A 96,051-nucleotide genomic window follows, 5' to 3' on the forward strand; every position below is an offset into this window, starting at 1 on the left:
CGCTGTTGAGTTCTCAAGGAACGGACGCTTCCTTCGTACTCACCCTCTCGGGCTTTCCTCCGGGCGCTTCCCTTCGGTGTTTCCGACTCTATCAGATCCTTTTCTCGACCTGACCCCCAGTCAGCGGGGTTTGTCTTCCCGGCCGTTGGGCCGTTCCGACGTCTCAAACCTTAGCGGACTCTCTCCATGTTTCCCAAATCGAGGGAGTGGAATTGAATTCGGGCACGCCGAAATCGTTCCCACTGGGAGGTCGTGCTGATGGTGTGAGTGCCGCTGTCGCGGCGGAAGGTACTGCCCCAGAACCGTTACGGCTCCGTGGCAACCCGAAGAACTTTACGGATCCGCCCAGGGGCTGTCAAGAAGCCACTGTCAAGATCTTTTAGTCCAGGTCCGTGAGGCGTCCGCCGGCGTCCGGCTGGGCGTGTTCCACCCTGCGGAGCAGACGGGTGAGGACCTCTCCCAGGGTGGTGCGCTCGTCCGGGGACAGGTCCTGGAGGAGGTCCTCCTCGAAGACCGAGGCCATGCGCATCGCCTCCAGCCACTTCTCACGCCCCGCGGGCGTCAGTTCCACGATCACGCGGACGCGGTTGTTCTCGTCCCTCTCCCGGGTGACCAGACCCTCGGCAACCATGCGGTCGATCCGGTGGGTCATGGCGGCCGGGGTGAGGCCGAGGCGCTTGGCGAGGTCGCTGGGGCCCATCCGGTAGGGGGCGCCGGACAGGACGAGGGCCTTGAGGACCTCCCAGTCGGCGTTGCTGATGCCGAGCTCGGCGGTCTGGCGGCCGTAGGCGACGTTCATGCGGCGGTTCAGCCGGGACAGCGCGGAGACGATCTTCTCGACCTGGGGGTCGAGGTCCTGGAACTCGCGCTGGTACGCGGCGATCTGCTCTTCGAGTGTCGGCTCGCTGAGGCCGGAGGTGCCGGAGGTGTCGCCCATGGCCGCAGTATGGCACGGCCTCTCTTTGCCTCGAAGTCCTTCGCTGTGTACTCTTTAGCTTCGAACTTTAGCTTCTAAGTCTTGACCCCTAACTAGTGAGAGAGGTGAACGTGACCAGGGCGATGGGCGCAGCGATGCGCCGGATCCATGTGGGCAACGCATTCAGCGCTTTCGGGCTGGGCTTCACGGTCCCGTATCTGTACGTCTATGTGGCGCAGGTGCGGGGGCTGGGGGCCATGACGGCGGGTCTCGTGCTCGCCGTCTTCGCTGTGGCCGCGCTGATCGTGCTGCCGTTCGCCGGGCGGGTCATCGTCCGGCGCGGCCCGCTGCCGGTGCTGCTCGCCGCCCTGGTCACCGCCGCGATCGGGGCGCTGAGCCTGGGGCTGTCGGGCAGTGCCGCGACGGTGCTGCTCTCGGCGGCGGCGCTCGGCGCGGGGCAGGCGGTGATGCAGCCGGCGCTGGCCACGATGATCGTGGACTGCTCCAGCTCGGACACCCGGTCGCGGGCGTTCGCGATGCAGTTCTTTCTGCAGAACCTGGGGCTCGGTGTCGGTGGGCTCATCGGCGGGCACCTCGTGGACACGAGCAAGACCGGGTCGTTCACCTTGCTGTTCTCGATCGAGGCGGCGATGTTCCTGCTACTGGTCGTGGTGATGGCGACGGTGCGGATGCCGCGTGCGCCGCGGATCGAGGACGCGTCGGGGCTGTCGGCCAAGGGGAGCTGGAAGCAGCTGCTGGGCAACCGGGCCATGGTGCAGCTGTGTGTGCTGGGCTTCGTGTTGTTCTTCGCCTGCTACGGGCAGTTCGAGTCGGGGCTGAGCGCGTACGGCGTCGAGGCGGCCGGGATCTCGACCTCCGCGCTGGGGACGGCGCTGGCGGCGAACACGCTGATGATCGTCGTGGCGCAGTTCGCGGTGCTGCGGTTCGTGGAGCGGCGCAAGCGCTCGCGGGTGATCGCGTCCGTGGGGCTCATCTGGGCCGTGGCGTGGGCCGTGGCCGGGTACGCGGGGCTCGGGAACGGGAGCCAGGCGATGGCGACCGCGGCGTTCATCTCGACGTACGCGCTGTTCGGGCTCGGTGAGGCGATGCTGTCGCCGACGCTGGCTCCACTGGTGGCGGATCTGGCGCCGAGCGGGATGGCGGGGCAGTACAACTCCGCCTTCGCCCTGGTGAAGCAGCTCGCGCTGGCCGTGGGGCCGGCGGTGGGCGGGCCGCTCGGGGCCTCGCTGCACGCGCCGTACGTCGTGATCTTCCTGCTGTTCTCGCTGGGCATCACCGTGCTGGCCGTGCGGCTGGGGCGGCAGCTGACGCAGGTGCAGGACCATCCGTCGGCGGCGCGGAGCCGGGTGGTGGCGCAGGGCAGCGCTTCGGCGGAGCAGGCGCCGGCACACGCCTGAGCTGCGCGCCTTCGCGCCCCCTCGTGTGAGGGACTGGGCTGTGACTGGCTGGTGCGGGGCCGGGCTATGACCGGTCGGGCTTCGGCAGGGCGAACTCGCACCAGACCGCCTTGCCGCCGCCCGGGGTGCGTCTGCTGCCCCAGCTGGAGGCGATCGTGGCGACGATGGAGATGCCCCGGCCCGACTCGTCGCCGGGTTCCGCGCGGCGGCGCCTCGGGAGGTGGTCGTCGCCGTCGGTGACCTCGATGATCAGGCGGCGGTCGGTGCGGCGCAGGCGCAGCCGCATCGGGGGTGTGCCGTGCTGGAGGGAGTTGGCGACCAGTTCGCTGGTGGCGAGGACGCCCAGGTCGTGCAGCTCGGCGGGGAAGCGCCAGCTGGTCAGGACGCCCGAGGCGAAGGCACGCGCGCGTGGGGCCGCTTCCACGCCGCCGAGGAGTTCCAGGGCGGCGTTGCGGAACAGCTCGCTCTCCGCTCCCTTGCGGGCGGGGTGCTGCAGGACGAGGACGGCGACGTCGTCGTCGTGGTCCGGGGTGACGCCGGCGGAGCGGACCAGGCGGTCGCAGACGACCTGGGGAGTGCCGGTCGCGCCGGCGAGGGCGCGTTCCAGGGCGGCGATGCCCTCGTCCAGGTCCTCGTTGCGGCGCTCGACCAGGCCGTCCGTGTAGAGGACGGCGGTGGAGCCGGGGCCGAGCGGGACGGAGCCGGAGGAGTGCATCCAGCCGCCGGTGCCGAGCGGGGGGCCGGTGGGTTCGTCGGCGCGCTGGACGGTGCCGTTCTCGTCACGGACGAGGATCGGCAGGTGGCCGGCGGAGGCGTAGACCAGGCGGCCCTCGTTGGGGTCGTGGATGGCGTACGCGCACGTGGCGATCTGGTTGGCGTCGATCTCCATGGCGAGGCCGTCGAGGAGCTGGAGCACCTCGTGCGGGGGCAGGTCGAGGCGGGCGTAGGCGCGTACGGCCGTGCGGAGCTGGCCCATGACCGCCGCGGCTCGGACCCCTCGTCCCATGACGTCGCCGATGACGAGGGCCGTACGGCCGCCGCCGAGGGTGATCACGTCGTACCAGTCGCCGCCGACCGCGGCCTCGGTGCCGCCGGGGTGGTACGTGGCCGCGATGCGCAGGTCGTCGGGTTCCTCGAGCTCCTGGGGGAGCAGGGAGCGCTGGAGGGTGACGGCGGTCTCGCGCTGGCGGCGTTCGCTCGCGCGGAGGCGTTCGGCGGCTTCGGCGTGGTCGGTGACGTCGGTGGCGAAGACGAGCACGCCGCGGCCGCCGCCGTCCTCGGTCACGGGGGTGCAGGTGAAGGTGTAGGAGCGGCCGTCGGGGGCCTTGCGGGACTTGACCGTGCGGGGCTTGCCGCTGCGCAGGACCTGGTCGAGCAGGGGCAGCAGGCCCAGCTCGGCGAGTTCGGGGAGGGTGCCGCGGGCCGGGGCGCCGACGGGGCGGGGGCCGAAGGCGGCCGTGTAGGCGTCGTTGACGTAGGCGACGCGGTGGTCGGGGCCGTGGACCAGGGCGACGAGGGAGGGGATGCGGTCGAGGACCTCGCGCACGTCGAGGTCGTCGACGGCCGGGACGGGCTGTGCGTCGTCGGTGAGGTGTTCGGCGCGGGCCGCGGGCACGGAGCCCTCTCCCCGCCGGTCCGGGGAGACCGTGAGATCGGTCCGCGCTGCGGCGCGGCGCTGCGTTCCGGGGAGCCGGGCGCTCCAGCGCGTGAAGTTCACGAATCCTTGCCTCGGGTAGTTGTCGGCGGCCGGGAACCGGGACCGGCCGGGGTCCCTGGGGCCGCACGGGGGTGGCTGCGGCCCGCCCGCGGTGGTGGACCAGTCTGGCAGGCTGCCGACCGGGCCGACATCCGTCAGACGCCGGGCCGGCCGGTGGAGTTCCTGGGTCCGGTCAGGACGACCCCTTCGAGTTGTGCGGGGGGTCTTGAGAAGGCTTTCCACCGGCCGCGAGTTCGAACTCCGCCCGGGGATGTTCGAGTGAACCCAGGGAGACGATCTCCCTCTTGAAGAGCCCGGCGAGGGTCCACTCGGCGGCCACGCGCGCCTTGCGGTTGAAGGTGGGGACGCGGCTGAGGTGGTAGGTGCGGTGCATGAACCAGGCGGGGTAGCCCTTGAGCTTGCGTCCGTAGACCTGGGCGACGCCCTTGTGCAGGCCCAGGGAGGCGACGGAGCCGGCGTACTTGTGGGCGTACGTCTCCAGGGGTTCGCCGCGCAGGGAGTGCGCGATGTTGTCGCCGAGGACCTTGGCCTGGCGCACGGCATGCTGGGCGTTGGGCGCGCACTCCCGGCCGGGCTCGGGAGCGGTGACGTCGGGTACGGCGGCGGCGTCTCCCGCCGCCCACGCGTGCGTGGCGCCCTCGACGGCCAGTTCGGCGGTGCACTTGAGACGGCCGCGCCCGTTGAGCGGCAGGTCCGTCGCGGCGAGGATCGGGTGCGGTTTGACGCCCGCGGTCCACACGACCGTACGTGTGGGGAAGCGTGAGCCGTCGCTGAGCACGGCCACCCGGTCGGCGCAGGAATCCAGGCGCGTCTGAAGGCGTACGTCGATGTTGCGGCGGCGCAGTTCGGTGACCGTGTAGCGGCCCATCTCCTCGCCGACCTCGGGGAGGATGCGGTCCGACGCCTCGACGAGGATCCACTTCATGTCCTCGGGCCGGACGTTGTGGTAGTACCGCGCGGCGTAGCGGGCCATGTCCTCCAGCTCGCCGAGCGCCTCGACACCGGCGTAGCCGCCGCCGACGAAGACGAAGGTGAGGGCGGCGTCGCGGACGGCGGGGTCACGCGTGGAGGACGCGATGTCCATCTGTTCGAGGACGTGGTTGCGCAGGCCGATGGCCTCCTCGACGGTCTTGAACCCGATGCCGTGCTCGGCGAGCCCGGGGATCGGCAGGGTGCGTGAGACGGATCCGGGCGCGAGGACGAGCTCGTCGTAGGCCAGCTGCCGGCCGCCGGTGCCCTCCTCCTCGGTGGCGAGGGTGGTGATGGTCGCCGTGCGCCCCGCGTGGTCGATGGAGGTGGCCTCGCCGATGATGACGCGGCACCGGTCGAGGACCCGGCGCAGCGGGACGACGACATGCCGGGGGGAGATCGCTCCGGCGGCCGCCTCGGGGAGGAAGGGCTGGTACGTCATGTACGGGTCCGGGGTGACGACCGTGATCTCGGCCTCGCCCCGTCCGAGTTCCCGTTTCAGCTTCCGCTGCAGGCGCAGGGCCGTGTACATCCCGACGTAGCCGCCACCGACAACGAGAATGCGCGCACGTTCCTTCACCATCCCATGACGCACCCGCCGCTTGCGTTTGTCCACAGCCTCGACGAATTGTGTGACCGGAGGCCAAAGGTCTGCCGCTTTGGCCGAATAGCCCGTTCCTGCGCCATCACCGCAGGTCAGCAGGGGTGTCTTGGGTCCCGTCCACCGGCACAATCCGGACGAATGCGCCCCGTACTCCGATCGGGGGGCGCTCCGTGCGGAACCTGCCCCTTCTGAATTGACCCCCTCTCAACTATGTTCGTGTCTCGACGGGGTGTAGGGGGATGCGCTCATCGGGTCCGCGACGGGCGGGGTCGATCACCGGGCTTGTTCCGCGAGCCCCGGCCATCGATGGCGGGGAGAAGTCTCCGGGGGGAGACGTCATTACCGGGGGAAAGCGTATGCATGTTCAGGATTCTCATTGGTCGTCCGCGGTCGCGACAGGCGCCGCGATGAGCGCGTCCACGGGCAACGGGCGGGCGGACAGGACGCGTACGGCACCGCTGCGCGTGGACGCCCAGCGCAATCTGGAGCACGTGCTCCGGGCGGCGCGCGAGGTGTTCGGCGAGCTGGGCTACGGCGCGCCCATGGAGGACGTGGCGCGCCGGGCGCGGGTGGGTGTGGGCACGGTCTACCGGCGTTTCCCGAGCAAGGACGTGCTGGTACGGCGGATAGCCGAGGAGGAGATCTCCCGGCTCACCGACCAGGCGCGGGCGGCGCTCGGCCAGGAGGACGAGCCGTGGTCGGCGCTGTCACGCTTCCTGCGCACGTCGGTCGCCTCCGGCGCGGGCCGGCTGCTGCCGCCGCAGGTCCTGCGGGTGGGTGTGGTGGAGGACCACGCGCGCGTGCCGCAGCAGCGGACCCAGCCGAGCACGGGCGAGCTGCGACTGGTTCCGGAGACACCGGCGGCACCGGAGGACGACGCCGGTGCCGCGCAGCTGCTCGACGTGGTGGGACGGCTCGTGGAGCGGGCCCGCGCCGCGGGCGAGCTGCGGCCGGACGTCTCGGTCTCGGACGTCCTGCTGGTGATCGCGACGGCGGCCCCGTCCCTCCCGGACGCGGCCCAGCAGGCAGCGGCCTCGGCCCGGCTGCTGGACATCCTCCTCGAGGGCCTGCGCTCGCGTCCCGCCTAGGACGACACCTGGGGAGGGCTCCCGGGGCGACCCTGGAGCCTTCCCCGAACGCACGTCCTCAAGCACTCGCGTTCGACAAGTCCCCACGGACGAGTGGTGGACCCCCACTCCCGGTCCGAGCCCTGAGGGGGCTGTGGCACCCTGACCCGTGTTCATGACGGGCCGGGCAGGTGGCGGGGGCTTTTCGCGATGAGCGAGGACGGGCGGGACGAGTCGTGCGCCGATGACGGCGCACGGCAGGTGCCGAGCCAGGGGCGGGCGCCCCTGGACGACGTCGAAGGCGGAGTCCCGGCCCAGCGAGACCGGCGTGAGGAAAGCATCCTGCCGCCCCCGCGCACGCTGCCGCCGTCCGACGCCGACCTGATCGCCCGGATGCGCTCGGGCGACGACACGGCGTACGAGGAGCTGTACCGGCGCCACGCCGAGGCCGTACGCCGGTACGCCCGCACCTGCTGCCGGGACGGCCACACGGCCGAGGACCTGACCGCCGAGGTCTTCGCCCGCATGCTGCAGGCGGTGCGCGGCGGCTCCGGCCCGGAGCACGCGGTCCGCGCCTACCTGCTGACCTCCGTCCGCCGGGTCGCCGCGAACTGGACGCAGTCGGCCAAGCGGGAGCAACTGGTCGACGACTTCGCGGTGTTCGCCACGCAGGCCGTCCGGCTGTCCGACGCCTCCGACACCGACACCCTGGACCTGGGCGCGGACGTACGGGCGATGCACGAGGCGGAGCAGTCGCTCGCGATGCAGGCGTTCCGGTCGCTCCCGGAGCGGTGGCAGGCGGTTCTGTGGCACACCGAGGTCGAGGACGAGTCCCCGAGCGAGGTGGCCACGCTGTTCGGCCTGGACGCCAACGGCACGCGCGTGCTGGCCAGCCGGGCGCGGGAGGGTCTGAAGCAGGCGTACCTCCAGGCACACGTCAGCTCCGCACTCACCGACGACGAGGAGTGCGCCCGGTACGCCGACCAGCTCGGCACGTACGCCCGCGGCAGACTGCGCACGCGTGCCGAACGGGGTCTGCGCAAGCACCTCGACGACTGCGCCAAGTGCCGGCTGGCCGCGGCCCAGATCGAGGAGGTCGCCTCCGGCATCCCCGCGTTCGTGCCGGTGGCCGTCATCGGCTGGTTCGGCACGGCCGGCTACGCCAAGGTGGCCGGGCTCATCGCCGGTGGTACGGGCGCGGCAGGGGCGGCCGGTACGGCGGCGGCGTCGGGCGGCGGCGGCTCCGCGGCGGGGGGAGCGGCGGCGTCCGAGGGCATGGCCGCGCCCGCGAAGGCGGGCATTGCGGCGGGCGTGGTGGCGGTGGCCGCGGCGGCGGCGATCGCGATCGCGCTGTCGGGGAACGAGGCGAAGCGGAACGAGCCGAAGGCGGCGCCGCCGGCTTCGGCACCGGCGGCCAGGGAGGAACCGGAACCCCGCCCCACCAAGCAGGCCCCGACTCCCGACCCCGTGGCCCCCGCACCGGCCCCGGCCCGCCCGACACCACCCCCCAAGCCCACACCGACACCGACACCGACCCCCACTCCCTCTCCCACCCCCACACCCACACCACCACCGAAGCCGACCCCCACGCCGACACCGCCCCCGCCGCCGCCTCCCCCGGCGCCGGAGGTCTACCCATGGAGCGAGCTCTCCTACGACATCGCCGGTGACGGCACGGGTCCCGAGATGCGTATCGGCTCCAGCAGCTGGGTCTGGCAGCGCTCGTCCCTGAAGATCGCCGACGTGCGCTACGGCCACGGGGTGACGGTGCACGGCCGTTCGTCCGTCACGATCGACCTGAACCGTCCGTGCACCGCGTACGACGCGGTGGTGGGCGTGGACGACCTGACGATGAAGCTCGGCAAGGTGAGCTTCTCGGTGCACGCCGACGGGGTGCCGCTGTGGAACTCCGGGGTGATCAAGGGCGGCGATCCGGCGGTTCCGGTGCATGTGAACCTGACGGGGCGCAAGACCGTACGCCTGGTGGTGGAGCCGCACAGCCACGTCGACACGGTGGCCTTGGCGGACTGGGCGGAGTCCCGCTTCACCTGCACGCAGGGCTGAGGCCGACCGGGCTCTGCCGAACGCCGGTTGCCTGGTGGCCCCATGCCGGTGCCGGCCGGGACTGGGTCGCGCACCCCGGCACTGACGGGGCACCGTCCGCGCCCACCCGTGCCACCCCAGCGGCACGACTGCCCGCGGAATGGACGACACCGACACCGGCTGCCTGCGGCGCGTACGCCCGCAATGGAGCGCCGCAGGCATGCAACGCGCACCCCCACCGGAGCCGCAGCCGCGGTCTCACCCCGCAGCGCCCGCCCCCAGCGCCCCCCGGCGCACCACGATGCCGCCCGGTACCGCTCGCTGTCGTGCCGGTGTGCCCGTCCAGCATGTCCCCCGGCGTGCCAGTAGCCGCCGTAGCCACAGTTCCAGGCCCACCAGGTCCGCCAAGCCGTCCAGCGGCAGCGGCTCACCCTCCGCCGCCGCCCGCAGCGCCTTGCGCACCACCCGCGCCTCGACCAGCCCCGCCTCCGCCAGCAACGGCGTGTCGAACAGCGCCATCAGCGAGTCCACCGCCACCCGCAACCCCGTCCGCGCGGCGGCCACCGCCGCCGTACCCCCCGTCGGCGCTCCCCACCCCTCCGGCAGCTCCCGAACGCCCGCCCCCTCCAGCACGGACCGCAGAATCGCCGCCCGCGCGCCCGGCCGCACCCGCAGCGCCTCCGGCAGGGCCCTGCACGCCCGCACCACCTGGTTGTCGAGGAACGGCGCGTGCAACCGCTGGAACCGCACCTCCGCCGCCTGCTCCAGCACCCGTAGATCCGCCGCATGCCGCGCCAGCGCCGCCCGCGCCCGGAAATCCCCGGGCCGCTGCCCCGGCCCGACACCGATATCGGCGCGGCGCATCGACGCCTGCAGACGAACCGATACTTCAGCCAGCGCCTCCCCCGTCAGCCAGCGCGCCGCAGGCCCGGGTCTGCCCCAGCTCAGCGCGGCCAGCGAGGCATCCGCCGCACCCGCGGAACCGTCACCGTCGTCCAGCCTCCGCCGCAGCAGCCGCTCCGCGAGCTCTTCCACGCCCGCCCGATACGGCGTACGGGCCAGCCGCCGGGCCGCCGCGTACACCCGCGCCGGCACCATCACGGACCCGTCCGCCTTCGCCAGCGCGGCGACGGGCCGCACGAGATGCCGCCGCTTACGGTCCATCAACAGGTCGGACAGCCGCGCAGGATGGGCGTCCAGCACCTGCCGCGCCCCGTACCCGGTGAAATGATCCGCGCTCCCCGCCGCCAGCCGCGCCCGGTGCCGCGCCGCGGCGACCAGCGAGGGCCCGGGCTCATCGGTCAGCGGCCCGTCCAGGTCGGCGTACGGCAGGGTCTCCTCGCTCCCGGCCACCACCACATGGTGCAGCCGCGGATTCGCGGCCAGCGCACCGGCCCGCTCGAGCTCGTCCTCCCGCCCGCCGACGACGAGATCGTTGAACGTCACGGCGAGCAGCCGCTCGCCCGCCCCCGTCCCGTGGCCCAGCACGGTCCCCGGCATGCCCGGCAGCCCGGCCGCCAGCAGCGCCAGCGTCCCGGACGCCGGCCCACCCGACAGGTCCGCCCCGATCCCCGGCACCGGCATGCCGCGCGCCGCCCGCCGCTCCGCCGGCCCCATCCCCGGCACGGGCCCGGGGTCGATGTCGGCCCCGGGCACATGACGCGGCGCCGCCAGCCGGGTCCGCACCGCTTCGACGAGCGCGTCCCGCACGGCGTCCACCGCCCGCTCCGGATCGGCCGCCGGCGCCGCGACGGCGAGCGAGGCGACCGGCTCGTACCCGGCGATCTCTCGGGCCCCCGCGCGCAGGATCAGCGCGTGCCCCGGCGGGATGCGCTTCACGCCGTCGTACGGGGTGGAGTCGTGCAGCGCGGCCGGTACGTCGGGCGCGGCGAGCAGCGCGGCGAGGTGCCCGAAGTCGAGGTTGGCCTCGATGAGGTCGGCCAGCGGCAGCGCGGCGGTCGCGTACGCCGTACCGCCCGCCCAGGGGGTGTAGAACACCGGCCGGGCGCCCGCGAGGTCACCGCAGACGGTGACCCGCCGCCCCACCTGCACGATCGCGGTGTAGCTGCCCGGCCAGGCGGTCAGATGCCGCAGTGCCCCGCCGCGTGCGGCGAACAGGGCGACCCGCAGCTGCTCGTCGGAGGCGCCACAGGTGCCGAGGACGGCGATCCGGGTCTGGGCGTCGGCCTTCACCACCCGCACCTCGTCGGGCCGCCAGTCGCCGACCGCCCACAGCGGGTCGGGGTCGCCCCACAACAACTGGGACCCCACCGGATGCAGCGTCTCGCCCTCGGCCCCGGTGGCTCCGGCCGAGCCGTACCCACCCGCTCCGACGGCCCCCGCGGCGGTGCTGCTCCACCCCACCAACCACCGCATCGACGCCTCCACAGGCTGTGGACAACCAGTGCACCGTACGAACCGGTTCTCCATGCTGCCATGAAGGAGGCGCTCCAGTGGGGTGCCGGACCGGCATGTGCTCCGCCGAATGCGCCCCGGCGGATACACCCACCCCCGGACCCGGACCGACCCGAACTCCCGCCCACCGCACAAAGATCGCCACCCGTGACCACACCCGGCCCCACGCCACGGCGACGCGAATGCGCCCCCGCAACGCGCCCCAAATGCACCCAACGCGCCCTCAACTGCCGTGGTGAGCGCGGTGATACCCCTCGAACGGCGGGGTCGATTTTCGGCCAATTCGGAGCGAGGAGAGCAGACTCGAACACGCTCCGTGCAACCCCGGCCCACCGCCGGGCGGTCGCGCAGTCCGGGAGACGCGGTACGTCTCCCGGACCGTTCCGCCGCCCGCGGGGATGAAGGCGGCGGTGTCCCCCAGCCCGCTGGATCCAGTACAGCGGGCCGACCCACGCACGGACCATGGAACCGCTCCCGAGATGGCCGGAGAAGAGCGCACACACAGGCGCACGGCCACACGCCCGGAGCACGCCGCAACTGCGCGTATCGGGCCCGTACTTCAGTACGGACCACAATCCCGCCATCCGGAAGAATGCCCCTTAACGCTTGGGATGCGGCGAACTACGCTGGGTTTACGAATGCCGCATGGTTATGCCAGCGCGGCAGCCGTCTGTGTCGAGGGGTGGCGCATGTCCAGGGAGCAACGCGGGCCGAACGAAAAACTCGGCGCCGTTCTCGCCCTCGCGGGAATCTCCAACGCAGGCCTCGCGCGGCGCGTCAACGACCTTGGCGCACAGCGGGGACTGACACTTCGCTACGACAAGACGTCGGTGGCGCGCTGGGTGTCGAAGGGAATGGTGCCGCAGGGCGCGGCGCCGCACCTGATCGCCGCCGCCATCGCCCAGAAGCTGGGCCGCCCCGTCCCGCTCCATGAGATCGGACTGGCGGACGCGGATCCCGCACCCGAGGTGGGCCTCGCCTTCCCCCGGGACGTCGGACAGGCGGTGAAGTCCGCGACGGACCTGTACCGGCTGGACCTCGCCGGCCGCCGCGCGGGCTCCGGCGGCATCTGGCAGTCGCTCGCCGGATCCTTCGCGGTGAGTGCGTACGCAACGCCCGCATCCCGGTGGCTGATAACCCCGGCCGACAGCTCGGTGGCGCGGGAGGCGAGCCCGTCCGAGGGCACCGGCGCACCGATCAAAGTCGGCCACAGCGATGTGCAGAAGCTGCGGGAGGCCGCCGAGGACGCCCGGCGCTGGGACTCCAAGTACGGCGGCGGTGACTGGCGTTCGTCCATGGTGCCCGAGTGTTTACGTGTCGAGGCGGCACCGCTGCTGCTCGGCTCCTACTCCGATGACGTGGGCCGCGCCCTGTTCGGCGCTGCCGCCGAACTGACGCGGCTGGCCGGGTGGATGGCCTTCGACACGGGGCAGCAGGAGGCGGCCCAGCGGTACTACATCCAGGCGCTGCGCCTGGCGCGTGCGGCGGCGGACGTCCCGCTCGGGGGGTACGTGCTGGCGTCGATGTCGCTCCAGGCGACGTACCGCGGATTCGGTGACGAGGGCGTCGACCTCGCGCAGGCCGCGCTGGAACGCAACCGGGGGCTGGCCACGGCCCGCACGATGAGCTTCTTCCGGCTCGTCGAGGCACGCGCGCACGCACGCGCGGGTGACGCGCAGGCGGCCGGCGCGGCGCTGAAGGCGGCGGAGGGGTGGCTGGAGCGGTCCCGTCCCGGGGACAGCGATCCGTCGTGGCTCGGCTTCTACTCCTACGACCGTTTCGCCGCGGACGCGGCGGAGTGCTACCGGGATCTGAAGGCGCCGCGGCAGGTGCGCAGGTTCACCGAGCAGGCGCTGTCGAAGCCGACGGAGGAGTTCGTGCGGTCGCACGGGCTGCGGCTCGTCGTCTCGGCGGTGGCCGAGCTGGAGTCGGGGAATCTGGACGCGGCGTGTGAGCAGGGGGTCCGGGCGGTGGAGGTGGCCGGGCGGATCTCTTCCGCGCGGACGACCGAGTACGTGAAGGATCTTCTGCATCGGCTGGAGCCGTACGGTGATGAGCCGCGGGTGGTGGAGCTGCGGGAGAGGGCTCGGCCGTTGTTGATGGCGCCCGCATGAGTTCCTAGTCGTCTGCCGGGTCGTGTCGTCTCGAGGCCGCGGGATCGTGGTGGCTTGGCGCGCAGTTCCCCGCGCCCCTGAGCGGAGCTGCCGTGCCCGGCGTTTGAAGGCGTTGTCAGTGGTGCAGTGCACTATCGGTGTCGGAGGTGGTGCACGTGGTGGCGTACGACTGTGATGTGCTCGTGGTCGGTGGGGGGATCGTCGGGCTGTCCACCGCCTACGCGATCACCCGCGCCTCACCGGGGACACGGGTGACCGTGCTCGAGAAGGAGGACGGTCCCGCCCGGCACCAGACAGGGCGGAACAGCGGGGTCATCCACAGCGGGATCTACTACCGGCCGGGATCGCTGAAGGCGCGCTACGCGGTGCGGGGTGCCGCGGAGATGGTCAAGTTCTGCACGGAGTACGACATCCCGCATGCCGTGACCGGCAAGCTGATCGTCGCCACCGAGCGGGACGAGCTGCCCCGGCTGCACGCGCTGGTGCAGCGCGGCCGGGAGAACGGGCTCACGGTGCGGGAGCTGGGCACCGCGCAGATGGCCGACCACGAGCCCGAGGTCACCGGGCTCGCCGCCATCCACGTGGGCACCACCGGCATCTGCGACTTCACGGCGGTCGCCCGGCGGCTCGCCGAGGCGTCCGGAGCGGAGATCCGGTACGGGGCCCGGGTGGTGCGGATCGACCGCCGGCCGGAGCGGGGCGTGGCGGTCCTGACCGCCTCCGGTGATGTCGTACGCGGGCGGGCGCTGGTGAACTGCGCCGGGCTGTACTGCGACGAGATCGCCCGGCTCACCGGCGACGAGCCGGGGGTGCGGATCGTGCCGTTCCGCGGTGAGTACTACGAGCTGGCCCGCCCGGACCTGGTCCGGGGCCTGGTCTATCCGGTGCCCGACCCGGCGTTCCCGTTCCTCGGCGTGCATCTCACGCGCGGGATCGACGGGGGTGTGCACGTGGGCCCCAACGCGGTGCCTGCCCTGGCCCGTGAGGGCTACGACTGGCGCACCCTGCGCCCCCGTGAGCTGGCGGGGACCCTGGCCTGGCCGGGTGCGTGGCAGCTGGCCCGCCGGCACTGGCGGTACGGCACCGGTGAGCTGCATCGGTCGCTGTCGAAGAGCGCCTTCACACAGGCGGTGCGGCGGCTGCTGCCCGCGGTGACCGAGGAGGACCTCGTCCCCACGGCGGCCGGCGTGCGCGCGCAGGCCGTGCTGCGGGACGGCACCCTCGTGGACGACTTCCTGATCCAGGAGACGCCCCGGGCCGTCCATGTGCTGAACGCGCCCTCACCTGCGGCGACGGCCTCGCTGCCGATCGGCCGGGAGGTCGCCCGGCGGGCCCTGGCCGCGCTGGGGCGGTGAGCGTGGTCCACAGCACGGCCGGGGGCCGGCTGCTCCCCCGTAAAATCGACAGCACTGTGTCTGACTCCGTGAACACCCCCGAAGCGCCCCGGTCCGCCCCCGATCACCTCTCGCCGCACACCCCCGGGGTGTCGGTCCGCCGTACCCGGGCCAAGGGTGAGCCGCGCTTCCCGGACGGCCCCAAGGCCGATCCCGCCGGGTCGCACTTCGAGCGGCGGATCCGGAGTTTCCAGCCGCGCCGGAGCCGGGTGACCGCCGGGCAGGCGGACGCGTTGCAGCGGCTGTGGCCCCAGTGGGGCTTCGACATCGACGGCCGGCGGGTACTGGATCTGGCCGAGTTCTTCGGCAACCACAACCCGGTCGTCCTGGAGATCGGCTTCGGCATGGGCGAGGCCACCGCGCAGATGGCCGCCGCCGACCCGGCCACCAACATCCTCGCCGTGGACGTCCACACCCCCGGCCAGGGCAACCTGCTCAACCTCGCCGACCAGCTGGGCCTGAGCAACGTCCGCGTGGGCAACGGCGACGCGATCATCCTGCTGCGGGAGATGCTCGCCCCGGACAGCCTCGACGGGCTGCGCGTCTACTTCCCCGACCCCTGGCCGAAGAAGCGGCACCACAAGCGGCGGCTGATCCAGCCCGCGTTCCTGTCCCTGGCCGCGACCCGCCTCAGGCCGGGCGCCGTGGTGCACTGCGCCACCGACTGGGAGCCCTACGCCGAGCAGATGCTCGAGGTGCTGACCGCGCATCCCGCTTTCGAGAACACGCAGGTGGACGGCGGATTCGCACCGCGCCCCGAGTTCCGGCCGCTGACCCGTTTCGAGGGGCAGGGACTGGAGAAGGGTCATCTCGTGAACGACCTGCTTTTCCGTCGCGTACAGCACGAAGACCAGCCCCCCACCGGCGCCTGACCCGCAACTCGCGGTCCTGCGGGCGGCGCCCCTGCCTCGTTAGGGTCAATGCGTGGCCACCTCCCCGTATCCGACGCACGTCAGTCGTCCCGCCGGTGGCGCGGTGCGGCCCGTGCACTGGTGGCAGCGGACCTGGGTGCGCTACGGAGCACTGAGCGCGCTCCTCGCCCTGTCCGGGCTCGTCATCCTCGCCCTGGTCCGTGAGCAGACCGGCACCGAGGGCTTCCTCGTCGGGCTGGGCCTCGCGGTGCTGCCGGTGCCGCTGCTCATAGCCGCCTTCCGCTGGCTGGACCGGGTGGAGCCGGGCCCCTGGCGGAACCTGGTCTTCGCCTTCGCGTGGGGCGCCTGCGCGGCGGCGCTGATAGCGATCGTCGCCAACAGCTTCGCGACCAGATGGATAGCGACGGCGACCGCCGACCCGGCAGGGGCGGACACCCTGGGCGCGACCGTGATAGCGCCGGTCGTCGAGGAGTCCGCGAAGGCAGCGGCCGTGCTGCTGGTGTTCCTGTTCCGCAGACGGGACTTCACCGGGATCCTCGACGGGGTGGTGATAGCCGGGGTCACCGCGACCGGCTTCGCGTTCACCGAGAACATCCTCTATCTCGGCACGGCCTTCGGCACCGACCAGCTCACCGGCGGCAGCGGCATCGCGTCGGTCACCGCGGCGACGTTCTTCGTCCGCATCGTCATGTCCCCGTTCGCGCACCCCCTGTTCACGGTGCTCACCGGGATCGGGTTCGGCATCTCCGCGCTGGCGGCCGAGCGGCAGCGGGCGCGGCGGGTGCTGCTGCCGCTGTCCGGGCTGCTCCTCGCGATGGGGATGCACGCACTGTGGAACGGCTCGTCGACGCTGGGCGAGTACGGGTTCTTCGCGGTGTACGCGGCGTTCATGGTGCCAGCGTTCGGGGTGCTGACCTGGCTGGCGGTCTGGACGCGGCAGCGTGAGCTGCGGACCGTACGGGCGGAGCTGCCCGCCTACGTGATCGCCGGGTGGCTGACGCCAGTGGAGCCGTACGCGCTGGGGCTGATGAGGGCCCGGCGTATCGCCCGGCAGTACGCGCGGCGGCACGGCGGGAAGGCGGCGGCGCGGGCGGTCGCGGAGTACGAGGCGTACGCGACCTCGCTCGCGTTCCTGCGGTACCGGGGGCGGCTCGGACGGGCGCGGGAGGACTTCGTCGCTCGGGAGCGGGAGCTGCTGCAGGAGCTGTGGCACCGTCGCGCGGCGGCGCGGCCCGCCCTGGAGTACGCGGCCCGCGCGACGGCGCCACCGGTTCCGGTGGCGGTGCCGACATGGGCGGGCTACGGCTACGGCTATGGCTATGGCTATGGCTATGGCACCAATCCGTACCGCATGTGACCGAAGGCAGAACGCCGAACGCAGAACGCAGAACGCCGACCGGCAGCCCTGACGTCGGGGGGGGGCGTCGTCGGGACTGCCGGGGTTCGGGTGGCGGTGCGCTTCAGGCGGCCGTGCGGCTCAGGGGGTGAGGCCCTTGCTGCGCAGCCAGGCCAGCGGGTCGATGCCCGAGGAGGAGCCGTCGGGGTGGACCTCCAGGTGGAGGTGGGCGCCGGTGGAGTTGCCGGTGGAGCCGACGCGGCCGATCACATCACCGGTGTTGACCTTCTGGCCGACGCTGACGCTGATCGAGGACTGGTGGGCGTACCAGATCTCGGTGCCGTCCTCGAGGGTGAGCACCGTCTTGTAGCCGTAGGAGCCGTCCCAGCCTGCGGAGGTGATCGTGCCGGTGTGGACGGCCTTGATCAGCGTGCCCGTGGGGGCGGCGAAGTCGAGGCCGGTGTGCTGACCGGAGGACCAGTAGGCGCCGGCCTGACCGAAGGTCGAGGTGATGGTGTACGAGGAGGTCGGCAGCGCGTACTGCTTGGCCAGCTCGGCGAGACGCTCGGCCTCGGCCTTCTTCCTGGCCTCCTCCTCCGCCTTCTTCTTGGCGGCCTCGGCCTTCTCCTTGGCCTCCCGCTCCGCCTTGGCGGCGGCCTCGGCGGCCTCCTTCTCGGCGGCGGCGACGGCCTCGGCCGCGGCCTTGCTCGCGGCCTGGTCCTGCTGCTGCTCGACCTGCGCCATGATCCGGGCGCGCAGGGCCTCACCGGCGTCGGCGGCGCCCTGCTCGGTGTCGGCGCTCGTGACGCCGACGTTGCTGAGCGGGGTGGCGGAACCCTTCGGGGTTTCCTCGTCGGAGATGAGGGAACCCACGTTGGGGAGGTCGGGCATGGAGATGGAGACCGGCGGCTTGCCGGTCTGGGCGCTGGCCATACCGCCGGCGCCGACGGCGGCTATGACACCGACGCCGAGAACGGTGGAGCTGCGGGCGAGTCCCCCGCCGCGCTGCTTGGTGACGCGATGCCGGCCGCGGACCGGGCGGATGGACTCCTCGGTGGGGTTCCACTCCTCGAAGGGGCCCTCGTCGGTGCGGGTGCCGCCGTAGGCGAACGTGTCGCTCGGGGTGAACGGGGCCTCGGGGGCAGGCCGGTTGGACGCCACGTGGGCGTACTCCTTTCCTTCCGTCTCCGCCTACCGGGTTAGCTGACGGGTTCGGAGCAGGAAGGTCTCCTACGCGCGTATACGAGCCGTGTCTCCACGGCGGCATACGCCCGATTCACCCCAAGTGATGGTTCCCCGGTTCCCTTACGGGATTCGGCGCGTGCGCACGGAGCCGACTTCTGTGACGGCTGGGACGACCGCGCTGCGTTATCGAACGTTAATAGACGCGGGGCTCGGATTCCAAGCCGTTCCTCTTGATCGTTAACGATTTTCGCGCGGACTTAAGTGTCATCGGCGGTCGAAAACGGGCGAGTTGACCTCGCATCATGGAGGCCGATGTTTCTGATGGTGTGTCAGTTGTTATGCGCTGCGAGGCGGAGTGATTACGCGGGGTGACAGGCAGGGGGAGAACACGGAAAAACACCGAGGGCCGGAATCTCATGGATTCCGGCCCTCGGCCTTCAGTAGCGGGGACAGGATTTGAACCTGCGACCTCTGGGTTATGAGCCCAGCGAGCTACCGAGCTGCTCCACCCCGCGTCGGTAAACACCAGTGTACGCCATCCGCGCGGCAGGTCAGAACAGGTGGCTGTTCGGGGCCTTCGCGCGGTCCTCGTGCTCGGGCAGGACGAGCACCGTGGCGCCGCCGTCGCTGAGTACGGCGCTGCCGTCGGCGCCCGGCACGAACGTGTCCGGCTCGCGCCAGGCCGTGACCACCCGGCGGACCCCGGCGTCCAGGATCAGCCGGGCGCAGGGCGCGGGCCGGGACGCCCGGCGGGCGCAGGGTTCCAGGCTGGAGTAGACGGTCGCGGTCGCCAGCCGGGGATCCGTGGGGTCGACCTTGGCCAGCGCGGCCTCCTCCGCGTGCACCACGGGGTCGGTGCCCTCCCGGGACCAGCCGCGGGCCAGCTCCGTACCGTCGGCCGCGACGATCACCGCGCCCACGCTGAACGCCGTCTGTGAGGGCGGGCACTGTGCCGCCAGCTCGCAGGCGAGGGACAGCCAGTGGTGGTCGGCGGCGGTGGGCAGCTCGCCGGTGCCGGGTGCGGTGGGCTCGTAGCGCATGAGGACGACGTCGCCGATCCTGCGGGTGTCGCGCAGCCGCAGGCGTCCGCCCTGGTAGGAGCCGGGGCCGAAGAGGCGGGGGGCGTCCGGGTCGCCGACGAGGAGCGGGGCGAGCACCAGCTGGAGTTCGTCGGCGAGCCCCTGGGTGAGGAGCTGGGTGTGGATCACACCGCCCCCTTCGACCATCAGGCGCCGCACACCGCGCACGTCGTGCAGGTGGGTGAGGAGACGGCGCCAGTCGAGCTCCGTGCCGAGCGGGACGACGTCGGTGGCGAGGCCCTGGGCGCGGGCTCGCTCGGCGCCCTTGTCCGTGGTGTAGAGGATCTTGTCGCCGCCCGTGTGCCAGAAGGCGGCCGCCGGGTCCAGGTCGCCCGAACCGCTGACGGTGACCTTGAGCGGGTATTCCGGCAGGCCACGGGCGCGGCGGGCGGCGCGGCGCCCGGGCGAGTTGACCAGCAGCCGGGGGTTGTCGGCGCGGATGGTGCCGGCGCCGACCAGGATCGCGTCCACCGAGGCCCGCACCTCGTCGACCCGGTCGAAGTCGGCCGGGCTGGACAGCAGCAGCCGCTCGGGGCCGGTGTCGTCCAGGTAGCCGTCCAGGGAGACGGCGGCGGACAGCAGGACGTACGGGTGGGGCATCGACGCGCTCCTGGCGTGGGCGGGAGGGACGGGCAGGGGGCTGCTCGGGTCAAGTCTGACAAGGGGGCGTGGGTGTCGTCCGCCGGGCGGTTTGGGTGGCGGCACGGATGGCCGCGGAGGCGGTCGGGATGTGAGCGTGGAGCGGTGCCCGGCGTCGCCGGTGACGCGAGACGACGCCCGGCCGCACCTCGTACGCCCGTACATCCCGTACGCCCGTACATCCCGTACGCCCGCACCTCTGTACGTAAGGAGAAGCCCTATCCACTCGGGTCTGCCGATGAGATCTCGCCCCGCTCCCGTGCTGTGGAAGGTGGTGACCCGTGGGACATGCTGACACCCTGCTCGCCATGGGCGGCGCCTTCCTCGCCGCCGCGTTCCTCGCCCGCCTCGGCGGCCGGATCGGTCTGCCGACGATCCCCCTGTTCATGCTGGCCGGCATCCTGCTCGGCCCGCACACCCCCGGCCTGGTCCTGGTCGCGGACCCGCACGACTTCGAGATGCTCTCCGCGCTCGGTCTCGTGCTGCTCCTGTTCTATCTGGGCCTGGAGTTCCACCTCGACGATCTGAGAAGCGGCGGCCGGCGGCTGCTGAGCGCCGGTGGCATCTATCTGCTGCTGAACGTCGGCGCCGGGCTGGGCTTCGGCTTCGCCCTCGGCTGGGGCGCCCGGGAGGCGCTGGTGCTCGCCGGAGTGCTCGGCATCTCCTCGTCCGCGATCGTCACGAAGATCCTCATCGACCTGGGCCGCATCGGCCGCCCGGAGACGCGTCTCATCCTCGGTGTCATCGTCGTGGAGGACATCTTCCTGGCGCTGTATCTGGCCGCGCTCCAGCCGATCATCGGCGGCGCCGAGGGTGCCGGGGAGATGCTGCTCCAGGCGTCCAAGGCGTTCGGCTTCTTGCTCGTGCTGGCCGCCGCGGCGCGCTATGGGACCCGGCTGGTCGGCCGGCTGATCGCCGTCCGCGACAACGAACTGCTGGTCATCAGCTTCCTCGGGGCGGCCGTCCTGGTCGCCGGGGTGTCCGAGGTGCTCGGGGTCGCCGATGCCATCGGGGCCTTCATGGTCGGTCTGATCCTGGCCGGCACGCCGTCCGGGCCCCGCATCCGCACGCTGGTGCATCCGCTGCGGGACGCCTTCGCCGCGATCTTCTTCTTCGCCTTCGGGCTGGCCATCGACCCCGGGGACCTCGCCTCCGTCGCCGGTCCGGTCTCCGCCGCGGCGGCAGTGACCGTCGTGATGAACCTGGTCGCGGGGCTGCTCGTGGCCCGGCTTTACCGCTACGGCGTCGACACGGCCGCCGACATCGCCACCACTCTGGTGGCCCGCGGCGAGTTCGCGCTGATCCTGGCCGCCATGGCCGCCGGCGCGGGCCTGGACGACCGGCTCGCGCCGTTCATCGCGGGGTACGTGCTCGTCCTCGCCGTGCTCGGTCCGGTGGTCGCGGGGCGGGCGGACGTGCTGGCCCGGTGCCTGCGGATGGCGGGCGGGCGGCTGCCGCGGCGGAAGCCCGCGCGGGAAGCCGTACGCGACTCGTGCCCCGAGGCGGCTCGCGACCGCGACCGGGAGCCGGTGCCTGCGCGGGCCGACGTGGACCGGTAGCCGACTTGGACCAGTAGCCGACGCGGCTGGCGGCCGCACCACCGTGTCCACCGCAACCCTCGAGCCCTGACCGGCGCGCGCCGTCGGTCAGGGCTCGATCAGTCCCACCCGGATCGCGTACCGGGTGAGTTCCAGGCGGTCCTTCAGGCCGAGCTTGGCCAGCAGATTGGCGCGGTGGCGCTCGACCGTCTTGGGACTGATCACGAGAAGGCCGGCGATCTGCTGCGAGGTGTGGCCCTCGGCGACGAGCTTGAGGATCTCCTCCTCGCGGTCGGTGATGGCCTTGGCGGGCAGGGTCCGGCCCTCCCGGGCGCGTTCGAGGTAGTCCCGGATCAGGGCGTTGACGGCGCCCGGGTAGAGGAACGGCTCGCCACGCATGGTGGCGTGGCAGGCCTCGACGAGGTCGCGGTCGGCGACGGACTTGAGGACGTAACCGGAGGCGCCGGCGCCCAGGGCCTCGAAGAAGAACTGCTCGTTGTCGTACATGGTGAGGATGAGGATCCGGGTGTCCGGCAGGCTCCGGGAGAGCTCGCGGGCCGCTTGGAGGCCGGTCAGGCGGGGCATGGCGATGTCGAGGACGGCCAGGTCGGGCCGGTGGGCGCGGGCCTGTTCGAGGGCCTCGGCACCGTCGTCCGCCTCGGCCACGACCGTCAGGTCGGGTTCGCCGTCGAGGATCAGCCGGACACCTCGGCGAACCAGCGCGTGATCGTCGGCGAGGAGGATGCGGGTGGGGGCCGGGTGCGTCATGTGCGGCGTCGTTTCCGGTCGGGGTCGTGGGTCACGGGGGCGGATCGGTGGGTACGGCCCGTCGGCCGACGCGGGGGCCGGGGGCGGAGCCGGGCGACGCGACCGGCCGGCCGGTAGGAGAGCCGGGCGCGGAGGCGGAGCCCGGAGCAGGGGCGGGTCCGGGGACGGGGACGGTCAGGCGCACTTCGGTGCCGGAGCCGGAGCCGCCGTGTGTGCCAGGAGCGTGGGCGGCGGGCGCGGGCGGGCCCACGGTGAGGTCCGCGCCGATGAGCAGGGCGCGTTCGCGCATTCCGCGGATGCCCGCGCCCTCGGTGGCGTCGCCCATGCCGCGGCCGTCGTCGCGGACGCGGAGCTCGACCCCGGCGCGGGTGCGGCGGAGGGTGATCTCGGCGCGGCCGGCGTCCGCGTGCCGGGCGGTGTTGGTGAGCCCTTCCTGCGCGACCCGGTACAGCACCAGCTCGGTCTCCCGGCCCAGCTCGGGCAGGTCGGCGTCGAGCCGGTGCTGGACGGTCAGGCCGTAGCCGCCGAACTCGGTGGCGAGCGCCTTCAGCGCGCTGGCCAGCCCCAGCTCGTCGAGGACACCCGGGCGCAGCCGACGGGCGATGCGGCGGATCTCGTCCAGGCTGCCCCGGGTGGTCTCCTGCACCAGGCGCAGTTCCTCGCGCAGTTCGGGCGGGACGTGGTCGGCGGTCCGTTTGAGCTGGAGCAGGACGGCGGTGAGGCTCTGGCCGACCTCGTCGTGCAACTCCCGGGCGATCCGCCGGCGCTCGCCCTCCTGCGCGGACAGCGCGCGGGCACTGCTCGTGGCCCGCTCGTCCTCGAGCCGGTCGAGCATCGTGTTGAACGTGCTGATCAGCTCGGCGATCTCCCCCCGGCCGCCGACGGCGGGCCGCTGCCCCGGGCGGAGCAGGTCGGTGGTGGTCATGGCGCGGGTGAGGCGTTGCAGCGGGGCGAGGCCGACGCGCAGCAGCAGCGCGTTGGCGACGAGCATGGCGGCCAGTCCCACGGTGAGCACCGCGGCCTCGGTGAGCAGGACCGGCGTGGAGACGGTGACCGGGCCGAGCAGCAGGGCGGTGGCCGTGATCAGCACGACGGCGTTCAGCAGGAAGATCCGCCAGAACAGGGGCACCCCGTACCGCCTCCTCGCCGTGCGTCGTGCGCAGCGGCTCCCGGTGCGGCGGGAGCCGTGGACGGCCCGTGTCCGGGGGCGCGGCACGGGCCGTCATGACCAGCGTGTGCGCTGCCGGGGCCGGGCGCCATCCGTGCCGGCACCCATTTCCGTGTCGGTGACCGGTGCCTGCGGTCGTACCCCTGGGGCTCGGATCCGGGGGACATGGGTGCCGGACCCGATGGCGGGCGCCGTGCGGGACGGAGGAGTCTGGAGTCCGGAGGCGGCCGGCCTCGTCGGGGCCGGCGCACCGCGAGCGGGAGTGGGGGGCGGCCGAGGGCGTCGCCGTGCTGCCGTACGGGCAAACTCCCCTTGAGCCGACCCGAGTTCAGCGGCTCGGCCGTCCACGCCTCACTGCCCTCGCTGCCACCACCGGCCGGGAAGGAGGAGCCGTGCCCCAGTCCGACGACGAGCGTCTCGTCGATCTCGCGGCCCGACTCGAGCGGGAGGACCCCCGTTTCGCCCGCGCGCTGTCCCGCGGGCGCCCGGCCCGGCCGCGCGAGTACCGGCGCACCTGCGCCTGGTGGGTCCTGGGCATCGGAATCGCCCTGCTGATCACCGGGGTCGCCCTGGCCGACGGACTGCTCATCGCGTCGGGCCTGGTGCTCAGCGGCATCGCCGTCCAGCTCTTCGAGCCCGCCCGCTGACGAGGCGTCATCACGGCCGATTACGCACGGTATGTGAACTTCCTTTCGATTCACTCCCTTTGCGCTGCGCTAGAATCCTTATCGAGCGCTTACGCTCCGTTGCATGATGTTCCGCTCGTCGTCGAGCGTTGAGCACTGATGACCGGTTGGCCGATACGCGAGGGGGGCGTGACATGGGTCGAGTGATCCGCGTACGTGTCGAGAACGCCGCCCGTGACGGTGTCCCCGATACCGGTGGCACCCACCGCCGTACGCACGGCTGACGCCCTTTCCCGACGCCGAACCGGCTCGGGTCCCTGAACAGGGCCGCCGTACACCGCCTACGACGTCGGCACCCGGCCCCTTCTCGCTCTCACTCTCCACCTTCTCGTTCTCCTTCTCCCCTCACCGGAACGGCTGCCCCGCGTCCGCGACGCGTCCGGCACCCGCACCGGCCGGCACCCGCACCCGGCCCCCGGAATCAGCACCCGCCCAGGCACAGACGCCGCCACCGCACGAACCACGGAGGTCAGACGCCCGTGCACAACACCACCGCCATGCTCATCGAACTCGGCGCCGTGATCCTCGTCCTCGGACTGCTGGGCCGTCTCGCCGGACGGGTGGGCTTCTCACCGATCCCCCTCTACCTGCTCGCCGGGCTCGCCTTCGGCCACGGCGGCATCCTGCCCCTGGGCGCCAGCGAGGAGTTCATCGCCACCGGCGCCGAGATCGGCGTGATCCTGCTGCTGCTCATGCTCGGCCTCGAGTACAGCGCCTCGGAACTGGTCACCACCCTCAAGACCCAATACCCCTCGGGCGCCGTCGACTTCGTCCTCAACGCAGCGCCCGGCGCCGTCGCCGCGCTGCTCCTCGGCTGGGGGCCGGTGGCCGCCGTCGCGCTCGCCGGAGTCACCTGGATCTCCTCCTCCGGCGTCATCGCCAAGGTCCTCGGCGACCTCGGCCGGCTCGGCAACCGGGAGACCCCGGTGGTCCTCGGGGTGCTGGTCATGGAGGACCTCGCCATGGCCGTCTACCTGCCGATCCTCACGGCCCTGCTGGCCGGGGTGAGCCTCGCGGGCGGCAGCCTGACCCTGCTGATCTCCCTGGGCACCGTCGGCGCCGTCCTCTACGTCGCCCTGCGTCACGGGCGCCTGGTGAGCCGCGCGGTGTCGTCGGACAGCGCGGAGATGCTGCTGCTGGTGGTGCTGGGGCTGACGCTGCTGGTCGCGGGCGTCGCCCAGCACTTGCAGGTGTCGGCGGCGGTGGGCGCGTTCCTGGTCGGCATCGCGCTCTCGGAGGAGGTCGCCGAGGGGGCACACGGGCTGCTGGCCCCGCTGCGGGATCTCTTCGCGGCCGTGTTCTTCGTCTTCTTCGGCCTGCACACCGACCCGGCGAACATCCCGCCGGTTCTCCTCCCGGCGCTCGCCCTCGCCGTCGTCACCATGGGCACGAAGATCGCCACCGGCTACTGGGCCGCCCGCCGCGCGGGCCTGCCGGCGAAGGGCCGCTGGCGGGCCGGGGGGACGCTGGTGGCGCGCGGCGAGTTCTCGATCGTCATCGCCGGGCTCGCGGTCGGCACGGAACCGCGCATCGGCCCGCTGGCCACGGCGTACGTCCTGATCCTGGTCGTCCTCGGCCCGCCGGCCGCCCGCTGGACGGAACCGCTGGCCCGCCGCGTGACCCGCCGCAGCGGAGGCGGACCGCGCGGCACCGCCGAGCCCGCGGAGCCCGTCGCACCCGTCGAGCGAGCCGGATCCGCCGAGCCGGCCGGGCTCGCCGCCGCCCAGCCGCTGGACCACGCGGAGCCGGCCGCGACGAGCGGATGAAGGGCGCTCGCCGGTGAACGGCGCCTGGTCTCCAGCCGTATCGGCTGTCCGGCTGTCCGGCCGGGTGCGGCTGTCCGGATCGTCGGTGGTCAGGCATCGCGGAGGTGGGAAAATCGAAGCCGCTCGGGACTCGCGTCCGGGGAGGGACCGGAAGGGGAGCGTCAGCATGATCGAGTGGGTGAACCTCGGCACCGGGCCGAGGCCGGTTCCCCAGCCGGCCGCCACCCCGCTGGTGTGGGCCGGAGCATTCGGCGGTGCGCTCACGCTGGTGGTGCTGATCAACACGATGGTCGGCCCGGACCGACCCGGTCTCGCGCTCACCGCCCTGTCGCTGCTCGCCGCCGCGCTCGGCGTGTGGGCCCGGTTCACCGCGGCCCCGGGTATTGCCGTCCTGTGCTGGCTGTTCCTCAACGGCTTCGCCATCCCGCCCGCGGGCGTCCTCACCTGGGCCGGACCCCGTGACACCTTCTGGCTCGGCTGTCTGCTCACCGCCGCCCTCGTCGGCACGGCCGTCTCCCGACTGGTCCACGCCCGCGCGGCCTACCACCGCCTCACGACGGGCACGGACCCGGACGACGGCCGGCCCGGCCAGGCGGGCCTGCCCCGCTGACCTGTTCCGCTCCCTGACGTCCCCTCACCCGTCCGGCGTACCCCTTGTGGCCGGTGAGGCCGTCCCGGCCGAAGGTCGAAGGGCCCGGCGGTCGGTGTCCGATGCCGCCCGCCCCAGAAACGGGGTGCGTTCCATGACCGCACAACCTCACTCCGGCCCCCCGAGGGCGGTTACGGACCGGCCCCCGCCGGCCGCGTCGACTGGGCCGCCGGCGGTGTCACCTTCGCCGGCGTCCTGTTGCTGCTCAGCGGCATCCTGGCGGTCTTCCAGGGCATCGCCGCGATCGCCGAGGACGACGTGTACGCCCGGATCGGCGACTACGTCTACGAGATCAGCCTCACCGGCTGGGGCTGGATCCACCTGGTCATCGGCGTCATCGCGGCGATCGCCGGCTGGGGCATCCTGTCCCGCCAGGAGTGGGCGACACCGGCAGCCTGACGCCACTCCAGCGCGGCCGGGAGCGGGGAGGCCCTGCTGAGCCGCGGCCCGTACGACGCAGCGGCGCCCGAGCCGACCGAAGCCGGCTCGGGCGCCGCACCGATGGCCGAAGGGCATTCCCCCGACCGTCGTCCGTAGGCCCTGTGGGACTCGAACCCACAACCAATGGATTAAAAGTCCACTGCTCTGCCAATTGAGCTAAGGGCCCTCGGCGATGTTGCCTCCCCGAGCATAGCCCGACGTGGCCGCGTCGCCGATCGGGTATCGGGGGTGGGAGCGTCGAGGTGTCCTCCAGGAGTGCGGAAGGGCCCGCACGACGGGTGTCGTGCGGGCCCTTCCGGTCAGTTCTGCTCGCCGGTGTCAGCCGTTGCGCTTCCAGCGCGGCTTGTCCTCGCGACGCCCGAAGGAGCCGCCGCCGCGGTGGTCGTCACGACGGCCGTACGGGCGGTCGTGGGACGGACGGTCGTGGCCGCCGGAGCGGAAGCCCGGACGGTCGCCCTGGCGGTCGCGGTTGAACGGACGGTCGCTGCCACGGTGGCCGCCGCGCTCGTCCCGGCGGAAGCCGCCACGGTCACGGTCGCGGTTGAACCCGCCCCGGTCGTCCCGGCGTTCGAAGGAACGGCCACCACGGTCGCCCCGGTCACCCCGGTCGTCACGGCGGAACCCGCCGCGGTCGCCGCGCTCACCGCGGTCGCCCCGGTCGTCCCGGCGGAAGCCGCCACGGTCGCCGCGCTCACCGCGGTCGTCGCGACGGAAGCCGCCACGGTCACGGTCACGGTCGAAGGAGCGCCCGCCCCGGTCACCGCGGTCGTCACGGCGGAAGCCGCCACGGTCCCGGTCACGGTCGCGGTCACGGTCGCGGTTGAACCCGCCCCGGTCGTCCCGGCGTTCGAAGGAACGTCCGCCACGGTCGCCCCGGTCGTCACGCCGCTCGCGCCGCTCGTACGGCGCGCCCGCGGACTCCGTGCGCTCCACGTCCCGCGCGGTCGGCTGCTCCGGCAGCGAGACCTCGGCCTCGGCCGCTTCGGCGAGCGCCGCCTGCGGGTCGTCGCCGCGCTCCCGGGCCGCCCGCGCGATCAGCCGGTCGGCCTCCTCGCGCAGCTCGGTCGCCCGGCGCTGCGCCCGCTCCAGCTCCTTGGTGAGCTGGGCGACCTCGCGCTCCGCCTGCTGCGCGGCGTTGCCCGCCGACTCGGCCTGCACCTCGGTCATCGACCGGGCGCCGGTGATCTCGGCGACCTCCGGGTCGAAGGCGGCGCCGCCCTGGATGATGTGACGCGTGGCATCGACGCCCGCGTCCTCCATCAGCCGGAAGATCTGGCGCCGCTGGTGCGGCAGCGAGAGGGACACCACGGTGCCGGTGCGGCCCGCACGCGCGGTACGGCCCGCGCGGTGCAGGTAGTCCTTGTGGTCGCCGGCCGGGTCGACGTTCAGGACCAGGTCGATGCCGTCGACGTGGATGCCGCGCGCCGCGACGTCGGTGGCGACCAGGACGTTGACGTACCCGTCCTTGAAGTCGGCCAGCGTCCGGGTCCGCGCGCCCTGGGTCATGCCGCCGTGCAGCGCGTCGGCCTTCACGCCCGCCTCGCGCAGCTGGTCGGCGACGCGGTCGGCGCCGAGCTGGGTGCGGACGAAGATGATGGTGCGGCCCTTGCGGGAGGCGATGGCCGCGGTGACCGGCGCCTTGTCCTTGGGCTTCACCACGAGGATGTGGTGCGACATGGTCGTCACCGCGCCCTGCGCCGCGTCCACCTCGTGCGTGGCCGGGTGGTCGAGGTACCGGTCGACGAGGGTCTTGATCTCGTTCTCCATGGTGGCGGAGAAGAGCATGCGCTGGCCGCCCGCCGGGACCTGGTCCAGCAGCTCCGTCACCTCGGGCAGGAAGCCCAGGTCGGACATCTGGTCGGCCTCGTCGAGAACGGTGATCTCCACGTTCTCCAGCGAGCAGGCGCCGCGGTTGATGATGTCGCGCAGCCGGCCGGGGGTGGCGACGAGGATGTCGACGCCGCGCTCCAGGGCGTAGATCTGGTTGCCCATCGACGTGCCGCCGCAGACGACCTTCATCCTCAGGCCGAGGACGTCGCCGTACGGCTGGAGCGCGTCGGCGACCTGCATGGCGAGCTCACGCGTCGGCGTCAGGATGACGGCGCGCGGCTTGTGCTTCTCGGTCCGGCCGCCGGCCAGCGTGGCCAGGGTCGGCAGACCGAAGGAGAGGGTCTTGCCGGAGCCGGTGCGGCCCCGGCCGAGGATGTCCTTGCCGGCCAGGGCGTCCGGGATGGTCGCGGCCTGGATCGGGAAGGGGGTGGTCACGCCGTTCTGCGCGAGCTTGCGCACGACGCCCTCGGGGAGACCGAGATCGGCGAAGGTGACCTCGGGGGCAGCCTCGGGGGTGGTGTCGGTGTCCGAGACGTTGCCGATGTTCTCGGCGTTGTCGACGTTGTCGACGTTCTCGACGTTCTCGACGTTGTCGATGCTGTCGGCGTTCTCGGGCACGACGACGTGATCAGTACTGGCGATGGGCATACGAATGCGAAACCTTCCGGAGTCTCTTCGGCACGCGCCCGTCAACTCCGTGATTCGCGATTCGCAATACGACCGCCTCGATGCGGTCCACCACGGCAAGGGAGAGAGTACGCGCCACACGGCGCGCTCTGCAGTGGCGCCGGGCAAATAGGATCAAACGATCTGCCACCATACGCACCCTGGGGCCCCGAAAGCAAACCGGGCCGTCGTCCAGGTGCGCAACCGCAGGTCAGCGCGGTGGAGCAGCGATCGAACCGAACTGTATCCCGTCTAGGCCGGCGCCCCCGCCTCCGGCGCCGGCTCCCGCTGCGCCAACTGGGTCTGGGGTGGCTCGTGCGCCGAGGAGGACGGCTCGGCGACCGTGGGCTGCGGCGAGGCGGACGGCTCGGGCGGGGTCGGCGTGGGCTGCGGGTCGGGCGTCCGGGTGGGCTCCGGCGGCACGGGCCGGTCGTCGGGGGTCGGCTTCGCGGGCCTGCCCGGCTTGCCGCCGGCCGGCCGGGACCGGCTCGCCCCCGGCGACGGCGACGCCCCGGAATCCGCGGACTTCCCCGACCCCTTCTTGCCGCCCTTGCCCTTCTTCCCCGTGCGCTTGCCGTCCGCGCGCTCGCCCTCGGCCGCCGCGGCCCCGTACCCGGCGCCGTCGCCCGGCACGGCCGCCCCGTCCGGCGCCTCACCCCCCGGCCTCGCGGAGTGCGACGGCTTCGCGCGCCCGCCCGGCCCGTCCTCACCGACGCTCATACAGCCGGCGGCAGCGGCGACGGCCACGACCGTGGCGGCCAGGCGGACGGGTACGAGCTTGGGGCGCACGGGGGCCACCTCCGATGGGAGTAGCGAGTCGACATGCCCAACTCCCGCCGCCCGCAAGAGGACACGCCAGTGACCTATCCGTAGCCCAGGGCGTGCAGCCGCGCGTCGTCGATCCCGAAGTGATGCGCGATCTCGTGCACCACCGTGATCTCCGTCTCCGCGACGACGTCCTCCCGGGACTCGCACATCCGCAGCGTCGGCCCCCGGAAAATGGTGATCCGGTCCGGCAGCACACCGGCGTACCACTCGCCCCGCTCGGTCAGCGGAGTCCCCTCGTACACCCCCAGCAGCTCGGGATCGTCCGTCGGCGGCTCGTCCTCGACGAACACCGCGACGTTGTCCATCAGTCGCGTCAGCTCCGGCGGGATCCGGTCGAGCGCTTCCGCGACCAGCTCCTCGAACTCCTCGCGCGTCATCTCCAGCACAGAGCCATTGTCGGGTACGACCCGTCCGTACGAGTCCGGCGCGGCGCCCGCATATCCGGCGGTCCGCTTGGGCATACGGGATCAATGGCCCGCGTCCCCGCCGCCGTCATGAACGTCCTGCACCGCATCCGACGAGTCCCCCGCCACCTCACCCGCCGCCACCGCTCCCACCGGCCCGCCCCCGAGACGATCGCGCTCGCGTCCCCGCCGAACCCCTGGGTGCGTGCCCTCGGCCTGATCGTCGTGGTCGTCGTGGGCGCCTGGCTGGGCCTGCTCATCGTGGGCAACGTACGGGTCCCCGTCGGCCCCATGAACACCACGATGACCCTGCGGCCCTCCCTCACCGGCGGCACGAAGATCAACGTCTCGCCGCTGGGCGCCCTCGAACTGGACAGCCACATCGCCCCGGTCCGCCTGGACGTCAACGTCGACCAGCTCGACCCGGACCGCTCCCAGGCCCTCGTCGACCACCCCGAGCGCCTCTCCGGCCTCCAGGACGAGGTCACCCGGGACGTCGCCCACGGCACCGCCGATCTGGCCGTACGCTCCTGCGTCGCCGTCGTCACCGGCGCCACCGCCCTCGGTCTCGCCGTCTACCGGCGCCCCCGCCGCGCCCTGGCCGCCGGCGGGCTGGCCCTCGCCGTACTCGCCGCGTCGGGCGGCACCGCGTACGCCACCTGGAACCCGGACTCCGTCCTGGAACCGAAGTTCTCCGGCCTGCTCTCCTCGGCCCCGTCCCTGGTCGGCAACGCCCGCAGCATCGTCACCGAGTTCGACGTCTACCAGGAGGAACTCGCGCGCCTGGTCACCAACGTGACCAAGCTCTACGACGCCACCTCCACGCTCCCCGCCTACCAGCCCGACCCGACCACCATCCGGGTGCTGCACGTCTCCGACATCCATCTCAACCCGGCCAGCTGGAAGATCATCGCCTCGCTGGTGGACCAGTACAAGGTCGACGTGATCGTCGACACCGGCGACACCATGGACCACGGCACCGCGGCCGAGAACGGCTTCCTCGACCCCATCGAGGACCTCGGGGCCCCCTACGTCTGGGTCCGCGGCAACCACGACTCACTCGTCACCCAGCGCTATCTCGAGGACCTGAAGAACGTCCACGTCCTCGACGACGGCCGCGCGAAGACGGTCGCGGGCCTGCGCTTCGCGGGCATCGGCGATCCCCAGTTCACGCCCGACCGGTCCAAGAAGCCCGGGGCCGAGCAGTCCCAGGAGCTGGCCGGCGCCCGCCTCGCCTCCGCCCTGCGCGACCAGCGGGCGGCGGGCACGCCGGCGGACGTGGCCCTGGCACACGAACCGTCCGCCGCCCGCGAGGTCGACGGCACGGTCCCCCTGGTCCTGGCCGGGCACCTCCACCACGAGGACACCGAGGTCATGAAGTACGGCACCCGGCTGCGCGTCGAGGGCTCCACCGGAGGAAGCGGCCTGCGCGCGATCGAGGGCGAGCACCCCGACCCGATCGAGACGTCGATCCTCTACTTCGACCGCGACACCCGCCGCCTCCAGGCCTGGGACTCCATCGAACTCGGCGGCCTCGGCCTGACGACGGCGGAGGTCAGCCGCCACCTCCCGAAGGAGAACCAGCCCGGCGCGACCCCCTCGCCGAAGTCCCCGTCCCCGACCTCCTCGTAAACCGTTTTGGCGAACCCTCCCGCCATCCCATATGCTTCTCACGTCCCCGACGCGCTGAGAAGCGCCCAGGCGGGCCGATAGCCCTCATCGTCTAGCGGCCTAGGACGCCGCCCTTTCAAGGCGGTAGCACGGGTTCGAATCCCGTTGGGGGCACGCACCACCCTGTGCGACACTGTCGTACGACACGCTTGGTCCTGTGGAGCAGTTTGGAGTGCTCGCCACCCTGTCAAGGTGGAGGCCGCGGGTTCAAATCCCGTCAGGACCGCTGGTGTTTCACGTGAAACATCGCGGCTGGGTAGCTCAGTTGGTACGAGCGTCCGCCTGAAAAGCGGAAGGTCGCCGGTTCGACCCCGGCCCCAGCCACCGCAGCCCGTCAGGGCAGACACCCCCGTCGAGATCATCGGCGGGGGTTTCGCGTTCCCCCGGTCGTCCCGGGCCTCCCGTGCGCGGGCCCGGTGATGTTTCTTGATCCCTTCGCGCTCTTGAAGTGGGAGTCGGGCAGGCCGACTTCCGGTTCTCGGGGAGGGAACACGTGCGTTTCAGACATGCCGTCGGTGCCGTAGGACTGGCGATCGCGATCACACTGCCGACGGCCGGGGCCGCCGTGGCCGACGGGGCCGTCGGGGCGGGACGGCTCACCGCCACGGACTACTCCTCGGGCGCGGCGGCCCTGGTCGCCATGAACCCGGCGAGCGGAGCGGTCACCGGTACGTTCGCCCGGGACGCCGAGGACGGCGTCCTGTCCCCCGGCGGCTCCCAGGCGGCGTACATCGACCGCCGGGACAGCTGCATCCCGCAGCCGGAGGGCGGCTGCGTCTACGCCCGTGACCTGGTCGTCGCCGACGCGGACGGCAGTGACCCGCGCGTCCTCGTGCCGGGCGTCCAGCCCGAGACCGGCGAGGCCCCGTACGTGGGGCACCCCGACTGGTCGCCCGACGGGCGGCACATCCTCTACGACAGCCCGCGCGGCCTGGAGTGGGTCGGCGCCGACGGCACCGGCGGCGAGCTGCTCACCCGCGGCCGGCTCGGCACCTTCTCGCCCGACGGCCGCACCATCGCCTTCGTGCGCACCACCGCGTACCCGACCGAGGACGGCTACGAGTACGGCACCGACCTCCACGTCCTCGACACCGTGACCCGCGAGGAACGCCAGGTCACCACCCGCCGGGACATCAGTTCCACCGCCCCCGACTGGTCCCCCGACGGCACCCGCCTCGTCTACGCCACCCAGTACGGCCTGCACAGCGTCGACGTGACGACCGGCGCCACCACCGAGCTCAGCGGTGGCTGGCAGGTCCCGCTCTCCGGGTTCCGCAACCCGGTGTACTCGCCCGACGGCGGCCGGATCGCCTTCCAGGCGTACGACGGCACGACCGAGGGCACGCGCGTCTACACCGTCGAGGCCGGTGACGGCGGCGACCTCGAGCTGCTCACGGACCGGCCCGCAAACCTCACCGACTGGACGGCCCGCTAGTCCTCGCCCCGGGGCGTCCGTGCCCAGGCCGGACGCCCCGGGCAAAACCGTTCGCCACGCGATTCCCGGGGATGAGATCCTGGATCGCGTATGTCTACGCAATCCGCCCCCGCCCTCGGCAGCCTCGCCCCGCGCCTGACCGAGCTGTCCCTGCGTGACGCGCACCGCCTCGGCAGGCGGCTGGAGGGCGCGCGCAAGATCCGTAAGCCGGAGGCCCGCGCCGCCGTGCTCGCCGAGATCGAGGCGGAGGTCGGCAGGGCCGAGGAGCGGATGGCCGCGCGGCGTGCCCGGGTGCCCGAGGTCACCTATCCCGAGCAGCTGCCCGTCAGCCAGAAGAAGGACGCGATCGCCGAGGCCATCCGCGACCACCAGGTCGTGATCGTGGCCGGCGAGACGGGCTCCGGGAAGACCACGCAGATCCCCAAGATCTGCATGGAGCTCGGCCGGGGCGTGCGCGGCATGATCGGGCACACCCAGCCCCGCCGTATCGCCGCCCGTACCGTCGCCGAGCGCGTGGCCGAGGAGCTGCGCACCCCGCTCGGGGAGGCCGTCGGCTGGAAGGTGCGCTTCACCGATCAGGTGAACCCGGACGCCACCTTCATCAAGCTGATGACCGACGGCATCCTGCTCGCCGAGATCCAGACCGACCGCGAGCTGCGCGCCTACGACACGATCATCATCGACGAGGCCCACGAGCGGTCCCTGAACATCGACTTCCTGCTGGGCTATCTCGCCCAGCTGCTGCCGAAGCGGCCGGACCTCAAGGTCGTCATCACCTCGGCGACCATCGACCCGGAGCGCTTCTCCCGGCACTTCGGCGACGCGCCGATCATCGAGGTCAGCGGCCGGACGTATCCCGTGGAGGTGCGCTACCGCCCGCTCCTCGAGGAGGACTCCGACGACGCCGACCGCGACCAGATCACCGCGATCACCGATGCCGTCGAGGAGCTGATGGCGGAGGGACCCGGCGACATCCTGGTGTTCCTCTCCGGCGAGCGGGAGATCCGCGACACGGCGGACGCGCTCACGAAGAAGCAGTACAGGTTCACCGAGGTGCTGCCGCTGTACGCCCGGCTGTCGCACGCCGAGCAGCATCGCGTCTTCCAGCCGCACAGCGGGCGCCGGATCGTCCTGGCGACCAACGTCGCCGAGACCTCCCTCACCGTCCCGGGCATCAAGTACGTCGTCGACCCCGGCTTCGCCCGTATCTCCCGCTACAGCCATCGCACGAAGGTGCAGCGCCTGCCGATCGAGCCGATCTCGCAGGCCAGCGCCAACCAGCGCAAGGGCCGCTGCGGCCGTACGTCCGACGGCATCTGCATCCGCCTGTACTCCGAGGACGACTTCCTCGCCCGCCCGGAGTTCACGGACGCGGAGATCCTCCGGACGAACCTCGCCTCCGTCATCCTGCAGATGACCGCGGCCGGCCTCGGCGACATCGAGAAGTTCCCGTTCATCGACCCGCCGGACCACCGCAACATCCGCGACGGTGTGCAGCTGCTGCAGGAGCTCGGCGCGCTGGACCCGGCGCAGAAGGATCCCCGCAAGCGGCTCACCGAGACCGGCCGCAAGCTGGCGCAGCTGCCCGTGGACCCGCGCCTGGCCCGCATGGTGCTGGAGGCCGACAAGAACGGCTGTGTCCGCGAGGTGATGGTGATAGCCGCCGCGCTGTCCATCCAGGACCCGCGCGAGCGCCCCGCCGACAAGCAGACCCAGGCGGACCAGCAGCACGCCCGCTTCAAGGACGAGACCAGCGACTTCCTCGCCTACCTCAACCTGTGGCGGTACATCCGCGAGCAGCAGAAGGAGCGCGGCTCCAGCTCGTTCCGCCGCATGTGCAAGCAGGAGTATCTGAACTTCCTGCGGATCCGTGAGTGGCAGGACATCTACACCCAGCTGCGCACGGTCGCCAAGCAGATGGGCATCCACCTCAACGAGGACGACGCCCCCGCCGACCGCATCCACGTGTCCCTCCTCGCCGGTCTGCTGTCGCACATCGGCATGAAGGACGTGAAGGACGGCAACAAGAACGAGTACCTGGGCGCGCGCAACGCCAAGTTCGCGATCTTCCCCGGCTCGGCCCTCTTCAAGAAGCAGCCGCGGTTCGTCATGTCCGCCGAACTGGTGGAGACCAGCCGCCTGTGGGCCCGGGTCAACGCGAAGATCGAGCCGGAGTGGGTCGAGCCCCTCGCCGGGCATCTGCTGAAGCGCACCTACAGCGAGCCGCACTGGGAGAAGGACCAGGCGGCCGTGATGGCGTACGAGAAGGTCACGCTGTACGGCGTGCCGATCGTCGCCCAGCGGAAGGTGAACTACGGGCGGATCGACCCGGAGGTCTCCCGCGAGCTGTTCATCCGCAACGCCCTGGTCGAGGGCGACTGGCGGACGCACCACAAGTTCTTCGCCGACAACCGCAAGCTGCTCAGCGAGGTCGAGGAGCTGGAGCACCGGGCCCGGCGCCGGGACATCGTCGTCGACGACGAGACGCTGTTCGACTTCTACGACCAGCGGATCCCCGAACACGTCGTCTCCGGCGCGCACTTCGACTCGTGGTGGAAGCGCAAGCGGCACGAGCAGCCGGACTTCCTGGACTTCGAGCGGGAAATGCTGATCCGGGAGTCGGCGGAGGCGGTCACCAAGGCCGACTACCCGGACACCTGGCGGCAGGGCCCGCTGAAGTTCAAGGTGACCTACCAGTTCGAGCCGGGTGCGGACGCGGACGGTGTGACGGTCCACATCCCGCTCCACGTCCTCAACCAGGTCACGGACGAGGGCTTCGACTGGCAGATCCCGGGCCTGCGCGAAGAGGTCGTCACGGAGCTGATCCGCTCGCTGCCGAAGCCGATCCGCCGCAACTACGTTCCCGCCCCGAACTACGCGAAGGCGTTCCTGGAGCGGGCGGTGCCCCTCCAGGAGCCGCTGACCACGACGATGGCGCGCGAGCTGAAGCGCATGGTCGGTGTGCCGTTCGAGGCGGACGACTTCGACTGGTCGAAGGTCCCCGACCACCTCAAGATCACGTTCCGGATCGTCGACGAGCGCCGGCGCAAACTGGCCGAGGACAAGGATCTCGAGGCGCTGAAGCTGAAGCTGAAGCCGAAGGCGCGCAAGGCCATCTCCCAGGCGGCGGCCGCGACCGCCGAGCGGCAGGGCGGCGAGTCCCTGGAGCGCAAGGGCCTCACCGACTGGACGATCGGCACGCTCACCCGCGTCTTCGAGACGCGCCGCGCCGGCCAGCCGGTGAAGGCGTACCCGGCGCTGGTGGACGACGGCGACACGGTCTCCGTACGTCTCTTCGACACCGAGGAGGAGCAGGCCGAGGCGATGTGGAAGGGCACGCGCCGGCTGATCCTGCGCAACATCCCGGTCAATCCGGCGAAGTTCGCGTCCGAGAAGCTGACGAACCCCCAGAAGCTCGCCCTGTCCGCGAATCCGCACGGCTCGATCCAAGCGCTGTTCGACGACTGCGCGACGGCCGCGGCGGACAAGCTCATCGCGGACTTCGGCGGGCCGGTGTGGGACGAGGAGTCGTACCGGAAGCTCTACGACAAGGTCCGCGCGGAGATCGTCGACACGACGGTCCGTACGGTCGGCCAGGTGCAGCAGGTGCTGGCCGCCTGGCAGGCGTGTGAGCGCCGTCTGAAGGCCGTACGCAGCCCTGCGCTGCTGCGGAACCTCCAGGACGTACGCCGGCAGCTGGACGGGCTGGTGAAGCCGGGCTTCGTCACCGAGGCGGGGCTGCGCCGGCTCCCGGACCTGATGCGGTACCTGGTCGCCGCGGACCGTCGCCTCCAGCAGATGCCGACGAACGTCCAGCGGGACACGACGCGCATGGAGAAGGTCCACGAGATGCAGGACGAGTACGCGTGGCTGCTGGAGCAGATGCCGCAGGGGCGTCCGGTGCCGCAGCGGGTCCTGGACGTCCGCTGGATGATCGAGGAGCTCCGGGTCAGCTACTTCGCCCACGCGCTGGGCACGGCGTACCCGGTGTCGGACAAGCGGATCGTGAAGGCGATCGACGCGCTGGCGCCGTGACGAAGCCGGTACGCAGGGTGAGTTCGACCCGGGGGCTCCCGTCCTGTACAGTCTCTTCTCGCAGCGCAACGCACGAATCGCACTGCGAAACCTGGTCCTGTGGAGCAGTTTGGAGTGCTCGCCACCCTGTCAAGGTGGAGGCCGCGGGTTCAAATCCCGTCAGGACCGCTTTTCTGTGAGAAGCCCGGGTCTTCGGACCCGGGCTTCTTCGTGTGCCGGGTTCTTCGTGTCCCGGCTTCTTCGTGTCCGGCGGTTCCCAGCCCGGCTCGCCCACGAGGCTGCCCCTGAGCGCCACCTGAGCCTTCGTGCCTTCGTGAGCCCTCTGTGCTCCTGTGCGGCCCCTCCAGCGGCCTCTGCGGCTTCTCCGGCCGTCTTGACGGCTTCCGGCTCCCCCAGTACGCCAGAAGGGGGCCGCTTCCCGGCGGCCCCCTCGGAGGTGGCGTATGGCGGCATCGGGTAGGCATCGGGCGCGGGCGCTGCTGCGGGCGCATCTGGCGGCTGCTGCGTCGTATCGGCATCTCACTCGCCACTGCCCGATCTGTCACCGCCTGCTGCGGCTGGCCATGGAGTCCGGTCCCCGCCCCGAGGAGAGCGAGGGTGCCGCCAACGCCCGCTCCCTCTAGCGCATATGCCACAGGCTCAACAAGCCGACCGGTGTGTGACGGGTGTCACCGCATGAGTTTGGGGAACTGCGGCACTTAACCCCCTCCTACAACTCGTCAATTTAATATGTGCAATTGCACTGTCCTCACAGGCCCCCACAAGCCCGCGCACAACCCCAGCCCGGACGCCCGGCCGGCGCACAAAAAAGATCGCGCTGGACCCGGCGGAGTCCAGCGCGATCGACGACGCACCCTTGTTCAGTTGCTTACGAAGCTCTGATCGGCTTGGGCGAGGGGCCTGTTGGGGCAGGCCCCGCGTCGCTTGGAGCTAAGGGTTCTGGGCACCTCGGCGGGTTGGGGGACCAGCCGGTTTGCCCGGATATTCAGTTGTTCAGGCCTCGCTGCGCTGCTGCGGGATGCCCGCGAGCAGAGCGCGGACCTCGGCCTCGCGGTAGCGGCGATGCCCGCCGAGCGTGCGGATCGACGTGAGCTTGCCGGCCTTCGCCCAGCGCGTGACCGTCTTCGGGTCGACGCGGAACATGGTGGCGACCTCAGCCGGGGTCAGCAGCGGCTCGGCATCAGGGGTGCGAGCGGTCATGAGCGGCCTCCTCGGGAGAACCGAACCTTCTCGGTTCTTTCCTCTAAATTCTGCACCTTGACCCGCGTTGCCCGAAATGGCGGACGCGAGTCGAGTCGGTTATAGGACGAACGGCTTGTCCTCGGCACTACAACTACACCATCTGTCCAGCGGCGTCGGCCAAACCGACGGAATTGCCCTCCCAGGTGTTCATCAGCCGCGGAAGCCGATGGACCATGCCATAGCGGACAGTCACGCCGCTGTGACGATCAGTCACAGGACGATCAGGAGTCACCAGACCCCCCAAAGCGTGCAATGCTGAGATTCCGCCCACAATGGAGCACAGCAGGACGGAGGAGCCCTCCCCGGACTCCTTGTCCTATTTTGGCATGAGGAGGGGCAAGCGACGCAAGGGCCGCGTACGTGCGGTCCGTCACGCTTGTCCGTTGTCTGATGCGTGTTGACGCAGCCTCAGGGCGAAGACGAAACCCCAAGAAGGGCGTTTGGTCAAACGCCAGTTCGCGCTCGGACGGTCACGCTCAGTTCGCGGACCGCAGATCCCGCACCGCCCGCCACCGCTCCACGAGCCGCCCGTACGCCGCCCCCGCGGTCTCCCCGTCGCCGACGCGCAGCGCCGCGATCCCCTCCGCCACGTCCGCCGCGGAGTGGTCGTCCTCCAGCGCGCCGGGCGGCAGGGCGTGCACCAGGCCGCCGTAGTCGAGCTCGACGAACGAGCGCGGGTGGAACTCCTCCAGCCAGCGCCCCACGTCCACCAGACCGTCGATCAGCGGCCCCTCGTCCATCGCGTTCTTCAGCGCGCGCAGCCCCCGCGCCACCCGGCGCCGCGCCTCGACCATCGGCGTGCGGTAGCGCAGCACCGGCGCCTCGTCGGCGGAGCCCTTGTCGTATTCGCGCTCCTCGTCGGTGAACAGCACGAACCAGTTGATCGGCACCTGCCAGGTCGCCGTGCGGATCCACGGCCGCGCGTCGGGGTTGTCGGCCAGCCAGCGCTCGTAGTCCTGGGCCGCCTGCCGGCGTACGACCGGGGGCAGCAGGGCGTCCAGCACCGGCAGCGGGAAGTCCTCGGCCAGCTCGCCCAGGGCCTGCCAGCCGCGCAGCCGGGTGCGCCAGGGACAGACGCAGACCACGCCGTCGACCTCCAGCACGAACGCGTCGTCGCTCTCGTGCACCGGCACGGCGACCGGCGGGGTGGGGACCAGTCCGGCCAGGGCGCGGCGCAGTTCGTCCTGGTAGGAGGGGCGGTCGGGACGGCGGGCGTAACGCGCCCAGTGGCCGCGCTCCGGCTCGGGGAAGGCGGCCAGCGGTTCGTAGACGCGCAGGTAGGTCGCGTAGGGGACGATCACCGAGGACACCTTGGGCACGCCTGCTCCCTCCCCCGCACACCCCCGTGAAAACCTCCGGGGCCCCCGGCCGGGACACGCGCGGCCCCGCGCGGACATGCGGGAAATCCATGCAAATCGTCGCACGGGGGTACTCCGGTCGGAGGTGATCCTGAACACGCTGCCGCCGTCGGGCCCGACAGGCTCTAATCTCATGCTCAACAGTCCCCGCCACCCTCCCCCTATGCCAAAAGCACGGGGGGACCCCCAGGGAACTGTCCTCACCCGCCGCTACTTACTCAGGAGTCACCACAGTGACCGACGTATCTGACGGCGTCCTGCACACCCTGTTCCGGTCGGACCAGGGAGGCCATGAGCAAGTCGTGCTCTGTCAGGACCGTGCCAGCGGCCTCAAGGCCGTCATCGCCATCCACTCCACCGCGCTGGGCCCCGCCCTCGGCGGTACGCGCTTCTACCCGTACGCCTCCGAGGAGGAGGCCGTCGCCGACGCGCTGAACCTCGCCCGCGGGATGTCGTACAAGAACGCCATGGCCGGTCTCGACCACGGCGGCGGCAAGGCCGTGATCATCGGCGACCCGGAGCGGGACAAGACCGAGGAGCTGCTGCTCGCCTACGGGCGGTTCGTGGCCTCCCTCGGCGGCCGGTACGTCACCGCCTGCGACGTCGGCACCTACGTCGCCGACATGGACGTCGTGGCGCGCGAGTGCCGCTGGACCACCGGACGCTCCCCGGAGAACGGCGGCGCGGGCGACTCCTCCGTGCTCACCGCCTTCGGCGTCTACCAGGGCATGCGGGCCTCCGCCCAGCACCTGTGGGGCGACCCGTCGCTGCGTGACCGCAAGGTCGGCATCGCGGGTGTCGGCAAGGTCGGTCACCACCTGGTGGAGCACCTGCGGGCCGAGGGCGCCGAGGTCGTCATCACCGACGTCCGCGAGGACGCCGTGCGCCGGATCCTCGACCGGCACCCCGTGGGCGTCAGCGCCGTCGCCGACACCGAGGCGCTGATCCGCACCGAGGGCCTGGACATCTACGCCCCGTGCGCGCTCGGCGGTGCGCTGAACGACGACAGCGTGCCGGTGCTGACCGCCAAGGTGGTCTGCGGCGCCGCCAACAACCAGCTCGCCCACCCGGGTGTGGAGAAGGACCTCGCGGACCGCGGGATCCTCTACGCCCCGGACTACGTGGTGAACGCCGGCGGTGTCATCCAGGTCGCCGACGAGCTGCACGGCTTCGACTTCGACCGGTGCAAGGCGAAGGCGTCGAAGATCTTCGACACCACGCTGGCCATATTCGCACGTGCGAAGGCAGACGGGATTCCGCCGGCTGCCGCGGCCGACCGGATCGCCGAGCAGCGGATGGCGGAGGCGCGCCCGGTGCGCTGAGCCGAGCGGTCCGTCGCGCGAGCGCGGTTCGCACGTTTGACCGGTACCCGCCGGTGGGCAGTTAGAGAGAACTCTCACTTCTCCCGGCGGGTCGCCCGCCGATAAGTGGTTAAAATCGCGGTTGACCAGCGAGGACGGGGCGCCTCGAAGGTCCTGGGCACGGGCACGTCCTGCGGGCGACGTACCGTATGGGCGCGGGCTCAGGTACCGTGGAAGCCCTACGGACCGGCCTCTCCACGGAGAGTCCGTTCCGGACCATGAACGCGTGTCAGACTCTGGGGCCGTCGAGCCCCGTCGTTGAGGGGGTCGAGCCATGGGGCGCGGCCGGGCCAAGGCCAAGCAGACGAAGGTCGCCCGCCAGCTGAAGTACAACAGCGGTGGGACGGACCTCGCACGCCTGGCCGAGGAGCTGGGCGCATCGACGTCGAACCAGTCGCCTAACGGCGACCATTTCGAGGACGATGAGCACGACGACGACCTGTACGCCAAGTACGCCGACCTCTACGAGGACGACGAGGAGGACGAGGACGACCCGTCCTCGCAGCAGCGTCGCGGCGCTTGACCTTGTACTGAGCATCAACCCGGTCGATGACCCAGGTCACCGACCGGGTTTAGTGCTGCCCGCCGTTCCCCGCGCGGGCAGCACCCGATGATCAGTTGGCGTAGTCACCCACGAGGGCCGCGCCCGTCGTGTGCTCGCCGCGCTCGGTGATCTCGCCGGCCACCCAGGCGTCCACGCCGCGGTCGGCCAGCGTCGCCAGCGCCACGTCGGCGGACTCCTCCGGCACGATCGCGATCATGCCGACGCCCATGTTCAGGGTCTTCTCCAGCTCCAGCCGCTCGACCGAACCGGTCCGGCCGACCAGGTCGAAGACGGGGGCCGGGGTCCAGGTGGAGCGGTCGACGACCGCGTGCAGGCCGTCCGGGATCACGCGGGCCAGGTTGGCCGCGAGCCCGCCGCCGGTGACGTGGCTGAAGGCGTGCACCTCGGTGGTGCGCATCAGCGCCAGGCAGTCCAGCGAGTAGATCTTGGTCGGCTCCAGCAGCTCCTCGCCGAGGGTGCGGCCGAAGTCCTCGATCCGCGCGTCCAGGGCGAGTCCGGCCCGGTCCAGCAGCACGTGCCGGACGAGGGAGTACCCGTTCGAGTGAAGCCCGGAGGACGCCATGGCGATCACCGCGTCACCCGTACGGATGCGATCCGCGCCGAGTAGCCGGTCGGCCTCCACGACGCCCGTACCGGCGCCGGCGACGTCGAAGTCGTCCGGACCCAGCAGGCCGGGGTGTTCGGCCGTCTCACCGCCGACCAGGGCGCAGCCGGCCAGCACACAGCCCTCGGCGATGCCCTTGACGATGGCGGCGACGCGCTCGGGGTGGACCTTGCCGACGCAGATGTAGTCGGTCATGAACAGCGGCTCGGCGCCGCACACCACGATGTCGTCCATGACCATGGCGACCAGGTCGTGGCCGATAGTGTCGTACACGCCCATCTGCCGGGCGACGTCGACCTTGGTGCCGACGCCGTCCGTGGCGGAGGCCAGCAGGGGGCGCTCGTAGCGCTTGAGGGCGGAGGCGTCGAAGAGACCGGCGAAGCCGCCGAGGCCGCCGAGGACCTCGGGGCGCTGCGTCTTCTTCACCCACTCCTTCATCAGCTCGACCGCGCGGTCGCCCGCTTCGATGTCGACGCCTGCAGCCGCGTAGGACGCACCGGAAGCACCGGTAGATGTCTCAGACATTGCCTGGGATCTTTCGGGTTGGTGAAACGTACGAGGCTTTACGGGCGGCGGATCGCGTCGGCCGCGGCCGTGGCGGCCGGACCGGCGGCCAGCTCCGTCTCCAGCAGCTGCTTGCCGAGCAGCTCCGGGTCGGGCAGGTCCATCGGGTACTCGCCGTCGAAGCAGGCGCGGCACAGGTTCGGCTTGGCGATGGTGGTCGCCTCGATCATGCCGTCGAGGGAGATGTACGCCAGCGAGTCGGCGCCCAGCGAGGTGCCGATCTCCTCGATCGTCATGCCGTTGGCGATGAGCTCGGCGCGGGTGGCGAAGTCGATGCCGAAGAAGCAGGGCCACTTCACGGGCGGCGAGGAGATCCGGATGTGGACCTCGGCGGCGCCCGCCTCGCGCAGCATGCGGACCAGGGCGCGCTGGGTGTTGCCGCGCACGATCGAGTCGTCGACGACGACCAGGCGCTTGCCCTTGATGACTTCCTTGAGCGGGTTCAGCTTCAGGCGGATGCCGAGCTGCCGGATCGTCTGCGAGGGCTGGATGAACGTACGTCCGACGTACGCGTTCTTCACCAGGCCCGCGCCGAAGGGGATGCCGGAGGCCTCCGCGTAGCCGATGGCGGCCGGGGTGCCGGATTCCGGGGTCGGTATGACCAGGTCGGCCTCGACCGGGGACTCCTTGGCGAGGCGGCGGCCCATCTCCACGCGGGAGAGGTACACGTTCCGGCCGGCGATGTCGGTGTCCGGGCGGGCCAGGTACACGTACTCGAAGACACAGCCCTTGGGCTTCGCTTCCGCGAATCGGGAGGTGCGCAGACCGTTCTCGTCGATGGCGACGAACTCGCCCGGCTCGATCTCGCGGACGTAAGCGGCGCCGCAGATGTCGAGGGCGGCGGACTCGGAGGCGACCACCCAGCCGCGCTCCAGGCGGCCGAGGACCAGCGGGCGGATGCCCTGCGGGTCGCGGGCCGCGTACAGGGTGTGCTCGTCCATGAAGACGAGGCTGAAGGCACCCTTGACCTGCGGGAGGACCACGTGTGCGGCCTGCTCCACGGTCACCGGCTCGCCGTCGGCGGCGCGCTGGCCGGCCAGCAGGGCGGTGATCAGGTCGGTGTCGTTGGTGGCGGCGACCTTCGGGGCGCGGCCGTTCTCCTTGGGCAGCTCGGCGACCATCTCGGCGAGTTCGGCCGTGTTGACCAGGTTGCCGTTGTGGCCGAGCGCGATGGATCCGTGCGCGGTGGCGCGGAACGTCGGCTGGGCGTTCTCCCACACGGAGGCGCCGGTGGTCGAGTAGCGGGCGTGACCGACCGCGATGTGACCCTGGAGCGAACCGAGCGAGGTCTCGTCGAAGACCTGGGAGACCAGGCCCATGTCCTTGAAGACGAGGATCTGGGAGCCGTTGCTGACCGCGATTCCCGCGGATTCCTGACCCCGATGCTGGAGGGCGTAGAGCCCGAAGTACGTGAGCTTGGCGACCTCTTCGCCCGGAGCCCAGACACCGAAGACGCCGCAAGCGTCCTGGGGGCCCTTCTCGCCGGGGAGCAGGTCGTGGTTGAGTCGTCCGTCACCACGTGGCACGTCTCCGAGTGTAGGCGAGGCCGACCACTGGTCCGAATTGGGGATTCGGGGTCAGGAGTGGATCACTGCGCGGCAAGAGCCCGGACACTCGTCCCGTTTTCGCTGGTCAGCGTCAGCGTTCGATGATCGATGCGGTACTCGACCGTGCCGTCGAACAGCTTCATCAGCGTCCGCTCGCCGGCCATGAGTGAGTCTTCGCACATCATTCGGGTCGCAGCCGGGGCGCCCAGGGTGATACGGCCGTCGCGCACCGTGGCCCTCGCGTTCACCTCGTTGCAGCCGAGGCTGCCGGAGACGGTGCCCTTGTCCTTGTCGAAGGTGAGGTGGGCGCGGCTGCCGGTGGCGGGGGTGGTGACGGTCCACTTGGTGCCGTGCAGCGGGGCGTCCTCGCTCCTGGTGAGGCGGACGGTGGCGCCGTCGTCGGTGGTGAGGGTCAGGCGGTCGTCGTTCACCTCGGCCTTCAGGGCGTCGCCGTCGGTGAGGGTGCGGGCGAGGGTGTTCTCGAAGGCCATGGGTTTGTCGTCGCAGGCCATCTCGGTCGACATGGCGTCGCTGAGGCGGATGCGGTCGCCGTCGACGTCGGTGCGTGCGCTGAAGGTGTTGCAGCCGTAGCTGCCCTCGGACCGTCCGCCGTCGTCGAGGGTCACGTGCGCGTCGGAGGGCGCGCGGTGGGTGGTGCCGTCGACGGTGACGCTGTCGACGCTCCAGCGGATGCCGGTGAGGGGCGCCGCGGGCTCGGCGGAGCTGCTGCCGCCGGCCTTCTCGGTGCCGCACGCCGCCGCGAGCGGGACGAGCGCGGCGACGGCCGCCGTGAGGATCGTGCGCTGCGTGTGCCGCTTCTGCCTGTACATGCCGGTTCGACGGAGCGGCGGAGCGGCTGGTTCCCCTCCCTCGGCGCGGATCAGCTCAGCAGCGGCAGCAGCGCGCCGAGGTCGGCACGCTCCCCGCTGGCGCTGGCCTGCGCTTCGGACACCGCGTCCGCCCAGGTGGTCCGGCCGGTGGCCAGCCGGATCCAGGTCAGCGGGTCGGTCTCCACGACGTTCGGCGGGGTGCCGCGGGTGTGCCTCGGCCCCTCGATGCACTGCACCACCGCGTACGGCGGGATCCGCACCTCCGTCGAGCCGCCGGGTGCCTTCGCGGCGAGCGCGTCGGCCAGCAGCCGGGTGCAGGCGGCGAGCGCCTGGCGGTCCTGCGGGATGTCGAGGCCGGGCACGGCGGCGTTGAGGTCGTCGGTGTGGACGACCAGCTCGACGGTGCGGGTGACGAGGTAGTCGGCCAGGGTCATGGCGCCGGTGCGGGCGGCGAGGAGCCGGTCGCCGGGCGCGTGGGCCAGGCTCTGCGCGAGGCGTTCCTCGGTGCGGGCGTAGAGCGCGTCGAGGTCGGGGTTCGCGGCGGCCAGGCCGCGGGTGCCGTCGGCGATGTCGCCGGCGCGGCCGGCGGTGGCGAAGGGCCAGTCCAGCAGGGCCAGCTCCGCCTCGGCGGGCTCCTCGCGCTCGAGGTTGCGGCTGACCGTCTCCACCGCCATGGTCACGTGCGCGGCCAGCTCGCGGACCGTCCAGTCGCCGAGCCGGGTGGGCAGGGCGAGCTGCTCCTCGGTGAGGGTGCTGACGGCCGACCGTACGTTCCCGAACTGGGCCAGGACGGCGGCGCGGATCTTGGCGGGGTCGTAGGAGCGGGTGCGCTTCTTGGCCGGTGGCATGGCGGCAGCGTAGGGGATCTCGGCGGCACACAAGTGGAGTATTGACCTCCATTTCACCGGCCGGACAACGTGAATCGTTCATTCCGGCGCCGCGATAGCGCCATTGGCCAAATTCTGACACGGCCCGGGCGCCATCGAAGAGTTGACCGAAATGACAGCTTCGCCCCGTTGCACAGGGGAAAGAAGCGTGGTAGCCGGGCGCCGCAAATGCCGCAATCCCGGCACGGAGCCCCGTCCAAAGTGGTGGGCAACAGACAGTAAAACCCAGACAAAGTCAGTCAAGGGCTCATTGTCCGTCATTATTGACAAGGCGCATTCCCGAGGTGGCCGAATAATTGCGCAGACCAGATCCTTCGACAGAACAGCCCTTGCTCCGCAGTTCTTCCTGTCGCAAGGATTGCCACGTGGCAACACGCTCCGAACGGGGAAGGAGACGGGGGAATCAGACCGCCCTTGTCAGGTCCTTCGAGAATCACCAAGGACATCAGGGCAGTTTCTTTTCGCACGGACACATCCGTGCACAGTCTTTCGCCTTGCAGGCCTCTTCATCATCTTCACGCCTGTGCTGACTCAGAGGAGTCGACGATGACCATTCGGCTGGGCGGTCGCGCCCTGTGCGCGGCGGCCGCCGTCTGCGCGACCGTGACGGCAGCGAGTCCCGCGGCGGCCGGTGCCTCCGCTACGGCGGCCGTCGACTGGTCGGCCGGCCACGGCACGTCCGTCGCCACCGGCACACGATGGACCGAGCGGAGCAGCACCGGATTCGGCTCCGCGCTCGTCGTGCGAGGAGAGCTGCGGAACTCCGGTACGCAGTGCTACTCGGTCTGGGTCCGGTGGACGTACGACTTCGTCCCGGGGCCGTACCGCAAGCACGCCACACAGTGCGGTACCGGCACGACCGCCGTGGACGTCCGGCTCGACCCCTACCGGCCCACGACGACAGGCCAGTTGACGGTCTGCCGCGGCAGCGCGGACACCTCCGACTGCGGGCCCGCCATCTCTCTGACCTCCTGGCCCGTCGGCGGCTGAGCAACCGGCGCGCCCTTCCACAGACTTGCCCGGCGGCTTCCGCCGGGCATGCCCGGATGCCTTCCGCGATCCGGGGTGAAGCACCACAAGGAGCACGTAAGCAGACAGGAGACACACAGTGGAGCAGAAGATCTCCGCGTTCATGAACGAGCTGGACCTCGGGCCGCTCGAGAGCGGTTACCAGGACGACTCCGGCCTGCAGGTCCTGGCCACTCCGGCCGCCGTCGCGACCTGCTGGTACATCGCCGGCGGCGTGGCCGGCGCCGGTGCCGTGGTCGGCGCCTACGTGGCCGGCCGCAACGAAGGCTGAATCGGTTCGTCATCCCTGAAGGAGATGGAATGAGCAAGATCGTCGAGAGCGTCGCCGCCATCACGCCGGCGGAGCTGACGGACGAGACGCACGGTGAGTTCGGCGCGATGATGCCCGTTCAGGCCACCCCGGGTCTGGTCGCGTTCGGCGTCGGTTTCGCCGGCGGAGCGGGGGTCGCCTGGGTCACCGTCCAGGCGTACGAGGCGGGTGCCAACGACTGACCACAGGCCCCGACTGACGACCACCTGCTGATCAGCACCGCGGGTTTCCCGTAGCTCCCAGCGGGAGGCACCGGAACGCTGTCGGGCCGCGCCGGAATCGCGGCCCGACAGCCTTCCCAGCCTACTGGCGGCAGGTTCAACACAAAGGAAAAGCCGGGTATGATGCGAATAAAGAAGATCGCCTCTTCGCTGTTCTCGCCCGTCCCGATATCCCGGGACCGCGCAATCGGGATTTCCGAACGACTTGCCGCCCTTTCCAGCCTCTCCTCCTCCCTCGAATATCTCCACCAGCACCGGAATCTGGGTCCTGGTGGTCTGAATGACTGGGAGATCATGAAGCAGACGCCGGAGAGCAAAATTCCGGCCGTGCAGAAAATCACCGACGCCGTGAGCGGCAGGAGGACGACCCTGGCCCTGCACGCCACCCGCGTCGCCTGCAGCGCGGCCATGCTGCTGCCCGGGAACGGCAGATGGCGAGCGGCCGGCAACCTCTATCTCGCCGCCACCACCACCCTGCTGCAGGCCCGCCACCGGTACGGCACCGACGGCTCGGACCAGGTCGCCACGCAGGTGCAGACGGTCAACGGACTCGCCCGGCTGGCCCCCAGCCCGCAGGTCAAGGACGCCCTCATGTGGTACCTGGCCCTGCAGGCCAACATGTCGTACGCGGCGTCCGGCTGGGCCAAGCTGGCGGGCACGAAGTGGCGGGACGGCTCCGCCCTGCCCGGTGTCATGCGGACCCGCACCTACGGTTTCGAGCCCGCCTACCGGCTGACTCAGCGTCACCCCCGGGCCAGCAAGGTCGTGCAGCACTCCGTACTGGCGATGGAGTGCCTGTTCCCGGTCGTCTACCTGGCCGGTGGCCGGCTGACCCGGCCGATGATCGCCTCGGCGGCCGGATTCCACGTGGTCAACGCCTTCGTCATGGGACTGGGCCGGTTCATGACCGCGTTCCCCGCGATGCACCCCATGATCGCCTACACGACCGCCCCGCGGACCCTGCCCGCGGTCGCCGGCCGCGACGACCGGATGGTCAAGACCGCCCTCGCGCTGCTGGCGGGCGGAGTCACCGCCGCCGGCGTGCTGGCGACGCAGCGGCGCGCCCGGGCCGTGGCCGGCTGGCCCAAGTCCCGTACCGTCACCACGCGGTGCGGCAACGTCCTGTCGTACGACGTCGGCGGCCGGGACCACCCCGATCGGCCGATCCTCGTCTTCAACCACGGACTGGCCTCCACCCCCGAGCACTTCGCCTGGATCATCGAGCGGCTCGCCTTCGACCTCGGGCAGCCCGTGGTGTCCTACACCCGCGCCGGGTACGGGCCGAGCCGCCGGGTGCGCAGCGCCCCGTACACCCTGCAGGAGTCCGTCGACGATCTGGTGGACCTCGTCCGGCAGGCCCTGCCGGACGACCGCAAGGTGGTGCTCGTCGGGCACTCCCTCGGCGCCGAACTCAACCGGCGTGCCGCGGCGCAGCTCGGCGACCGCGTGGCGGGCGTCGTCTATCTGGATCCCTCGCACCCCGGCCAGCTCATCCGCTCGGAGAAGCAGCGCAAGGGCATGGAGCTGTTCACCGACTCCACCCGTGAGATGGCGCGGTGGACGAAGGCCGGCTTCGGCGCGCTGATGACCCGTCCGCGCTGGGTGGACGAACTGCCCTACCCCTACCGGGAGAAGGTGTTCTCCCTCTACACCGACGCCCGGCTGTGGTCGGCGGCGGCCCGCGAGTGGGACGTGGTCCGCGAGGAGTTCCTCGCCTTCCAGGGCGACCTCGAGCCGGTGGCGGCGCCGGGTCTGGTGGTCGCCGCGCAGCTGACCGTGGACGTGGACCCCGAGCAGCTGCTGATGTACCACGATCTCGTCCGCGCCCATCAGGCGGCCGGCCGGCCCGGCGACGTCTCCGTCGTGGAGCGGGCCGGGCACGACACCATCCTGACCAACCCACGGTTCGCGCGGACCGCCGCGGACCTGATCGCCTCCTTCGTGGAGCGGCACTGCCTGCCCGCCGCCCCGCAGACCGCCACGGAACCCGAGCCGGAAGCAGCCGGGAAGGCGGGTGAGAAGCAGTGAACGCCTCCGCACTCCTCAAGGACGCCTTCACCGGCCCCGGCGCCCTCACCAGGCTGGCGGGCGCGGCACTGCTCGTGACGACGCTGGCCGCGCAGCATCCGCACCCGGCGTTCGAACGGGCCCGGGCGAGGGACGTGTTCTCCCTGGTCCCGAACTGGAAGTTCTTCGCGCCGAACCCGGCGACGCACGACTACCACTACCTGTACCGCACCCTCGACGAGAACCGTGAGACCTCCGAGTGGAGGGAGCTCGACCTGATCGAGACCCGCAGGATGAGCCAGGCGTTCTGGTTCGCCTCCCGCCGGTCCGAGAAGGCCGTCTTCGACATCTGCACCGCGATCATCAAGAGCATCGCCAAGGGTGAGGACCCGACCGACTCCCCGGGCTTCCGCGTCCTGGCCGAGTTCATCCGGAGACAGATCAGGGACTCCGCGCACGTGTCCGACGTACGCGGCTTCCAGTTCGCCGTGGTGCGCGCCGCCGGACACGACGACAGCGAGGACCCGGAGGTGCTCTACGTCTCCACCTATCAGGCGATGAAGCCCGCCCCGCCCGCGTTCCTCAAAGCGGCCTGAGACCGACCACCCGACGGGGGCTTCCGCCGGCACCGGACCCCAGCAACGAAACGGAGAACCAGTGACGATCGCGGACATCGGCTACGGCAAGCAGTTCGAGGGCTGGTACGACCGGGTCTTCCAGGACGACGCATCGACCCGGGCCACCGTGGACGCCCTGACCCGTTTCCACCCCGATCCCTCCTGGGGCACGCTGGAGTTCGGTGTCGGCACCGGCCGGATCGCGCTGCCGCTGTCCCACCAGGTGGGTCCGGTGCACGGCGTGGACTCCTCGCCCGAGATGCTGGCGGCCCTGGAGAAGAAGGCCGACGAGGGCAAGGTCACGGCCGAACTCGGCGACATCCGCACCTACCAGGGGCAGCAGCAGTACGGCCTGGTCTACTGCGTGTGCTCCACGCTGGCCCTCGTCCTCGACCCGCAGGAGCAGCGCTCGGTCCTCGCCCGCGCCGCCGAACACCTGCGCCCCGGGGGCCGGCTGGTGATCGAGACGCACAACCGGCCGGGCATCGTCGCCCAGCACGAGGGCCAGAGTCGTACGACGTTCTTCGCGCCGTACCCGGAGCCCAACACCGGCATACAGATGCACGCCACGCTCCTGATGGACCAGCGCATCTGGCAGGTGTCCACGGTGTGGTTCGAGACCGACGGCACGCACCGCATCGGCACCGAGACCGCACGGCTGCTGACCCCGGACGAGGTCGACGACTACGCCCGGGACGCGGGCCTGACGCCCGAGGGCCGCTACAGCGACTGGCGCAACACCGAGTACGTCCCTGCGGCCGGACTGTTCGTCACCACCTACACCAAGCCGGCATGAACCTCAGGGACATCGTCCGCCGCCACCGGGCCCTGCTGATCGCCGGCATCGGCCTGGGCCTGGCCGGAGCGGCGGCCACGCTCGCACAGCCCTGGATGCTGGGCCGGCTGATCGAGGCCGTGACCCGGGACGAGCCGATCGCCTGGCCTCTCACCCTGATCGCGCTGTTCTTCCTCGCCGATGCCGCGCTGAGCGCCGGGCACGCCTACGCCATCGGCCGGGCCGGTGAGAACATCGTGTACGACGCCCGGCGCACCCTCGGCGGCCGTCTGCTGCGCAGCCGGATACCGGACTTCTCCCGGCTGCAGCTCGGCGACGTCTTCGCGCGCACCGTGTCGGACACCTCGATCGCCTGCCTGGTCATCGCGCAGGCGCTGGCGCAGATGGTGACCTCCGTGTTCATGGTGGCCGGCGGTCTCGTGCTGATGGCCAGGCTCGACTGGAAACTGCTGCTGACCACGGTGGGCTGCCTCGGCGTGGCCAGCCTCGGCGCGCTCCTGCTGGCCCGGCAGGTGCGCCGGGCCGCCCTGCAGAACCGGGAGAACGTCGGCGCGTTCGGCTCCGGCCTGCAACGCGTGCTCGGCGCCATCACCACGGTCAAGGCGTCCCGCGCCGAGGAACGGGAGACCAGGGAGCTGGCCGCCCTCGCCGACCGGGCCCGGCGCACCGGCATCCGGGTCACGGCGTTCGGATCGTTGCTCACCCCGACGATGAACGTCGGCACACAGCTCTCGCTCGCCGTCGTCATCTCCTGGGGCATGGCCCGGGTCGCCACGGGCTCGCTGTCGCCGGCCGACCTGACCTCCTTCGTCATGTACCTCTTCTACCTGGTGTCGCCGCTGGTGCTGCTGTTCATGTCGATCAGCCAGATCCAGCAGGGCCGCGCCGCCGTCCAGCGCGTGACGGAGCTCGGGGCGATCCCCCAGGAGGAGGACCCGCAGGACGAGAACCCCCAGCACGCCGAGGTGCGCACCCGCGGCGCCACGGACGACGCGCCGGCGGTCAGCTTCGAGCAGGTCGGCTTCTCCTACCAGCAGGGCACCCCGGTGCTGCGGGATGCCTCCTTCACGGTGCCGACGCGCGGTCTGACCGCCATCGTCGGCCCGTCGGGGGCCGGGAAGACGACGGCGTTCCAGCTCATCGAGCGTTTCCACACCCCGGACTCGGGCACGATCCGGGTCGCGGGCCGGGACGTCGCGCGGCTGCCGCTCGCCGAACTGCGGTCGCTGGTCGGGTATGTGGAGCAGGACGCCCCCCTGCTGCGCGGAACGATCCGGGAGAATCTGACGTATGCGAACCCGAGCGCCGATGCCGCCGACATCGCCCGCGCGCTGCGTCTCGCCAGCCTCGACGACTTCGTGGCCGGCCTGCCCGAGGGGCTGGACACACGGCTCGGGGAGCGCGGCGCGGGGTTGTCCGGCGGGCAGCGCCAGCGCCTGGCCATCGCACGCACACTGCTGCAGCGGCCGGCGGTGATCCTGCTGGACGAGGTCACCGCGCATCTGGACAGCGACACCGAGGCCGCCCTGCGGGACGCGATGACCGAGGCCGCCCGTGAGTGCGCCGTCCTGGCCATCGCCCACCGGCTGTCGACCATCGTGCAGGCGGACCGCATCGTCGTGATGGAGGAGGGCCGTGTGCGCGCGGTCGGCACACATCGTCAGCTCCTGCAGGACGACGAGGTGTACCGGCGGCTCGCCCTCCAGCAGTTCGCGGCCGAAGAGGCGGCCGTATGACCCGGGTCGACGTCGCCGTCGTGGGCAGCGGACCGAACGGTCTGGCCGCCGCGGTCACGATGGCCCGCGCCGGCCTGACCGTGCACGTGTACGAGCAGGCCCCGACCTTGGGCGGCGGCCTGCGGGGCGAGGCGCTCTTCGACTCCCGGATCGGGCACGACCTGTGCTCCGCCGTGCACCCGATGGCGGCCGCGTCGGCGTTCTTCCGGGAGTTCGACCTGCCGGCCCGCGGCGTCAGGCTGCTGCAGCCCGACATCGCCTACGCCCACCCGCTGGACGGCGGTCGCGCGGTGTTCGCCCACCGCGACCTCGCCACGACGTGCGAGCGGCTCGGCCCGGACGGGCCGCGCTGGCACCGGCTGATGGCACCGCTGGTGCGGCACAGCCGGGGCGTGACCGACCTGCTGCTCTCCGGCCGGCGATCCCTGCCCCACGACCTGTCGGCGCCCCTGCTGCTCGGCACCCGCGTACTCGGCCATCTCCTGCGGGGCAACGGGCTGCGCACGGAGGCGGCCCGCGCGCTGCTCACCGGGGTCGCGGCACACGCGGTGGGCCGGCTGCCGAGCCTGCCCTCCGGCGCCATCGCCCTTCTGCTGGGGCATCTGGCGCACGCCACCGGCTGGCCGCTGCCGGAGGGCGGCAGCATCCGCATCGCCGAGGCACTGGCCGACGATCTGCGGGCACACGGCGGAGTCGTGCACGTCGGCCGGCGGATCACCCGGCTGGAAGAACTGGACTCCCGGGTGATCATGCTGGACATCGCGCCCACCGGCCTGCTCGCGCTGGCCGGGGACCGGTTGCCGGCCGGCTATGCGCGAGCGCTTCGCCGCTTCCGCTACGGTCCGGGCGCGGCGAAGGCCGACTTCCTGGTGAGCGAGCCGATCCCCTGGGCCGACGCGGAGGTGGGACGGGCGGGGACCGTCCACCTGGGCGGCACCCGCGCCGAGACGGTCGCCGCGGAGAACGCCGCCGTCCGCGGCGAGATCGTCGACGAGCCGTTCGTGCTGGTCGTCGACCCGGCCGCGACGGACCCCACCCGCACCGTGAACGGCCGCCGCCCCGTGTGGGCCTACGCACACGTGCCGAACGGAGACACCCGGGACCCGGTCCCCCTGATCACCCGCCGCATCGAGCGGTACGCGCCCGGCTTCGCCGACACGGTCGTCGCCGCCCGCGGTGTGCCGGCCGCCGATTACGAGACGTACAACCCGAACTACCCGGGCGGCGACATCGGCGCCGGCGCCCTGACCCTGCGTCAGTCCCTGTTCCGGCCGGTGCCGGCCCTCAACCCGTACCGCACCCCCCTGCCCGGCGTGTACCTGTGTTCCGCGTCCACCCCGCCCGGCCCCAGCGTGCACGGCATGTGCGGGCATCTGGCGGCGCGGGCGGCCCTGCGCGACGAGTTCCACATCACGTCGGCGCCGTCCCTGAGTCCGAAGGACGGCGTTCCCCCCACCGAGACATCCAGGAGAGCGTCATGAGCACCACGGACCGCCCCACCGCCGCGGAGGACTTCGCCGGCTACCTCCGCGCGTACTACGCCGACGCCTTCGACGGAAGCGATCCGGTCGAGGACGTCTGGGACCGCTACCACCTGCCCGAGGGCACCCTGCGCGTCAACGGCGAGGTCTGGGACCGCAAGAAGATCCTCGGTGAGGTCCGCTCCCGGCGTTCCCTGCGCGCGCCGCACGAGCTGCATCTGCACGAGGTGATCGTCGACGGCCGCCGGGCCGCCGCGCGGTACACGGTGAGCACGCCCATGGTGTGGAAGGTGCAGAGCGTCACGGAGGCCGCGGTCCTCGCCGAGACGGGCGAGGACGGGCGGGTGGCCCGCATGACCGCCTTCTTCTCCAGCGGGCTCGGCTGGTCGAGCGGCGCCGCGCCCTACGACAGCGGGGCCCGCCCCGCCCCGGGGACCGCTCCGGCTCCCGCACCCGCCGAGGGCACGGAGCCCACGCCCGCCCAGGACCCGGCCCACTACCTGCGGGCGTACTACGCCGCCGGATACGACCCCGCGGTACCGGTCGCGGAGGCGCACGACACGTTCCACACCCCCGACGCCGTGCACCAGGTCGGCGGGAAGGTGATGCAGCGCAGCGGCGTGCTGAAGGCCCTCGAGGACGGGCGCAAGCGCGGACACCGCTACCCGGTGGACGTCCGGGAGACCCTGCGGGAGGGCAACCGCTTCGCGGCGCACTACCTCACCAGCCGGGACGGGAACCCGGAGAAGCTCCAGGAGGTGCTGGCCTTCGGCGAGTTCGCTCCCGACGGCCGCGTCCGGGTCGTCCGCTTCGCGCTCCAGCCCGGTCGCGGAGCCGCGTAGACCCCGACGGCCGGCGCCCGGTGGCCGGCGCCCGGTCAAACGGAACGCCCGGCCGGTGGTCCCCGGCCGGGCGCGTCCGATGCGATGTCAGGTCAGGCCAGCAGCGCCGGGATCGTCTCCTCGTGCCTCTCGCGGAGCTCCTCGAGGGTCAGGGCGAACTCGCCCTGGACTTCCACGGTGTCCCCGTCCACGACGCCGATCCGGGTCGCGGGCAGACCCCGCGCACCGCACATGTCGGTGAAGCGCAGCTCCTCCGAGCGCGGCACCGCGACGACCGCGCGCCCCGCCGACTCGGAGAACAGGAAGGTGAACGCGTCGAGCCCGTCCGGGACGACCAGACGCGCGCCCTTGCCGCCCAGCAGCGCCGACTCCACGACCGCCTGGATCAGACCGCCGTCGGACAGGTCGTGCGCGGAGTCGATCATGCCGTCGCGGGAGGCGGAGATCAGGATCTCGGCCAGCAGCCGCTCCCGCTCCAGGTCGACCTTCGGGGGCAGACCCCCGAGGTGGTCGTGGATCACCTGGGACCAGGCCGAACCGCCGAACTCCTCACGGGTGTCGCCGAGGAGGTACAGCAGCTGGCCCTCCTCCTGGAAGGCGACCGGCGTGCGGCGGGCCACGTCGTCGATCACGCCGAGGACGGCGACGACCGGCGTCGGGTGGATGGCGGCCTCGCCCGTCTGGTTGTAGAGCGAGACGTTGCCGCCGGTCACCGGGGTGCCCAGCTGCCGGCAGGCGTCCGCCAGACCGCGGACGGCCTCCGCGAACTGCCACATGACCGCGGGGTCCTCGGGCGAGCCGAAGTTCAGGCAGTCGGAGACCGCGAGGGGCTTGGCGCCGGTCGTGGCCACGTTGCGGTACGCCTCCGCGAGGGCCAGCTGCGCGCCCGTGTACGGGTCGAGCTTGGCGTAGCGGCCGTTGCCGTCCGTGGCGATGGCGACACCGAGGCCGGTCTCCTCGTCGATGCGGATCATGCCGGAGTCCTCCGGCATGGCCAGCACGGTGTTGCCCTGCACGAAGTGGTCGTACTGCTGGGTGATCCACTGCTTGGACGCCTGGTTCGGGGAGCCGACCAGCTTCAGGACCTGGTCCTTCAGCTCCTCGCTCGTCTCCGGGCGGGGCAGCTTGTTCGCGTCGTCGGCCTGGAGCTCGTCCTGCCAGGACGGGCGGGCGTACGGGCGCTCGTAGGTCGGGCCCTCGTGGGCGACCGTGCGCGGGTCGACGTCGACGATCTTGCCGCCGTGCCAGTAGATCTCCAGGCGGTCGCCGTCGGTCACCTCACCGATGACGGTGGCGATGACGTCCCACTTGTCGCAGATCTCCAGGAAGCGGTCGACCTTGTCGGGCTCGACGACCGCGCACATGCGTTCCTGCGACTCGCTCATGAGGATCTCCTCGGGCGAGAGCGTGGAGTCGCGCAGCGGGACGTCGTCCAGGGTGACGCGCATGCCGCCCGAGCCGTTCGACGCCAGCTCGCTCGTCGCGCAGGACAGACCCGCCGCGCCGAGGTCCTGGATGCCGACGACCAGCTTCTCCTTGAACGCCTCCAGGGTGCACTCGATGAGGAGCTTCTCCTGGAAGGGGTCGCCGACCTGGACGGCGGGGCGCTTCGAGGGCTTGGCGTCGTCGAAGGTCTCGGAGGCGAGGATCGACGCGCCGCCGATGCCGTCGCCGCCGGTCCGGGCGCCGTACAGGATGACCTTGTTGCCCGCGCCGGACGCCTTGGCGAGGTGGATGTCCTCGTGCCGCATCACGCCGATGCAGCCGGCGTTGACCAGCGGGTTGCCCTGGTAGCAGGAGTCGAAGACGACCTCGCCGCCGATGTTGGGCAGGCCCAGGCAGTTGCCGTAGCCGCCGATGCCGGCGACGACGCCGGGCAGGACGCGCTTGGTGTCGGGGTGGTCGGCCGCACCGAAGCGCAGGGGATCCACGACCGCGACCGGCCGCGCGCCCATCGCGATGATGTCGCGGACGATGCCGCCGACACCCGTGGCCGCGCCCTGGTAGGGCTCGACGTAGGACGGGTGGTTGTGCGACTCGACCTTGAAGGTGACCGCGTAGCCCTGGCCGACGTCGACCACACCGGCGTTCTCGCCGATGCCGACGAGCAGGGCGTCGTTCTCGGGGGCCTTCTCGCCGAACTGGCGGAGGTGGACCTTGGAGGACTTGTACGAGCAGTGCTCGGACCACATCACCGAGTACATGGCGAGCTCGGCGCCGGTGGGGCGGCGGCCCAGGATCTCGACGATCCGCTCGTACTCGTCCTTCTTCAGGCCCAGTTCGGCCCAGGGCAGCTCGACGTCGGGGGTCGCGGCCGCGTGCTCGACCGTGTCCAGAGGCGTCCGGCTCATGCGTTGACCAGCTTCTTGAGGATCGAGGTGAAGAACGGCAGCCCGTCGGTACGGCCCGTACCGATCAGCGGCTCCACGGCGTGCTCGGGGTGCGGCATCAGGCCGACGACGTTGCCCGCCTCGTTGGTGATGCCGGCGATGTCGTTGAGCGAGCCGTTGGGGTTGAAGTCCAGGTAGCGGAAGGCGACGCGGCCCTCGGCCTCCAGCTTGTCCAGCGTGTACCGGTCGGCCACATAGCGGCCGTCCATGTTCTTCAGCGGGATGTGGATCTCCTGGCCGGCCGCGTAGTCGGTGGTCCAGGCGGTCTCCGCGTTCTCCACCCGCAGCTTCTGGTCGCGGCAGATGAAGTGCAGGTGGTCGTTGCCGAGCATGCCACCGGGCAGCAGGTGGGCCTCGGTGAGGATCTGGAAGCCGTTGCAGATGCCGAGGACCGGCAGGCCGGCCCTGGCCTGGTCGATCACGGTGTCCATCACCGGGGAGAAACGGGCGATGGCCCCGGCGCGCAGATAGTCGCCGTAGGAGAAACCACCGCACAGCACCACGGCGTCGACCTGCTTGAGGTCCTTGTCCTTGTGCCAGAGCGCCACGGGTTCGGCGCCGGCGACGCGGATCGCGCGCTGCGTGTCCCGGTCGTCGAGGCTGCCCGGGAAAGTGACGACGCCAATACGAGCGGTCACTTCACGGCCTCCGCGACTGCCTCTTCGGACTCGACCCGGACGGTGAAGTCCTCGATCACGGTGTTGGCGAGGAAGGATTCCGCAAGATCGTGGATGCGGGCGAGCGCGGCCTCGTCGACCGGCCCGTCAACTTCCAGTTCGAAACGCTTTCCCTGACGGACGTCCGAGATCCCTTCGAAACCCAGCCGCGGCAGTGCGCGCTGCACCGCCTGGCCCTGGGGGTCGAGGATCTCCGGCTTGAGCATGACGTCGACTACGACGCGTGCCACTGGCACTCCCGGTGTGTGGTGCTGAGCAGGTTCCTTCAGACTACCCGCACAAAATTTCTACGCGGGTAGAGTTGTAGGAAACTACGTGAGGACCATCACGGTTCGGTAGCGGAGGGGCCCCTCGGAGAAAAATTCCGGGAAAGATCTCCGATTGGTTCGTGATACCCATTGCACCCAGACACGCGGAGCGTTTTAGTCGGGCTTCACATTGCATTGCCGTGCACTGTACAAATGAATTGGCAATTACCGACAAGTCGGCACGTCATCGCAGCTGAGCTGTATGAGGTGCGATCCCGAAGGGACCGATATTCGTGGCGCAGAAGGTCGTGGTCACCCTCTTTGACGACATCGACGGCTCGGAAGCGGCGGAAACGATCGCCTTCGGACTCGACGGCAAGTCGTACGAGATCGACCTGAACGAAGCCAATGCAGGCAAACTGCGGCAGGCGCTCGCCCCCTACGTGGAGGCCGGCCGCAAGCGGTCCCGCTCGGGCAAGGCGTACCGGCAGACGGAGGTCGCCCCCGACCCGGCCGCGGTGCGGGCCTGGGCGCAGGCGAACCGGATGGACGTCCCCGCGCGGGGCCGGATCCCGAAGAAGGTCTACGAGGCGTTCGCCGCTGCGCAATGAGGCGGGCGCGGTGGGCGGGCGCCGCCGAGGGCCGGCGCGGCGGGACGACTGCCGCGGCCCCGGCGCCCCGACGTGCCCTCACCCTGCCCTGCCGCGAACCGACTTGCGCAGCACCCCCGCTGATCAGCTAGAGTCTGGGACACGCCGACGGGCAAGGCCGCAGGGCCCGGCCCACGGAGTCACGCGGGTGTAGTTCAGTAGTAGAACATCCCCCTTCCAGGGGGAAGGCGCAGTGTGCAATTCCTGTCACCCGCTCTGCATCGCGTACCGACCACTGTTGTGGATCAGGTAGGCTGGTGCTCGCACCGACCGGTGAAAGCTGGTCGGGGGCAATGCGGACGTAGCTCAGTTGGTAGAGCGCAACCTTGCCAAGGTTGAGGTCGCGAGTTCGAGCCTCGTCGTCCGCTCGGGAATGAGACCCCGGTCCATCGGACCGGGGTCTTTTCGTGTACCGGCACCCGGCGTCTGACATTTGTCATGCCCGGTGATGACACCGCGCACTGCTGCCGCGCCCCGGGAACGGGGACGCTGGAGCCATGGAAGCGAACGGACACGAGCACGTGATCGAGGTCACCGACCTGCGGCGTGTGTACGGGGGCGGGTTCGAGGCCGTCGGCGGGATCAGCTTCTCCGTGCGGCGCGGGGAGATCTTCGCCCTCCTGGGCACCAACGGCGCGGGCAAGACCTCGACCGTCGAACTGCTGGAGGGCCTCGCCGTCCCGACCGGCGGACGCGTCAGGGTCCTCGGCCACGACCCGTACACCGACCGCGCCCTCGTACGCCCCCGCACCGGCGTGATGCTTCAGGAGGGGGGCTTCCCCTCCGAGCTGACGGTCACCGAGACGACCCGCATGTGGGCCGGCTGCGTCAGCGGAGCCCGCCCGCCGCAGGAGGCGCTGGCGCTGGTCGGGCTGACCGGGAAGGCCGGCGTGCGGGTCAAGCAGCTGTCCGGCGGTGAGCGGCGCCGCCTCGACCTGGCGCTGGCGCTGCTCGGCGACCCCGAGGTGCTGTTCCTGGACGAGCCGACCACCGGGCTCGACGCCGAGGGGCGCCGCGACACCTGGGATCTGGTGCGCGCCCTGCGCGACGGCGGCACCACCGTGCTGCTGACCACCCATTACCTGGAAGAGGCCGAGGCACTGGCGGACCGGCTGGCGATCCTGCACGAGGGCCGCATCGCCGCGACCGGCACCCCGGCCGAGGTGACCGCGTCCCGGCCGTCGAGGATCTCCTTCGAGCTGCCCGAGGGCTACCACCTCGGCGACCTGCCCCCGCTCCCCGAACTCCACGTGAGCGGACACGAGGTCGAGGGCCGTGTCGTGCGGCTGCGGACGCGGGAGTTGCAGCGGGCGGCGACGAAGCTGCTCACGTGGGCCGAGCGGGCCGGGGTGGAACTGCGGCGGCTGGACGTGCGCTCGGCGTCCCTGGAAGAGGCGTTCCTGGGCATCGCCCGCGAGGCGGCTGCCGGGACCTCCCGGACCTCGGCGGACGAGAAGGAGTACGCGGCATGAGCCAGGCAGTCACCACCAGCAAGAGCCGGCTGACCGCTCTGGCCCGGGCCGAGATGACCCTGCTCGGCCGCAGCAAGGGGACGCTCTTCGCCGCCCTGTTCGTTCCGCTGATGCTGCCCTTCACCGTGCTGTCGGTGGTCGGGGAGATGGATCTGGAGGAAGCCGGGCTCACGGTGGGCACGGTCGTGCTGCCCGCCGCCGTGGGCTTCTCCCTGCTCTTCGCCGTCTACAGCGCCCTGGTGGGCATCTTCGTGACCCGGCGCGAGGAGCTCGTGCTCAAGCGGTTGCGCACCGGCGAAGTGCGCGACGTCGAGATCCTGGCCGGCGCCTCGCTGCCCGCCGTCACCATCGGCTTCGTGCAGTGCCTGGTGCTGACCGTCGGCTGCGCCGTCCTGCTCGACGTCTCGGCTCCTCAGGCGCCTCACCTCGTCGCCCTGGGCCTGCTGTCCGGCCTGGTGATGTGCGCCGCGCTGGCCGCCGTCACCGCGAGCTTCACCCGGACCGTGGAGAGCGCCCAGGTGACCTCGATGCCCCTGCTGCTGGTGTCGATGATGGGCTCCGGCATCGCCGTCCCGCTGGAGATGCTGCCCGACCGGCTGGCCTCGGTGTGCGAACTGCTGCCGCTCAGCCCGGTCATCAGGCTGGTGCGCGACGGCTGGACCGGGGACCTGTCCGCCTACGAGACACTGGGCGCCGTGGTGACAGCGGTGGCCTGGACCGTCCTGGCGCTGTTCGGTGTGCGGCGCTGGTTCCGGTGGGAGCCACGGCGTTGAGGTAGCGACGTCGATGCGGAGGAGCCGAGGGCATGCGGGAGCCGGGAGGCTGGTGGCGGCGCAAGAGCACGCCGGAGAAGGTGGAGACGTACACACGGTGGTCGTTCCACTTCTTCGGTGTGGTGGAGGTCCTCTTCGTCGCGCTGCCGGCCGTCGGCGCGCTCGGGCCACGGCTCGGCAGCCTGCTGCTGGCGGCGGTGGCCGCGCACGCCGCGCTGTGCATGGTGACCGTGTCGCGGGCACTGGACTGGACGCGTGGCCGCCGCCGGCAGCCGGTCTGGCTGCTGTGGCTGCTCGGTGTGGTCAGCGTGGTGATCGCCGCCGGCGCCCAGGCGATCGTGCAGCACGATCCGGACCGCTCGGGCGTGGGCACCGCGGCCGGTGCGGTCTTCGGCGTCGTCCTGATCCTCGGCGCGGGGATCATCGCGCTCGCTCTGAGCCGGCGGCATGTGATCCCCCTGGTGCTCGCGTTCGCCGCGGGTGGCGGGCTCGTGTCGCTGCTCGTGGGCGCACCGGGGGCCGCTGCCGTGCTCACGACGCTGGTCGTGCTGCTGGGCGCCGGGTTCGTGGCGCTCACGGCCCTGCTGTCCGTCTGGCTGCTCAACGTCGTCTACGAGCTCGACGCGGCCCGCGAGACCCGGGCCCGGCTCGCCGTGGCCGAGGAACGGCTGCGGTTCGCCCGGGATCTGCACGATGTGATGGGACGGAACCTGGCCGTCCTCGCCCTGAAGAGCGAACTCGCGGTGCAACTGTCCCAGCGCGGACGGCCGGAGGCGGTCGACCAGATGACCGAGGTGCAGCGGCTGGCCCATGAGGCGCAGCGGGAGATCCGCGAGCTCGTCCGCGGCTACCGCGAGGCCGACCTGGGCGCCGAGATCGTCGGCGCGCAGAGCGTGTTGCAGGCCGCGGGCATCGCCTGCACGATCACCGGCTCACCCGCCGGGCTGCCGGCCTCGGCGCAGTCGGCGCTGGGATGGGTCGTGCGCGAGGCGGCGACCAACGTGCTGCGGCACGGAGATGCCCTGCACTGCACTGTGGAGTTGAAGGTGACGGAGGGACGCGTGGTGCTGTCCGTGGAGAACGACGGCGTCCGGGAGGAGCGGAGCGGCGGCGGGACGGGCTCCGGGCTCGCCGGGCTGCGCGAGAGGCTGTCCGGGATCGGCGGCACGCTGGAGGCCGGGCCCGCCGGCGAGGGCCGTTTCCGGCTGACCGCGGCGGTGCCGCTGCCCCGGGAGGCGTCCCACGCCGTGCGCGGGGCCGCCTCATGACCGCCCCCCTGCGCGTGCTGCTCGCCGACGACGAGCATCTGATCCGGGGAGCGCTCGCCGCGCTGCTGTCGCTGGAGGACGACCTCACGGTCGTCGCCGAGGCGGCCACCGGACCCGAGGCCCTGGCGATGGCGCGGGCGCACGCCCCCGATGTGGCGGTGCTGGACCTGCAGATGCCCGGCGCGGACGGTGTGAAGGTGGCCACATCGCTGCGGGCGGAACTCCCCGGCTGCCGGGTGCTGATCGTGACCAGTCACGGGCGGCCCGGGCATCTGAAGCGGGCGCTCGCGGCGGGGGTGCGCGGGTTCGTGCCGAAGACGGTCAGCGCCCAGCGGCTCGCGGAGATCATCCGCACGGTGCACGCCGGAAACCGCTATGTGGATCCCGAGTTGGCCGCCGACGCGATCGCCGCCGGCGACTCACCGCTCACCGCCCGCGAGGCCGAGGTGCTGGAACTCGCCGCCGACGGCGCACCCGTGGCGGAGATCGCCGAGCGGGCCGCGCTGAGCCAGGGGACGGTGCGGAACTATCTCTCCTCGGCCGTCTCCAAGCTCGGGGCCGAGAACCGTCATGCGGCGGTGCGTCTCGCCCGCGAGCGAGGTTGGGTATAGTTGCTGTCGCGCCACGGCGCAACGCGGACGTAGCTCAGTTGGTAGAGCGCAACCTTGCCAAGGTTGAGGTCGCGAGTTCGAGCCTCGTCGTCCGCTCCGCAGTGAAGGCCCCGGTCATCGACCGGGGCCTTCGTCGTCCTCCTCGGCCCGGGGGCTCAGCTCCAGGTGACGCCGGTCAGACGCTCGTAGGCGTCGATGTACTTCGCCCGGGTCGCCGTCACGACCTGCTCGGGCAGCGGCGGCGGGGGCTGCTCGCTCCCGCGGTCCCAGCCGGACTCGGCCGAGGTCAGCCAGTCGCGGACGTACTGCTTGTCGTACGACGGCTGGGCGCGGCCCGGCTGCCACTGCTCGGCCGGCCAGAAGCGGGAGGAGTCCGGGGTGAGCACCTCGTCCGCGATGACCAGTTCGTCGCCGTCGAGGCCGAACTCGAACTTGGTGTCCGCGAGGATGATCCCCCGGTCGCGGGCGATGTCACGGGCCCGGGAGTAGGCCGCCAGCGTCGCCTGGCGCAGCCTCGCCGCGGTGTCCGCGCCGACCTGGCGGGCGACCTCCTCGTAGGAGACGTTCTCGTCGTGCTCGCCGACGGCGGCCTTGGTGGCCGGGGTGAAGATCGGCGCGGGCAGTTCCGAGCCGTCCACCAGCCCCTCGGGGAGGGCGAGGCCGCAGACGGTGCGGGACTCCTTGTACTCGGCGAGGCCCGAGCCGGTGAGGTAGCCGCGGGCCACGCACTCCACGGGGACCATGTTCAGGGACTTGCAGACCAGGGTGCGGCCCGCCCAGTCGGCGGGGGCGCCGGCCGGCAGTTCGGTGCTGAGGACGTGGTTGGGGATGAGGTCGGCGAGCTGGTCGAACCACCACAGGGACAGCTGGGTGAGCACCCGGCCCTTGTCGGGGATCTCGGTCGGCAGCACCCAGTCGTAGGCGGAGATGCGGTCGCTGGCGACCATCACGAGGTCGCCCGCCTCGTTCCGGTACAGCTCGCGCACCTTGCCGGTGTGCAGATGCACCAGACCCGGAACCTGGATCGGCTCGGGCTTTTCGACGAATCCGGACACGGTTCCTCCCCGTGGTTGAAAACAAAGGGGTGCCCGCAGGGCTCGCTTGGGGTGGTGGTGGGAGACGGGCGGGCCAATGGTGCGATTCTCTCGTATGGGAGGACCACGGCGGACAGCGGGACCCGGGGGGAGGCGCTCAGTCGCGTTTGCAGATGCGGTCGAGGAGGTTGGCGGTGGCGCGCTGGATGCGGGGGTCGACATGGCCGGGGCGGTCCAGGGCCGGGGACCAGGCGAAGGTGCCCGAGGCGAAGACCCAGGCGCCGGAGGGCGCCCGGTACAGGGACGTCTCCTGGTGGCGGCGGACGCCCTCGCGGTCGGTGTACGGGGAGTGCGCTAGCAGGACGCGCTCGTCGTGGTCGGGCAGCGGGGCGCGCGGGAAGTAGCGGTCGGCCTCCCCCGCGACCAGCCCCTCGATCGCCTCGCCCTCGTGCGCGCCGGTCGCCTCCCACATCCAGTGGTCGGCGTTGCGGACGATCAGCGGGTGCGGCTCGGGGACCTGACCGGCGTACTGGATGCCGAGCAGCTGCTGTTCCGCGCGGTCGATCTCCCGCCACAGCGCCGGCCGGCCCGGACCCTTGCGTTTGCGGCAGGTCAGCAGGCGGTCCGGGACCCCGGTGGGGGCCGCGGCCAGCTCCACCTGCCAGTACATGGTGTTGGCGGAGAGGAAGACCAGGGAGGTGCCGCGGTCGCGGGCGTGTTCGGCGGCGCTGCGCATGGACTGCGACCAGTACTCGTCGTGGCCGGGGAAGAGCAGGCCGCGGTAGCGGGCGGGGTCGACGCGGCCCGCGTGCAGGTCGCGGGCGTCGGCGTAGGCGAGGTCGTAGCCGTAGCGCTCGGCCCAGCGGATGACGTCGTAGGCGTGCCCGACGTGCAGCGGCAGGCCCGCCCCGGCGTACGGGCGGTCGAAGGAGACCGTGGTGGCGGCGTCTGCCTCGCCGAGCAGGCGGCCGTGCTCGTCCCAGGCGTGGTAGAGGCTGGCTCCGGTGCGGCCGTCCTCCGGGTAGAGGTTGTACGCCTGCCAGGTGACGTCGGGCAGGACGAGGAGGAGGTCGGCCGGGCGGTCGTCGCGGACCGTGAAGGGGACGTGGGAGCGGTAGCCGTCGGCGGTGGTGAGGACCGCCACGTACGCGCCGACGCTCCAGTACGACGGGACGGGCAGCCGCCAGGACAGCCACCAGTGGTGGCAGGAGACCGTGCGGTCGGCGGCGAGCGGCGGGGGTTGCACGATGCCGGAGAGCCGGGGACTCGAGGTGATCTTGGTGGCGCCGTGGCCGCCGTAGTGGCCGATGCGGTAGACGTCGACGTCGAAGTCCTGGGGCGGGTCGACCGTGATGTGGAAGTCGATCGACTCGCCGGGGGCGACGGCACCGGTGGAGGTGAAGCCCTTGATCTGGAGGTGCACGTCGTCGGCTGCGCGGGGGCCGGAGGAGCGGCGGGGGCCGGGGATCTTCGGTGCGCCGGGGCGGGGCGTGCGCGCGCCGGGGTCGGGCTCGACGTACCAGGGGACGACCTGGCCGGTGTCGTCGAAGTACGTCTCGCTGCCGCGCAGCCACGGGAGGGGGCCCTGCCCGAAGGGGTCCGTCACGGCATGCGCCATCGCTCCGGACTCCCAGCGGCGGATCTGCTCCGAACCCATGGCAACTCCCCTCCGCCAGTTATGTGTTTGTCGTATGTCGCAAGCCCTTGCCGGTGAGCGTGAACGGTCCCAGCACATCACATTACGCACGCACTCCGTCACCGTTCGTTGTGAATTGACCGAAAGCGGAGGGGTGGGCTCCGGGCATCGGAGTGGGGCCGTGGGGAAGCTCCGGGTCACACGAGGCGGACGGGCTTCTCCGGGCGTATGCCCTGGCGGGTCAGCCACAGGCGGAGGGCCGTGGGGTCGCCGTGCTCGATCAGGTTCAGGACCTGGGGGGACAGGTCGGCGGCCCGCTCGCCGCTCACCAGGAGGATCGGGCCGTCGAGCCAGTCCAGGCCGGGCGCCGCACCCGCGGTGTCCATGGCCGCGCAGCACACCATCGCGGTGATGTGGTCGGCGAGAAGCTCGCGGGCGGTGCGCGGGGGCTGGAGGGGGAAGAGGGGCAGGGCCCGGTCGTCCCAGAGGGGGGCCGGATCCGGCGCGGGTCCGGTGGAGGCGGACCGGGTGACCCGGGCGGTGCTCGTCGCGGTCTCCTCACGCGCCAGCTCGGCGCTGAGGCGGGCCGCCAGGGCGGCGCTTCGGGAGGTGGTGCCCGAGAGGTCCTCGTCGTCGTCCGGAGGCACGGGGGCCCCGGTGGGGGGAGGCGCGGGGTCCGCGGCTATCGAGCCCAGGTCGGGGTCGGTGGCGGGCCCGGGGGAGGTGGCGGGCCCGGGGTCGGTGGCGGGCCCAGGGGCCGCGCCCGGGGTGGTGGGGCCGTCCGGGTCGGCAGGCTCGGGGGCCGGGCTCCCGGCCGGGGGTGGGGTCGCCAGGTGGTCGAGGATGCGGGAGAGGGTCGGGGCGTCCGGGCCCGGGGGTTCGCCGGTGGCGGCGGGGCGGACGCCCAGGGCGTCCAGGACGCGGTGGAGGCGGGCCGCGTCGGTGCGCCATTTGCGGTCGACGACCTCCTCCGGATAGTCCGCCCAGTGGACCGGCGCCCAGTCCGGACCGGGGGACGCCGGGCCGCCGTGGAAGAGACGGGCGGCGAGCAGGGAGGCGGCCTCGTCCACCGCGCCCGGCTCCTCCAGCAGGTCACAGGCGGGCCGCTCGCCGAGCCGGGAGGCGAAGCCCTCGGCCAGCCGGTCCCGGCGGGACAGCTCGGTCAGGGCGGCCACCACTCCGGCGTTGAGCCGGGACGGCCAGCGGCCCATCCGCCACGCGGGCAGCGCGACCCGGGTCAGCAGCCGGTCCCAGCCCGCGTACGCCAGCCCGACCTGCTCCTGGGCGACGATCCGCAGCCCGTAGTCCACAGCCTGTGCACGCTCGGCCGCCGCAGCGGCGACCCCGCGCTCCATCTCGGCGGCATGGGTCCGGCAGCCGCGCAGCAGGACGCGTGCGACCCAGCCGACGCCCGCCAGCACGCCCCGGTACACCGGGCCCCGGCCGGGCGCCGACGCCACGGCCACCGCGGCGTCCAGACCGCGGACGAAGCGCCGGGCGGCGGCTATGTCCGGGTGGGCGGAGGGTCCCGTACCGGCCACGACCGGGGCCAGCACGGCGCGCAGCTCGCCCACGCGCATCCACCACAGGAACGGCGAGCCGATGACCAGGACCGGCGCGGCGGCCGAGCGGTGATGCGGGGCGGCCCGGCCCGCGCCCGCTATCTCGTCGCCCTCGTCCTCCTCGGGCCGGGGGCCGTGGGCCGGGTGGGTGCGGTCCTCCAGCCAGCTGTCGCAGTCCGGGGTGAGCGCTATCGCCGACGGGGCGGGGACGTCGAGGCGGTCGGCGAGGTCGCGCACCATCCGGTACAGATCCGGTGCCGCCTCCTCGGCGATCGCGACCGTGGGGCTCACGGCGGGGCGGGAGCGGGCGACGACCAGGGCGATCCCGGCGGCGGCGAGCAGGACGAGGGCCGCGACCGGGGTGAGGATCCCCCGGGCCACGTCCCAGCCGGTGCCGGGGAGATGCCCCGTGGAGCCGCCGGCGAGCAGGATCACGGCAGCGGCGGCGGGCAGCAGGGCGACGGCCAGGGCCCGGCTGCGGATGCGCAGCACGGCCAGCGCCCGGGAGCGCGCGGCCTGCGCGCCTGCCTCCACACCCATTCCGCTCATGGCCCGACCTCACCCCCTCCCGACGGTCCCGACGCTGTCCTGGCTTTGCTCACTCCCCCACTGTGGCACCCGCCACTGACATCGCAATGCCGGTGGGCCAAGTGCCGGAACGCTTGCGCGGCACCCTAGTTGGGGCCCCGGCCCCCGTCAGCCGGATAGCGCATCGCTCACTCGATGGAATGGCTTTGGGGAAAGGTGGATGACGGACAGCAAGGATCAGGCCCCGGATCCTGAGACGGATCCGGGGCCCGGGACGTTCATCGGGACCCGCACGCGGCGGGGCTCCCTGTGCTGCGCGGCCGTTACGCGCTCTGTGCGTCGGCTGTCACGCGCCCTGTGCACGGCCGTTACGCGCTCTGTGCCGCCTCCGCGGCCTTCGCCGCGATGTCCGTGCGGTGCTGGGAGCCGTCGAGCCGGATGCGGGAGACGGCGCGGTAGGCGCGGTCACGGGCCTCGGTGAGATCCGTACCGGTGGCGGTGACGGACAGCACACGGCCGCCCGCGCTGACGATCGCGTCCCCCTCCTGCCGCGTCCCCGCGTGCAGCACGTACGCGTGCGGCGCGTCCTCGGCGGCGACCTCGTCGAGCCCGGTGATCGGGTCGCCGGTGCGCGGCGTGCCGGGGTAGTTGTGCGAGGCGACGACCACGGTGACGGCGGACTCGTCGCTCCAGCGCAGCGGCTCGAGGTGGGCGAGGTTGCCGGTGGCGGCGGCCATCAGCACCCCGGCGAGCGGGGTCCTCAGCCTGGCCAGCACGACCTGGGTCTCCGGGTCGCCGAACCGGGCGTTGAACTCGATCACGCGCACCCCGCGCGAGGTGATCGCCAGGCCCGCGTACAGCAGACCGGAGAACGGCGTGCCGCGCCGCCGCAGCTCGTCCACGGTCGGCTGGAGCACCGTCTCCATGACCTCGTCGACCAGCTTCGGGTCGGCCCACGGCAGCGGGGAGTACGCCCCCATGCCGCCGGTGTTCGGGCCCTGGTCGCCGTCCAGGGCGCGCTTGAAGTCCTGCGCGGGCTGCAGGGGCAGCACGGTCTCGCCGTCGGTCACGGCGAACAACGAGACCTCCGGGCCGTCCAGGTACTCCTCGATGACCACACGCTCACAGGCGGCCGCGTGCGCCTTGGCCGCCTCCAGGTCGTCGGTGACCACGACGCCCTTGCCCGCGGCGAGCCCGTCGTCCTTGACGACGTAGGGGGCGCCGAAGGCGTCGAGCGCGGTGGCGGCCTCCGCCGGGGTGGTGCACACGTACGACCGGGCCGTGGGCACCCCGGCCGCCGCCATCACGTCCTTGGCGAAGGCCTTGGACCCCTCGAGCTGCGCCGCCTCCTTGGAGGGGCCGAAGACGGGGATGCCCGCCGCGCGCACGGCGTCGGCGACACCGGCGACGAGCGGCGCCTCCGGGCCGACCACCACGAGGTCCGCACCGAGCCGGGTGGCCAGCGCGGCCACGGCGGCGCCGTCCAGGGCGTCGACCTGGTGCAACTCGGCCACCTCGGCGATGCCGGCGTTGCCGGGGGCGCAGTGCAGCGCGGTGACGGCGGGGTCGAGGGACAGGGAGCGGCACAGGGCGTGTTCGCGGGCGCCGGTTCCGATGACGAGGACCTTCACGGGGTCAGCCTAACGGGAGCCGGCGGCTTCGCTTTGTACGGGCTTCCGAAGAGGTGAGGAGGAGGTGTTTGTGGGTTCCTCCAGGGTGGGCCCGGTCAGGGCCGGCGGCCCTACTCGTTCGTGATCTCCTCGACCACCGTCGCGCCGAGCTCCCGGACGATCAGCTCCTGTCCGGAGAGGGCGGATTCGTCCAGGTCGGGGTCGTCGTCCTCGGGGATGTCGTCCTCGGGGGAGACGGGGACCGGCGGCGTGGGCGTGGACGGGCGGGGCGCCGGGGGCTGGGCCGGAGGGGAGGCGGGGGCGGAGGGCGCCGGGGTGCTGGGCGCGTGTGCGGGGGCGGAGGCCGCGGCCGCCTGGGGGGCGGCGGGGCGCTGACCGGCACCGGGACCGCCGGTACCGGCACCGCCGTAGGAGGCGCCGCCCGCACCGCCGTACGAGGCGCCGCTCGCACCGCCCGTGCCGTGGCTCGCACCGCCCGTGCCACCGTGACGGCCACCGGTGGGGCCGCCCGCGGACGGGGCCGCCGTGCCGCCGCCGGACGGGTCGACGATCGCCTCGATCTTCCACTGGACGTTGAACTGCTCGCCCAGCGCCTGGCGCAGCACGTCCTCGCTGCCGCTGCTCAGGAAGTTGTCCCGGGCGCCCGCGTTGACGAAGCCGAGTTGGAGGGTGGTGCCGTCGAAGCCGGTCACCTGGGCGTTCTGGCTGAGCAGGATCCAGGTGAAGCGGCGGCGGTTCTTGACCGCTTCCAGGATGTTGGGCCAGAGCATGCGGGGGTCGAGGCCGCCGCCGGCCGAAGGTGCGGGGGCCGGCGAGGGCGCGGACTCGGATGCTGCGGACTGGGCGGCGGACGGCGCGGCCGAGCCGCTCGCCGCGGCCGGGCCCTGTCCGCCTCCCGCCGGGGCGGCCGTGGGCCAGCCACCGGGCCGCCGGCCGCCGCTGCCGGCCGGGGCGGCGGTGGGCCAGGCACCGGGGGCGGGCGCGGAGGGCTGCGGGGCCGGCGCCGCACCGGCTCGCGGTTCGGGCGGTCCGTCGGTGGCGGCGGGCCGGTTCCCTGCGGGAGCAGTGGGCGGGACGGCCGGCGATGCCGGGGCGGGGGCCTCGGGGGTGCCCGAAGCGGCGGGCGGGACGGAGCTCGCGGCCGGAGCGGAAGCCCCCGCGGGGCCGGCACCGGTCGCCGGAGCCGCCGCACTCCCGGCCCCCGGAGCCCGTACCGCCGCGCGGGCCGCGGCGGGACCGCCCCCCGGCGGAACCGGCACGGCCTGCGCCTGCCCCGGCCCCCGACCCTGGCCCTGACCCGGCGCCTGAGCGTGGGCGTCCGGGCCGGGCACGTACCCCATCGCGGGCATACCGGCACCGGCACCGCCTGCGGCGAAGTGCACCCCGCGCTCGATCCGGTCGAGGCGGGCCATGACCGACCGCTCGTCGCCGTACGCGGCCGGAAGCAGCACGCGTGCGCAGATCAGCTCGAGCTGGAGGCGCGGCGAGGTGGCACCGCGCATCTCGGTGAGCCCCTCGTTGACCAGGTCGGCGGCGCGGCTGAGCTCGGCGGCGCCGAAGGTGCCGGCCTGGGCCTGCATCCGCTCGATGACATCGGCGGGGGCGTCGATGAGCCCCTTCTCGGCGGCGTCGGGGACCGCGGCGAGGATCACCAGGTCGCGGAGCCGCTCCAGCAGGTCGGCGACGAACCGCCGGGGATCGTTGCCCCCCTCGATCACCCGGTCGACGACCTCGAAGGCAGCGGCACCGTCACCGGTGGCGAAGGCCTCCACCACGGAGTCGAGCAGCGAGCCGTCGGTGTACCCGAGCAGCGAGGTGGCCATGGCATAGGTCACACCCTGCTCCCCCGCACCGGCGAGGAGCTGGTCCATGACGGACATCGAGTCACGCACCGACCCGGCGCCGGCCCGCACGACGAGTGGCAGCACCCCGTCCTCGACGGGGATGTTCTCCTTCTGGCACACCTCGGCGAGGTACTCGCGCAGCGTGCCCGGGGGCACGAGCCGGAAGGGGTAGTGATGGGTCCGCGAGCGGATCGTCCCGATGACCTTCTCGGGCTCCGTGGTGGCGAAGATGAACTTCAGGTGCTCAGGGGGCTCCTCGACGACCTTGAGCAGGGCGTTGAAACCGGCCGACGTGACCATGTGGGCCTCGTCGATGATGTAGATCTTGTACCGGCTGCGGGCGGGTCCGAAGAACGCCTTCTCGCGCAGGTCACGGGCGTCGTCGACACCGCCGTGCGACGCGGCGTCGATCTCGATCACGTCGATCGAACCGGGGCCGTTGCGCGCGAGGTCCTGGCAGGACTGGCACTCCCCGCACGGTGTGGGTGTGGGGCCCTTCTCGCAGTTCAGGCACCGCGCGAGGATCCGCGCACTGGTCGTCTTGCCGCAGCCGCGCGGACCGCTGAACAGGTACGCGTGATTGACCCGGTTGTTCCGCAGCGCCTGCTGCAACGGGTCGGTGACATGCTCCTGCCCGATGACCTCGGCGAACGACTCCGGGCGATAGCGGCGGTACAGCGCGAGAGACGACACGCATACGAGGTTATAGGCGCCCACTGACAACCAGCCCGCCCCGAGAACGCGAGCGCCCCCCACGCACCCGCCAGAGCCGACCTACCCTTGCTGCCTTCCGGCCCTGGGGGAGTTCAGTCAGATAGCGCCGCGTGAGGGGCTGCGCAAAGGCTACCTCATCCCCGGGGACCGGAACGAGTTCGCGAGCACTCCTCTCGGTCATGTAATGTTTCCGGCGGAGGATTCGCCTAGAGGCCTAGGGCGCACGCTTGGAAAGCGTGTTGGGGGCAACCCCTCACGAGTTCGAATCTCGTATCCTCCGCCAGTGCCTCACCGGGCACGATGTCGAAGGGCCCCCTGGAAACAGGGGGCCCTTCGACGTTGTCAGCGGGTGGCGAGGAGTTCCAGGGTGTCGATCACTCGGTTGGAGAAGCCCCACTCGTTGTCGTACCAGGCGACCACCTTGATGTGGCGGCCGTCGACGCGGGTGAGGGCCGAGTCGAAGATGGACGAGGCCGGGTTGCCCGTGATGTCGGACGAGACGAGCGGGTCGTCCGAGTACTCGAGGATGCCGGCGAGCGGGCCCTCCGCGGCGGCTCGGTACGCCGCCAGCACATCCTCGCGCGTCACGTCGCGGGCGACGGTCGTGTTGAGTTCGACGATCGAGCCGACCGGGACGGGGACCCGGATCGAGTCGCCGGACAGCTTGCCGTCCAGGTTCGGCAGGACCAGGCCGATCGCCTTGGCGGCGCCCGTCGTGGTCGGCACGATGTTGACGCCGGCGGCGCGGGCGCGGCGGGCGTCGCGGTGCGGGCCGTCCTGGAGGTTCTGCTCCTGCGTGTAGGCGTGCACCGTCGTCATGAAGCCGTGCTCGATGCCGGCGAGGTCGTCGAGCACCTTGGCCAGCGGTGCGAGCGCGTTCGTCGTGCAGGAGGCGTTCGAGACGATCGTGTGCACGTCCGGGTCGTAGGCGTCGGTGTTGACGCCGTACGCGAGCGTGACGTCGGCGCCGTCCGAGGGCGCGCTGACGAGGACCTTCTTCGCGCCCGCGTCCAGGTGGGCGCGGGCGGCCTTGGCCGAGGTGAAGCGGCCGGTGGCTTCCAGGACGATGTCCACGCCGAGTCCGGCCCACGGCAGCCGCGCCGGCTCGCGCTCGGCCAGCACCTTGATCCTTCGGCCGTCGACGACGAGGGTGTCCCCGTCGGCGGTCACCGGGCGGCCGAGCCGGCCGGCCGTGCTGTCGTAGGCGAGCAGCCGGGCGAGCGTGGCGGGCTCCGTCAGGTCGTTGACGGCGACGATCTCCAGGGCGCTGTCGCGCTCCAGCAGGGCGCGCAGCACATTGCGTCCGATGCGGCCGAAGCCGTTGATCGCGATGCGAGTCATGAATGGTGTCCCTTCGGTTCGCCACCAGCGTCGCGTGCGGCCCGCTTCCGGGACAGCGGCGCGATCGCCAGGGTTCGCAAGGATCGCGCCAGGGGCGCCAAGGGCGCCACGCGCCATCACGGCTGCCGCCCCGAACCGCCCCGCGCCGCCCCCCCGCTACTCGCCCTGCGCGAACGTGCGCCGGTACTCGGTCGGCGTGGTGCCGAGGATGCGCTGGAAATGCAGCCGCAGATTCGCCCCGGTGCCCAGACCGACCTCGGCGGCGATCTGCTCGACGCTGCGCTGCGAACGCTCGAGCAGCTCACGCGCCACGTCGATACGGGCGCGCATGATCCACTGCATCGGCGTGTACCCCGTGTCCTCGACGAAGCGCCGCGAGAAGGTCCGTGGTGAGACCGCCGCGTGCCGGGCGAGCACCTCCAGGGTGAGGGGTTCGCCGAGCCGGCCCAGCGCCCACTCGCGGGTGGCGGCGAACCGCTCGCCGAGCGGCTCGGGCACGCTGCGCGGCACGTACTGCGCCTGACCGCCGCTGCGGTAGGGGGCCGCGACCAGGCGCCGGGCGGCGTGGTTCGAGGCGGCCACCCCCAGGTCGCCGCGCAGGATGTGCAGGCACAGGTCGATGCCCGAGGCGGCGCCGGCCGACGTCAGGACGCTGCCCTCGTCGACGAACAGCACGTTCTCGTCGACCCGGACGCGCGGATGCTTCGCCGCGAGCGTCCGCGCGTAATGCCAGTGCGTGGTGGCGCGCCTGCCGTCCAGCAGGCCCGTGGCGGCGAGCGTGAAGGCGCCCGTCGAGATGGCGGCGAGCCGCGTACCGCGAGCGTGGGCGGCGATCAGCGCGTCGACGACGGCCCGCGGCGGGTCGTCGCGGTCCGGGAAGCGGTGGCCGGGGATGAAGGCGATGTCGGCCCACGCGAGCGCCTCCAGGCCGTGGGCGACGTGGTACGACAGGCCGTCGGCGCCGGTCACCGGACCGGGTGCCGCCCCGCACACCCGCACCTCGTACGGCATGCTCGCGCGGGTCGTGAACACCTGCGCGGGAATGCCGACGTCCAGCGGCTTCGCCCCCTCCAGGACGAGGACGGCGACGCGATGCAGGCGGGAGGCGGGCACGGGGACAGGGTACGAGGGGCCCTGGCCGTTCCCGTCCCGGATCCCGGACGGTCCGGGCCGCACGGTTCCTGTCCCGTCAGCGGCTGTTCTGCGGGCTGTAGGGCTCGAGGAGCTGGTCGACGGGGGCGTGGTCGTCCGTGAGGGGCCGGGCTCCGGCGATCCAGGAGGTGAGGGCCTCGCCGGTGGTGATCGTCCAGTCGGTTCCGCGGGCGTCGAGTGCCTCCTGTGCCGCGCGCAGGTCGACCGGGCGGTCGGAGGCGAGGAGCAGCAGGTTCCCGCCGTCGGTGCGGGGGCCGACGAGGGCGACGTGCTCGAAGACCTCGGTGAGGGTGGCTGCCTCGGCGCGGGCGAAGGCCAGCTCTCCGTGGTCGATGAGGTTGGCGGCGTACAGGCCGTCCTCGTCGAGCACCCGCCGGACGTCGGTCATCGCCTCCACCGTCGTCAGGTGCCACGGCACGCTGACGCCCCCGAAGGCGTCGCCGACGACGAGGTCACGGCTGCCGGTGTCCAGGCGCCGCAGGCCGAGCCTGCCGTCCTCCGCGCGGATGTCGATACCGGCGCCCGGATCCAGACCGAGCTGGTCGCGGGTGATCCGCACGACCCCGCTGTCGATCTCGGAGACGACGCTGCGGGTCCCGGGCCGCGTGGCTGCGAGGTGGCGGGGGAAGGTGAGGCCGCCACCGCCCAGGTGGTAGGCGGTGAGGGGCTCACCTTCGGGGAAGGCGGCGTCGGTCACCGCCGCGAGGGCGCGCACGTACGTGAACTTCAGGTACGTCGGGTCGTCGACGTCGACGTAGGAGTGGCGCAGGCCGTCCAGGACGAGGGTGCGGCCGCCGTCCCGGTCGGGGTCCGTGACGACCTGGGCGCAGTGGTACCTGGTCTCCGTGTCGCAGGCACCGGGCGCGACCGTGGTGGCGAGGCCGCCGGCCACGACGACGAGGGTCAGGGCGGGCGTGCCGCTCCATCCGCGCCTGCGCCACTCCACCAGCGCCGAGCCGGCCACCAGCAGGATGCCGAGGCCGATCAGGATGCCGCTGACCGGGAGCCGCGACACGAGGACGAAGCCGGTGAGGACGGTGCCGACGATGGCGCCCAGGGTGCCGACGCCGGACAGCCGGCCGACCACCGTGCCGGTCTCGGCGAGGCTGGTGAGGCGCAGCTTGGTGACGATCGGCGTGACCGCGGAGAGCAGCGCGCCCGGCACGAGGATGGTCAGTGACGCGATCAGCAGGAGCAGCGGCGCCGCCCACTCCGCGGTGGTGCGCAGAACGGCGGGAGTGAGGGCGATCACCGCTCCCGACACCCCGAGCGACGGGCCGAGGAGCCGGCGCGGGTCGACCTGGTCGGCGATGCGCCCGCCCATCCAGGAGCCGAGGGCGATCGCGGTGAGGGCGACGCCGATCACCATGGTGCTGGTCTCGAGGGTCAGCCCGAGGTACGGCGCCAGCAGCCGCAGGGCGACGATCTCGACCACCAGGACCGCGGCGGAGGACATGAACACGAGGACGGCCGCGGCACGGGGACCCAGGCCGCCGGTGCGGGGCGCGTCCTCGGTGACGGGCGAGGTAGACCATCGGGTCACGGGCGCCATCCTCGCACGCGGCGCAGCCGCGGACAGGGAGTTGGAACAATCCGTGTCCGTATCGCCTCGCTCCGTGACCGGGCTGGCGGCGGGGCCGTCGTGGTGGTCCCTCGCTCAGGAGCCGCCCGGCTGGCACCGCGGGCACCAGATGGTCGTACGACCCGACAGGCGCGTGCGGCGCAGGTGGGTGCCGCAGCGGGGGCAGGCCGGGTCCGGGTCGTCGCGGTGGCCGGTGAGCCAGGCGTCGCGGGGCGGCACGCAGCCGGCGGTGACCGCGGAGCGCAGGGTGCGGCGCATGTGGGTGTACAGCCGGCGGCGGTCGGGCTGAGGGAGATCGCCCGCCCGGAGGGCGGGATGCAGTCGCGCCCGCCACAGCACCTCGTCCGCCAGCAGATTGCCGAGCCCGGCGAGGACGGTCTGGTCGGTGAGGACGGTCTTGACCTTGCCGCGACGGGACGAGAGCGCGGCCTCGAACGCGTCGCGGTCCACCGCCAGCGCGTCGGGGCCCTGGCGCTCCAGCAGCCGGGCCGCCCCGGCGGCGTCGTGGCACAGCCACAGGCCCTGGAGTTTGCGCTGGTCGCGGTAGCGGAGCTGACGTCCGCCGGTCAGGGTGAACACGACCCGGTCGTGGGCGTCGACCGCGTCACCGGCGTCGGCGCAGACCAGGCGGCCCGTCATGCCGAAGTGCAGCAGCAGGAGGGGGCCGCCGGTGCGGGCCAGCAGCCACTTGCCGTGCCGTTCCGCGCCGGTGAACCGCCGCCCCTCCAGCGCCTCGCACAGCCGTCGCACGCTCACCCCGTGCAGGACCCCCGCGTCGTGCACGTCGACGCGCCGGACGACCCTGCCCTGCGCGCAGGACTCCAGCACCTTGCGGAATCCCTCGACATCCGGCAGCTCGGGCATGGGGCCTCCTCCACGAAAGAGGGCGGTCGCCCTCCCATTCTCGCGTCAGGACGGCCGGCACCCCGGGGTTGCCGTCACCGGGCTATGCGGATCTTGCGGGTCTCCGTCACCTGGTCCACGTCCGACGTCCTGATCGTCAGTTTCATCGTCCAGGTGCCGTCCAGGGGGAGCGTGAGGTCGTTGGTGGCCCAGTAGCCGCCTCGGTCCGTCAGGTCGGCGTCGATCGGGCCGACGTCCTTCTCCTCCAGGGTGAAGGTCATGCGGAGTTCCGGTACGGCGATCAGGCCGTTGTCGGCGCCGAAGACCACCGCCTGGACACCGTTCTCGCCGACGCGCCCGGGGTCGAGGGTGATCTGTACGCGGCCGGTGCCGCCGGGGGTGCCCACGTCGTAGGGGACGGTGAGCGTGGTCGAGCCGGGCAGCCCGGCGACGGGTGCTGCCGCCGCGGCCTCCCCGGACGCCGCCTCGGCCTCGGCGCGGGCCGGGAGGGTGCTGGTCAGGACGGTCGTGACCAGCAGGACGACCACGGCGACGGCGACCTCGACGAGGACGGAACGGCGCAGGGCGCGGCGGTGGGGGTCGTCGTCGGTGTCCTGGGAAGGCGGAGGTGGTGGCGGGGACTCGTCGGGCTCCGTGGTGGCGGAGCCGGACGCCCCGACCAGTTCGGGCACCCGCGCCGCCGCCTCCTGGGTCCGCGGAACCCGCGCCAGTCGTGCCGTCCAGCGGCGGGACAGGCCCGCGACCAGCAGCAGCGCGGCCACCAGGGCCAGTTTGACCAGCAGGGTCCGGCCGTACGACGTCTCCGTGAGCGCCGGCCAGGAGCCGAGGCCGCGCCAGGACTGGTAGACGCCGGTCACGACCAGGACGGTCACCGAGGCGAAGGCCAGCCGGGAGAAGCGGGTGACCGTGGCGGGCGGGGCCGGCCGCGGCGCGCGGTACAGGATGAGGAGCAGCGCGGTCAGTCCGCCCAGCCAGCACGCCGTCGCCAGCAGGTGCAGCACGGACGACGTCATCGCCAGCGGCACCTGGATCCCGGCGGAGGCGTGCTCGGCCGCCGCCCAGGTGAGGGCGAGGCCGACGGCGAGGGCGGCGCCTGCCGCCAGGTGGGCGGGGGGAGTGCGGTCGGGCGTGCGGCGCCGGGAGAGCCGTAGCAGTATCGCCGCCGTCAGCAGGACCAGCGCCAGCCGGGCGAGCAGGGCCAGGCCCGGGCGACCGGTGAGGGCGCGCGTGACGGCGGAGGTGTCGAGGGCGGTGGCCGGTGAGGTGCCGTTCTCGTAGGGGGCGCGCAGGATCAGCAGGACCAGGGTGGAGGCGAACAGGGTCCACCAGCCGGTCAGCAGCGGCAGTCGCAGCGGACGTGTGTCGGGCGGCCGGCACAGTGCCGCGAAGGCCGCCGTGCCGATGAGCAGGGCGGCGGCGATGTACGCGAGGTAGCGGGCGGTGTCGTAGAGGCTCGCGGTGACCGGGTGTTCGTCCGGCGTCGTGGGGGCGGCGGGTGCGGTGGGCGAGGGCTTGCCGACGGAGAAGGTGAAGGCGCCGGACACCGGGTGGCTGTCGGCGGAGACCACGCGCCAGGCCACCGTGTAGGTGCCGTCGGCGAGGTCTCCGGGCAGTTCGACCCGGGCGGTGTCGGAGGAGTCCCGCGCGTGTTCGGGTTCGCCGAGGGGGACGCGGCGGTTGTCGGGGCCGTAGATCCGGAAGGAGTCCTCCAGCAGGCCGACGGACTCCGTGAAGGTCAGGGTGACGTGACGGGGCGCGGACTTGACGACGCTTCCGTCCTCGGGGTCGGTGGCGCGGAGGGCCGCGTGGGCGCCGGCCGGGGCCGCGCCGCCGAGGAGGAGCAGGACCAGCAGGGAGCCCAGCAGCATCAGCCGCGCAAACCGCCGCTCGCCGCGCCCCCCGGTCCCGCCTCGACCGCTTCCGCGTCCGCGCCCGCCGGTCCCGGTCACCACACTCTGCCGTCGCCGCACGTCGCACCCGCCTCCTGGCATCCGCCTCCGGGTTAGGTACGGACGACAGGGGCGTTGTGCTCACCGGCCTCACCAGGTCGGCCGGGCCGAGGCCCCTCCGTCCACCACCAGGTCGTGGCCCGTCACCCAGGCGGCGAGGCGGGAGGCCAGGTACACGCAGGCGTCGCCGATGTCCTCCGGGCTGCCCAGACGCCCGAGCGCGGTGGCCCGGAGCCAGCGGTCCACGCCCTCCGGCCAGGCGTCCGCGAGGCCCTCCCGGTCGATCAGGCCGGGCGAGACGGTGTTGACGCGGACGCCCCACCGGCCGTACTCGAGGGCCGCCGAGCGGGCGTGCATCACCACCGCCGCCTTGGAGGCGCAGTAGTGGGCGTGGGCGGGGGCCGGGAGGCGGGCCTCGACGGAGGCGATGTGGGTGACCGAACCGCCGCCCCGTTCCCGCATGAGCTCCGCTGCGGCCTGGGTGCAGGCGAAGACGCTGGTGAGGTTGGTGTCCACGACCGCCCGCCAGTCGGCCGCGGTCATGCCGGGGAGGTCCTGGACCGGCTGCACGCCCGCGTTGTTGACCAGCGCGGTCAGCCGGCCGCCGCCCCACTCGGCCGCCTCCGACACCAGGCGTCGGCAGGCGTCCTCGTCGGTGAGGTCGGCTCCGGCCAGGACGACCGCCTCGCCGCCCGACTCCCGGATGCGGCCGGTGACTTCACGCGCCGAGGACACCGCCGTACGGCAGTGCAGCGCGACCGCGGCGCCCTCCTCGGCGAAGCGCAGCGCGATGCCCCGGCCGATGCCGCCGCCCGCGCCCGTGACCAGGGCGACCTGTCCTGCCAGCAGTCCGTGCGGGCTCATGGGCGGCACAGTTCCACGATCTGCGCCGCCCGGTCGGGGTAGCGCGCCGCCAGCTCCGCCGCGTCGCCGTGTTCGTAGCCCTCGTAGGTGAATCCGGGCGCCATCGTGCAGCCGAACAGCGTCCACGCTCCGCCCGGTGCCACCCGCGCCCCCATCCAGGTGCCGGCGGGCACGGTGAGCTGGATGTGCTGGCCGCCGAGGACGTCCGGGCCCAGCACGGGTGTGCGGGAGGTGCCGTCGGGGGCGAGCAGGAGCAGCGTGAGCGGGTCGCCCAGGTAGTGGTGCCAGATCTCGTCCGTGGGCAGGCGGTGCAGGGCGGAGAAGTCGCCGGGCCGGTCCGTGAGCAGGGCGATGATGGCCGTGCCCTCGGGGCGGCCGTCGCCGGGGCGCGCGGGACCGGCCCAGGTCTGGCGGAACCGGCCTCCCTCGCGCGGGATCGGCTCCAGTCCGTAGTGGGCGACGAGTTCGTCGGGCGTCACCCGCCGAAGGCTACCTCGCGGGTGAGGAAGGCGAGTTGGGCCTTCTTCTCCGGCAGGTACACGTCCGGCAGGTCGACCTCGGGCAGCACCACCGCGGGACCCGCGGTGAAGCCCTGCTTCACGAAGCGGGCGATCGCCTTCTCGTTGGCCACGTCCGGGTCGACCACCACCCGGCGGCGGTCCAGCCCCACCAGGACGTACGTGAGGACTGCGGTCGCCAGGGCCGAGGTCCAGCCGGGGCGGGCGGCACCGTCCTCGGCGGGCGCGAGGAGCAGATGGATGCCGATGTCGCCGGGTTCGACCGGGTAGCACTCACCGACCCGGTCGGCCTCCGGCTCGTACGTCTGGAGCAGCGCGGCCGGGGTGCCGTCCTTGACGACGAGATACGCGTGGTGGGTGTCGAGGCCGGCCATGTGGGCGTAGATCTCCGCCACTTGACGCTCGGTGAGGCCGTTCATGCCCCAGAAGGCGGCGCGTTCCTCGCTGACCCAGCGGTGCAGCAGCGGCGCGTCGGCGGTGGCGTCCAGGGGCAGGACGCGCACGGAGCCGAAGCCGTCGACCACCTGCTCGTGGACGGCCGCGCGGGAGGCGTACGGGTCAGACATCGGTCTCCTTCGTCAGCTGCGCCCAGTCGGTGACGACCGGGACGAGGTCTCCCGCGAGCCACAGCGGCTGCTGGTCGCGGTGGTGGGGTGAGCCGGGATCGCCGGACGCGCCGAACGGCACCACCCAGCGGCTGTTCTCGCGCCGGGCCAGGTCCCAGACGTAGCGGGCGGCCGGGCCGCGCGCCGCGAGATCGGTGAGGCCGGGCACGGCCGAGGTGCACAGCACGCAGTCGTGGTCGCCGGACAGTCCCGGCTCGTCGTAGGGGGTCTGCGGCGGCAGGGCACGCCACGGTGCCAGGCGGTGGGTGTCGCCCCAGGTGCCGGCGGGCGGCCGGGCGGCCACCTCCTCCAGTGCGGCGCGTACCGCGTCGGTGCGGTCGATGCCGTACAACTCCTCGGCGGTCAGGAGGTGTTCGAGGGCGAAGGCGATGCGCGGCAGCAGCGCGAGCCAGGGCAGGAACACCTCGGGGTACGCGGGCGGCGTGGCCAGCGCGGCGAACGCGGGGTGCGCCGCGAGCCGCCGTACGACCGCGCCGCGCACGGCGGCGTAGTGGGCGGCGTCGGCGCTGCCGGCGTCCATCCGGCGGTCCCAGCGCAGCAGCCGGTCGCGCAGCTCGGCCGCGGGGTGGCTCAGAGCCCGGGGGTCGAGGGCGCCGAGGCGGTCGAGGAGGGCCGCGGCGGAGGCGAGGTGGGTGTCGGTGTGGATCGCGGGCATGTCGGCGGCGGACCAGCGCTCCTTGGCGGCGAGCAGTGCGGTGATCCGCTCGGCGCGGTGCGGCGGGGCGAACTCGACGCCGAGAGGGGTCGCCGGGCCGCGCTGGTTGGCCATCACGGCGACCCCGTCGGTCAGGCCGGCGCGCGGTGACTCGTGCCAGTCCTGCCACTCGTGGCCGGCCTCCCAGGCGGGCACGAGCCGCAGCCGGTTGTCCGCGGCCCGCACCGGCACCCGCCCCGCGACCCGGTGCAGGGTGCCGCCCTCGGTGTCGGCGGCCTGGACCACGTTGACCGGCTCCGCCCACAGATCGACGGCCCGGTCGATGTCGCCGACGCTCCGGGCCCGCAGCAAGGGCAGGAGCGCGGAGAAGCCGAGGTCCTCGGTCACCCGGGGCGGGTAGCGCAGGGCCACGGCGAGCGGGGGTGCGGCGGGTCCGGTCACGCCGCCGGCCCCGCCCTCGGGCTCCTCGTCGCCGCCGCCCTCGCCGGGTCGCCGGGCCATGTCGTCGGCGACGGCCGGGCTGTCGCCTGCGACACCCGGCCCGACCCCCACTGCGACCGGACCGTCCCCCACGACGACGGGTCCGTCCCCCTCGACGACCGGACCGTCCCCCACGACGACGGGTCCGTCCTCCAGGCCCTCCGGGCCGCCGATGACGATGGGGCCGCGGGAGGTCTCGACGACCTCGATCTCCACCGGGGTCTCGCCGGCCACCTCGATGGTCTCGGTGTGACGGGCGGCGCGGTGCCAGGTGCCGTCGGGGCCCAGCGCCTCGATCCCGGCGCCGGTGCGGCGCAGCCGTTCGCGGTAGAGGTCCTGGTAGTCGGCCATCGCGTTGGTGATGGCCCAGGCGACGGTGCCGGTGTGGCCGAAGTGGGCGATGCCGGGGACGCCGGGCACGGCGAGGCCGACGACGTCGAACTCCGGACAGGACAGGTGGATCTGCTGGTAGACGCCGGGGTCCTCGATGAAGCGGTGCGGGTCCCCCGCGATGACGGCGTGGCCGGTGGTGGTGCGCTCCCCGGCGACCAGCCAGCCGTTGCTGCCGGACGTGCCGGGCCCGTCGGTGGCGAACAGTCCCACGGCGTCCGCCCCGAGATGCGCGGCGACCTGCTCGCGCCAGAGCTTCGCGGGGAAGCCGGCGAAGAGGATGTGCGTGGCGAGCCAGACCCCGAGCGGGGTCCAGGGTCTCCAGCGTCCCGGGGTGAGCGCGGCGCGCTCGAACTCGGGGGCGGAGGCGGTGCTCAGCCCCTCGTTGACGCCGTCCACGTACGCCCGTACCCACTGCGCGGTCTCCGGGTCCCGGCGCTCGAGAGCGGCGAAACACCGCTGCGCCGTGTCGGCCAGCCGGGCCCGGCGGGCGAGGCGGTCCCAGGGGAGGGCCTCGGCGCCGAGGAAGGACGCCGAGGTCCCCTGCAGCCTGTGCCGTTCGACCTCCAGCTGCCAGGCCCGGTCGAGGGCGGTGACCCGGCCCTGGACGCGGGCGAGTTCGAGCGCGCTGTCCGCCCGCAGGTGCGGGATGCCCCATGCGTCCCGGAAGATCTCGCCGGTCACTGTGCCCTCATTTCGCTTTAGGTTAGGCTCCCCTAAGTAAACCGTGGCGGAATCGTACGCGAAGGGTGAAGAGGCGATGGGGCAGGGGCGGGGTTGGGAGGGCGCGGTCCTCAAGCTGATGCGGGCGAAGGACTTCGCGTTCACCGTGACGGGGGCCGAGGACGTCACCGGGGACTACCGGCGGGTGCACTTCACCGACGGGGGGCTGCTCACGGCGATCGGGGTGCACCCGACGATGTGGGTGCGGCTGTGGTTCGACAACGCGGGCAAGCCGCACCAGCGCGGGTACACGCTGGTCGACCCGGACCCCGCCGCCGGTACCTTCGCCATCGAGTTCGCCCTGCACGAGGGCTGTGCCAGTGACTGGGCGCGGGCGGCGAAGCCCGGCGACACCATCGAGGCGACCGTCCAGGGCACCGGCTTCGAGGAGCCGAGCCCCGCTCCCTCGCACGTCTTCGCCGTCGGTGACCCGGCCTCCCTGCCGGCCATCAACTCCCTGCTGGGCGCGCTGGGTTCCGCACCGGCGACCATCTGGTTCGAGGGCTCGCTCGACGGGCTGCCGTGTGTCGCCGACCCGGAGCGGCACGAGGTGCGCGAGGTGCCCCGCAAGGACGCCGGCGACCATCTCGTGCAGCGGGTCCGCGCGGACCTCCCCGAACTGCTGCGGGCCACCCCGGACCCGTACGTCTGGATCGCCTGCGACACGAGGACCACCCGTGCGCTCACCGCGTTCGTCCGCAAGGAGCTGGCCGTGCCCAAGCAGCGGACGCACGCGCTCGGGTACTGGCGCGCGAGCTGAGCGGCGACGCGCGATCATCGGGGCATGGACGTCACTCTTCACCTCGCCCAGGACCCCGAAGCCGACGCGCTGCTGGGCCGCAGTCCGCTGGCCGCGCTGACCGGCATGCTGCTGGACCAGCAGATCCCTATGGAGTGGGCGTTCAAGGGCCCGGCGACCATCGCGCGGCGGATGGGCGCCGACGACCTGGACGCGCACGAGATCGCCGCGTACGACCCGGAGGCGTTCGCCGCGCTGCTCGCCGAGAAACCGGCGGTGCACCGCTACCCCGGGTCGATGGCGGGCCGCATCCAGCAGCTGTGCAGGTACCTCGTGGAGCACTACGACGGTGACGCCGAGGCCGTGTGGCGGGGCGTCGGCACCGGCGCGGAACTGCTGCGCCGCCTGGAGGACCTGCCCGGCTTCGGCAAGCAGAAGGCGCAGATCTTCCTGGCCCTGCTCGGCAAGCAGCTCGGCGTGCAGCCCACGGGCTGGCGGGAGGCCGCGGGCGCGTACGGCGAACCCCGGTCCTACCGCTCGGTCGCGGACATCACGGGCCCCGACTCCCTGGCCAAGGTACGGGCCCACAAACAGGAGATGAAGGCAGCGGCGAAGGCAGCCAAGGCGGCCAAGCCGCAGAAGAAGCCGTCCAAGTAGGACCGCCCTGACAACGGACGCTCAGCAGCCCCAGGGGCGCGGGGAACTGCGCGAACACCCCCGCAAAGGCCGCCCTGACAGCGAACGGTCGGCAGACTCAGGGGCGCGGGGAACTGCGCGAACACCGCCAACGACCCGCAGCCGCCAGACCAGCGCAACCGGACACCGCCGTAGGCAGCCGCACGCACGTGCCGCCGCCGCCCCGGTCCACCGCATGGCCGCTCCCGAGTGGCCCCGCGTGCCGGGCGGATCCCAGCATGGAGCATGACCGAGCCTCCCAGCGGCTCTCCCTGGGATCCGGAACGCGGCCCGCGTGACGGCCACGGTCCCGGACCGCACGAGCCGTCCCCGCATGCCCCGGGCAGCCCCGGCTCACCCGCCCCGCCCGATCCGCGCGACCCGCACGAGAAGGCCCCCACCGATCCCCACGGCCCGCAGGGCCCCCGCGAGCATCCGCCCGTGGACGACGGGGAGGACCCGGCGGACGACGACCCCTACGGAGCCACCCCGGGTGTGCACCGGCCCGATCCGCCCTTCGAAGGCCCGCTGAACCTGCTGTCGCGCACCGCCTGGCAGGCCGTGCTGCTGACCGGCGTCGCCTCACTCGTGCTCGGGGTCCTCGTCCTGGTGTGGCCAGGTGCCTCCTTGGTCGCCGCCGGGGTGCTGTTCGGCCTGTACCTGGTGTTCAGCGGCGTCCTCCAGCTCGTCTCCGCCTTCGGCACCCACCGCACCACCTCGCTGCGTGTCCTCGCCTTCATCAGCGGGGCCCTGTCGATCCTGCTGGGACTGTTCTGCTTCCGCGGCCCGATGCAGTCGATCCTGCTGCTCGCCCTGTGGATCGGGATCGGCTGGCTGTTCCGCGGCATCACCCACACCCTGGCCGCCCTCCACGACCCCGGGATGCCCGCCCGCGGCTGGCAGATCTTCCTCGGTGTCCTCACCGTCGTCGCCGGCATCGTCCTGATCGACTCCCCGTTCGAGTCGGTCGCCGTCCTCACCCTGGTCGGCGGATGCTGGCTCGTCGCGGTGGGGATCGTCGAGGTCGTCACCGCCCTGCGCATCCGCGGCGGTCACCGGCCGGCCGGGCGGATCCCGGCCCCGGTCGGATGAACGGCATAGCCCCGAAGGGAACCCGGCGCGCACCGCTGCTGCGTGCGCTGGTGCTGCTGCTCGCCCTGCTCCTGCCGGGTCCGCACCTCGAGACGGCCCTCGCGGACTCCGCGGCCGCGATCAGCGGCGGCTGCACCGGAGGGGGCGGCACGTCCCTCGAGCACGACCTCCACGACTCCGCCCTGCGGCCGGAGGCCCGCTGCGCCACCCGGCATCCCGCCACCGCCCTGCGTCCCACGCCTCCCCCGGTCGCCGCACATCCGCACCGGACCCCGTCCCCCGTCCTCCGGCCGGCACCGGCGCACCCCCCGCGTCCGCCGGACGTCCTGCGCTCCGTGGTCCTGCGCTGCTGACGGAACCGGGCACCGCCCGTCCATCAGCCCGGCACAGAGACCGACCGGAAACCGGAAACGAACGGAAACAGGAGACACCGTCATGCTCAAGGACCCGTACGCGGTCATGCGCGCCCTGCTGCGCGCCGAGGCCGCCCGCAACGGCACCCCCCTCCCGCCGAAGACCGACCCCAAGAAGCCGGCCGCCCACAAGCGCCAACGCCCCGCCCCCGAACGGAGCCGTGACTGACGAACGACGAAGCGGCGGAGGCGGACGACCTCTCCCTCCGCCGCACGAAGCGAACCGGGGCCGCGTTGCCGTCACTGCGGGTGCGGGGCCGTGCCGTGCCCGGCGCGAGCGAGCCGCGCCTACCGCCTCCTGCGGCGCGCCGTACCGAAGAGGGAACGGGTGATCTCACGGCCGATCTGGGTGCCCAGTGACCGGGCGAGGGACTTGAACACGCCGCTGCCCGCGACCTGTTCGACGAGGGAGTCGCGCTCCTCACGCCCCTCCCGCTCCTCATGCCCCTCCCGCGGCTCACGCCGCCCGCCGGCGTCCTTCGGCGCCCTCGTCGCCGCGCGCATCTCGTCCGGCCCCTTGGCGCCGGCCGGCCGCTCGGCCAGTCGTTCGTACGCCGACTCCCTGTCCACAGCCTGTGCATAACGTCCGTACGCCGCCGACGCCCGGACCGCCCGCTCCAGCTCCGCCTCCGGCACCGGCCCCATCAGGGACTCCGGCGCCCGCAGCCGGGTCACGGCGACGGGCGTCGGGGCGCCCCGCTCGCTGAGCACGGTCACCACCGCCTCTCCGATGCCGAGGCCGGTCAGGACCTCCTCCAGGTCGTACGGGGAGTCGGGGAACGTCTTCACCGTGGCCTTCAGCGCCTTCTGGTCGTCCGGCGTGAAGGCGCGCAGCGCGTGCTGCACCCGGTTGCCGAGCTGGGCGAGGACCTCGCCCGGTACGTCCTTCGGGGTCTGCGTCACGAAGAACACGCCGACCCCTTTCGAGCGAATCAGCCGCACGGTCTGCGTGATCGAGTCCAGGAACGCCTTCGAGGCGTCGTCGAACAGCAGATGCGCCTCGTCGAGGAAGAAGACGAGACCCGGCCGGTCGATGTCACCGACCTCGGGGAGGTCGTGGAAGAGGTCGGCGAGCAGCCACATCAGGAACGTGGAGAAGAGCGTCGGCCGGTCCTGCACGGCGGCCAGCTCCAGCACGGAGACGACACCGCGCCCGTCCTCGGTCGTGCGCAGCAGCTCCGCCGTGTCGAACTCCGGCTCCCCGAAGAAGCCGGAGGTGCCCTGCGCCTCGAAGGCGGTGAGGGAACGCAGGATCACCCCGGCCGTCGCCGTGGACAGACCGCCGATGGACTTCAGCTCCTGCTTGCCCTCGTCCGAGGTCAGGAAGGCGACGACGGCCCTGAGGTCCTTGAGGTCGATCAGCTCCAGGCCCTTGGTGTCGGCGTAGTGGAAGATCAGCTGGAGCGACTGCTCCTGGGTCTGGTTGAGCCCGAGCACCTTCGACAGCAGCAGCGGCCCGAAGCTGGTGACCGTGGCCCGCACGGGGATGCCCTGCCCGATGCCGCCGAGGGCGTAGAACTCGGCCGGGAAGCCGGTCGCCCTCCACTGCTGGTGCACGTCACGCGCGCGGGCCTCGACACGCGGACCCGGTTCGCCCGGAGCGGAGATCCCGGAGAGGTCGCCCTTGATGTCCGCGAGGAACACCGGCACGCCCTGCGCGGACAACTGCTCGGCGATCAGCTGGAGCGTCTTGGTCTTGCCGGTGCCGGTGGCGCCCGCCACCAGACCGTGCCGGTTGAGCATGGAGAGCGGCACCCTGATCTGCGCGTCCGCCCTGCACTCCCCGCCCCAGACAAGGGCGCCCAGGTCGAGCGCGGGCCCGGCGAAGGCGTATCCGGCGGCGATCCGCAGGGCCTCCTCGGGGAGGGCGGGTGCGCTGCCGGGCGCCTCGGGAGCGGTGGCCGGCGGAATCGTCTTGCGCTCGCTCATCTCGGGCCCCTGTTCCCGTTTCGTCCGGCTTTCGGGTGTCTTTTTCAGCGTCGCACTGCGTCGCCATGGCTGCGCCCGGAACGTCTTGACCGGTAGGCTTTCCGTGTGATCTTCAAGCGCATCGGAAACGGCCGGCCGTACCCCGACCACGGCCGGGAGAGCACCCGGCAGTGGGCGGACGTCGCGCCGCGCCCGGTCCGCCTCGATCAGCTCGTGACGACCAAGCAGCAGCTCGACCTCGAGACCCTCCTCGCCGAGGACTCGACCTTCTACGGCGACCTCTTCGCGCACGTCGTGAAGTGGCAGGGCGACCTGTACCTGGAGGACGGCCTGCACCGCGCGGTGCGCGCGGCGCTCCAGCAGCGCCAGGTGCTGCACGCACGCGTGCTCGAACTGGACTGATCCGCTCCACCCCACGGGGGCCGGGTTGGCCCTTTCGGGTTGGACTGCACCCAGTCGAATGATCATCTAGTAGGCAGAGTCGCCGGAGCGCACTACGCTGCGCTCATGAGCATGCTGACTCCTCCCGGCATGGGCGGCCAGTACCGGATCACGGGTGACAAGTACCCGCGGATGCGCCGGCCCCGGCGGCGCGGCAGGCTCGTCGTCCTCACCGCCGCCTGCGCCGCCGTGCTCGGTGTGGCGGGCTGGGGGACGCTCCAGCTCATCGAGGTCTTCACCGGCGGCGGCAACCCCGCGAGCGCGGCCGGCACCAAGGCCGCCTGCGCCGCGAAGGCGAGCGCCTCGCCCCGCGCCAAGGCTCTTCCCGAGCCGGGCACGATCAAGGTCAACGTCCTCAACGCCACGACCCGCAGCGGCCTGGCGAAGAAGACCGCCGACGAGCTGAAGAAGCGCGGGTTCAAGATCGGCGAGGTCGGCAACGCGACCAAGGAGTACGACAAGAAGGTCAAGGGCACCGGTGTGCTGCTCGGCCCCGCGTCCGCGCTCAACACCTCGCTGCCGGTGCTCGCCACCCAGCTCACCGGCGCCGAGCGCCGCACCGACGCCGTCCGCAAGGGCACCGAGGTCGACCTCATCATCGGCGACGGCTTCCGCGCGCTGACGAAGAAGGCGGACGCCGACAAGGCGCTGGCCGCACTGGCCACGCCCTCACCGGCGCCCACCTCGAAGAAGGGCTGCTGAGGGGCCCGGGCCCCTCAAGAGGGTCAGCGGGCCCTGGTTGCCGGGCCCTTCGACGGGTTACTCGGCCGCTCCGTACATCCGGTCCCCCGCGTCGCCGAGGCCCGGCACGATGTAGCCGTGCTCGTTGAGCCGCTGGTCGACCGAGGCGGTCACGACCGTCACCGGGGTGCCGGCCAGCTCGCGCTCCATGACCTCGACGCCCTCCGGCGCGGCCAGCAGCACCACGGCGGTCACGTCGTCCGCGCCGCGCTTGATCAGCTCCTGGATCGCCGCGACGAGCGTGCCGCCCGTGGCCAGCATCGGGTCCAGCACGTACACCTGACGCCCGGAGAGGTCCTCCGGCATCCGGGTGGCGTACGTCGAGGCCTGCAGCGTCTCCTCGTTGCGGATCATGCCGAGGAAACCCACCTCGGCGGTCGGCAGCAGCCGGACCATGCCGTCCAGCATGCCGAGCCCGGCCCGCAGGATCGGCACCACCAGCGGCCGCGGGTGGGACAGCTTGACGCCCGTGGTCCGCTCCACCGGCGTCTGGATGTCGACCTGCTCGGTGCGTACGTCGCGCGTGGCCTCGTAGGCGAGCAGGGTGACCAGCTCGTCGGCGAGACGACGGAAGGTCGCGGAGTCGGTGCGCTGGTCGCGCAGCGTGGTGAGCTTGTGGGCGACCAAGGGGTGGTCGACGACGTGGAGACGCATGCCCCCACAGTAGCCGGGCGGCACGACCCCGGCGTCCCCGCGCGGCGGCAAGCCTCCCGGGCCGCTCCTCACCCGTTCGGTGGCGTCAAACCGCCCGGCCGGGGGAAGGTGGGAGGGACGGACTGGGGTGGTGAGCCGATGCCTGAGCAGGATTTCCGAGACGATCCGTCGACCCGCGGGCCCCTCCGCGGCCCGGGCCCTCGCCGCGGCCCGGACACTCCCGGGGCCGCTGGCACCGATGGGACCACGGGGACCGGCGAGGCCACCGGGGCGCCCGGCGACTCCGAGACGGAGGCGGAGCGGCGCCGGCGGCGCGCCCGGTTTCTGCGGGAACTCGCCGAGGCGCGCGCACTGCGCGACCGCGTCCAGCCGCGCCGCGCCAAGGCGGCCCGGCTGCGCCACGCGATGCGCATGCGCACCTTCCGCTGGTAGGGCCCCTCCGCCGGCAGGAATCCGCCCGACACGACGAGCCGCCGCTGCGGCATTCGGCCCCGCATCCGGGAAGTTCCCCGCACGGACGGGCGTTTGCCGAAGTGGCCCTGCGGGGACGTCGCCCAAAGCCGCGTACGATCCGCATGTGGCGGCAACGAGTGCGCTGGTGAGTCCCGCACGGACCCGCTCGGCGACATGCGACGCGACATGCGATGCACCATGCGATCAAAACTGCCGGACACAGGGAGCCGAAGACGTCCCTCAGGGGCCTTGTTTCTGCCACGATTCCGAGTGGGTGGGGCTCGATGGAGCACTTCCCGCCCGCAACCTCCGCCGGGGGGATCCCCAACCGGCACGCCTATGACCAGTGGGAGAGTCACGGTGTACTTCGCCGCACTGCTCGCGCGCACCGAAGACGGGTGGGAAGCGAGCGACACAGAGCTCGACGACGTGGAGACCCTGTCGGATCTGGCCGACCTGGCCCGGGAAGCCTCTCCCGACGAGGACACGGTGCTCGTGCTGATCGAGCAGGAGGACGGCTGGTTCGGCGTCGTCCGCGTGGACGGCGAGGAGGACCCTCGTATCTACGTCTCCGACGCCGCAGCCGCCGCCCGCAGCAGCTACGGAGAGATCCTGCTCACCGACGAGCTGCTCGGCCGTGAGCCCGGGGACGACGGCGCCGATCTGGACGCCCTCGACCTCGACGGAACGGAGGACGGTGAACCGGACGACGACGCCGACGACACCGACGGCGCAGCGGACGCCGGTGCCGCCGGGGCCGTGCCGCACGGGCCGGTCGGTGACGCGCAGGTCCTGGAGGACCTGGGCGTGAGCGAGAAGGAGCTGCGTTCCCTGACCCAGGACGCCGTCAACGAGATCGCCGAGGCCCTCGGTGCCTCGGAGGTCCTGGAGACCGTCCGCTGACCATGCCGAACACACCAGGGCCGCCGGATCCGGTGCGCGACCCGTGGCGGCCCGCGATGCGGCTCGCCCTGGACGAGGCCGAACTGGCCGTCCGCGGCGGGGACGTTCCGGTGGGCGCCGTGGTGCTCGCTCCCGACGGCAGCACCGTGCTGGCCTCCGCTCACAACGAGCGCGAGGCCGGCGGCGACCCCACGGCACACGCCGAGGTGCTCGCGCTGCGGCGGGCCGCCGCGAAGCTCGGCGAGTGGCGGCTGGCCGGCTGCACCCTTGTGGTGACGCTGGAGCCCTGCACGATGTGCGCGGGCGCGATCCAGCAGGCCCGGGTCGACCGGGTCGTCTACGGCGCCCGGGACGAGAAGGCGGGCGCGGTCGGCTCCCTGTGGGACGTCGTCCGCGACCGGCGGCTCAACCACCGGCCCGAGGTGATCGAGGGCGTGCTCGCCGAGGAGTGCGCCCGGCCGCTCACGGAGTTCTTCCGGGGGCGGTGAGCGCCGCCGGGGGCGGGCTTATCGATTTCAGACCATGCCGCACTGTGCTGTAAGGTCTCCCTCGGTAGCGTGTCCGAGCGGCCGAAGGAGCTCGCCTCGAAAGCGAGTGTGGCGCAAGTCACCGAGGGTTCAAATCCCTCCGCTACCGCTTGTGAAGGGCCTCGTCGTCGGACGGGGCCCTTCGTGCGATCATGGGCCCCGCTCCGCGTGACATCAGCGCATCGTCGTGACAACCGTGACAGGGGAGGGCCGCGATGGCGGTGAACTCTAAGAAGGTCGCCGTGTACGTCGTCGCGGTCTTCGTGCTGTACGTGATCATCACGGACCCGGCGAAGGCGGCCGACTACGTCCAGATAGGGTTCGAGGGCATATCGGACGCCGCGAAGGCCATCGGCGACTTCATGACCTGGCTGGCCAACGGAGGAAAGTGATGATCCGCCATCTGGTGCTCTTCAAGCTGAACGAGGGCGTCGAGCGGGACGACCCGCGGGTCGTGCAGGGCGTCGAGGCTTTCCGCGCGCTCGAGGGCAAGATCCCGGAGATCCGGTTCTGGGAGTGCGCCTGGAACATCAGCGACCGGCCCATCGCCTACGACTTCGCCATCAACTCGGCGTTCGACGACGCGGACGCGCTGCGCCGGTACGTGGAGCACCCGGAGCATCAGGCCGGGGTCGGGCTGTGGCGGGAGTTCGCCACGTGGGTGATCGCCGACTACGAGTTCTGACCGTCCGCCCCGTACCGGTCCCTTCGAGCCCTCCGCCGTCACGGCGGGGGGCTTCCGTGTTCCTGATGTCAACTTTCTCTCGCTTTAGCCCCTCAACACGAAATATGCGGTGCTTGCACACGGTTAGCCTGTCTTGTGATGCTATGACCGCTTTTGACGGATGAGTTGACGGATTAGAGGTGGCGTTGACCGTGTCGGCCAGTACTGCGCCGCCCCAGGACGAGGTTCCCGCGACTGCGACCGCCACCGCGCCCGTCCCGGCCAAGCGCCGGGGCGCCGACACACGGGCGCTGACCCAGGTCCTCTTCGCCCAGCTCAAGGAGCTCGAGCCGGGCACGCCGGAGCACTCCCGCGTCCGCGCGGCGCTCATCGAGGCCAACCTCCCGCTGGTGCGCTACGCGGCGGCGCGGTTCCGCTCGCGCAACGAGCCGATGGAGGACGTGGTCCAGGTCGGCACGATCGGGCTCATCAACGCCATCGACCGCTTCGACCCGGAGCGCGGCGTGCAGTTCCCGACGTTCGCGATGCCGACGGTGGTCGGCGAGATCAAGCGGTACTTCCGGGACAACGTGCGTACGGTGCACGTGCCGCGCCGGCTGCACGAACTGTGGGTGCAGGTCAACAGTGCGACCGAGGACCTGACGACCGCGTTCGGGCGGACGCCGACGACCGCCGAGATCGCCGAGCGGCTGCGGATCAGCGAGGACGAGGTGCTGTCCTGCATCGAGGCGGGACGGTCGTACCACGCGACCTCGCTGGAGGCCGCGCAGGAGGGAGACGGGCTGCCCGGGCTGCTGGACCGGCTGGGGTACGAGGACCCGGCGCTGGACGGCGTGGAGCACCGCGATCTCGTACGGCATCTGCTCGTCCAACTGCCCGAGCGGGAGCAGCGGATCCTGCTGCTGCGGTACTACAGCAACCTCACCCAGTCGCAGATCAGTGCGGAACTCGGCGTCTCGCAGATGCACGTGTCCCGGCTACTGGCGCGTAGCTTCCAGCGGCTGCGGTCCGCGAACCGGATCGACGCGTAGACCGGCCCGCGAGCGGCCGGGCAGGCCGGGCGGGCGGACAGGCCGGGTCGGCGGACAGGCCGGGTAGGCGGACAGACGATCGACGAGTCACCGGTGCGAGCGAATCGCTCATCCGTGCCGTTGTGTGGATTTCTGAGCCGAAAGGCCGTCAGACCCCTTGTTTCCAGGGCCGATTCGTATCTCAGATGTCGACATGTCACTACAGCGCGTTGCCGACATGTGACATTCTGCGGGAAGCGCGTTTGCCGGGGCTTCGGCGCCGGTATTCAGGTGAAGGCTGCGTTCCTCAGACGGGAGCGTTCGCCGCGACCGTCCCGCGACCCAAAGGGGGTGGCATGTCCGCAGACCAGGGCAGCTCGAAGGTGCTCACGCTCGCGGAGAGCGAGACAGCTCCCGATGCTCTCGACGCACTCGGCCCCGTCCCGCCCGTCCTCCCGCCCGTCGACGAAGGCACGGCTCTGGACGCCGAGCCTGCCGCGGAGCTTCCGGCCACCGCGGCTCTCGACACCCGCACCCTGTCCCGCTCCCTGTTCCTGCGGCTCGCCGCGCTCGACGAGGACAGCCCCGAGCGGGCGTACGTCCGGGACACCCTGATCGAGCTGAACCTGCCACTCGTGCGCTATGCGGCGGCGCGGTTCCGTTCGCGCAACGAGCCGATGGAGGACATCGTCCAGGTCGGCACGATCGGGCTGATCAAGGCGATCGACCGGTTCGACTGCGAACGGGGCGTGGAGTTCCCGACGTTCGCGATGCCGACGGTGGTCGGGGAGATCAAGCGGTTCTTCCGGGACACGTCGTGGTCGGTGCGGGTGCCGCGGCGGCTGCAGGAGCTGCGGCTGGCGCTGACGAAGGCGAGCGACGAGCTGTCGCAGAAGCTGGACCGGTCGCCGACGGTGACCGAACTGGCGGCCGTGCTGGGCGTGTCGGAGGAGGACGTCGTCGACGGCCTCGCGGTCGGGAACGCGTACACCGCGTCGTCGCTGGACTCGCCCGCGCCGGAGGACGACGGCGGGGAGGGCTCGCTGGCGGACCGGCTGGGGTACGAGGACACCGCGCTGGAGGGCGTGGAGTACCGGGAGTCCCTGAAGCCTCTGCTGGCGAAGCTGCCGCCGCGGGAGCGGCGGATCATCATGCTGCGGTTCTTCGCGAACATGACGCAGTCGCAGATCGGTGAGGAGGTCGGCATCTCGCAGATGCACGTCTCGCGGCTGCTGACGCGGACGCTGGCGCAGCTGCGGGAGGGTCTGATCTCCGACTGATTCTGCGGGTCGTTCGACGCGGCGCGTGGCCGCCGGGGCGCCTTGGGGGCGCAACGGCGGCCGCCGTGTGTCCGGGTGGGCTACTTCAACGCGAGCCAGGCGACGGCCGCGACGACCGCCACGGCGACGACGACGCCGATGATCAGCCCGATACGGGGGCCGCCGCCGGTTGCGCCGGCCTGCCGGCCCTGGGGGGCCTCGTCGACGAACGCGCGGAACATCTGGGTGCTGCCGGCGGGGTCGTGGTTGCCCTGCGGGTTGTGGGTGTCAGCCATGCCCCGAGACCCTAGCGAACCGCCTGCGGCGGGCCCAAGCGGGGTGGGGGTGCGCGTGTGGCCATGCCTGCGGCGCAACGCTCCAGACGGGGCGGGCGACCGTTGAAGCGGGGGCAGCTGACGCGACCCTCGTACTGGCGCGCGATCCGGAGCGGCAGCCCCGCAGCGCGGGCCCGCATGGCGTCCAGTTACGTGCAGGACAGCCTGTTCGGGACTGACTGCGGTGCCGCCCGGCCCGGCGTATCCTTCGCGCGTGAAGCTGCGCTTCGAGACGCGTCGGTCCGACTCCCCGTGGGTCGACACCGTGTGGACCTGCACGAGCGAGCAGGTGACGACGATGACGTCCGTCGCGGGGGTGCGCTGGGGTCTGGTGTTCTGGGAGCAGGACGGCCGGGCGTACGC

At 72.2% G+C, this 96,051-nt stretch carries 82 protein-coding genes, 11 tRNA genes, 1 other RNA gene, 1 pseudogene and 1 riboswitch; of the genes and pseudogenes, 55 read left to right on the top strand and 40 right to left on the bottom strand.

All coding sequences use genetic code 11. The features are described 5' to 3' along the window. Positions 1 to 379 precede the first annotated feature (379 nt). On the bottom strand, positions 380 to 937 hold the full coding sequence (locus AB0412_RS31335) for a MarR family transcriptional regulator (protein WP_366405982.1): 558 nt from the start codon (positions 935 to 937) through the stop codon (positions 380 to 382). A gap of 122 nt (positions 938 to 1,059) precedes the next feature. On the opposite strand from AB0412_RS31335, the gene AB0412_RS31340 reads away from it, so the two are divergent. Next, positions 1,060 to 2,334 (top strand): MFS transporter, encoded by a 1,275-nt coding sequence (locus AB0412_RS31340; protein ID WP_366406055.1) that lies wholly within the window; start codon positions 1,060 to 1,062, stop codon positions 2,332 to 2,334. Between the two features lie 64 nt (positions 2,335 to 2,398). Here the strand turns inward: AB0412_RS31340 and AB0412_RS31345 are convergent, their stop codons facing one another. Together AB0412_RS31345 and AB0412_RS31350 are read right to left on the bottom strand one after the other, a co-directional pair. Continuing rightward, positions 2,399 to 4,051, bottom strand: coding sequence for a SpoIIE family protein phosphatase (locus AB0412_RS31345; protein ID WP_366405983.1), 1,653 nt, complete (start codon positions 4,049 to 4,051; stop codon positions 2,399 to 2,401). A gap of 172 nt (positions 4,052 to 4,223) precedes the next feature. Then, positions 4,224 to 5,603: an NAD(P)/FAD-dependent oxidoreductase gene (locus tag AB0412_RS31350; RefSeq protein ID WP_366405984.1), complete on the bottom strand. Its 1,380-nt coding sequence runs from the start codon at positions 5,601 to 5,603 to the stop codon at positions 4,224 to 4,226. 377 nt (positions 5,604 to 5,980) lie between these two features. On the opposite strand from AB0412_RS31350, the gene AB0412_RS31355 reads away from it, so the two are divergent. Both AB0412_RS31355 and AB0412_RS31360 read left to right on the top strand, forming a co-directional pair. After that, positions 5,981 to 6,712, top strand: a complete 732-nt coding sequence (locus tag AB0412_RS31355; protein ID WP_366405985.1) for a helix-turn-helix domain-containing protein — start codon at positions 5,981 to 5,983, stop codon at positions 6,710 to 6,712. 189 nt (positions 6,713 to 6,901) lie between these two features. Continuing rightward, positions 6,902 to 8,755, top strand: a complete 1,854-nt coding sequence (locus AB0412_RS31360) for a sigma-70 family RNA polymerase sigma factor (protein WP_366405986.1) — start codon at positions 6,902 to 6,904, stop codon at positions 8,753 to 8,755. A gap of 237 nt (positions 8,756 to 8,992) precedes the next feature. Here AB0412_RS31360 and AB0412_RS31365 read toward each other — a convergent pair whose 3' ends face one another. Further along, positions 8,993 to 11,110, bottom strand: coding sequence for an asparagine synthase-related protein (locus AB0412_RS31365; protein ID WP_366405987.1), 2,118 nt, complete (start codon positions 11,108 to 11,110; stop codon positions 8,993 to 8,995). Positions 11,111 to 11,838: 728 nt separating this feature from the next. On the opposite strand from AB0412_RS31365, the gene AB0412_RS31370 reads away from it, so the two are divergent. The 4 genes from AB0412_RS31370 (at position 11,839) to AB0412_RS31385 (ending at position 16,886) form a co-directional block, all read left to right on the top strand. Next, the gene (locus AB0412_RS31370) at positions 11,839 to 13,263 is read left to right on the top strand and encodes an MFS transporter (RefSeq protein WP_366405988.1); all 1,425 of its coding nucleotides are present in this window, start codon (positions 11,839 to 11,841) and stop codon (positions 13,261 to 13,263) included. A gap of 149 nt (positions 13,264 to 13,412) precedes the next feature. After that, positions 13,413 to 14,618 carry an L-2-hydroxyglutarate oxidase gene (gene lhgO, locus AB0412_RS31375; RefSeq protein ID WP_366406056.1) on the top strand — a complete coding sequence of 402 codons (1,206 nt, stop codon included), beginning with the start codon at positions 13,413 to 13,415 and terminating at the stop codon, positions 14,616 to 14,618. A 56-nt stretch (positions 14,619 to 14,674) separates the two neighbouring features. Continuing rightward, complete coding sequence (gene trmB / locus AB0412_RS31380; protein ID WP_366405989.1) at positions 14,675 to 15,529, top strand: tRNA (guanosine(46)-N7)-methyltransferase TrmB; 855 nt, start codon at positions 14,675 to 14,677, stop codon at positions 15,527 to 15,529. Between the two features lie 52 nt (positions 15,530 to 15,581). Next, positions 15,582 to 16,886 (top strand): PrsW family intramembrane metalloprotease, encoded by a 1,305-nt coding sequence (locus tag AB0412_RS31385; protein ID WP_366405990.1) that lies wholly within the window; start codon positions 15,582 to 15,584, stop codon positions 16,884 to 16,886. A gap of 120 nt (positions 16,887 to 17,006) precedes the next feature. Here AB0412_RS31385 and AB0412_RS31390 read toward each other — a convergent pair whose 3' ends face one another. The 3 genes from AB0412_RS31390 to AB0412_RS31400 all read right to left on the bottom strand — a co-directional run bounded on the left by AB0412_RS31390 (position 17,007) and on the right by AB0412_RS31400 (position 19,729). Further along, a complete protein-coding gene (locus AB0412_RS31390; protein WP_366405991.1) occupies positions 17,007 to 18,026 on the bottom strand; it encodes a M23 family metallopeptidase in 1,020 nt (339 codons plus the stop codon). 12 nt (positions 18,027 to 18,038) lie between these two features. Further along, positions 18,039 to 18,195: riboswitch (cyclic di-AMP (ydaO/yuaA leader) on the bottom strand. Positions 18,196 to 18,491: 296 nt separating this feature from the next. Then, positions 18,492 to 18,565: transfer RNA gene (locus AB0412_RS31395), tRNA-Met, on the bottom strand. 36 nt (positions 18,566 to 18,601) lie between these two features. Next, entirely contained in the window at positions 18,602 to 19,729 is a 1,128-nt protein-coding gene (locus AB0412_RS31400; protein ID WP_366405992.1) for a dihydrofolate reductase family protein, read from the bottom strand. 320 nt (positions 19,730 to 20,049) lie between these two features. Here AB0412_RS31400 and AB0412_RS31405 point away from each other — a divergent pair, with 320 nt between their 5' ends. Continuing rightward, positions 20,050 to 21,327, top strand: coding sequence for a cation:proton antiporter (locus AB0412_RS31405; protein WP_366405993.1), 1,278 nt, complete (start codon positions 20,050 to 20,052; stop codon positions 21,325 to 21,327). An 87-nt stretch (positions 21,328 to 21,414) separates the two neighbouring features. On the opposite strand, the gene AB0412_RS31410 is transcribed toward AB0412_RS31405, so the two are convergent. Together AB0412_RS31410 and AB0412_RS31415 are read right to left on the bottom strand one after the other, a co-directional pair. Further along, entirely contained in the window at positions 21,415 to 22,074 is a 660-nt protein-coding gene (locus tag AB0412_RS31410) for a response regulator transcription factor (RefSeq protein WP_366405994.1), read from the bottom strand. 31 nt (positions 22,075 to 22,105) lie between these two features. Continuing rightward, a complete protein-coding gene (locus AB0412_RS31415) occupies positions 22,106 to 23,203 on the bottom strand; it encodes a HAMP domain-containing sensor histidine kinase (protein ID WP_366405995.1) in 1,098 nt (365 codons plus the stop codon). 431 nt (positions 23,204 to 23,634) lie between these two features. Between AB0412_RS31415 and AB0412_RS31420 the strand changes: the two genes are divergently transcribed. From AB0412_RS31420 to AB0412_RS31435, 4 genes and pseudogenes are all read left to right on the top strand, one after another. Next, on the top strand, positions 23,635 to 23,889 hold the full coding sequence (locus AB0412_RS31420; protein WP_366405996.1) for a DUF3040 domain-containing protein: 255 nt from the start codon (positions 23,635 to 23,637) through the stop codon (positions 23,887 to 23,889). A gap of 518 nt (positions 23,890 to 24,407) precedes the next feature. Then, the gene (locus AB0412_RS31425) at positions 24,408 to 25,694 is read left to right on the top strand and encodes a cation:proton antiporter (RefSeq protein WP_366405997.1); all 1,287 of its coding nucleotides are present in this window, start codon (positions 24,408 to 24,410) and stop codon (positions 25,692 to 25,694) included. Between the two features lie 166 nt (positions 25,695 to 25,860). Next, positions 25,861 to 26,304, top strand: a complete 444-nt coding sequence (locus AB0412_RS31430; RefSeq protein ID WP_366405998.1) for a hypothetical protein — start codon at positions 25,861 to 25,863, stop codon at positions 26,302 to 26,304. A gap of 201 nt (positions 26,305 to 26,505) precedes the next feature. After that, positions 26,506 to 26,727 (top strand): annotated as a pseudogene (locus AB0412_RS31435) (hypothetical protein); the annotation flags it as partial. A 150-nt stretch (positions 26,728 to 26,877) separates the two neighbouring features. On the opposite strand, the gene AB0412_RS31440 reads toward AB0412_RS31435, so the two are convergent. The 4 genes from AB0412_RS31440 to AB0412_RS31455 all read right to left on the bottom strand — a co-directional run bounded on the left by AB0412_RS31440 (position 26,878) and on the right by AB0412_RS31455 (position 30,494). Next, positions 26,878 to 26,950 (bottom strand) — tRNA-Lys (locus tag AB0412_RS31440). Between the two features lie 152 nt (positions 26,951 to 27,102). Continuing rightward, positions 27,103 to 29,262, bottom strand: a complete 2,160-nt coding sequence (locus tag AB0412_RS31445; protein WP_366405999.1) for a DEAD/DEAH box helicase — start codon at positions 29,260 to 29,262, stop codon at positions 27,103 to 27,105. A 270-nt stretch (positions 29,263 to 29,532) separates the two neighbouring features. Next, positions 29,533 to 30,069 carry a hypothetical protein gene (locus AB0412_RS31450; RefSeq protein WP_366406000.1) on the bottom strand — a complete coding sequence of 179 codons (537 nt, stop codon included), beginning with the start codon at positions 30,067 to 30,069 and terminating at the stop codon, positions 29,533 to 29,535. A gap of 74 nt (positions 30,070 to 30,143) precedes the next feature. Further along, a complete protein-coding gene (locus AB0412_RS31455; protein ID WP_366406001.1) occupies positions 30,144 to 30,494 on the bottom strand; it encodes a metallopeptidase family protein in 351 nt (116 codons plus the stop codon). 84 nt (positions 30,495 to 30,578) lie between these two features. Here AB0412_RS31455 and AB0412_RS31460 point away from each other — a divergent pair, with 84 nt between their 5' ends. From AB0412_RS31460 to AB0412_RS31495, 8 genes are all read left to right on the top strand, one after another. Continuing rightward, entirely contained in the window at positions 30,579 to 32,144 is a 1,566-nt protein-coding gene (locus tag AB0412_RS31460) for a metallophosphoesterase (RefSeq protein WP_366406002.1), read from the top strand. Between the two features lie 80 nt (positions 32,145 to 32,224). Further along, positions 32,225 to 32,297 (top strand) — tRNA-Glu (locus tag AB0412_RS31465). Between the two features lie 37 nt (positions 32,298 to 32,334). Next, a tRNA-Asp gene (locus AB0412_RS31470) sits at positions 32,335 to 32,409 on the top strand. Positions 32,410 to 32,433: 24 nt separating this feature from the next. After that, positions 32,434 to 32,507: transfer RNA gene (locus AB0412_RS31475), tRNA-Phe, on the top strand. 169 nt (positions 32,508 to 32,676) lie between these two features. Further along, the gene (locus tag AB0412_RS31480; RefSeq protein ID WP_366406003.1) at positions 32,677 to 33,618 is read left to right on the top strand and encodes a hypothetical protein; all 942 of its coding nucleotides are present in this window, start codon (positions 32,677 to 32,679) and stop codon (positions 33,616 to 33,618) included. A gap of 90 nt (positions 33,619 to 33,708) precedes the next feature. Further along, the gene (gene hrpA, locus AB0412_RS31485) at positions 33,709 to 37,653 is read left to right on the top strand and encodes an ATP-dependent RNA helicase HrpA (protein WP_366406004.1); all 3,945 of its coding nucleotides are present in this window, start codon (positions 33,709 to 33,711) and stop codon (positions 37,651 to 37,653) included. A gap of 93 nt (positions 37,654 to 37,746) precedes the next feature. Next, positions 37,747 to 37,821, top strand: a tRNA-Asp gene (locus tag AB0412_RS31490). Positions 37,822 to 38,096: 275 nt separating this feature from the next. Continuing rightward, a complete protein-coding gene (locus tag AB0412_RS31495) occupies positions 38,097 to 38,276 on the top strand; it encodes a DUF6274 family protein (protein WP_366406005.1) in 180 nt (59 codons plus the stop codon). 370 nt (positions 38,277 to 38,646) lie between these two features. Here the strand turns inward: AB0412_RS31495 and bldC are convergent, their stop codons facing one another. Continuing rightward, complete coding sequence (gene bldC / locus AB0412_RS31500; protein WP_003949541.1) at positions 38,647 to 38,853, bottom strand: developmental transcriptional regulator BldC; 207 nt, start codon at positions 38,851 to 38,853, stop codon at positions 38,647 to 38,649. Positions 38,854 to 39,371: 518 nt separating this feature from the next. Beyond that, a complete protein-coding gene (locus tag AB0412_RS31505; RefSeq protein WP_366406006.1) occupies positions 39,372 to 40,214 on the bottom strand; it encodes a hypothetical protein in 843 nt (280 codons plus the stop codon). 272 nt (positions 40,215 to 40,486) lie between these two features. On the opposite strand from AB0412_RS31505, the gene AB0412_RS31510 reads away from it, so the two are divergent. After that, complete coding sequence (locus tag AB0412_RS31510; RefSeq protein WP_366406007.1) at positions 40,487 to 41,575, top strand: Glu/Leu/Phe/Val dehydrogenase dimerization domain-containing protein; 1,089 nt, start codon at positions 40,487 to 40,489, stop codon at positions 41,573 to 41,575. Positions 41,576 to 41,888: 313 nt separating this feature from the next. Further along, on the top strand, positions 41,889 to 42,137 hold the full coding sequence (locus AB0412_RS31515) for a DUF3073 domain-containing protein (protein ID WP_366406008.1): 249 nt from the start codon (positions 41,889 to 41,891) through the stop codon (positions 42,135 to 42,137). 91 nt (positions 42,138 to 42,228) lie between these two features. Here AB0412_RS31515 and purM read toward each other — a convergent pair whose 3' ends face one another. The 4 genes from purM to AB0412_RS31535 all read right to left on the bottom strand — a co-directional run bounded on the left by purM (position 42,229) and on the right by AB0412_RS31535 (position 46,572). Beyond that, positions 42,229 to 43,308, bottom strand: coding sequence for a phosphoribosylformylglycinamidine cyclo-ligase (gene purM, locus AB0412_RS31520; RefSeq protein WP_366406009.1), 1,080 nt, complete (start codon positions 43,306 to 43,308; stop codon positions 42,229 to 42,231). A gap of 38 nt (positions 43,309 to 43,346) precedes the next feature. Next, on the bottom strand, positions 43,347 to 44,873 hold the full coding sequence (gene purF, locus AB0412_RS31525; protein ID WP_366406010.1) for an amidophosphoribosyltransferase: 1,527 nt from the start codon (positions 44,871 to 44,873) through the stop codon (positions 43,347 to 43,349). Between the two features lie 62 nt (positions 44,874 to 44,935). Continuing rightward, the gene (locus tag AB0412_RS31530) at positions 44,936 to 45,724 is read right to left on the bottom strand and encodes an META domain-containing protein (protein WP_366406011.1); all 789 of its coding nucleotides are present in this window, start codon (positions 45,722 to 45,724) and stop codon (positions 44,936 to 44,938) included. 50 nt (positions 45,725 to 45,774) lie between these two features. Continuing rightward, positions 45,775 to 46,572 (bottom strand): sterol carrier family protein, encoded by a 798-nt coding sequence (locus tag AB0412_RS31535; RefSeq protein ID WP_366406012.1) that lies wholly within the window; start codon positions 46,570 to 46,572, stop codon positions 45,775 to 45,777. Positions 46,573 to 47,157: 585 nt separating this feature from the next. Here AB0412_RS31535 and AB0412_RS31540 point away from each other — a divergent pair. The 9 genes from AB0412_RS31540 (at position 47,158) to AB0412_RS31580 (ending at position 55,650) form a co-directional block, all read left to right on the top strand. Continuing rightward, positions 47,158 to 47,601, top strand: coding sequence for a hypothetical protein (locus AB0412_RS31540; protein ID WP_366406013.1), 444 nt, complete (start codon positions 47,158 to 47,160; stop codon positions 47,599 to 47,601). Positions 47,602 to 47,719: 118 nt separating this feature from the next. Further along, a complete protein-coding gene (locus tag AB0412_RS31545) occupies positions 47,720 to 47,911 on the top strand; it encodes a hypothetical protein (protein ID WP_366406014.1) in 192 nt (63 codons plus the stop codon). 29 nt (positions 47,912 to 47,940) lie between these two features. Then, entirely contained in the window at positions 47,941 to 48,132 is a 192-nt protein-coding gene (locus AB0412_RS31550; RefSeq protein WP_366406015.1) for a hypothetical protein, read from the top strand. Positions 48,133 to 48,498: 366 nt separating this feature from the next. Beyond that, complete coding sequence (locus AB0412_RS31555; protein WP_366406016.1) at positions 48,499 to 50,199, top strand: alpha/beta fold hydrolase; 1,701 nt, start codon at positions 48,499 to 48,501, stop codon at positions 50,197 to 50,199. After that, on the top strand, positions 50,196 to 50,774 hold the full coding sequence (locus AB0412_RS31560; protein ID WP_366406017.1) for a hypothetical protein: 579 nt from the start codon (positions 50,196 to 50,198) through the stop codon (positions 50,772 to 50,774). The genes AB0412_RS31555 and AB0412_RS31560 overlap by 4 nt, the downstream gene beginning before the upstream one ends. Before the next feature lie 61 nt (positions 50,775 to 50,835). Further along, positions 50,836 to 51,591 (top strand): class I SAM-dependent methyltransferase, encoded by a 756-nt coding sequence (locus AB0412_RS31565; protein WP_366406018.1) that lies wholly within the window; start codon positions 50,836 to 50,838, stop codon positions 51,589 to 51,591. Continuing rightward, positions 51,588 to 53,327 (top strand): ABC transporter ATP-binding protein, encoded by a 1,740-nt coding sequence (locus AB0412_RS31570; RefSeq protein WP_366406019.1) that lies wholly within the window; start codon positions 51,588 to 51,590, stop codon positions 53,325 to 53,327. The genes AB0412_RS31565 and AB0412_RS31570 overlap by 4 nt, the downstream gene beginning before the upstream one ends. After that, positions 53,324 to 54,808, top strand: a complete 1,485-nt coding sequence (locus AB0412_RS31575; RefSeq protein ID WP_366406020.1) for an NAD(P)/FAD-dependent oxidoreductase — start codon at positions 53,324 to 53,326, stop codon at positions 54,806 to 54,808. The genes AB0412_RS31570 and AB0412_RS31575 overlap by 4 nt, the downstream gene beginning before the upstream one ends. Next, positions 54,805 to 55,650, top strand: coding sequence for a nuclear transport factor 2 family protein (locus AB0412_RS31580; RefSeq protein ID WP_366406021.1), 846 nt, complete (start codon positions 54,805 to 54,807; stop codon positions 55,648 to 55,650). The genes AB0412_RS31575 and AB0412_RS31580 overlap by 4 nt, the downstream gene beginning before the upstream one ends. A 92-nt stretch (positions 55,651 to 55,742) precedes the next feature. Here the strand turns inward: AB0412_RS31580 and purL are convergent, their stop codons facing one another. The 3 genes from purL to purS are packed head-to-tail and all read right to left on the bottom strand — an operon-like array spanning position 55,743 to position 58,947. Continuing rightward, the gene (gene purL / locus AB0412_RS31585) at positions 55,743 to 58,001 is read right to left on the bottom strand and encodes a phosphoribosylformylglycinamidine synthase subunit PurL (RefSeq protein ID WP_366406022.1); all 2,259 of its coding nucleotides are present in this window, start codon (positions 57,999 to 58,001) and stop codon (positions 55,743 to 55,745) included. After that, positions 57,998 to 58,678 carry a phosphoribosylformylglycinamidine synthase subunit PurQ gene (gene purQ / locus AB0412_RS31590; protein WP_366406023.1) on the bottom strand — a complete coding sequence of 227 codons (681 nt, stop codon included), beginning with the start codon at positions 58,676 to 58,678 and terminating at the stop codon, positions 57,998 to 58,000. Before purQ ends, purL begins: the two co-directional genes overlap by 4 nt. Beyond that, positions 58,675 to 58,947 (bottom strand): phosphoribosylformylglycinamidine synthase subunit PurS, encoded by a 273-nt coding sequence (purS, locus tag AB0412_RS31595; RefSeq protein ID WP_004986278.1) that lies wholly within the window; start codon positions 58,945 to 58,947, stop codon positions 58,675 to 58,677. The genes purQ and purS overlap by 4 nt, the downstream gene beginning before the upstream one ends. A gap of 311 nt (positions 58,948 to 59,258) precedes the next feature. On the opposite strand from purS, the gene AB0412_RS31600 reads away from it, so the two are divergent. The 8 genes from AB0412_RS31600 to AB0412_RS31635 all read left to right on the top strand — a co-directional run bounded on the left by AB0412_RS31600 (position 59,259) and on the right by AB0412_RS31635 (position 63,835). After that, complete coding sequence (locus AB0412_RS31600) at positions 59,259 to 59,576, top strand: Lsr2 family protein (protein ID WP_366406024.1); 318 nt, start codon at positions 59,259 to 59,261, stop codon at positions 59,574 to 59,576. A gap of 183 nt (positions 59,577 to 59,759) precedes the next feature. Further along, a tRNA-Gly gene (locus AB0412_RS31605) sits at positions 59,760 to 59,831 on the top strand. Positions 59,832 to 59,910: 79 nt separating this feature from the next. Beyond that, positions 59,911 to 59,983: transfer RNA gene (locus AB0412_RS31610), tRNA-Gly, on the top strand. Positions 59,984 to 60,112: 129 nt separating this feature from the next. After that, positions 60,113 to 61,087, top strand: a complete 975-nt coding sequence (locus AB0412_RS31615) for an ABC transporter ATP-binding protein (protein WP_366406025.1) — start codon at positions 60,113 to 60,115, stop codon at positions 61,085 to 61,087. Next, positions 61,084 to 61,860 (top strand): ABC transporter permease, encoded by a 777-nt coding sequence (locus tag AB0412_RS31620; RefSeq protein WP_366406026.1) that lies wholly within the window; start codon positions 61,084 to 61,086, stop codon positions 61,858 to 61,860. The genes AB0412_RS31615 and AB0412_RS31620 overlap by 4 nt, the downstream gene beginning before the upstream one ends. Before the next feature lie 32 nt (positions 61,861 to 61,892). Then, the gene (locus tag AB0412_RS31625; protein ID WP_366406027.1) at positions 61,893 to 63,128 is read left to right on the top strand and encodes a histidine kinase; all 1,236 of its coding nucleotides are present in this window, start codon (positions 61,893 to 61,895) and stop codon (positions 63,126 to 63,128) included. Beyond that, positions 63,125 to 63,739: a response regulator transcription factor gene (locus tag AB0412_RS31630; protein WP_366406028.1), complete on the top strand. Its 615-nt coding sequence runs from the start codon at positions 63,125 to 63,127 to the stop codon at positions 63,737 to 63,739. Before AB0412_RS31625 ends, AB0412_RS31630 begins: the two co-directional genes overlap by 4 nt. 23 nt (positions 63,740 to 63,762) lie before the next feature. After that, positions 63,763 to 63,835 (top strand) — tRNA-Gly (locus tag AB0412_RS31635). A 59-nt stretch (positions 63,836 to 63,894) separates the two neighbouring features. On the opposite strand, the gene AB0412_RS31640 is transcribed toward AB0412_RS31635, so the two are convergent. The 6 genes from AB0412_RS31640 to ffs form a co-directional block, all read right to left on the bottom strand. Next, positions 63,895 to 64,794 carry a phosphoribosylaminoimidazolesuccinocarboxamide synthase gene (locus AB0412_RS31640; protein WP_366406029.1) on the bottom strand — a complete coding sequence of 300 codons (900 nt, stop codon included), beginning with the start codon at positions 64,792 to 64,794 and terminating at the stop codon, positions 63,895 to 63,897. Between the two features lie 136 nt (positions 64,795 to 64,930). Then, on the bottom strand, positions 64,931 to 66,430 hold the full coding sequence (locus AB0412_RS31645; RefSeq protein ID WP_366406030.1) for a N,N-dimethylformamidase beta subunit family domain-containing protein: 1,500 nt from the start codon (positions 66,428 to 66,430) through the stop codon (positions 64,931 to 64,933). A 176-nt stretch (positions 66,431 to 66,606) separates the two neighbouring features. Then, a complete protein-coding gene (locus AB0412_RS31650) occupies positions 66,607 to 68,520 on the bottom strand; it encodes a hypothetical protein (protein WP_366406031.1) in 1,914 nt (637 codons plus the stop codon). Between the two features lie 347 nt (positions 68,521 to 68,867). Further along, positions 68,868 to 70,130 carry a phosphoribosylamine--glycine ligase gene (purD, locus tag AB0412_RS31655; protein WP_366406032.1) on the bottom strand — a complete coding sequence of 421 codons (1,263 nt, stop codon included), beginning with the start codon at positions 70,128 to 70,130 and terminating at the stop codon, positions 68,868 to 68,870. 110 nt (positions 70,131 to 70,240) lie between these two features. Then, positions 70,241 to 72,667: a DNA polymerase III subunit gamma and tau gene (locus AB0412_RS31660; RefSeq protein WP_366406033.1), complete on the bottom strand. Its 2,427-nt coding sequence runs from the start codon at positions 72,665 to 72,667 to the stop codon at positions 70,241 to 70,243. Positions 72,668 to 72,712: 45 nt separating this feature from the next. After that, an RNA gene (ffs, locus tag AB0412_RS31665) (signal recognition particle sRNA small type) lies at positions 72,713 to 72,811 on the bottom strand. Positions 72,812 to 72,883: 72 nt separating this feature from the next. Between ffs and AB0412_RS31670 the strand changes: the two genes are divergently transcribed. After that, positions 72,884 to 72,971 (top strand) — tRNA-Ser (locus AB0412_RS31670). Positions 72,972 to 73,030: 59 nt separating this feature from the next. Here the strand turns inward: AB0412_RS31670 and gap are convergent. The 9 genes from gap to AB0412_RS31715 all read right to left on the bottom strand — a co-directional run bounded on the left by gap (position 73,031) and on the right by AB0412_RS31715 (position 83,793). Further along, complete coding sequence (gene gap / locus AB0412_RS31675; protein ID WP_366406034.1) at positions 73,031 to 74,029, bottom strand: type I glyceraldehyde-3-phosphate dehydrogenase; 999 nt, start codon at positions 74,027 to 74,029, stop codon at positions 73,031 to 73,033. A 156-nt stretch (positions 74,030 to 74,185) separates the two neighbouring features. Then, positions 74,186 to 75,142, bottom strand: a complete 957-nt coding sequence (locus AB0412_RS31680) for a helix-turn-helix domain-containing protein (RefSeq protein ID WP_366406035.1) — start codon at positions 75,140 to 75,142, stop codon at positions 74,186 to 74,188. Between the two features lie 76 nt (positions 75,143 to 75,218). Further along, a complete protein-coding gene (locus AB0412_RS31685) occupies positions 75,219 to 76,724 on the bottom strand; it encodes a fused MFS/spermidine synthase (protein ID WP_366406036.1) in 1,506 nt (501 codons plus the stop codon). Between the two features lie 114 nt (positions 76,725 to 76,838). Then, on the bottom strand, positions 76,839 to 77,627 hold the full coding sequence (locus AB0412_RS31690; RefSeq protein WP_366406037.1) for a DNA-formamidopyrimidine glycosylase family protein: 789 nt from the start codon (positions 77,625 to 77,627) through the stop codon (positions 76,839 to 76,841). A 74-nt stretch (positions 77,628 to 77,701) separates the two neighbouring features. Continuing rightward, entirely contained in the window at positions 77,702 to 79,495 is a 1,794-nt protein-coding gene (locus tag AB0412_RS31695; RefSeq protein ID WP_366406038.1) for a copper resistance protein CopC, read from the bottom strand. A gap of 171 nt (positions 79,496 to 79,666) precedes the next feature. Beyond that, positions 79,667 to 80,440: an SDR family oxidoreductase gene (locus tag AB0412_RS31700; protein ID WP_366406039.1), complete on the bottom strand. Its 774-nt coding sequence runs from the start codon at positions 80,438 to 80,440 to the stop codon at positions 79,667 to 79,669. Continuing rightward, positions 80,437 to 80,919: a cupin domain-containing protein gene (locus AB0412_RS31705; RefSeq protein WP_366406040.1), complete on the bottom strand. Its 483-nt coding sequence runs from the start codon at positions 80,917 to 80,919 to the stop codon at positions 80,437 to 80,439. Before AB0412_RS31705 ends, AB0412_RS31700 begins: the two co-directional genes overlap by 4 nt. Then, on the bottom strand, positions 80,916 to 81,524 hold the full coding sequence (locus AB0412_RS31710; RefSeq protein ID WP_366406041.1) for a GNAT family N-acetyltransferase: 609 nt from the start codon (positions 81,522 to 81,524) through the stop codon (positions 80,916 to 80,918). Before AB0412_RS31710 ends, AB0412_RS31705 begins: the two co-directional genes overlap by 4 nt. Then, the gene (locus AB0412_RS31715) at positions 81,517 to 83,793 is read right to left on the bottom strand and encodes a penicillin acylase family protein (protein ID WP_366406042.1); all 2,277 of its coding nucleotides are present in this window, start codon (positions 83,791 to 83,793) and stop codon (positions 81,517 to 81,519) included. Before AB0412_RS31715 ends, AB0412_RS31710 begins: the two co-directional genes overlap by 8 nt. Before the next feature lie 76 nt (positions 83,794 to 83,869). Between AB0412_RS31715 and AB0412_RS31720 the strand changes: the two genes are divergently transcribed. The 5 genes from AB0412_RS31720 to AB0412_RS31740 all read left to right on the top strand — a co-directional run bounded on the left by AB0412_RS31720 (position 83,870) and on the right by AB0412_RS31740 (position 86,920). Continuing rightward, positions 83,870 to 84,592, top strand: coding sequence for a siderophore-interacting protein (locus AB0412_RS31720; RefSeq protein ID WP_366406043.1), 723 nt, complete (start codon positions 83,870 to 83,872; stop codon positions 84,590 to 84,592). 24 nt (positions 84,593 to 84,616) lie between these two features. Then, positions 84,617 to 85,228, top strand: coding sequence for an HhH-GPD-type base excision DNA repair protein (locus AB0412_RS31725; protein ID WP_366406044.1), 612 nt, complete (start codon positions 84,617 to 84,619; stop codon positions 85,226 to 85,228). 264 nt (positions 85,229 to 85,492) lie between these two features. Beyond that, positions 85,493 to 86,338 carry an HdeD family acid-resistance protein gene (locus AB0412_RS31730; protein ID WP_366406045.1) on the top strand — a complete coding sequence of 282 codons (846 nt, stop codon included), beginning with the start codon at positions 85,493 to 85,495 and terminating at the stop codon, positions 86,336 to 86,338. Beyond that, positions 86,335 to 86,691, top strand: coding sequence for a hypothetical protein (locus tag AB0412_RS31735; protein WP_366406046.1), 357 nt, complete (start codon positions 86,335 to 86,337; stop codon positions 86,689 to 86,691). The genes AB0412_RS31730 and AB0412_RS31735 overlap by 4 nt, the downstream gene beginning before the upstream one ends. Before the next feature lie 82 nt (positions 86,692 to 86,773). After that, entirely contained in the window at positions 86,774 to 86,920 is a 147-nt protein-coding gene (locus tag AB0412_RS31740; RefSeq protein WP_366406047.1) for a hypothetical protein, read from the top strand. Between the two features lie 119 nt (positions 86,921 to 87,039). Here AB0412_RS31740 and AB0412_RS31745 read toward each other — a convergent pair whose 3' ends face one another. After that, positions 87,040 to 88,680, bottom strand: coding sequence for a helicase HerA-like domain-containing protein (locus AB0412_RS31745; protein ID WP_366406048.1), 1,641 nt, complete (start codon positions 88,678 to 88,680; stop codon positions 87,040 to 87,042). Positions 88,681 to 88,785: 105 nt separating this feature from the next. On the opposite strand from AB0412_RS31745, the gene AB0412_RS31750 reads away from it, so the two are divergent. After that, the gene (locus tag AB0412_RS31750; RefSeq protein ID WP_004943146.1) at positions 88,786 to 89,082 is read left to right on the top strand and encodes a type II toxin-antitoxin system VapB family antitoxin; all 297 of its coding nucleotides are present in this window, start codon (positions 88,786 to 88,788) and stop codon (positions 89,080 to 89,082) included. A 129-nt stretch (positions 89,083 to 89,211) separates the two neighbouring features. Then, positions 89,212 to 89,823, top strand: coding sequence for a LytR C-terminal domain-containing protein (locus AB0412_RS31755; protein WP_366406057.1), 612 nt, complete (start codon positions 89,212 to 89,214; stop codon positions 89,821 to 89,823). A 57-nt stretch (positions 89,824 to 89,880) separates the two neighbouring features. On the opposite strand, the gene upp is transcribed toward AB0412_RS31755, so the two are convergent. Then, entirely contained in the window at positions 89,881 to 90,516 is a 636-nt protein-coding gene (gene upp / locus AB0412_RS31760) for a uracil phosphoribosyltransferase (RefSeq protein ID WP_366406049.1), read from the bottom strand. Positions 90,517 to 90,654: 138 nt separating this feature from the next. Here upp and AB0412_RS31765 point away from each other — a divergent pair, with 138 nt between their 5' ends. The 8 genes from AB0412_RS31765 to AB0412_RS31800 all read left to right on the top strand — a co-directional run bounded on the left by AB0412_RS31765 (position 90,655) and on the right by AB0412_RS31800 (position 95,374). Further along, positions 90,655 to 90,948 (top strand): hypothetical protein, encoded by a 294-nt coding sequence (locus tag AB0412_RS31765; RefSeq protein WP_366406050.1) that lies wholly within the window; start codon positions 90,655 to 90,657, stop codon positions 90,946 to 90,948. 381 nt (positions 90,949 to 91,329) lie between these two features. Next, a complete protein-coding gene (locus AB0412_RS31770) occupies positions 91,330 to 91,872 on the top strand; it encodes a hypothetical protein (protein WP_366406058.1) in 543 nt (180 codons plus the stop codon). A gap of 56 nt (positions 91,873 to 91,928) precedes the next feature. Beyond that, positions 91,929 to 92,360 carry a tRNA adenosine(34) deaminase TadA gene (gene tadA, locus AB0412_RS31775; RefSeq protein WP_366406059.1) on the top strand — a complete coding sequence of 144 codons (432 nt, stop codon included), beginning with the start codon at positions 91,929 to 91,931 and terminating at the stop codon, positions 92,358 to 92,360. A gap of 63 nt (positions 92,361 to 92,423) precedes the next feature. After that, positions 92,424 to 92,508 (top strand) — tRNA-Ser (locus AB0412_RS31780). Positions 92,509 to 92,614: 106 nt separating this feature from the next. Beyond that, positions 92,615 to 92,791 (top strand): hypothetical protein, encoded by a 177-nt coding sequence (locus AB0412_RS31785; protein ID WP_366406051.1) that lies wholly within the window; start codon positions 92,615 to 92,617, stop codon positions 92,789 to 92,791. Beyond that, the gene (locus AB0412_RS31790) at positions 92,791 to 93,084 is read left to right on the top strand and encodes a Dabb family protein (protein WP_366406052.1); all 294 of its coding nucleotides are present in this window, start codon (positions 92,791 to 92,793) and stop codon (positions 93,082 to 93,084) included. The genes AB0412_RS31785 and AB0412_RS31790 overlap by 1 nt, the downstream gene beginning before the upstream one ends. Positions 93,085 to 93,269: 185 nt before the next feature. Continuing rightward, positions 93,270 to 94,115: an RNA polymerase sigma factor SigF gene (locus tag AB0412_RS31795; RefSeq protein ID WP_366406060.1), complete on the top strand. Its 846-nt coding sequence runs from the start codon at positions 93,270 to 93,272 to the stop codon at positions 94,113 to 94,115. 335 nt (positions 94,116 to 94,450) lie between these two features. Next, on the top strand, positions 94,451 to 95,374 hold the full coding sequence (locus AB0412_RS31800) for an RNA polymerase sigma factor SigF (protein WP_366406053.1): 924 nt from the start codon (positions 94,451 to 94,453) through the stop codon (positions 95,372 to 95,374). An 80-nt stretch (positions 95,375 to 95,454) separates the two neighbouring features. Here AB0412_RS31800 and AB0412_RS31805 read toward each other — a convergent pair whose 3' ends face one another. Continuing rightward, the gene (locus AB0412_RS31805; RefSeq protein ID WP_366406054.1) at positions 95,455 to 95,649 is read right to left on the bottom strand and encodes a hypothetical protein; all 195 of its coding nucleotides are present in this window, start codon (positions 95,647 to 95,649) and stop codon (positions 95,455 to 95,457) included. Positions 95,650 to 96,051 lie beyond the last annotated feature (402 nt).

The sequence above is a fragment of the Streptomyces sp. NPDC052012 genome, from assembly GCF_040689265.1.
Classification (GTDB): Bacteria; Actinomycetota; Actinomycetes; order Streptomycetales; family Streptomycetaceae; genus Streptomyces.

Coding starts and splice junctions, on each gene's coding strand:
- AB0412_RS31765 (WP_366406050.1), top strand. CDS start 90,655: ATGCCTGAGCAGGATTTCCGAGACGATCCGTCGACCCGCGGGCCCCTC.
- AB0412_RS31580 (WP_366406021.1), top strand. CDS start 54,805: ATGAGCACCACGGACCGCCCCACCGCCGCGGAGGACTTCGCCGGCTAC.
- hrpA (WP_366406004.1), top strand. CDS start 33,709: ATGTCTACGCAATCCGCCCCCGCCCTCGGCAGCCTCGCCCCGCGCCTG.
- AB0412_RS31550 (WP_366406015.1), top strand. CDS start 47,941: ATGAGCAAGATCGTCGAGAGCGTCGCCGCCATCACGCCGGCGGAGCTG.
- AB0412_RS31735 (WP_366406046.1), top strand. CDS start 86,335: ATGAACGGCATAGCCCCGAAGGGAACCCGGCGCGCACCGCTGCTGCGT.
- AB0412_RS31350 (WP_366405984.1), bottom strand. CDS start 5,603: ATGGTGAAGGAACGTGCGCGCATTCTCGTTGTCGGTGGCGGCTACGTC.
- AB0412_RS31710 (WP_366406041.1), bottom strand. CDS start 81,524: ATGTCTGACCCGTACGCCTCCCGCGCGGCCGTCCACGAGCAGGTGGTC.
- AB0412_RS31630 (WP_366406028.1), top strand. CDS start 63,125: ATGACCGCCCCCCTGCGCGTGCTGCTCGCCGACGACGAGCATCTGATC.
- AB0412_RS31650 (WP_366406031.1), bottom strand. CDS start 68,520: ATGAGCGGAATGGGTGTGGAGGCAGGCGCGCAGGCCGCGCGCTCCCGG.
- gap (WP_366406034.1), bottom strand. CDS start 74,029: ATGACTCGCATCGCGATCAACGGCTTCGGCCGCATCGGACGCAATGTG.
- AB0412_RS31410 (WP_366405994.1), bottom strand. CDS start 22,074: ATGACGCACCCGGCCCCCACCCGCATCCTCCTCGCCGACGATCACGCG.
- purL (WP_366406022.1), bottom strand. CDS start 58,001: ATGAGCCGGACGCCTCTGGACACGGTCGAGCACGCGGCCGCGACCCCC.
- AB0412_RS31700 (WP_366406039.1), bottom strand. CDS start 80,440: ATGAGCCCGCACGGACTGCTGGCAGGACAGGTCGCCCTGGTCACGGGC.
- AB0412_RS31625 (WP_366406027.1), top strand. CDS start 61,893: ATGCGGGAGCCGGGAGGCTGGTGGCGGCGCAAGAGCACGCCGGAGAAG.
- AB0412_RS31570 (WP_366406019.1), top strand. CDS start 51,588: ATGAACCTCAGGGACATCGTCCGCCGCCACCGGGCCCTGCTGATCGCC.
- tadA (WP_366406059.1), top strand. CDS start 91,929: ATGCGGCTCGCCCTGGACGAGGCCGAACTGGCCGTCCGCGGCGGGGAC.
- purM (WP_366406009.1), bottom strand. CDS start 43,308: ATGTCTGAGACATCTACCGGTGCTTCCGGTGCGTCCTACGCGGCTGCA.
- AB0412_RS31575 (WP_366406020.1), top strand. CDS start 53,324: ATGACCCGGGTCGACGTCGCCGTCGTGGGCAGCGGACCGAACGGTCTG.
- AB0412_RS31370 (WP_366405988.1), top strand. CDS start 11,839: ATGTCCAGGGAGCAACGCGGGCCGAACGAAAAACTCGGCGCCGTTCTC.
- upp (WP_366406049.1), bottom strand. CDS start 90,516: ATGCGTCTCCACGTCGTCGACCACCCCTTGGTCGCCCACAAGCTCACC.
- AB0412_RS31745 (WP_366406048.1), bottom strand. CDS start 88,680: ATGAGCGAGCGCAAGACGATTCCGCCGGCCACCGCTCCCGAGGCGCCC.
- AB0412_RS31720 (WP_366406043.1), top strand. CDS start 83,870: ATGGGGCAGGGGCGGGGTTGGGAGGGCGCGGTCCTCAAGCTGATGCGG.
- AB0412_RS31430 (WP_366405998.1), top strand. CDS start 25,861: ATGATCGAGTGGGTGAACCTCGGCACCGGGCCGAGGCCGGTTCCCCAG.
- AB0412_RS31800 (WP_366406053.1), top strand. CDS start 94,451: ATGTCCGCAGACCAGGGCAGCTCGAAGGTGCTCACGCTCGCGGAGAGC.
- AB0412_RS31355 (WP_366405985.1), top strand. CDS start 5,981: ATGCATGTTCAGGATTCTCATTGGTCGTCCGCGGTCGCGACAGGCGCC.
- AB0412_RS31785 (WP_366406051.1), top strand. CDS start 92,615: ATGGCGGTGAACTCTAAGAAGGTCGCCGTGTACGTCGTCGCGGTCTTC.
- AB0412_RS31620 (WP_366406026.1), top strand. CDS start 61,084: ATGAGCCAGGCAGTCACCACCAGCAAGAGCCGGCTGACCGCTCTGGCC.
- AB0412_RS31615 (WP_366406025.1), top strand. CDS start 60,113: ATGGAAGCGAACGGACACGAGCACGTGATCGAGGTCACCGACCTGCGG.
- AB0412_RS31460 (WP_366406002.1), top strand. CDS start 30,579: ATGGCCCGCGTCCCCGCCGCCGTCATGAACGTCCTGCACCGCATCCGA.
- AB0412_RS31340 (WP_366406055.1), top strand. CDS start 1,060: ATGGGCGCAGCGATGCGCCGGATCCATGTGGGCAACGCATTCAGCGCT.
- AB0412_RS31695 (WP_366406038.1), bottom strand. CDS start 79,495: ATGCTGCTGGGCTCCCTGCTGGTCCTGCTCCTCCTCGGCGGCGCGGCC.
- AB0412_RS31805 (WP_366406054.1), bottom strand. CDS start 95,649: ATGGCTGACACCCACAACCCGCAGGGCAACCACGACCCCGCCGGCAGC.
- AB0412_RS31730 (WP_366406045.1), top strand. CDS start 85,493: ATGACCGAGCCTCCCAGCGGCTCTCCCTGGGATCCGGAACGCGGCCCG.
- AB0412_RS31645 (WP_366406030.1), bottom strand. CDS start 66,430: ATGGGTTCGGAGCAGATCCGCCGCTGGGAGTCCGGAGCGATGGCGCAT.
- AB0412_RS31725 (WP_366406044.1), top strand. CDS start 84,617: ATGGACGTCACTCTTCACCTCGCCCAGGACCCCGAAGCCGACGCGCTG.
- AB0412_RS31690 (WP_366406037.1), bottom strand. CDS start 77,627: ATGCCCGAGCTGCCGGATGTCGAGGGATTCCGCAAGGTGCTGGAGTCC.
- AB0412_RS31790 (WP_366406052.1), top strand. CDS start 92,791: ATGATCCGCCATCTGGTGCTCTTCAAGCTGAACGAGGGCGTCGAGCGG.
- AB0412_RS31400 (WP_366405992.1), bottom strand. CDS start 19,729: ATGCCCCACCCGTACGTCCTGCTGTCCGCCGCCGTCTCCCTGGACGGC.
- AB0412_RS31535 (WP_366406012.1), bottom strand. CDS start 46,572: ATGCCACCGGCCAAGAAGCGCACCCGCTCCTACGACCCCGCCAAGATC.
- AB0412_RS31755 (WP_366406057.1), top strand. CDS start 89,212: ATGGGCGGCCAGTACCGGATCACGGGTGACAAGTACCCGCGGATGCGC.
- AB0412_RS31445 (WP_366405999.1), bottom strand. CDS start 29,262: ATGCCCATCGCCAGTACTGATCACGTCGTCGTGCCCGAGAACGCCGAC.
- AB0412_RS31360 (WP_366405986.1), top strand. CDS start 6,902: ATGAGCGAGGACGGGCGGGACGAGTCGTGCGCCGATGACGGCGCACGG.
- AB0412_RS31335 (WP_366405982.1), bottom strand. CDS start 937: ATGGGCGACACCTCCGGCACCTCCGGCCTCAGCGAGCCGACACTCGAA.
- AB0412_RS31515 (WP_366406008.1), top strand. CDS start 41,889: ATGGGGCGCGGCCGGGCCAAGGCCAAGCAGACGAAGGTCGCCCGCCAG.
- bldC (WP_003949541.1), bottom strand. CDS start 38,853: ATGACCGCTCGCACCCCTGATGCCGAGCCGCTGCTGACCCCGGCTGAG.
- AB0412_RS31495 (WP_366406005.1), top strand. CDS start 38,097: ATGGCGGCATCGGGTAGGCATCGGGCGCGGGCGCTGCTGCGGGCGCAT.
- AB0412_RS31365 (WP_366405987.1), bottom strand. CDS start 11,110: ATGCGGTGGTTGGTGGGGTGGAGCAGCACCGCCGCGGGGGCCGTCGGA.
- AB0412_RS31540 (WP_366406013.1), top strand. CDS start 47,158: ATGACCATTCGGCTGGGCGGTCGCGCCCTGTGCGCGGCGGCCGCCGTC.
- AB0412_RS31740 (WP_366406047.1), top strand. CDS start 86,774: ATGCTCAAGGACCCGTACGCGGTCATGCGCGCCCTGCTGCGCGCCGAG.
- AB0412_RS31530 (WP_366406011.1), bottom strand. CDS start 45,724: ATGTACAGGCAGAAGCGGCACACGCAGCGCACGATCCTCACGGCGGCC.